The following is a 110,727-nucleotide window of genomic DNA, read 5'->3' on the forward strand; positions in this document are numbered from 1 at the left end:
GCCGGTCAGCGCGGTGAACGTCGGGTGGTCACGGTGCCACCAGTCGGGCTCGCGGGCGGCGCGCTCGTCGGTCGCGGCGACGGGCTCCGGGGCCTGGTCCTGGTCGGTCGACATCATCTCGATGCTACGTCGAAGCGGCGCCCGCGACGGCCGCGCCATGCCGGTGGCGCGGGCCCGGCCAACACGGCCTAGTAGACCAGGTAGTGGAGCAGCAGCCAGATCGGGGCGATCGTGGCCAGCAGGGAGTCGAGCCGGTCCATGAGGCCGCCGTGGCCGGGGATCACCTGGCTCATGTCCTTGATGCCGAGGTCGCGCTTGATGACCGACTCGCACAGGTCGCCCAGCGTGGCCATCACGACCGCGATGGCGCCGAGCAGCAGCCCGACCCACCAGTCGCCGTCGAGCAGGTAGACCACCAGCGCCCACCCGGCGGCGAGGCAGAAGACGAACGACCCCGCGAAGCCCTCCCAGGACTTCTTCGGCGAGATGACCGGCGCCATCGGGTGCTTCCCGAACAGCACGCCCGCGACGTACCCCCCGATGTCGGAGGCGATCGTCACCAGGACGAACGCGATGATGCCCTGCACGCCGGGGTCGTCGAGGCCGCCGCCGTTGCGATCGGGTCCCTCCGCGAGGAGGAGCGCCACGAACGAGCCGAGGAACGGCACGTAGACCAGGCTGAAGACCGAGGCCGTGGCGTTCTGCACGTAGCCCTCGACGCCGCGACGCAGCAGCCACAGCATGGTGGCGAGCGCGGCCACCGCGGTCGCGGTGACCAGCGCCGGGGCGCCCCAGACGTAGGCGACGACCACCATGACGACGCCGCCGACCATCAGCGGCGGCTCGGGCAGGTCGATGCTCTTGGCGGAGAAGCCGCGGCTCAGCTCCCAGATCGCCACGACCACCGCGGCGGCGACGATCACCATGAACGCCGGCTTCCAGAAGAGCAGCGACAGCGCGATCGCCGTCAGCAGCACCACCGCCGAGCTGACGGCAGCACGGAGGTCACGTCCGGCGCGGCCATGGTCCTTCTGCGGTGGCGCCGGCGTCGAGGCGTCGGTCATGGAGGCTTCCGAGTTGCTCAGACCTCGAGCAGCTCGGCCTCCTTGTTCTTCAGCATCTCGTCGATGGCGTCGGTGTGCTTCTTGGTCGTCGCGTCGAGCCGCTTCTCGGCGCCGGCGACGTCGTCCTTGCCGGCCTCGCCGTCCTTCTCGAGCTTCTCGAGGCTCTGCTTGGCCGTACGCCGCAGGTTGCGCACCGCGACGCGACCGTCCTCGGCCTTGCCCCGGGCCACCTTGATGTACTCCTTGCGGCGCTCCTCGGTGAGCTCCGGGAACACGCAGCGGATCACCTTGCCGTCGTCGGCGGGGTTCACGCCGAGGTCGGAGTCGCGGATCGCCTTCTCGATGGCCTGCATCGCGCTCTGGTCGTAGGGCTGGATCAGGATGACCCGCGCCTCCGGCGCCGTGAACGACGCGAGCTGCTGCAACGGCGTGGGGGTGCCGTAGTACTCGGCGACGATCTTGTTGAACATGCTCGGGTGGGCGCGGCCGGCCCGGATCGCCGCGAACTCCTCGCGCGTCGCCTCGACCGACTTGTCCATCTTGCCGTCGGCCTCGTTGAGGATGTCGTTGATCACGGCTGCTCCTGTTTCTTCGCGGTGATGCTGCTCGGTGGTGCTGCTCGGCGCCGGGGCGCCGCTGCTCAGCGGGCGGGGTCAGCCCGCGCTGACGAGCGTGCCAATCTTCTCACCCTGCACGACGCGCAGGATGTTGCCCTCGGGCTCCATGCCGAAGACGACCATCGGCAGCTTGTTCTCGCCGCAGAGCGCGAACGCGGTCTGGTCCATGATCTTCAGGCCGCGGGCGATGGCGTCGGTGTAGGTCAGCTCGTCGAACTTCGTCGCACTCGGGTCGACGTGCGGGTCGGCGGAGTAGACGCCGTCGACGCCGCTCTTGGCGACCAGCACCACGTCGCACTTGCTCTCCAGCGCCCGCTGCACGGCGACGGTGTCGGTGGAGAAGAACGGCATGCCCATGCCGGCCCCGAAGATGACGACCCGGCCCTTCTCCATGTGCCGGATCGCGCGCCGCGGCACGTAGGGCTCGGCGACCTGGCCCATCGTGATCGCGGTCTGCACCCGGGTCTCGACGCCCATCTTCTCGAGGAAGTCCTGGAGCGCGAGGCAGTTCATCACGATGCCGAGCATGCCCATGTAGTCGGCGCGCACGCGGTCCATGCCGCGCTGCTGGAGCTCGGCACCGCGGAAGAAGTTGCCGCCGCCGGTCACGACCGCGATCTGCACGCCGGCATCGACGACGGCTGCGATCTCACGGGCGACGGTCTGCACGACGTCGGGGTCCACCCCGACCTTGCCGCCGCCGAAGACCTCGCCGGAGAGCTTGAGCAGGACTCGCTTGTAACCGGTCACGGGCGGCTCCTTCGTGCCTGGTGGGGAGTGGTGCGGACATGCGAGAAGGCCGGTCCGATGATCAGGGTTGCTGTCATCGCACCGGCCTCCTCGTGTGGTCTGGGGTGAACCTATCCGCTCAGGCACCGACCTCGAAACGGGCGAACCGCTTCACGGTCGTGCCCGCGGCGTCGAGCACCTGCTTGACGGACTTCTTGGCCTCGAAGACCGACTCCTGGTCGAGCAGGACGATCTCCTTGAAGAAGGCGTTGATGCGACCCTCGACGATCTTCGCGACGGCAGCCTCGGGCTTGCCCTCCTCGAGCGTCTTCTTGGTCAGCACGTCCTTCTCGGACTCCACGACGTCGGCCGGGACCTCGCTGCTGGTGAGGTACTGCGCCTTCAGCGCGGCCGCCTGCTGGGCGGCCTGCTTCGCCGCGGCCTCGTCGCCCTCGAACTCGACGAGGACGCCGAGCGTGGGGGGCAGGTCGGAGGCCCGCTTGTGCAGGTAGACCGTGGTCGTGCCGTCGAAGTAGGCGACCTGACCGAGCTCGATCTTCTCGCCGATGGTGCGGGCGAGCTCCTCGACGGTCTCGCCGACCGTCTTGTCGCCGAGCGAGACGGCCTTGAGCGCCTCGGCGTCGCCGACCTTGTTGCTGTCGGCGGCCTCGGCGATCGCCTGCGCGGCGTTGATGAACGCGTCGTTCTTGGCGACGAAGTCCGTCTCGGCCTTGAGGCTGATCAGGGCGTTGCCCGAGGCGGCGACCAGGCCGGCGGACGCCTCGCGCTCGGCGGCCCGGGCGGCGGCCTTCGCCGCACCCTTCACGCGGAGCAGCTCGACCGCCTTGTCGAAGTCGCCGTCGGTCTCGTCGAGCGCCTTCTTGCAGTCCATCATGCCGGCCTGCGTCAGCTCACGGAGCTTCTTGACGTCGGCTGCGGTGTAAGCCATGTTCCTCTTCCTCGAAGTGTCCGGAGTGGATGCGGTGCTCAGGCCTGGGCGTCGGACGCCTCGGCGGCCGGCTCAGCGGCAGCGGCCTCGGCGGCCGGCTCAGCGGCAGCGGCCTCGGCGGCCGGCTCAGCGGCAGCGGCCTCGGCGGCCGGCTCAGCGGCAGCGGCCTCGGCGGCCGGCTCAGCGGCAGCGGCCTCGGCGGCCGGCTCAGCGGCAGCGGCCTCGGCGGCCGGCTCAGCGGCGGCCTGCTCGGCGTCACCGGTCAGCAACTCGCGCTCCCACTCGGCCAGCGGCTCCTCGGCGCCCGGCTCGGCCGCACCCTCGGCGGCCTTGGCGCCGGAGCGGGCGATCAGGCCCTCGGCGACGGCGTCGGCGACCACGCGGGTCAGCAGGCCGACCGCGCGGATCGCGTCGTCGTTGCCCGGGATCGGGTAGTCGACGACGTCGGGGTCGCAGTTGGAGTCCAGGATGCCGATGATCGGGATCCGCAGCTTGCGGGCCTCCTCGACGGCGAGGTGCTCCTTGTTGGTGTCGACGATCCACACGGCGGACGGCGTACGGCTCATCTCGCGGATGCCGCCCAGGGACTTGTTGAGCTTGTCCCGCTCGCGGCGCATCTGGAGCAGCTCCTTCTTCGTGCGGCTGCTGCCGGCCACGTCGTCGAAGTCGATCTCGTCGAGCTCCTTGAGGCGGTTGATCCGCTGGTGCACGGTCGCGAAGTTGGTGAGCATGCCGCCCAGCCAGCGCTGGTTGACGTAGGGCATGCCGACGCGGGTCGCCTGCTCGGCGATCGCCTCCTGCGCCTGCTTCTTGGTGCCGACGAACATCACGGTGCCGCCCTTGGCGACGACGTCCTTGACGAAGGCGTAGGAGCGGTCGATGTAGGCCAGCGACTGCTGCAGGTCGATGATGTAGATGCCGTTGCGCTCGGTCATGATGAAGCGCTTCATCTTCGGGTTCCAGCGCCGGGTCTGGTGTCCGAAGTGCACGCCGCTCTCGAGAAGCTGGCGCATGGTCACGACTGCCATGTGAATCTCCTGGTGTGTGGAGCCCGCACCGTTGCCGCCCGACCTTCAACCAGGCCGGACCGGAGCGTGCTCTCGCTGTTCTCAGTTACTGCCTCCGGCGGGTGCCGTCGGCCCTGACGTCTGCGCGCGACCCGACCGGTCCTCCCATCACTGGGAGGGTCGGACTGAAGGTCGTCGCCCACGGGTGGCCGGGTCCTCGGAGTGCCAGGACCCGTCGCGGTCTGCGGACGTGCGAAGTCAACCCATGCGGGTTGCGGACTCCAGCGTAGTCGACCGCACCGGGCCGCGACCAATCGCGGCCGCGGGGCCACCGGACGTCCACAGGCTCCCGTCCGGCAGCGTCCTCCACAGCCCCGGCCTCGATCCGCTCCGGCCGTCCCCGGCCGACGGGAGCCTGGACTCCATGACACCACGCCACCGGATCCGCACGCTCCTCGGCCTCCTCCTGGCGATGGCCGTAGCCGGCCCCGCGGCGCCCGCCGCGGGCGAGACCGAGCCGGTCGGGGTGTGGCCCCTGAGTCCCGAGCCGGCCGTCGTCTGGGCCTTCGACCCGCCCGCGGACCCGTGGGACACCGGCCATCGCGGCGTCGATCTCCGGGGTCACCCGGGTCAGCGCGTGCGGTCCGCCCTGGCCGGCCGGGTGACCTGGGCCGGGGTGCTCGCGGGCCGCGGGGTGGTGGTCGTCGGCCACGGCACGACCCGTACGACGTACGAGCCGGTCACGGCGACGGTCGCGGTCGGCGACCGCGTCGCGGCGGGCGATCTGATCGGCGCGCTCTCGCCGGTCGGCTCACACTGCCCGCCGGGCAGCTGCCTGCACTGGGGCTGGCTCGAGGGCGAGACCTACCTCGATCCGCTCCGGCTCGTCGGCGCCGGTCCGGTCCGGCTGCTCCCGCTGTGGCGGGACGATCCGGCGGGGTCGCCGGGGCCGGCCGTGACCGAGCCCTGGCAACCGCCCTCACTTCCCTACGCGCACTGGCGGCCGTTGCTACGCTTGCTACATCTGGTGAGGATGGCATGAGAGGCACGGTGAGTCGGCTGATGGAGCGCATTCCCCACCGTCGGCTCCGCAATGACAGTTCGGAGATCCTGCGCCGGGTGGCCGACGGGGAGTCGTTCGAGATCACGAACAACGGCGAGGTCGTGGCCATCCTCGCTCCACCGACCGCGGCTGTGAGCTGGAACCTCCGCATCGTGAAGCCCGCCGTCCGCAAGGGTGGCTGGTCGAGGTTGAAGCCAGTGCGGCTGCCGCCCGGATCGCCGGCGCTGAGCGAGACCCTCGACGAGTTGCGCGAGGAGCGGCTGTGAAGATCTACCTGGACTCGTCGGCAGCGACGAAGCTCGTCGTCGAGGAACCCGAGAGCGCTGCGCTCCTCGCGTACCTGGAGGAGCGGGCGGCGTCGGCCGAGTTCGTGTCATCGATCCTGTTCGAGACCGAGCTCAGGCGCGCCGCGCGACGGCTCGGCATCGATGAGGAGAACGTCACGGCGGCCGTCGACCTGGTCAACCTCGCCGAGGCGCCCCGTGCGGTGTTCAAGGTCGCCGCGGCCATCGGACCGATGGCGCTCCGCAGCCTCGACGCCATCCACCTGGCCACCGCTCTGCGCGAGGACGTCGACGTCCTCGTCACGTTCGACCGCCGCCTGCAGGACGCGGGCCGGGAGGCCGGGTTGGTGGTCGAGGCGCCGGCCTGACCGGGGCTCACGCCCTGGGGTGCGCCTGCTGGTAGGCCCGACGCAGCCGGTCGGTGGTCACGTGCGTGTACAGCTGGGTGGTCGCGAGCGAGGCGTGGCCGAGCAGCTCCTGCACGGAGCGCAGGTCGGCGCCGCCCTCGAGCAGGTGGGTGGCCGCGGTGTGCCGGAGGCCGTGCGGCCCGATGTCCGGCGCTCCGGGCACGTCCGCGATCCGCCGATGCACCATCGTGCGGACCGCCCGCTGGTCGATCCGCCGGCCGCGGGTGCCGAGGAAGAGCGCCGCGCCCGAGCCCTCGACGGCCAGCAGCGTCCGGCCGTGCCGGACCCAGAGGTCGAGCGCCCGGGCCGCCGGGCGCCCGAACGGCACGGTCCGCTCCTTGCGGCCCTTGCCGAAGACCCGGATCACGTTGCGCTCCCGGTCGACGTCGTCGACGTCGAGGCCGGCCAGCTCGCCCACCCGGATGCCGGTCGCGTAGAGCAGCTCGAGCATCGCGACGTCGCGCAGCCCGGTCGGGCTGCCGTCGTCGGCGTGCTCGGTCGCGGACCGGATCAGCTCGGCGGCCTCGTCGGCGCGCAGCACCGGTGGCAACGACTGGTGCGCCTTCGGCGACCCGAGGCTGGCACCGACATCGGTCGGGATCCGCTCGGTGCGGGCCAGCCAGGCCGTGAAGACCCGGGCCGCGGTGGCGCGGCGCGCGATCGTGGTGCGGGAGCGGCCCATCGTCTGCTGCTTGGCCAGCCAGCTGCGCATCGTGCGCAGGTCGAGGTCGCCGACGGTGCTGCCGCCCAGCCTGGCCGTGTGGTCGAGCAGCCCGCCCACGTCCGTGACATAGGCCCGGACCGTGTGCGCCGTCAGGTCGCGCTCGACCGCAAGGTGCCGCTCGTACTCCCCGAGCACGGCGGCCATCGCCTCCGGCAGCACGTCGTGCGCCGCGTCCTCCTCACTCACGTCTGCACTCTACGAACGGCCGACCTCCTCACTCGTGAGCCAACGCGGCGAGCCGCCACCCGGCCTCGTCCAGCTCGACCATCCCCCGCATCTCGAGCTCGAGCAGGGTGCCGTGAGCCCGTTCGGCGCTGAGACCGACGAGCCGCGCGATCGACGAGGACGTCGCGCCACGCGCGACCGGCACCGCGTCGAGCACGAGGCGCTGGCGCTCGGTCAGGGCGTCCCGGGCCCGGTCGCGACCGCGCGGGATGCTCAGGAGGTGCTCCCCCGCGGGGCTGAGCACCTCCAGCACCTCGGCTCCCGAGGTGACCAAGGTCGCCGCGCCGGTGCGGACCAGCTGGTGGACGCCGGCCGACGAGGCGCTGGTCACCGGGCCCGGGACGCCCATGAGGTGCCGATTGAGGCGCCCGGCCCAGTTGGCGGTGTTGAGCGCACCGCTGCGGAGTGCGGCCTCGACGACCACGGTGCCGCGGGTGAGCGCGGCGATCAGCCGGTTGCGCGACAGGAACCGCACCCGCATCGCCGCGCCACCCGGCACGGTCTCGGAGACCACCGCCCCGTCGTCCGCGATGCGGGCCACGAGCGCGGTGTGCTCCTTCGGGTAGACCCGGTCGGCTCCACAGGCCAGCACGGCCACGGTCGGCGCGCCCGCCGAGATCGCGCCACGATGGGCGGCCTGGTCGATGCCGTACGCCGCGCCGGACACGACGATGCGCGCCGCCTCGGCGACCTCGCCCGCGACGTCGCGGGCGAGGTCGGCGCCGTAGGTCGTGGCCGATCGCGAACCGACCACCGCGAGGGCGCCGCCGAGCGCGTCGAGGCGGAGCGGCCCGCGCACCCACAACCCCAGCGGCACCCCGCCGCGCTCCTGCACCGAGCCGGCGCCGGCCAGGTCGTCGAGCCCCTCCGGCCACTCGTCGTCGCCGGGCACGACGAACCGGAGCCCGGACCTGGCGGCGACCTCGAGCTCACGAACGCTGTCGATCTCCGCGAGCCTCGGTCCGAGCGTCGCGTCCTCGAGCAGCTGCTCCAACACGGCGGCGGCACCGAAGGACGTCACCGCGTCGAGCAGGGCGGCCCGGCCGGGCTCGGCGATCCTCCCGAGCGCGACGCGGGCGAGCCGGTCCGGCTCGGTCACGACACCCGCTCCAGCATCTGCAGCAGGAGCGGCTCCCCGGTGCGGAGCCGCAGCGCGGTCTCCACCTCGTCGAGGCCCGGACGATCGAGGCGACGGAGGTCGGCGACCGTCCAGGAGAGCCGGTGGACGCGGGTGGCACCGCGGCGGCTCAGCCGTCCGTCGTAGAGCTGCTCGTCGACGGCGCGCTGACCGGCCTTGGTGAGCGGCCAGCGCTCGCGCAGCACCGGCCCCGGTGCGTGGCCGTTGAGGCGCCAGCTCTCGCCGTCGTACCGCTCGGCCTGCCGAGCGCGGGCGGCGGTGACCCGCTGGCGCACCTGCGCCGAGGACTCGGGTGCCTCGGTGTCGGCGAGCGCGTCGTGCCTGCGCAACGGCGGCAGGTGCCGGACGATGTCGACCCGGTCGGCGACCGGACCCGTGACCTTGTTGCGGTAGTCGCGGCGCTGGACCTCGCGGCACGTGCACCGGTTGAACCGGACGTCCCCGCTGTAGTCGCCGCAGGGACACGGATTGCAGGCGAGCACCACCATGCCTCGGGCCGGGAGCGTCACCGACTCGTCGCGCCGGGCGATCGTCACGTCTCCGCTCTCCAGCGGTTGGCGCAGCGCCTCGATCACGTCGGAGCGGAACAGGGGGAACTCGTCGAGGAAGAGCACGCCCCCGTGGGCTCGACTCACCTCTCCCGGCCGGACGGCGCCCGACCCTCCCCCGACGATGCTCGCCTTGCTGGCGTCGTGGTGCGGGGCCGCGAACGGAGGCCGGGTGAGCATCCCGGCAGCCGGGTCGAGGGTGCCGGCCAGGGAGCTGATCGCGCTGAGCTCGAGCGACTCGTCCGGCGTGAGGTCGGGCAGGATGCCGGGAACCCGTTCGGCCAGGCTGGTCTTGCCGGAGCCCTTGGGCCCGGACAGCAGGAGATGGTGGCCCCCGGCCGCGGCGACCTCGACGGCGTACCGCGCGTCGTCGACTCCGAGCAGGTCGGCGAGGTCGAGCTCCTCGAGCCGCTCCTGGCCACGCCAGGCGAGCAGCCGAGCACCCGACAGCGGGGCCACCGGCTCGGCGTACGGAACCTCCTCGTCGCGCAGGATGGCCACCACCTGCGCCAGCGAACGGACCCCGATCACGCTCATGTCGGGGACCATCGCGGCCTCGGTCGCCTGCGGCTCGGGGACGAACACGGCGCGGATGCCCCGCTCGGCGGCCGCGAGCACCATCGGCAGCACGCCGCTGACCGAGCGCAGGTTGCCGTCGAGGGTGAGCTCGCCGACGAGCGCCGTGTCCGCCAACGAGGCGGCCGGGACCGTGCCCGCGGCCGCCAGCACGGAGACCGCGACCGCCAGGTCGAAGTGGGTGCCCCGCTTGAGCAGGTCGGCGGGCGAGAGCAGGATCGTGATCCTCCTGGTCGCCGGCCAGTCGAGGTGGCTGTTGATGATGGCCATGCGACACCGGTCGCGGGCCTCGTTGATCGTGGTGTCGGCCCGGCCGACCACGGTCACGCCGACCTGGCCGGGTGAGACGTCGGTCTGCACGTCGATGAGGTGGCCCACCGCACCGTGCAGCGACACGGTGTGGGCGGTGGCGAACGGCATCAGCCGACCCCCCGGACGTGCTCCACGGCCGACGGCCCCTTGAGGGGTCGGAGCACGGCGACCAGGTCGACGCGGACCTCGGGCGCGGTCAGCCCGTGCGCGGTCAGCCCGTGCGCGGCCTGCCAGCGCATCGCCAGCCGCCGCAGCCGGTCGAGCTTCGCCGCGTCGACCGCCTCGTGCGGGGTGCCGTAGTCGACCGAGGTGCGGGTCTTCACCTCGCACGCGACCAGCACGGCGCCGTCGCGCAGCACCAGGTCGAGCTCACCCGCCTCGCACCGCCAGTTGCGGTCGAGGACGACCATCCCCTGTGCCACGAGGTGCCGCTCCGCGAGCCGCTCGCCGTACTCCCCCAACGCCTGGTTGTGCAGCGCCTGGTTGTGCAGCGCCTGGTTGCGCCCCGCCCGTGCCGTTCCCGTCATCTCGATGACCTCCTGACCGCCAGCGTCGCGGTCGGAGGGGACGGTCGGGAGCGCGGAAGGCCGCGCCTGGGGATCGCGCTGCCGGAAGGGCGCCTGTGGACGGAAGGTGGCCCGTCAGCCGGGGGCCGTCAGGACTTCGGGGGGTCGATCTCCGTCGGGCTGAGCTCCTCGACGTTGACGTCCTTGAACGTCAGTACCTTGACGTTCTTGGCGAAGCGTGCGGGGCGGTACATGTCCCACACCCACGCATCGCTCATCGACACCTCGAAGAACACGTCGCCGGCCTCGGTGCGCGCCTTCACGTCCACCTGGTTGCACAGGTAGAAGCGACGGTCGGTCTCGACGACGTACTTGAAGATGCCGACGACGTCGCGGTACTCCCGGTAGAGCGTCAGCTCCATCTCGGTCTCGTACTTCTCGAGGTCCTCCGCGCTCATGCTTCTCCGGGGTCCCCGCGGAAGGGCGCCGCCGCGCGCAGCGCCCCCGTCGCGCGCTTTCGTGGGGTGTTCACGACGCCGACTCTATCCCCGTGGGCTCGAGTCCGAGCTCGCCCACGCCGGGCTCCAGGCCCGCGGCCCGACGGACGTTGACGAACCGCATCCGGTGCACCGGCGAGGGCCCGTGCTCGGTGAGCGCCGCGGTGTGCACGTCGGTGATGTAGCCCTTGTGCGTCTTGAAGTCGTACGCCGGCCAGACCGCGTCGAGCTCGGTCATGATCCGGTCGCGGGTGACCTTCGCCAGCACCGACGCGGCGGCGATGCACGCGGCGACCCGGTCGCCCTTCCAGACCGCCAGGCCGGGTACGCCGAGCCCGTCGACCGGGAACCCGTCGGTCAGCACGTAGGCCGGCGGCAGCTCGAGCAGGGCGACCGCGCGCCGCAGCGCCTCGACGTTCGCCACGTGCATGCCGAGCCGGTCGCACTCGTCGTGGGACACCACCACCACCGACCAGGCGAGCGCCCGCTTCACGATCTGGTCGTAGCAGCGCTCGCGGGCCTTCTCGGTGAGCAGCTTGGAGTCCGCCAGCCCCGGCACGATGCCCGCCCTGCCCGGCGGCAGGATCGCCGCGCCCGCCACGAGCGGACCCGCGCAGGCGCCACGGCCGGCCTCGTCGACGCCGGCGATGTCCTCGATGCCGTGCCGACGGAGCGCACGCTCGTAGCCGTAGAGACCGGCGTCCCTGCGGACGGTGACTCCACGGGGCAGCTCGCTCACGGGACCATCACCCCCGGTCAGTCGGCGTCGGGCACGTCCGCGAAGGTGTCGGGACGGTGCAGGATCTTGAAGCGGTCACTGGGCCACAGCAGCACGAAGACCTTGCCGACCACGTCGTCGACGTCGACGTACGGATTCTTCGTGCAGTCGGTGTCCGTGGGTTTGCACATGTGGAACGACGAGTCCGCCGAGTTGTTGCGGTTGTCGCCCATCACGAAGACCTGGCCGTCGGGGATCGGCCCGACCTCCCAGTCCTTGCTGCAGTCGTTGACCATCGGGCCGTAGCAGTCGGCGCCGCCGAGGCGGGCGTAGTCCTTCTCGTCCAGTGGCTGGCCGTTGACCGTGAGCCGGCCCTGCTCGTCGCAGCACTTGATCACGTCGCCGGCCACGCCGATCACCCGCTTCACCAGGTGCCCGCCGGTCGGGTAGAGCCCGACCTTCGACAGCGCCTTGGCGACGGTGCCGGTCGGACCGGCGGCCTCCTCGCCGTTCAACCAGCCGCCCGGGTCCTTGAACACGACGACGTCGCCGCGCTCGGGGCCACCGAACCAGTACGACGGCTTCTCGACCAGGATCCGGTCGTTCTTCACCAGCCCGGGCTCCATCGACTCCGACGGGATGTAGAACGCCTGCACGAACAGCGCCTTGATCAGGATCGCCAGCACCAGCGCGATGCCGAGCAGCAGGATCGTCTCCTGCCAGACGGGCAGGTGCTTCTTCTGCTTCTTCTGCTTCGCGCCGTCGGGGCTAATCGGGGCGCCCGCAGGCCCCTCGTCGGGTGACTCCGCGTTCGCCGTGGGTTCGTCGGTGGTGCTCATGCCCTCGCCATCGTCGTCGGAAGCCACGCCCCAGGGTAAACGTAGCCCGGTGCCGAAGCGGGACCGCCGCGACCGAACCGGTCAGGACGCGTCCGGTACGTCGTCGAAGGTCGCCGGCCGGTGCAGGAACCCGAAGCGATCCACCGGCCAGGCCAGGACGAAGACCTTGCCGACCACGTCGTCGACGTCGACGTACGGGTCCTCGTCGCAGGCGGTGCCGATCGGTGCGCCGAGACACGCGTGGCGGCTGGAGTCGGCCGAGTTGCTGCGGTTGTCGCCCATCACGAAGACCCGCCCGTGGGGAACCGGCCCGACCCTCCAGTCGCAGGACGCCGACCCGCGTGGCATCGGGCCGTAGCAGTCGGCGCCGTCGAGGACGGCGTAGTCCTCCTCGTCGAGGGGTTGGCCGTTGACCATCAGGCGGCCCTGCTCGTCGCAGCACCTGATCACGTCGCCGGCCACGCCGATCACCCGCTTCACCAGGTGGCCCTCGGTCGGGAAGAGCCCGACCTTCGCGAGCGCTCTCGCCAGGGCCGACGGCGGCTCGCCCGGCGGCAGCCAGCCACCGGGGTCCTTGAACACGACGACGTCACCGCGCTCGGGGCCACCGAACCAGTACGACGGCTTCTCGACCAGGATCCGGTCGTTCTTCACCAGCCCGGGCTCCATCGAGGCCGAGGGGATGTAGAAGGCCTGCACGAACAGCGCCTTGACCAGGATCGCCAGCACCAGCGCGATGCCGAGCAGCAGGATCGCCTCCTGCCAGACCGGGAGCCGCCGGCCCCGGACGCGCGAGGACCGCGACCCCTCGTCGGGATCGCGGTCCTCGGAAGTCATCGCGGGGTCCCCGCGGAATCGTGCGCCGGAGGAGCGAAGCGGAGGAGGCCGCGATTCCGTGGGGTGCTCACGCGGGTGAGCGTAGCGCTCAGGCCTCGCGGCGCTCCTTGATCTTGGCCTTCTTGCCGCGGAGGTTGCGCAGGTAGTAGAGCTTCGCGCGGCGGACGTCACCACGGGTGACGACCTCGATCTGCTCGAAGATCGGCGAGTTCAGCGGGAAGGTCCGCTCGACGCCGACGCCGAAGGAGACCTTGCGGACGGTGAAGGTGCGGCCCACGCCGGCACCGTGGATGCGGATGACGACACCCTGGAACACCTGGATGCGGGACCGGTTGCCCTCGACGACCTTCACGTGCACCTTGACGGTGTCACCGGAGCGGAACTCCGGGAGGTCCGTGCGCTTGCTCGCGCTGCCGAGCTCGGCGATGACGTTGCTCATTGTCTCTCCTCGCGAGTGCCACAGGTCAGCCGCGGTGCGGGGATGGCATGCAGTTGGACGGCCCAGCCTGGTGGCCGGCGGCGCCACGCTCCCCCTGTGGCAGGAGGTGGTGCGGAACCCCGTCGAAGAGTTACTCCGGGCGATCCCTGTTTGACCGGCTGGACCGAGGGTCAAGTCTGCCACAGGGGCTCAGGGCCGGGAAATCCGCTTGGTCATCCGGACCACGCCCGGGGCGATCTCGCCGCGGAGCCGGTAGCCGGCCTTCCGGTAGATCCGCTGGTTGCGGGCGCTCCCGGCGCCCGTGAACAGTGCGTACGTCGTAGCCGCGGCGGGCGCCATCGCCTCGATCCGCTCCAGCAGCACGCGACCGAGGCCACGGCCGGCGAGGTCGGGGGCCACCATCAGCCGGCCGATCTCCCACAGGTCGTCGTCGAGGGAGGCGCGCACGGCGCCGACCAGGCGCCCCGCGGAGCGGGCGACCAGCACCGTGTCGCGCGCCAGCCACGCGCGTACGTCGTCGTGGGTCTCATGCAGCGCGGGGATCCGCACGCCGGGGTTGTCGTGCTCCTCGGCCACCCAGCAGGCCAGCTGCAGCACCAGCAGCTCACCGGAGTCGGCGAGCTCGGCGGGTCCGATCTCGACGTCGTCCATCAGCGTCGACGCCGCGACGAGGTCCGGTCGCCGCTGAGCCGTGCGCCGCACGGCCTGGTCGTGCCGCCACGCGGCGATCGCGGCGTGGTCGCCCGAGAGCAGCACCGGCGGCACGTCGTGCCCGCGCCACGAGGCGGGCTTGGTGAAGACGGGATACTCCAGCAACCCGTCCTCGTGCGACTCCTCCACGAGCGACGCGGCGTTGCCCATGAAGCCGGGGAGCAGGCGCACCACGGCCTCGGTGATCGCCAGCGCGGCGACCTCTCCCCCGTTGAGCACGTAGTCGCCGAGCGAGACCTCACACACCTCGGCCCGGGTGGCGACCTCGTCGACGACGCGCTGGTCGATGCCCTCGTAGCGCCCGCAGGCGAACACGATCCGCTCGCGGGTCGCCAGGTCGCGGGCGACCGCCTGCGTGAAGGGCCGCCCCGACGGCGTCGTGAACACGACCGTCGCCGGCCCCTCCGCCAGCAGCTCGTCGAACGCCTCGCCCCACGGCTCGGGCTTCATCACCATGCCCGCCCCGCCGCCGTACGGCGTGTCGTCGACGGTGCGGTGCCGGTCGTGGGTCCAGCCGCGCAGGTCGTGGACCCGGATGTCGACCAGTCCCTTCTCCCGGGCCCGGCCGGCGAGGGAGAGCTCCAGCGGGGCGAGGTACTCGGGGAAGATCGTGACGACGTCGATCCTCACGAGTCGTCCTCCGGCAGCGGCGTCACGAGGCCGGGCCGGTCGGCGATCACGACCCGGCGCGCAGCGAGGTCGACCTCGGGCACGAGCGCCTTCACGAACGGCACCAGCGCGTCCCGCCCGTCGGGCGTCCGCACGCTCAGCAGGTCCTGGGCGCCGCCGTGCACCAGGCCGGTGACCTCGCCGAGCCCGGCGCCGGAGACGTCGTACGCCGCCAGCCCGACCAGCTGGTGGTCGTAGTACTCGTCGGGGTCCTCGGGGGTCTCGTCAGCCGCGATCGTGGCGTGCAGCAGGATGCCTCGCGCCGCCTCGGCGGCGTTGCGGTCCGGGATCTCCTCGAAGCGCACCAGCAACACCGACTGGTGCCACTTGGTGCTCGCGACCGTGAGCGTCCGGAGCGTGGACGCCGACCCCTTCGGGGGCTGCACGGCGAAGACCGCACCGCGCGCGAAGCGTCGCTCCGGCTCGTCGGTGCGCACGTCGATCGTGACGTCCCCACGGATGCCGTGCGGCTTGCCGATCCGGCCCACCAGCACCTCGATGGTCTCCACGTGCTTCCTCTCAGAAATGCCGAACGGGTGCCGCCCCCTGAGGGCGACACCCATTCAAGCGGTCGAACGGCGCGTTCAGCGACGTCGGTCCACGTCGACGAAGTCGATCCGGGCACCGCCGCGTCCGGCGAGCGCCGAGATCACGGTGCGGAACGCCGTGGCGGTGCGACCGCCACGGCCGATCACCTTGCCCAGGTCGTCGGGGTGCACGCGCACCTCGAGGATCGACCCGCGGCGCAGCTGCTTGTCTCGCACGCTCACGTCGTCGGGGTTGTCGACGACACCGCGCACCAGGTGCTCGAGCGCCTCGGCGAGCATGGCGCTCAGGACTCGGCCTTCTCGGCCGCGTCGGCGTCGGACTGCTCCGCGGCCTCGGCCTGCTCGGCGGCGACCTCCGGGGTCTCGTCCGCGGGGACCGGGGCGGTCTCCTCGGCGGCCGGGGCCTCCTCGGCGGGCTTCTCGTCGGCCTTCTTCTTGGCCGCCGACTTCTTGGTGACCGCGTCGCCCTTGGGCTCGCTCGCGGCCTCCTTGAGCGCCTCGTTGAAGATCGCCAGCTTGTCCGGCTTGGCCTCGGCGACCTTCAGGGTGCCCTCGGTGCCGGTGTAGCCCTTGAACTTCTGCCAGTCGCCGGTGATGGTCAGGATCTTGGTGACGGCGTCGGAGGGCTGCGCGCCCACACCCAGCCAGTACGCGACCCGGTCGGAGACGACGTCGATGTACGACGGGTTCTCCTTGGGGTGGTACTTGCCGATCTCCTCGATGACCTTGCCGTCGCGCTTCTTGCGCGAGTCGACGACGACGATGCGGTACTGCGGCACCCGGACCTTGCCCAGGCGCTTCAAGCGGATCTTGACGGCCACGTTTGTGGTGTCTCCTCGGAAGTTGTGTGTGGTGAGGACCCGCGGACCGGGTGGGGACCAGGAGCGGTGTCCTCGATGGGCTCTGCGTCGTCCGGATGAGAGGGTCCGGGCGCGCAGGACTCAGCCGCCAAGTCTGCCAGACGCGACACCGGTCGAGAAAATCGGGCAGAGTCGGTCGCATGACCACGCCGCCGAGCCAGCCGCCGCCGTCGTACCCGGTGCCGTCGGGCTACCCGCCGGGCCAGCCGCCGCGTCCCCAGAAGTATCGCCCGAGCTGGGTGTGGTTCCTGGTCGGTGCCGGCCTGATCGTCGTCGGCGGGGTCGCCGCCGTCGGGCTGTTCATCTGGACCCTGGCGGCGTTCTTCACCACCGATGCCCGCGTGCCCATCGACGGCCGGCCGCACACCGTCACCGTCGACACCGACGGCGACCGGATGCTGTGGCGCTCCGACGACGTGTTCGACCCCGGCTGCCGGGTGGTCGACACGGCCACCGGCGAGGAGATCCGGCTGCGCCCCGTGACCAGCCAGTTCACCCGCGACACCGGTGACGGCGACTTCGTGGCGGCGTACCGCTTCGCTCCAGGCTCCGGAGAGCTCGAGGTCACCTGCAACGCGACGCCCGGCGCCAACCTCGGTTCCGAGGACCGGCTCGGCGATCCCGACGACCGCCAGGTGGTCATCGGGCCGGCCCCGACGGTCGGCGGCTTCGTCGGCGGGCTGATCGCGACGGTCGCGGTGGGCGGCCTGCTCGGGCTGCTGGGCCTGGCGACGCTGATCGTCAACGGCGTGCTCTGGGCGACCCGGCCGGCGCGGCCGAAGTCCTGACAGGACGCCGGATCGTTTGTGATACTCCGTCGCGTGTCTGATGCCTCGGGGAACGCGCGGCCGACCGCCCTGATCATCGAGGACGACCGCGACACCATCGACCTGCTGGAGGTCGTGCTGGCCCAGGCCGGCTTCGCCGTGCTCAGCGCCGGCGACGCGGCGACCGGCATCGCGCTCGCCCAGCAGCACCAGCCGGTGCTCGCCACCATCGACGTGACGATGCCCGAGATGGACGGCCTCGAGGCCACCCGGCGGATCCGCGAGTTCAGCTCGGCGTACATCGTCATCATCAGCAGCCGCTCCCAGGAGGCCGACATCCTCGCCGGCTTCGACGCCGGTGCCGACGACTACGTGCCCAAGCCGATCCGCCCGGTCGAACTGCGGGCCCGACTGGCCGCGGTCGCGCGCCGGCCGGTGACCGAGATCGTCGGCGGGACCGCCGAGACCGGCTGGGCGCCGGCGGCGGAGGACGCGGAGCGTTCGGCGTTCCTGCGCCAGGTCGCCGCCGGGCAGCCCGTCGGCGCCGAGCCGGAGCCCGACGACGAGGACACCGGGCACGACGGCCGCGAGGGCATGCTCGAGGTCGGCATGCGGTTCGTCGGCGGCTGGATCGAGTTCCGCGGGCTGCGGATCAATCCGGCGCGCGGCATCGTCGTCGTCGACGACCGCCTCGTCGACCTCCCGCAGGAGCAGGTCGACCTGCTGGAGGTCCTGATGTACGCCGGCAGCCGGACGCTGAGCGCCCGCCAGCTCGCACTGCGGATGCGTGGGCAGACCGAGCAGACGGCGACCACCACCCACCGCCAGGACGAGCGGTGGATCGACGCGCTGATGACGGGCCTGCGGCTGGGGGTCAAGGACGACGGCCCGCGGCCGCGCTGGTTCGCGGTGCTGCCCCGGAGCAAGTACCGCCTGGTCCGGCCGGCGGCTCCGTCAGCAGATCCGTCCGCGTAGCACGACACAGGCCGGGCGGAGCAGCACGGACAGGTCGGCCAGCGGATCGGCGTCGTAGACGACGAAGTCCGCCGGCGCGCCCTCGGCCAGGTCGGCGTTCCAGCCGAGCCACTCGCGGGCGCGCCACGACGCCGCGCCGAGCGCGTAGTCGCGCGGCAGCCCCATCGCGGCCAGCCCGATTACCTCGCCGGCCAGGTTGCCGTGGCGGCTGACCCCGCCGTTGTCGGAGCCCGCGTAGAGCGGCACCCCCGCGTCGTACGCCGCCATCAGCGTCTCGCGGCGGCGCACGAAGAGATCGGTCATGGTGCGGGAGTACGCCGGGAACCGCTCGCGCCCCGACCAGGCGTACTCGGGGAACTTCTCGGTCTGCATGACGGTCGGCACCAGCGCCACCTGCCGCTCGACCATCTGCGCGAGGTGGCTCTCGTCGAGGCCGGTGCCGTGCTCGATGCAGTCGATGCCGGCCGCCAGCACGCTGGTGAGGACGTCGCTGCCGAAGCAGTGGGCGGTCACCTTCGCGCCGTGCTCGTGGGCGACGCGGATCGCCGCCGCGAAGTCGTCGGCCGGGAACGATGGCATCAGGTCGCCGTCCTCGCGGGAGATCCAGTCACCCACCAGCTTCACCCAGCCATCGCCGCGCTGGGCCTCCTGGGCGACGTACGCCGCGAGGTCCGCCGGCTCGACCTCGTGGGCGTAGTCGCGCAGGTAGCGCTTGGTGCGCGCGATGTGTCGGCCGGCGCGGATCAGCCGCGGCAGGTCCTCGCGCTCCTGGATCCAGCGGGTGTCGACCGGGGACCCGCAGTCGCGGATCAGCAACGCGCCGCCGTCGCGATCCTCGATCGCCTGCTGCTCGGTCTCCTCGTCGCTGATCGCACCGTGCTCCCCCAGGCCGAGGTGGCAGTGGGCGTCGACCAGGCCGGGCACGATCCAGCCGTCGACCGCCCGCTCGGCACCGGCGACCGGCTCGTAGGTGATCGCGCCGTCCACGACGTACAGCTCACGGGGTTCGCCGTCGGGCAGGACCGGACCGGAGAACTTCAGTGCAGCAGCCATGCCCGGACGCTACCGCCTGCGGTGGCCGGCGCCGGCCCCGCCGTCCCACCGATCGCCGCACGCCGCCCAGGCCCGCGCGCGTCATCAGGGCCCCGCCTGAGCCGCTAGCAACAGCTTGTCGATGTCGCGCAGCGGCGCGGTCGGCTTGTGGTCACGGTCGGTGACGCGCTTACCGGGTTTGTGTGGTCGCCGTGGGTGGGGGTTACGGGGGGTGGTTGCGGCTGCTGGGCGGCTTGCGGTCTGCTCGGGTCGACCGGGTCGGCCCGGGTCAGGCGGCGGCGTATTCGATGACGAAGTCGGGGTAGTGGAGTTCGCGTCGGATCCGAGGTACGACGCGGCTGGGTGTGGGTGCGCGTGGTGCTGTTGATCGGATCGTGTGGCCGGTGGGCAGGGTGGTCTCGACGACGTGCTGATCGGGTGGCCCGGCCAGTGGTCTGGCTCGCCAGCCGGGGGCTTGTTTGGTGTGGTTGCACTGCTCGCACAGGCCTTGGCCGTTGATCGCGGAGGTGGGGCCACCGTCGGCGTGGTCGGTGATGTGGTCGTGGTGGCGGACCGGGGCGTTGCACCAGGGGGTGCGACAGGTCTGGTCGCGGAGCTCGAGGAACAGGCCGAGGGCCTTGGGGAACGCCCGGGCCTTCGATTCCATCGCGACGAGGGTGCCGGTCTCGGGGCGGGCGTAGAGCCGCCGCAGCGCCACCCGCGCCACCCGCGCCGCCTGCGCGTGGGCGAGGGCGGTGGCGGTGAGGTGACGGGCGTGGTCGGCGGTCAGGGGGCCGTAGCCGGTGAGCCAGGCGGGCTGGTGTCCGCCGGCGAGGAGGGTGTGGTCGGAGACGGTCAGGTTGATCGTGACCGGGACCGCCTCCGCGGTGGCTTGTCCGGTGATCAGGGTGACGAGGGTGTCGGTCATCACCTGCCGGCGTGATCTCGGGTCGCCTTGGGCACGGGCGGAGTCGGCGGCCCGGGTCAGGGTGGCGTAGACGGCGACGCCCTGGGCGACCGGGAGCAGTACCGAGAGCCGGGCCATCGTGTCCGGCGCGGGCCGCAGGCTCACGTGCCGGTCGGCCTCCGCCTTCGCGCGGCGGTCGACCACCGCGGCCGGATCCAGACCGGCGACCAGCGCCCGGGTCTGCGCGATCAGGCGTCGGTCGCCCCACCCCTCGAACCGATACGCGCCCTGGTTGTCGGGGGCGCAGAGCTCGGCGTCCACGCGGGCCCGGTGTCCGGGCTGGAGGCAGGCGGTCTCCCGGGCGATCAGGATCGCCCGCCACTCCGACACCACCCCGGCCGCCAGGGCGGCCTCGGTGTGCGGGAGCTCGGTCAGGGCGTGCGCGAACCCCAACAACCGCGTGCCACGGGCGGGGGACTCCCGGCGGGCGTAGGCCACCAGACCGGGCACGTCCCGCCCCCGCCGCGCGACCGGCACCCCCTGGTCGGCGTGCCGGGCCCTCACACGGGCATCCAGTGCCCGGGTCAACCGCGCCTGGACCGCGCAGGCGCGGGCCTTGGCGTCCTCGAGGGCGCGGATCGCGTCCACCAGCTCCGCCTCGCTCATCCCCGACACATCGGACACGTCACCGGCCCGGAGGTCGGTGACGGGAGCGCTGGCCATGCCTCATTCTATCGAACAATTGTTCGATCACACAAGGGGTTGGGCGGCGAATTCCGCCCAGGTTCGGAGTGGTTTCGAGACAGGCGCTAGCGCGCCTTCCTCAACCACCGTGCTCGGCGGGAGGCTCGGCGACGGTGGTTGAGGAGGTTGCGCTAGCAACCGTCTCGAAACCCACGCACCCACCGCGGATGCCGACACTCCCCGCGGGACTGGTGGTTTCGAGACAGGCGCTAGCGCGCCTTCCTCAACCACCGTGGGCGCGCCTTCCTCAACCACCGTGGGCGCGCCTTCCTCAACCACCGGGCGCGCGCCTTCCTCAACCACCGGGCGCGCGCCTTCCTCGACCACCCGATCGCCGCGCCGGCTACGCGGCGACGAGCTCGGGCTGCCGGGCGACGTGCAGGGCGGCCTGGAGCCGCCGCTGCGCGGTGAGGACCAGGACGAACGCGACCGCCATCGCAACGACGGTGACCGCGAAGGCCGCGGTGTGGCCGTGCTGGTCGGCGAGCCGGCCGGCGATGGTGGAGCCGACGGCGTAGCCGAGGCCGGTGGCGCTGGCGAGCACCGTCATCGCGGTGGCGACGCGGGCGGGCGCGACGACCCGCTCGGCGAGGGTGAACACGCCGATCATGAAGGGCGCGACCGCGCAGCCGAGCACCGCCACGACCGCGATCAGCGCCGGCAGGCCGTCGACCAGCAGCAGCGGGAACGAGAGCACGAAGAGCGCGCTGACCGCGCCGAGGATCCGCCGCTCCGGGCCGATCCGCTCGGGGATGAACGCGGTAGCGATGCCCGCGACGGCGCTGCCGACCCCGAGGGTGGCGTGCACGAGTCCGGCGACACCCGGCTGACCGGCGGCGGTGGCCAGCACCGTCGTGCCGGTCTGGGTCGCACCGAAGAGGGTGCCGATCAGCAGCTGGGCGCTGACCAGCACCACGAGCACCGGGGTCAGCAGCCGCCCGGTCGGCAGCGCGGCGCCCGCACCACGATGGGTCCGCGCGGTGCGGTGCAGCGCGAACGCCGTACCGAAGACCGCGAGCATCGCGGCCGCGAGGAGCAGCGCACCACCGGGCGAGATCACGACGACCCCGAGGCCCACGAGGGCCGGGCCGATCGCGAACGACGCCTCGTCGGCGGCGCCCTCGTAGGAGAACGCGACATCGACGAGGCGGCGCTGCTGACCGCCGGTGCGCGCCGTGATCGGCCGCCAGCGCACCCGGGCCAGCGGCCCGACCTGGGGCATCGTGAGCCCGGCGAGGGCGGCGACCGCGACGACGGTCGCCGGCGCCGCGTCGGCGTGCACCAGGGCGACGAGCAGCGTCAGCGAGGCGGCGCCGGCCAGCGACTGGACGAGCACCACGTGGCGCTGGCCGAGCCGGTCCGCGAGCGAGCCCGCGATCGGGGCGCCGACGGCGTTCGCGACGGCGAGGGCGCCGGCGGAGAGTCCGCCGAGGCCGTAGCTGCCGGTCGCGCCGGCGACCAGGAGCAGGGTGCCCAGCTGACTCATCGCGAGCGGCAGGCGGGCGACGAACGCGACGACGACGTACGTCGGACCCGCGAGCTCGAAGAGCCGCCGGTAGGAGGCGAGGGGTGACACGGGAGGGGCCTTTCGGGTCGCGTCGAACGACGCGCCGAACCCACCTCCAAGACGCGTGAAACCCTGAACTGGCTCCAGTCTAGGGCTCCGACCGGCCGAAGGCCGATTCCGGGCCGCTACAACTGGTCGAGCAGCCAGGACGGACTGAGCGCCTGCGCGCCCACGCCTCCGACCCGGGACTGCAGGAAGCGGTCCGCGGTCACGACCACCACCCGGTCGCCCCGCTCCGCGGCGCGCTGCGCCTCGGCGACGATCGTGTCGTCGCCGACGCCCTTCGCATGGACGGTGCGCACGTGTCCGTCGCGCCCGGCGCGCACCCCACCCTTGGCCTGGCCCTCGAGGACGAGCACGATCTCGTCGTACGCCGTGTCGGCCACGAGCAGCGACTCGTGCAGCCGGCGGGCCGCGCCGGCGCGGTCCTTCCACCAGCCGTCCGGCCGGCTGCCGACGACGTTGGCGGCGTCGACGATGAGGACCTGGGTCACTTGAGGTACTTGGAGAAGTCCTTGGGCAGGTTGAGCGCCGCGGCGGCCTTCTCGTAGTCGACCGGCTCGTCGCCGCCGGCGGGCGTGCCGAACGGGTTGCCGCCGCTGGCGGCCTTCTCCTTCTCCGCGGCGGCCTGCTGGGCGGCCTTGGCCGGGTTGCCGGAGACCCGCTTGCCCTTGCCCTTCTTGGCCTGCTGCTTGGCCTTCGAGCGCTTGCCGCCCATGCCGGGCATGCCCGGCATCCCGGGCATGCCGCCGCCCTTGGCCAGCGACTGCATCATCTTGCGCGCCTCGAAGAAGCGGTCGACGAGCTGGTTGACGTCGGAGACCTGCCGGCCCGAGCCACGTGCGATGCGCGCCCGGCGGGAGCCGTCGATGAGCTTGGGGTTGGCCCGCTCGGCCGGCGTCATCGACTGGATGATCGCCTGGATGCGGTCGATCTCGCGCTCGTCGAAGTTCTCGAGCTGGTCACGGAACTGCCCCATCCCGGGCAGCATCCCCATGATCTTCGACATCGAGCCGAGCTTGCGGACCTGCTGCATCTGCTCGAGGAAGTCGTCGAGGGTGAAGTCGCCGGTCTGCAGCTTGCCGGCGGCCTTCGCGGCCTGCTCGGCGTCGAAGGTCTTCTCGGCCTGCTCGATGAGCGTCATGACGTCGCCCATGTCGAGGATGCGCGAGGCCATCCGGTCGGGGTGGAAGAGGTCGAAGTCGGTCATCTTCTCGCCGTTGGAGGCGAACATGACCGGCTTGCCGGTGATCGACGCGATCGACAGCGCGGCACCACCGCGGGCGTCGCCGTCGAGCTTGGTGAGCACGACGCCGTCGTACCCGACGCCGTCGAGGAACGCCTGGGCCGTGCTGACGGCGTCCTGACCGATCATCGCGTCGACGACGAAGAGCACCTCGTCGGGCTGGACGACATCGCGGATGTCGGCGGCCTGCTTCATCATCTCGGCGTCGACGCCGAGGCGGCCGGCGGTGTCGACGATGACGACGTCGTGCAGGGTGCGCTTGGCCTCCTCGACCGCGTCGCGGGCGACCCGCACCGGGTCCCCGACGCCATTCCCGGGCTCGGGGGCGAAGACCTTGACGCCGACCCGCTCGCCGTTGACCTGGAGCTGGTTGACGGCGTTCGGCCGCTGGAGGTCGGCGGCGACCAGCAGCGGGCTCTTGCCCTGCTCCTTGAGCCAGAGCGCGAGCTTCGCGGCCAGCGTCGTCTTGCCGGCACCCTGGAGGCCCGCGAGCATGATCACGGTCGGGCCGGACTTGGCGTAGCGCAGCCGGCGGGTCTCGCCGCCGAGGATCGCGACGAGCTCCTCGTTGACGATCTTGACGATCTGCTGGGCGGGGTTCAGCGCCTGGCTGACCTCCTCGCCGCGAGCCCGCTCCTTGACCGCGCCGACGAACTCCTTGACCACCGGAAGGGCGACGTCGGCCTCGAGCAGCGCGATCCGGATCTCGCGGGCGGTGGCGTCGATGTCGGCCTCGGAGAGCCGACCCTTCCCGCGGAGGTTCTTGAAGGTGTCGGCGAGCCGGTCGGAGAGTGTCGCGAACAAGTGCTGTCCTGAGGTGCTGGAGGGGTGCCTGGACGGTCGGATGCAGAGGCCAAGCCTAACCGGGCGGCCCTCGCGGGCCGTACGCTGGCGGCATGGTGCTCGTGCTGGTGGCCGTCGCGGTGCTGCTGGCGGGCGGCGCCCTCGTCGTGTGGGCCGGTACTCGCATGATCAACACCGCTGCCGACAGCGGGGCCGGTGCGGGAGTCGCGTTCGGCGCCGCCTTCGAGGCGTTCGACCCGGCCCGGGCGCGCGCCGACGAGGACCTCGAGAGCCGCAGGCAGATGGGCGAGGTGCTGCCCACGCCCGACCCGGAGCACCCGGTCTGGAACGTGGACCTCCAGCGCAACCAGGTCAGGATCCCGCGACCGCGCTGAGCGCCGCCCGCACCGCGTGCGCCGCCTGGGCGGCCCGCACGTCACCGAGCACCCCGGCAGCGGCCTCCTGCAGGTAGAACACGTCGACCGCCTGCGGTCCCAGCGTGTCGACGTGCGCCGACCTGACGGCGATGTCGAGGCCCGCCAGCGCGGCACAGACCAGGTGGACGGTGCCCGGCCGGTCGGCGGTGCGCACCTCGAGCACGGTCGCGCGCGCCGACGCCTCGGGCCGGACGACGACGGTCGGCTCGAGCGCGGCGGTCTGCTCGGCCCGGCGCAGGCTGACGGCCGAGTCGAGGCGGCCGGCGACGATCGCCTCGTAGCGCTGCCGGAGCACCGCGGGGTCCAGGCCGGTCGCGTCGACCTCCCACACCGACACGGCGTACTGGTCCTGGGCCCAGGCCCGCGCGGCCCGCACCGGAACTCGCTGGAGCGCGAGCACCGCCGCGACGTCGGCCAGCAGCCCCACCCGGTCGGGCGCGATCACCCGGACCCGGGTGCCGTCCGGCAGGTCCTCGACCGTGATCGACACTGCGCCACGGCGTACCTCGTCGGGGACGGGTACGTCGGAGGTGACCGGCGGCGGCACTCCCCCGGTGTCGATCGCCGCCCGGGTCCGGCACGCCAGGCCGCGGACCAGGCCCCCGCGCCACGACGACCACACCTTCGGCGCGGTCGCCTTCGCATCCGCCTCGGTGAGCGCGAGCAGCAGGTCGAGCGCCTCGACGCTCCCGACCCGCTGCGCGACCAGCTCGGCCGTCGCGGGGTCGTCGACGTCCCGGGTCGTCGCAGTCTCCGAGAGCAGCAGGTGCCAGCGCACCAGCCGGGCGACCAGGTCGACGGCGTCGGGACCGAACCCCATCCGCGCGGCGATCTCGCGGGCCACCGGTTCCCCCGCGACGCTGTGCGCGGTGAGGCCGCCCTTGCCGATGTCGTGCAGCAGGGCGCCGACCACCAGCACGTCGGGCCGGCCGACCCGGCGGATCAGCGCCGACGCCTCGACACACGTCTCGACGACGTGCCGGTCGACGGTGAAGCGGTGGATCGGCGACGCATGCGGCAGCAGGCGCAGCCGCTCCCACTCGGGCAGGATCCGGGCCAGCGCGCCGGTCTCGTCGAGCGTCTCCCACACCGCGAGCAGTCCGCGCCCCGAGGCGAGCAGCCGGACCATCAGCTGCCGCGCCTCCGCCGGCCAGGGCGTCGGCAGCGGGGCGGCCTCGCGGGCCAGGCGCGCCGCGGTCGGCGGAGCGAGCACGACGTCGCGCTCGGCCGCCAGCGCCGCGGCCCGCAGCAGCAGGAGTGGGTCGTCCCCCGGCCGGGCGGCGCCAGTCAGCACCACCTCGCCGCCGGAGAGCGCCACCCCCGCCGCGAGCGGCGCGAGCTCGGGGCGGCGGCCGGCCGCGGTGCGCGCCGGTCGCGCCAGGGCCGCGTCGACGCGCCGCCAGGTCAGGTGCGAGAGGTGCGCGATCCGCCGTCCGAGCTCGCGGACCCGCACCTGCGCCGCCGGTGCGTCGGCGAGGCCCAGACCCCGGGCGAGGTCGGCCCACTGCTCCGGGTCGAGCCGATCCCCCGCCCGGCCCGCGACCTCGTGGAGGACGTCGCGCACGTCGAGCATCGCCTGCCGGGCCCGCTCGAGCTCGACGTGCGGCACGTCGACCAGCCAGGTGGCGACCAGCGCCTTCAGCACCGTGGCGTCGCGCAGCCCGCCCTCGGCCTCCTTGAGGTCGGGCACGGACAGGTGGGCGACCTCGCCGACCCGCTGGTGCCGCGCCTGCACCAGCTCTCGGAGCGCCGGCAGCCGGTCCCGGGCTCCGCGTCGCCAGTCGGCGAGCACGGTGGTGCGCAGCCGCAGCGTCAGTCCGGCGTCGCCGGCGAGGTGGCGGAGGTCGAGCAGCCCCAGCGCGACCCTCAGGTCGGCCCCGGCCGCCGCCCGCGCCTCCGGCAGGGTGCGCACGGCGTGGTCGAGCCTCGAGCCGGAGTCCCACAGCGGATACCAGACCCGCTCCGCGACCGCCCGCACGTCCACGCCGTCGTCGGCCACGAGCAGCACGTCGAGGTCGGAGTACGGCGCCAGCTCGCCGCGTCCGTAGCCGCCGACGGCCACCAGGGCGGCGCCGGCGTCCGGGCCCGCACTCGCGCGGTAGGCCGCCACGCATCGCGCGTCGGCCTCGGCGGTACGCCGGGCGCGCCCCGCGGCCGTCAGAGCGCCGCCTCTCCCCGGTCGCCCGTGCGCACCCGGACCACGGTGTCGACCGGCTGCACCCAGACCTTGCCGTCGCCGATGCGGCCGGTCTGAGCGGACTTGACCACGATCCCGACCACGTCCTCGGCCGCCTCGTCCTCGACGACGATCTCGATCCGGATCTTGGGCACCAGCGCGATGTCGTACTCCGCGCCCCGGTAGACCTCGGTGTGGCCCTTCTGCCGGCCGTAGCCGCTGACCTCGCTGACGGTCATCCCGGCGACGCCGAAGGTCTCCAGCGCCTCCCGGACGTCCTCCCACTTGTGCGGCTTGATCACCGCGGTCACGAGCCTCATGCGTTGGCTCCTTCGGTGATCGTGCTCTTGGCCAGGACCGACGGGGTGGTGGCGGTGCCGGCGCCGAGCCCGCCGTGCAGGTCGTACGCCGACTCGCCGTGCTGGTCGCTGTCGATGCCGTCGACCTCGGCCTCGTCGGAGACCCGCCAGCCGATCGTCAGCTTGATGGCGTAGGCGATGACCGTGGTGAACACCGCCGACCACGCGATCGCGATGGCGGCCGCCATCACCTGATCGCCCAGCGGCCCGAAGCCGCCGCCGTACAGCAGCCCGTCGATGCCGCCCGGGGCGGCGGAGGAGGAGACCAGGCCGATCAGCACGGTGCCGACGATGCCGCCCACGAGGTGCACGCCGACGACGTCGAGCGAGTCGTCGAGACCGAACCGGAACTTCAGGCCGACCGCCCAGGCGCACAGGCCGCCCGCGACGGCGCCGATGAGGATCGCGCCCGGGATCTCGACCGCGCCGCAGGACGGCGTGATCGCGACCAGGCCCGCGACGATGCCGGAGGCGGCGCCGAGCGAGGTCGCCTTGCCGTGCAGCACCTGCTCGACCAGCAGCCAGGCGAGCATCGCGGCGCAGGTGGCGACCGTGGTGTTCAGGAAGGTCACGCCGGTCTCGGAGTAGAACTGCGCGAGGATCTCCTCGTCGGTCGCGCCGGTGAAGACGATCGAGCCGACGTTGAAGCCGTACCAGCCGAACCACAGGAGGCCGGCGCCGAGCATCGTCAGCGTCAGGTTGTGCGGCCGCATCGGCTCCTTGCCGAAGCCGATCCGCTTGCCGACGACCAGCGCCAGCACCAGGGCCGCGACCCCGGCGTTGATGTGGACGACGGTGCCGCCCGCGTAGTCCTGCGCACCGAAGTGCTCGGAGATGAAGCCGCCGCCCCAGACCATGTGGCCGATCGGGAAGTAGCTCAGCGTGACCCACAGCGGCAGGAACACGATCCAGGCCGACAGCTTCACGCGGTCGGCGATGGCGCCGGAGATCAGCGCCGAGGTGATGGCGGCGAAGGTCATCTGGAACATCACCGCGACGTAGCCGTCGGAGGCGACGCCGTCGAGGCCGAACAGGTCGAAGGGGTTCGCGAAGAGCCCACCCACGTCGTCGGGGCCGAACGTCATCGACCAGCCCCACAGCACGTACACGATGCCGACGACGCCCACCGCGACGTACGACATCATCATCATGTTCAGCACGGACTTCGAGCGGCTCATGCCGCCGTAGAAGAGCGCCAGCGCCGGCACGGTCATCATCAGGACGAGGGCCGTCGCCACCAGCATGAAGGCGTAGTAGCCGTCCACAGAACCTCCAGGGATCGCATCTCGGGAGGGGCGGGTACGGCGACGACCGCGCTGTCGGCTCCCGGAGCCCGCCCATTGGCCAACACCCTCGGCGGCGTACGTTTCGGCGCGCGCCGCGCCATGTTGCGGTCAGGAAACGAGTGCCCCGGTTTGTTACACCGCTGTTTCCCGCACCGGCGGCCCACCCGGTACGCGATGCCCACCCATCCGTAGAATGCGCGCCATGTCCGCCGCCGACCCGCCGTCGAGGGTCCTCGCAATCGTCCCGGCGTGGAACGAGCAGGACGCCGTGGGCCATACCGTGGCGGTGCTGCGCGAGACCCACCCGACGCTCGACGTGCTCGTCGTCGACGATGGCTCCGGTGACCGCACCGCGGCGGTCGCGGAGGCGGCCGGTGCGCAGGTCGCCCGCCTGCCGTTCAACCTGGGCGTCGGCGGCGCGATGCGCGCGGGCTACCGCTACGCGATCCGGCACGGGTACGACGCCGCGGTGCAGGTCGACGCCGACGGCCAGCACGACCCGGCGTTCCTGGATCAGCTGCTCGACGGGCTGCGAGACGCCGACGTGGTCATCGGCGCCCGGTTCGCCGGCGAGGGTGACTACAAGGTCGGCCTGCTGCGCGGCGTTGCGATGCGGGTGCTCGCCGGGACCCTCAGCCGGATGACCCGCCAGCGGCTCACCGACGTGACGAGCGGGTTCCGGGCGGCCAACCGCCGCGCGATGACGGTGTTCGCCGTGCACTACCCCGCGGAGTACCTCGGCGACACCGTCGAGTCCCTGGTCATCGCCCACCGCACCGGCTGCCGGATCACGCAGGTCCCCGTGGCCATGCGGCCGCGCGCCGCCGGTCAGCCCAGCCAGTCGCCGCTGCGTGCGGCCCTCTACCTCGGCCGCGCCGTGGTCGCCCTCTGCCTGGCGCTGGTGCGTCCCTGGCCGACCGGCCTCGAGCTGCCTCCCCCGGAGCAAGCGTGAGCGCCAACTACATCCTCGGGATCCTCGGGTCCCTGGTCACCCTGGTCGCGCTCTTCGAGCTGATGCGGCGGCGCCGGCTGCGCGAGAAGTACGCCGTGCTGTGGGTCACCGTCTCGCTCGGCCTGGTCCTGATCGCGCTGGTCCCCTCTCTGCTGCCGGCGCTGGCCGATCTCGTCGGCGTCGCCGTGCCGGCCAACCTGCTGTTCTTCGTGGCCAGCGTGGTGCTGATGCTGGTGAGCATGCAGCACAGCAACGAGCTTGGCCGCCTCGAGGAGGAGACCCGGACGCTCGCCGAGGAGGTCGCCCTGCTCCGGCTGGACCTGGAGCAGCGCACCTCGCCGCCCGAGTCGGCGCCGGGTTCCCAGGCGGAGTGACTAGCCCAACAGCGCGTCGACGAACGCCCCGGGGTCGAAGGGGGCCAGGTCGTCGGCCCCCTCGCCGAGCCCGACCAGCTTGACCGGGACGCCCAGCTCGCGCTGCACCTGGACGACGATGCCGCCCTTGGCGGAGCCGTCGAGCTTCGTGAGCACGATGCCGGTGACGTCGACGACCTCGCTGAAGACGCGGGCCTGGATCAGGCCGTTCTGACCGGTGGTGGCGTCGAGGACCAGCAGCACCTCGGTGACCGGCGCCTGCTTCTCGATCACCCGCTTGACCTTGCCGAGCTCGTCCATCAGGCCGGCCTTGTTCTGCAGCCGGCCGGCGGTGTCGACGATCACGGTGTCCGCGCCGGTGTCGAGGCCCTCCTTGACCGCCTCGAACGCGACGCTCGCCGGGTCGGTGCCCTCGGCTCCGCGGACCACGTCGACGCCGACGCGCTCGCCCCAGGTGGCCAGCTGCTCCACGGCGGCGGCGCGGAAGGTGTCGGCGGCGCCGAGCACCACGGTGCGGTCCTCGGCGACCAGGATCCGGGAGACCTTGCCGACCGTGGTGGTCTTGCCCGAGCCGTTGACGCCGACCACGAGCACCACCCCGGGCCTGCCCTCGGCGCCGCTCACCTGGAGGCGGCGGTCCATGCCGGCGTCGACCAGGGTCAGCAGCTCCTCGCGGAGCACCGCACGCGCGTCCTCGCCGCCCTCCACCCGCAGGCGGGTGCGCAGCTTCTCGACCAGCTCCTGGGTGGGCGCGACGCCCACGTCGGCGGTGAGCAGGGTGTCCTCGATCGACTCCCAGGTGTCCTCGTCGAGGCGGTCCCGGGAGAGCAGGGCGAGCAGGCCGCGGCCGAGCCCGCTCTGCGAGCCGGCCAGACGCTGGCGCAGCCGGACCAGCCGGGACGCCGTGCCGTCGGGTCGCTCCAGCGCAGGCGCGGGCGGCTCGGCGGGAGCGGCCGGGGCCTCTGCCTCGACCGGGATCTCGGCCGGCGCCTCCGTAGTCGGTGCCGCAGTCGGTGCCGCAGTCGGCGCGGGGGGCGGGGGCGGGGTGCGCAGGCCCGGGGCCGGCGCCGGCGGCGCCGACGGCGTACGCCGGGCCCGGCCGACGACGAGTCCGACGACGAGCGCGACCGCCAGGACGGCGATCGCGATGACGAGATAGAGCCAGTCACCCATGGGCTCAATCCAACCAGAGCAGGTGGCGCGGTCCGTCAGTGGCGCTGCTCGGCGTCTCCGTGCTCACGAGGCGGGTCGAGGGCGAAGACCTTCTCGTCCTCCTCTGCGAGGACGGGCGCGGCGTCGACGGCCCGGGCCATCGCGTCGCCGAGCCAGGGCGCCGCCGGCATCTGCTCGCCGCGGTGGGGGTAGGCGACGTACGCCGCCACCAGTCCGGCCACCAGCAGGATCAGGACCATCACCACGACGACAGTGAGCACACGCACCTCCCGAGTCAGACGAACGCCCACGGCGTACCCGCGGCACCACCGTGCCACACGACGGGCGGCCCTCCGCAATCAGACGCGCAGCAGTCGCTCGACTGCGGCGCGGATCACGTCGGGCATCGGCGTGGCGGGGCGGGCCGGGTCGGTGTTGTCGACGTAGACGTGCACGAAACGCCCCTCGGCCGCGGCCGCGGCCCCCTCGCGCACGGGGTCACCCTGGAAGAGCCCGATCCGGTAGACGACGCTCGATCGGCCCACCTTGTCGACGACCAGTCCGGTCTCGATCGGCGCCGGGAAGCCGAGCTCGCGGAAGTAGCGGCAGCCGGTCTCGGCCACGACGCCGACCTGGGGAAGCGCCCGGATGTCGGTGCCGGTCGCCTCGTAGAGGTAGGCGTTGACCGCCGTGTCGAACAGCTCGTAGTAGGTCGCGTTGTTGAGGTGCCCGTAGGCGTCGTCGTCGCGCCACCGGGTCGTGACGGTCCGCCACGCCACGTAGTCGGACCGGGTGGGACGGTCGCTCACGCGCTCTCCGCCTCGCGAAGCCGCTGGCTGATCACCGCCGAGACGCCGTCGCCGCGCATGGTCACGCCGTAGAGGGCGTCGCCGACCTCCATGGTGCGCTTCTGGTGGGTGATGACCAGGAGCTGGGAGTTCTCGCGCAGCTCCTCGTAGATCTCCAGCAGGCGACCGAGGTTGGTGTCGTCGAGGGCGGCCTCGACCTCGTCGAGGATGTAGAACGGCGACGGCCGGGCCTTGAAGAGCGCGACCAGGAACGCGACCGCCACCAGCGAGCGCTCGCCGCCGGAGAGCAGCGAGAGCCGCTTGACCTTCTTGCCCGGCGGACGGGCCTCGACCTCGACCCCGGTGGCGAGCATGTCGCCGGGGTCGGTCAGCACCAGGCGGCCCTCGCCGCCCGGGAAGAGCCGCGCGAAGGTCGCGTCGAAGGCCCTGCTCACGTCGGCGTACGCCTCGGTGAAGACCTGCTCGACGCGCTCGTCGACCTCGCGGACGATGTCGAGCAGGTCCTTGCGGGTCTTCTTCAGGTCCTCGAGCTGCTCGGAGAGGAACTGGTGGCGCTCCTCCATCGCCGAGAACTCCTCCAGCGCCAGCGGGTTGACCCGGCCGAGCTCGCGCAGCGCGCGCTCGGCGGTGCGCAGCCGCTTCTGCTGCTCCTCGCGGACATACGGGTACGTGGCGGGCTGGCCGCCGTCGGCGAGGTCCAGCGTCTCGGCGTCGGCCTCGGGCCCGTCGGTCGCGGCCGCGTCCGGGGAGCTCGTCGCGGCGGGGTCGAACAGCCGCGGGACGGGCACGTCGGGGCCGTACTCGGCGATCAGCGCGTCGGCGTCGATGCCGAGCTCCTCGATCGCCTTCTCCTCGAGCTGCTCGATGCGCATCCGCCGCTGGGTGCGGGCGACCTCGTCGCGGTGGACGGAGCTGACCAGCTCGTCGTGCTCCTTGCCGAGGTCGCGGAGCTGGGTCCGGACGTCCCGGAGGTCCTGCTCGCGGCCGCTGCGGGACTGCTCGACGGCGGCCCGGGCCTCGGCGGCGCGCCGGATCGAGATCTCCAGCCGGGCCAGCACGTAACCCACCGCGACGCCGACCGCCTCGGCGGCCCGGCCCTCGCGGATCAGCCGCTCGCGACGTTCGGCCGCCTGGGCCCGGGCCGCGCGCTCCTTCTCGGCCGCCCGCAGCAGCGCGTCGGCGCGGCCGTGCAGCGCGCGGGCCCGCTCCTCCGAGGTGCGCAGCGCCAGCCGGGCGTCCATCTCGCCCTGGCGGGCGCCGCGGGCGGCCTCGACGAGCTGCTCGCGGGCGGTGGTGTCGGGCTCCTCCTCGGGCGCCTCCTCCGCGGACGCGAGGCGCTGCTCGAGATCGGCGAGGCCGGACACGGCCTGCACCCGGGCCTCCTCGGCCTTCGCGATCGCCTGGGCCAGCCGCTCGGCCTCGCCGCGGGCGGCACGGGCCTGCGAGCCGAACTGGCCGAGTTCCTCGGCGACGGCGGCCAGCGTGGCGTCGGACTCGTGGAGCTTCGCGAGCGCGACGTCGACCCGCTTGTGCGCCTCGAGCCGCTCGCTCTCCAGCCGCGACATCTCGAAGCCGAGGCGCTCGGAGGAGGCGATCGTCTCGGCGAGCTGCTGCGCGGCCTCGTCGACGGCGGCCTGGACCTCGATCAGGCTGGGCTGGCTGCCGGAGCCGCCGGCCGCGAAGTGGGTGCCGATCAGGTCGCCCTCGCGGGTCACGGCGGTGACGTCGGGCAGGGCGGCCACGAGCGAGCGGGCCGCCGCCAGGTCGTCGACGACCGCGACCCTGAGCAGCAGCCGGGTGAGCGCGGGGCGGACCTCGCCGGGGCACTCGACGACGTCGACGGCGTACTCGGCGCCCGGCGGCAGCGCGGGCCAGTCGCGCGGCTGGTCGGGCGCGCCGCCGAGCAGCATCCCGGCCCGGCCGAGGTCGGCGCCCTTGAGGTGCTCGATGGCGCGTACGGCGGCGCCGGCGTCGGCCACGGCCACCGCGTCGGCCGCGGAGCCGAGCGCCTGGGCGACGGCGGTCTCGAAGCCCACCCGCACGCTGAGCAGCGCGGCGACCGAGCCGAGCAGTCCCGAGACCTCGTCGCTGGCCGCGAGCAGCGCACCCGCGCCGTCCTTGCGGTTGAGGCCGAGCTCGAGCGCGTCCTTGCGGGCGGCGAGCGCGGAGCGGTCGCGGTCGGCCTGGAGCGCCTCGTCACGCGCCTTGGCGAGCCGCTCCTCGACGTCGTCGAGGCCGGCCGAGGCCGCCTCGTGCTCGGCGTCGAGACCCTCCTCGCCGGCGTCGAGGCCGGCGACCTTGGTCTCGAGCGCGGTGAAGTCGCGCTGGGCCCGCTCGGCCCGGGCCACGGCCTCCTCGCGGGCCAGGCTCAGCCGGCCGACCTCCTCGTCGGCGGCGGCCGCCCGCTGGCGCAGCGCGTTGACCTGACCGTTGAGCCGGGCCAGGCCCTCGCGGCGGTCGGCGGCGGCCCGCTGCAGCGCGGCGATCTTGCGGTCCTCCTCGGCGGCGGCGTCCTCGGCGCCCCGGCGAGCGGTCACGGCCTCCTCGAGCGCGACCCGGTGGGCGTCCACCTCGGCGGCGATCCGCTCCTCATGCTCGCGCACCTGCGCCGCCTCGGCCTCGAGCTGGTCGGGGTCGCGGCCCGAACGCGCCTCTTCCACGTCGCGGGTGCCCGCGGCGTTGCGCACGCGCTCGGCCGCCAGCGACTGGGTGCCGCGGAGCCGCTCCTTGAGCCCGGAGAGCGCGAACCAGGTCTCCTGGGCCTGCGCCAGGGCGGGCAGGTCCTCGCGGAGTGCGGCCTCAAGGGCGGTCTCGCGCTCGCGGCCGGCCGCGATCTCGGCCTCGACCTGCTCACGGCGGGTGACCAGGATCGACTCGTCGGCCAGCTCCTGCTCCAGCGAGGTGCGGGCGACCGTGAGGTCGTCGGCGAGCAGCCGGGCGCGGGCGTCGCGCACATCGGCCTGCACGGTGGCCGCCCGCCGCGCGACCTCGGCCTGGCGGCCGAGCGGCTTGAGCTGGCGGCGGATCTCCACGAGCAGGTCGCCCAGGCGGGCGAGGTTGCCCTCGGTGGAGTCGAGCTTGCGGAGCGCCTTCTCCTTGCGCTTGCGGTGCTTGAGGACGCCGGCGGCTTCCTCGATGAAGCCCCGGCGGTCCTCGGGCGTCGCGTGCAGGATCGTGTCGAGCTGGCCCTGCCCCACGATCACGTGCATCTCGCGGCCGATGCCGGAGTCGGAGAGCAGCTCCTGGACGTCGAGCAGCCGGCACGAGTTGCCGTTGATGGCGTACTCCGACCCGCCGCTGCGGAACATCGTGCGGCTGATCGTGACCTCGGAGTACTCGATCGGCAGCGCGCCGTCGGCGTTGTCGATGGTCAGCACGACCTCGGCCCGCCCGAGCGGCGGCCGGCCCGAGGTGCCGGCGAAGATGACGTCCTCCATCTTGCCGCCGCGCAGCGACTTGGCCCCCTGCTCGCCCATCACCCAGGCGAGCGCGTCGACGACGTTCGACTTGCCGGAGCCGTTGGGACCCACGATGCAGGTGATGCCGGGCTCGAGCTGGAGCGTGGTCGAGGAGGCGAAGGACTTGAACCCCTTGAGGGTCAGGCTCTTCAGGTACAACGTCGGGCTCCCAGCTGGTCGGTTCCGCGGACACTGAGGTCGGAGGCTGCATCATCGCAGCCGACCCAGGGGAAGCTCAGCCTGGCTCACGATACCCGGCTCCACCCCCGATCCCCGGCATCCGGGCACGTGCCGAGTCGGCTCAGGCCGGGGCCTCTGCGTGGTCGGCGTGGTCGGTGTGCGCGATGTGGGTGAGCTGGCGCCAGATCAGCACGACGAAGACCGCGGAGCCGACGAAGGCGAACCAGAACGGCGCCGTCACTCCCCCGTGCTGCGCGATCACCCCGCCGAGGCCCGAGCCGACAACCAGCCCGCCGAAGACGCCGACCAGGTTGACGCTACCGACCCGGCCCTGGAGCTCGTTCGGGACGGCGCGCTGGCGGATGGTGAGCGAGGTGGTGCCCCAGATGAAGGCGTGCGCGCCGAAGACGAAGAAGATCCCCATCGCCACCCAGGCGCTCGTGGTCAGCGCGAGCGAGAGCATCGTCAGGGTCTCGACGACCAGGCCGACGCGCATCAGGTTGCCCAGGCTGACCCGCCGGGTGATCCAGCCGTAGGACAGCGTGCCCGCCAGCCCGCCCACCGCCGACACCGTCGTCAGCAGGCCGAATCCGACCTCGCCCAGGCCCAGTCGCTGGGTCGCGTAGAGCACCAGGATCGACCAGGCGGCGCCGAAGGTGATGTTGAAGACGAAGATGGTCAGCACCAGCGTGCGGACGGCGGGGTGGCGAACCACCCAGCGGAACGCCTCGGCGATGTCCTGCCGGAGGTGGGTCTGGGGCGCCTCTCGCCGGTGCGGCGGCAGCACCACCCGTGCCACCAGCAGCGCACCGAGCGCCACGACCACGCCCTGGGCCAGGAAGGGCAGCGCGTGTCCGGCTGCGAACAGCGCCGCCCCGATCGGCGGCCCCGCGAGCTGGTTGACGGTGATGAAGCCCGTGGTGAGCCGGGCGTTCGCGACCGCGAGGTCGTCGCGGTGGACCAGCATCGGCATCAGCGTCGCGGCCGTGTTGTCGGCGAACACCTCCGCGGTGCCGAGCAGGAACATCGCCAGCAGCACCAGCCAGATCGACACCACGTCGGTGGCGATGGCGAGGGTGAGCAGCACGAGCACGCCCGCCCGGAGCAGGTCGACCGTGACGATGATCAGCCGCCGGTCCAGCCGGTCGGCGAGCGCCCCGGCGTACAGGCCGAAGACCAGCGGCGGCAGCCACTGGAGCAGGGCCGCCATCGCGACCAGCGCCGGGTCGTCGGTCATCGACGCCACCAGGAGCGGCCCCGCCGCGAGCGCGAGCCCGTCGCCGAGGTTGCTCACCCAGGACGACGCGAGCAGCCAGCGGAAGCCGGTGCCGAGACGGCGCGGCGCGACGATCTCCACCAGCCTGCTCACAAGGCGCTGACTCTAGACGCAGCTCCCGACGCATTTCCTCCGGTTTACCGCGCACCGGCCCTGGGGTAGGTCAGGGCAGACGTCCCACCAGGGACCGGAGACGGGGAGACAGCATGATCAAGACGGCTCTGGCGGCGCTCGTGGCGTCCGCCGTGACGGTCGCACCGGCCGCGACCGCGGCACCGACGCACGCCGATCGGACCGACCACGCCCGCGCCGCGAAGGGCGTGACGGGCTCGTGGAAGGGCGCCGTGTACGGCGACGCGGGCGGCCCGGTCGGCTACACCGCGAAGGTGAGGATCACCCAGCGGCACGGGAAGCTGCGCGGCACGATCACCTACCCCGGGATCTGCTCCGGGACCTGGAAGTTCCGCGGGAAGAAGGGCGGCTGGTACACGTTCCGCGAGGTGATAACCCGCGGTCCGAGCCCCTGCGTGAGCCCGGTCAGTGCCAAGGCCAAGCGGGTCGGCGCGAAGCTGAAGGTGGTGTGGCGGGAGCCGCAGACCGGCGACACCGCCAGCATGAAGGCACGCCGGACCTGACCAGCCGTGCCTGGCGACGGTCAGGCGGGCTGCATCTCCGACAGGGACGCGGCTTCGTCGAGGAGCGCGGCGGCCTGCGCGGCCGCGAGCTTGTCGTTCTCCTCGCTCAGGCGCAGCACGAGTGCCTCGAGCTCGCCCACACGCGCGCGCAGCCGAGCGTTCTCGGCCGAGAGTGCGGGAGTCCGCAGGTCGCTGTCCATGTAGCCGATCAGCGCCTTGGCCATGTATGAGCCTTCCGGGGTGGTGAGAGGGGATGGGGTCCGCGATGGCGGGCCGTCTTCAAGAGTCCCACCCAGGGCGCCGCGGGTCAATGTGAGGCGCTCCGGCGGCGGCGCGGGGCGGGCTGGCAGACCGGGCAGAAGTACGACGAGCGGTTCATGAACGCGACCCGGCGCACCGGCGTACCGCACCGGTCGCAGGGCTCCCCCTCGCGCCCGTAGGCGTGCAGGGAGCGGTCGAAGTAGCCCGACTCGCCGTTGACGTTGACGTAGAGGGCGTCGAACGACGTGCCGCCCTCGCCGAGCGCGGCGACCATGACGTCGCGGGCGTGGCCCAGCAGCTCGCGCACCTGGGCGGCGGTCAGCCGCTCCCCCGGGCGCTCGCCGTGCAGCCGCGCCCGCCACAGCGCCTCGTCGGCGTAGATGTTGCCGACCCCGGAGACCAGGCCCTGATCGAGCAGCTGCCGCTTGATGCCGGAGGCCCGCTTGCGGACCCGGCGCACGAACAGGTCGTCGTCGAACTCCGGGTCGAGCGGGTCGCGGGCGATGTGCGCGATCTCCGGCGGCAGCTCGGCGCCGCCCCCGGAGAAGGACAGCCCGCCGAACATCCGCTGGTCGACGAACCGCATCTCGCGGCCCTCGTCGCTGCCGTCGAGGGCGAAGCGGACGCGCAGGTGCCGCTCGGCCGGCGCGTCGGGCGGCTGGACCAGGATCTGTCCGCTCATCCCGAGGTGGCCCAGCAGCGCGTCGCCGCTGTCGAGCGGCAGCCAGAGGTACTTCCCGCGGCGCCGGACGGCGTCGACGCGGCGGCCGGTCAGGGCCGCGGCGAAGCCGGCGGGACCACGTGGGTCGCGGCGCACCGGGCGCGGGTGCAGGACGTCGACGCGGGTGATGGTGGCGCCGACGACGTGGCGCTCGATGCCGGCGCGCACGACCTCGACCTCCGGGAGCTCGGGCACCGGAGCCGGTCAGCCCTGCTCGGCGGCAGTGTCCGCTGCGGTGTCCACGGCGGCGCTGCTTGCCGGGTCAGCGACGTCGAGCTCGCTGGCGATCTCGCCGTACGCCGTCTCGGCGGCCGCCTGCTCGGCCTCCTTCTTGGAGCGCCCGACGCCGTTGCCGTAGAGGCGGTCACGGACCCGCACCTGGGCGGTGAAGGTCTTCATGTGGTCGGGGCCCTCGTCCTCGATGACGTACTCGGGGACGCCGAGCCCGTGCTCGGCCGAGAGCTCCTGCAGCGAGGTCTTCCAGTCCAGGCCGGCGCCCAGCGCGGAGGCGGCCTCGATGAGCGGGTCGAAGAGCCGGTGCACCACCGGGGCGGAGCCCTCGAAGCCCCCACTCAGGTGCACGGCGCCGATCACCGCCTCGACGGTGTCGGAGAGGATCGACGCCTTCTCACGGCCGCCGGTCGTCTCCTCGCCGCGGCCGAGCTTCACGTGCTCGCCGACGCCGATGCCCCGGCCGACCTCGGCCAGCGCGCGGGCGTTGACGACCGCCGCGCGCAGCTTCGCCAGCCGGCCCTCGGACAGGTCCGGGTGGGTGCGGTAGAGCGTCTCGGTGACGACCACGCCGAGCACCGAGTCGCCCAGGAACTCCAGGCGCTCGTTGTTCGGCAGACCACCGTTCTCGTACGCGTACGAGCGGTGGGTGAGTGCGCGCTCGAGCAGCTCGGGGTCCAGCTCGGGGTCCCCGAGCGCTGCTCGCAGCGCGGCGTAGTTGGTCAGCGGACCGGAACCGGTCAGAGGACCTGACGACGGTCGGCGCGCGCGCCGTACTGGCCGCACTCGCCGCACGCACGGTGCGGGAGGTGCTTGGCACCGCAGGCGGGGTTCGCGCAGGTCACCAGCTGGGGCGCCACGGCCTTCCAGGCCGAGCGACGGTGACGCGTGTTGCTGCGCGACATCTTCCGCTTCGGGACAGCCACTGTTCTCTCCTCTAGCCAGGACCGGAGTCTCCGGCCATGTGTCGATCTGGTCTCAGTTCTGGTCGTGCTGGTCCTGCTTCAGGGCCGCCAGCCCCGCCCAACGCGGGTCGATCGGCGCGTCGTGCGCGTGGTCCGGGTCGTCCTTGAGTCGGGCCCCGCAGTCGGGGCACAACCCGGGACAGTCGTCCTCGCACAGCGGCTGGAACGGCAGTGCGAGCACCACCGCGTCCCGCAGCAGGGGCTCCAGGTCGACCAGGTCTCCCTCGAGCGTGCTGACCTCGTCGTCCTCCTCGGAGGGGTTGCGCTGGTCCTCGTAGACGAACAGTTCCTGGAAGCCGACGACCATCCGGTCGGAGATCGGCTCCAGGCACCGCGCGCACTCACCGACGAGCTCGACCTCGGTCGAGCCCGTCACCAGCACACCCTCCATGACCGCTTCCAGCCGCAGGTCGAGCTCGACCTGTGAGCCTTCCGGGACACGGAGGACTTCGATGCCCAGATCTGCCGGTGCCGGAACCGTCCGCGTCACCTGATGCTGGGACCCCGGGCGGCGGCCGAGCTCGCGGGTGTCGAGCACGAGCGGCGCTCTCGGGTCCAGGCTGCTCAGGGTTCTACTTCCGGTTTCAGGCACGACAGATCAGCGAGAAGCGTACCGGTCGGGCGTCGGCCCGGCCAAACCCCGAGGTAGCTCGGACCGAGCCTGCGAGGGACGAGCGTGGGCCGAGGGGGTTGAGGGTGTCGGCTGGGACCGCGCGCCAGCGCGGGACCAGCGACACGTCTCGAAACCCACTAGCGCTCGGCCAGCCGCAGCGTGAGCCGGGCGTGCACGGCGGGCGGCACCAGTGCGGAGACGTCCCCGCCCAGCGAGGCGACCTCCTTGACGAGGCTCGACGACACGTAGCCCCAGGACGCGTTGGTGGGCACGAAGACCGTCTCGACGCCCGTGAGGTGGGAGTTCATCTGCGCCATCGGCAGCTCGTACTCGTAGTCGTTGCCGCCCCGCAGGCCCTTCACGATCGCCGCGGCGCCGATCTCGCGGCAGAAGTCCACGATCAGGCCGGTGAAGCCCATCACCCGCACGTTGGGGAGGTCGGCGCAGACCTCGCGCAGCATCTCCATGCGCGAGTCGGGGTCGAACAGCCGCGACTTCGAGGGGTTGGTGCCGGTCGCGACCACCAGCTCGTCGAAGATCGCTGCCGCCCGGCGGATGATGTCGAGATGACCGTTGGTCACCGGGTCGAACGATCCGGGGCAGACGGCGCGGGTCATGGCGTGGACGCTACCGCGAACCACAGGGTGGTCTCCCCGTAACGCTTCTCACGCTCCCGGCCGAGCCCCTCCGGCCACGCCGGCTCGGGGCTGCGCGACGAGCGCTCGACGACGACCATCGCGCCAGGGGCCAGCCAGCCGTGGTCGACGAGCGCGGCGAGGTCGCCGGCGACCATCTCGTCGTCGAGCGGGTACGGCGGGTCGAGGAAGACCACGTCGTACGCCGCGCTCGGCCGCTTGCGCAGCGTGGCGGCGACCGAGGCCGCGACGACCTCGGCCCTCGGGTAGCCGATCGTCCGCGCGTTGGCGGTGACCAGGGCGGCGGTGCGGCGGTCCTGCTCGACCAGGGTGACGGTCGCGGCGCCACGCGACCAGGCCTCGAGGCCGACCGCGCCGGATCCGGCGTACAGATCGAGGACGCGGAGGCCGTGCAGCGAGCCGCACCACGACTCGATCGCGGAGAAGAGCGCCTCTCGGACCCGGTCGCTCGTGGGGCGGGTGGCGTCGCCGCGGGGCGTCTGGAGCCGCCGACCGCCGGCGCTGCCTCCGATGATGCGGGTCATGGCGTGCTCACGACTTCTCGATGAAGTCGGCCTGGACGGAGGCCTCGAGCCGGGCCACCTCGGTGGCCAGGTCGGGCGCGAGCCTCAGATCGGCGTCCGCGTCGAGGAGTGCGTTGGCCGCCTCGCGGGCCTGCACGATCGTCGCCTCGTCGCGGAGCACGCGGAGGTTCTGCAGCCCGGACCGGAACCCCGACTGCGACTTGCCGAGCACGTCGCCCTCCCGGCGCTGCTCGAGGTCGACCCGGCTCAGCTCGAAGCCGTCGGTGGTCGCGGCGACGGCGTCGAGCCGCTCGCGGGCCGCGCTCCCCTGCTCCGCGCGCGAGACCAGCAGGCAGAGGCCGGGCAGCCCGCCCCGGCCGACCCGGCCGCGGAGCTGGTGGAGCTGGGAGACGCCGAACCGCTCGGCGTCGAGCAGCACCATCGCCGTGGCGTTGGCGACGTCGACGCCGACCTCGATCACGGTCGTCGAGACCAGCACGTCGACGTCCCCGGCGGCGAAGGCACGCATCACGCGGTCCTTCTCGTCGGGCGGCAGCCTGCCGTGCAGCCGCTCGACCCGGAGGCCCGCGAGCGAGGCCTCCGCGAGCTGCGCGGCGACCTCCTCCACGGCGGACAGGCCGCCGGTGGGCGCATCGGGGACCACGGGGTTGTCCTCGTCGTCGAGGTCGACCTGGTCGGTCTCGCCCTGCTCCTGCTCGTCGCCGGTGATGCGCGGGCACACGACGTAGGCCTGATGGCCCTTCTCGACCTCCTCGCGCACCCGCTCCCAGACCCGGCCGAGCCAGCCGGGGTGCTCGGCGAGGGGGACGACGTTGGTCTGGATCGGCGCGCGGCCGGCCGGGAGCTCGGTGAGCGTGGAGGTCTCGAGGTCGCCGAAGACCGTCATCGCGACCGTGCGCGGGATCGGCGTGGCGGTCATCACGAGCACGTGCGGCGGGGCGCCCGCCTTGTCGGTGAGCGCGGACCGCTGCTCGACGCCGAAGCGGTGCTGCTCGTCGACGACGACCAGACCGAGATCGTTGAAGATCACCCGCTCCTCGAGCAGCGCGTGGGTGCCGATCACGATGCCGGCCTCGCCGGTGACGAGTCGCGACATCGGCTCGGCGCGCTGGGCCTTGGTCATCGAGCCGGTGAGCAGCTCGACGTTCGTGGCGTCGGCGGCGCCGCCGAGCATCCCGCCCGCGGCGAGGTCGCCGAGCAGCGCGGTGATCGAGCGGTGGTGCTGCTGGGCGAGCACCTCGGTCGGGGCGAGCAGCGCGGCCTGGCCCCCGGAGTCGACCACGCGCAGCATGGCGCGCAGCGCGACCAGCGTCTTGCCGGAACCGACCTCGCCCTGGAGCAGCCGGTTCATCGGGTGGTCCTGGGCCAGGTCGGCCTCGATCTGCTCCCCCACCTCGCGCTGGCCGTCGGTCAGCGCGAAGGGCAGCCGGGCGTCGAACGCCGCGAGCAGGCCGCCCTGGTCGCCGGTGCGCGCCCGGGCGCCGAGCGCGCGGACCTCGCGCCGCCGCCGGGCCAGCACGAGCTGGGTGACCAGGGCCTCCTCGAAGCGGAAACGCCGCTGGGCGCGGGTGATCTCGGCCCAGTCGTCGGGCGCGTGGATCCACGTCAGCGCCCGACGGGCGTCGAGCAGGTCGTACTGCTCGCGGACCGCCTCCGGGAGCAGGTCGGGCACGTCGTCGACGACCGACAGCGCGAACGCGATGGCCTTCTGGATGTCCCAGGAGTCGACGCCCTTGGTCAGGGGGTAGATCGGGTAGAAGGCGCGCAGCGTCTCCAGCGAGAGCTCGGCGAGGTCCTCGCCCCCGCTGCCGAAGAGCACCATCTGCGGGTTGGTCAGCTGCCACTCGCCGCGGAAGCTCCCGACCTTGCCCAGGAAGATCCCCTCGCGCCCCTCGGCGAGCCGCGCCACGTTCCAGTCGGCGATCCGGCTTGACTGGGCGAAGAACGACATCCGGAGGCTGGCGCCCTCGGCGTGGACCACCGTGTCGACGCGGTACGCCGTGCGTCGGGTGCGCCGGTCGGTGTAGGTCCGCTTCTGCGGCTTCCCGAGGCGACCGGAGATGGTCAGCATCTCTCCCTCGTGCAGCCGCTCGACCCGGCTGAGCTCGCCGGTCTTGAGGTAGCGCCGCGGGAAGTGGTGCAACAGGTCGCCGACCGTGCGCAGGCCGAGCCGCTCGACGATGGCGTCGCGCTTCTTCTTCTGGTCGCCGAGGACGGTGGCGACGGGTGAGTCGAGTGTGATCACGGGTGTGGTGCTCTCATTCCACGGACATCAGCAGCGGGTAGCGCGGCTGGCCTCCGTCGTACACCACGACGTCGACAGCGGGGTGCCGCTCCTCCAGGTACGCCGCGCACCGCGTCGCGAGCGCACCCTCGACGTCCTCCGCGCCCGCGACGATCGTGACGAGCTCCCCGCCGCCGGCGAGCAGCCGCTCCAGGACGTCGGTCGCGACGGCGTAGAGGTCGGCGCCGACGACGGCGAAGTCGCCGGCGATCACGCCGAGGACGTCGCCCGGTTCGCACGGCCCCGCCATCGTCATCGCCTGCTTGGCCGCGACGGTGACCGCCCCCTGCCGCGCGTGGCGCGCGGTCGCGGTCATCTCGAGCACGTCCTGGTCGAACGCGCGCCCGGGCTCGTGCACCGCGATCGCGGCCAGCCCCACGACCTGGGCGTGGGTCGGGATCACCGTGACCCGGATCGCCTCGCCGAGATCGGCCTCCGCCGTGCGCGCCGCGATCTCGGCGACGCGCACCGTGTCGGCGTCGTTGGGGAGCACCACGACCTCGGCGGCGCCGCAGGCGGTGATCGCCTCGAGCAGCTCACCGGTGGAGGGCCGCTGGCCGGGGCCGCCGCCGACCACGACCCCGCCGGCCTCCTCGAACAGCGCCGCGAGGCCGGGGCCGGCCGACACCGCGATCACCCGCCGGCCCTGGCGCGTGGAGACGGTCCGGGCCGCCGCGATCTGCTCGGCGAAGTGCGTCACCCGGATCCGGTGCGGGCGGCCGGCGGCGATCCCGGCCTCGATCGCGGCGCCGACGTCGTCGACGTGCACGTGGACGTTCCAGAGCCCCTCGCCGCCCACGACCACGAGCGAGTCGCCGAGCCCGGCCAGCGTCTCGCGGAGCGTGGGCACCGCGTCGTCGCCGGCGTCGAGCAGGTACATCACCTCGTACGACGGTCCGTCCGGGCTCAGGTCGGCGCCGGGCGCGGGCTGGGGCACGGGGATCTGCCGGGTGCCGAGCGGGGCCGTGACCGGCACCGGCCGGCGGCCGGTCAGCACGGTCTCGGCCGCGTCGAGGATCACGCTGACCCCGCGGCCGCCGGCGTCGACGACCCCGGCCGCCGCGAGGGCGGGCAGCTGCTCCGGTGTCCGGGCCAGCGCCTCCCGCGCCGCCGCCGCGGCGACGGCGAACACGTCGCGAGACCGGGTCCGGGAGTCGCGGACCACGGCCACCGCCGCATCGGCCGCGGCCCGGATCACGCTGAGCATCGTGCCCTCGATCGGCGTACCGACCGCCGCGTAGCTCGCGTCGGCGGCGCACGCCAGCGCCTCGGCCATCACCGCGGCGTTGCGCTGGTCGGGGGCCGCCTCGGAGATCCGGCGCGCGATCGCGCCGAGCATCTCGCTGAGGATCACGCCGGAGTTGCCGCGGGCACCGAGCAGCGCGCCGCGGCTGAACGTCGCGAGCGCGGTGCCGACGTCGACGCCCGGATCCGCCTCGACGGCGTCGCGGATCGCGTCCCGCCCGGAGGAGACGGTCAGGTACATGTTCGTGCCGGTGTCCCCGTCGGGCACCGGGAAGACGTTGAGCGCGTCGATCTCCTCGCGCGCGTCGGCGAGGGCGTCGGTCGCGAGGTCGACGAAGCGGAGCACGACCTCGACCGTGATGACGCCGCCGCGCGGAGTTTCCATCGCCGTCCTCGATCGGGGAGACTGCCCTGGAGCCCCGGTGCGGCTCCGCGGGGAGATGAGTGCCACAGGCTAGTGGCAGTGGCACGATTTCCGCGTCCGCGGGGTGGTCCGATACTCTTGTGCGGTTGCCCGTCCGCGGGCCCTCGACCCGTCTGACCAATCGATTCGTTTCAGGAGTACCTCGTGGCTGCCGTCTGCGACATCTGCGCCAAGAAGCCGGGCTTCGGCAACAACCGGCCGTGGTCGCGCAAGATCACGAAGCGTCGCTTCGACCCCAACATCCAGCGTGTCCGGGCGACCGTCAACGGCACTCCGAAGCGCCTCAACGTCTGCACCGGCTGCCTCAAGGCCGGCAAGGTCACCCGCTGACCTGACGTACCACCGCGAGGCCCCGACCGGATCCGGTCGGGGCCTTTTCGCGTTGGCGGGGGCGGCGGTTTCCCCGGTCCACCGGGGAAACCGGAACTGTTGGGCCGAAGCATCGCCCGAAGAGCTCCGGTTCTGCCCTGAACAGTCGACTCAGAAGTGCGTCCAGCCGGTGGGGCCCTCGTACGGCGCGCCGTCCACGGTCACGCCCGACCCGGCCGCGACCGAGCCGATCACGGCCCAGCCCGCCGGGACGGCGTCCACCGAGGCGAAGGTCGCCAGCAGGGCGTGGTCCTCGCCCCCGCTGAGCATGAACTGGATCGGGTCGGCGCCGAGCGCCGCACCCACGGCGTGCAGCGGCTCCGGCACGTCGAACGCCGAGGCGTGCACGTCGATCGCGACGCCGGAGTCGTCGGCGACGTGGCCGGCGTCGGCCAGCAGGCCGTCGGAGACGTCGATCATCGCGGTCGCGCCGGCCTCGGCGGCGATCCGCCCGGCGTCGTACGGCGGCTCCGGGCGGCGGTAGGCCTCGACCAGCACCCGCGGCGAGCGGAAGCCCCGGCCGAGCACCGCCAGGCCGCCGGCGGACCAGCCCTGCCGGCCGCAGATCGCGAGGACGTCGCCCGGCCGGGCTCCCGAGCGCAGCACCGGCGCCTGGGTGCAGCCACCCAGCACGGTCACCGCGATCACGATCTGGTCGGAGCGGGTCAGGTCGCCGCCCACGACGCTGGCGCCGACCTGCGCGCACTCGTCCGCGAAGCCGCGGGCGAAGTCGAGCGCCCACTGCACCGGCAGCTCGGCCGGCGCGGCGAGCCCGATCGTCAGCGACGTGGCCCGGCCGCCCATCGCGTTGATGTCGGAGAGGTTCTGGGCCGCGGCCCGGTGACCGACGTCCTCGGCGCTGGCCCAGTCGCGACGGAAGTGCCGGCCCTCGACGAGGAGGTCCGTCGAGACCACCACGTGGCCGTTGCGGATGCGCAGCACCGCCGCGTCGTCACCGGGCCCGACCAGCACCTGCTCCCCCTGCGGGAAGAGGTCGACCAGCGCCGAGATCAACCCGAACTCCCCCGCGTCGGCGAGCGTTGCGTCGGGCGGGAACGGGGTGCGTGCGGCCATGTGCCCATCCCACCAGACGCCGGTGTCCAGCACCCGCGGCACCTACCGGCAGGCGCGGAGCGCGCGGTAGGTTGGGGCCTCCCGCACGCAACCAACCCGAGGGAGAGCGCGATGGTCGTCCAGGCGTACATCCTGATCCAGACCGACGTCGGCAAGGCCGCCGAGGTGGCCTCCGCGATCGCCCAGGTCAAGGGCGTGACCCTCGCCGAGGACGTCACCGGTCCTTACGACGTCATCGTGCGCGCGGAGGCCCGCAACGTCGACGAGCTGGGCAAGCTCGTGGTCTCGAAGGTGCAGAACCTCGACGGGATCACCCGCACGCTGACCTGCCCCGTCGTGCACATCTGAGTGCCCGATCACTCCAGGTCCCGACGCCCCGTGTCGCTACTGGCACGGGGCGTCGTCGTGTGCGCGGCGGTCGCGCTGACCGCAGGCTGCTCCAGCGGTCCGGTCGAGATCGACGCGCCCGCCCTCTCGGGCTCCGCGGCCGCGGACTGCCGTCGCCTCGTCGCCGAGCTGCCGGACTCGCTCGCCGGCCAGGAGCGGCGCGAGACGACCGGCGACACGGCGTACAGCGCCGCCTGGGGCGACCCGGCGATCGTGGTCACCTGCGGGGTCGGCGAGCCGGCCGGGTACGACCTGGGAGCCTCGTGCGTGCAGGTCGACGACGCCGGCTGGTACGTGCCCGACGAGGTGCTGGCCGCGGCCGCGGAGGGCGACGAGGACGTCGACGTGACCGCCACCGAGCTCAACTACCGCCCCCGCGTCGAGCTCCAGCTGCCCGCGGACTACCGGCCCGACGGGTTCGGCAACGCCATCGGCGCCCTCACGCAGGTGATCGCCCGGGAGTTCGAGAGGACCGGCCGCTGCCGCTAGGCAGCCGGTCGGCTGTCAGCGCAGGCCGGTGTCGCGCGCGAGGGCCAGCCTGATCAGGCGGTCGACCAGCGCGGGGTAGTCGACGCCCGAGGCCGCCCACATCCGCGGGTACATCGACGTCGGGGTGAAGCCCGGCATCGTGTTGATCTCGTTGACGACGAGGTCGCCTCCGGGCAGCAGGAAGAAGTCGACCCGGGCCAGGCCCTCGCAGCCGACCGCCTCGAAGGCCCGCACCGAGAGCTCGCGGAGCCGCGTGACCACGTCGTCCGGCAGGTCGGCCGGCACGTCGAGCTCGGTGTGCTCCTCGGGGAGGTACTTGGCCGCGAAGTCGTAGAACTCGTGGTCGCCGCTGATCCGGATCTCCGCGGGCACCGAGGTCTCCGGCGTCCCGTCCAGCGCCTGGAGCACGCCGCACTCGATCTCGCGGGCGTCCACGGCCGCCGTCTCGACGAGGACCTTCGGGTCGTAGCGGAAGGCCTCCTCGACCGCCTGATCGAGCTCGGCGGCGTCGTGGACCTTGGAGATCCCCAGGCTCGAGCCGCCCCGGGCCGGCTTCACGAACTGCGGGTAGCCCAGCCCGGCGGCCCGCGCCCGGCAGCCGGCGGCGTCGCGCTGCCACTCCGCCGCGGTCACGGTCACCGAGGGCAGCACCGGCAGCCCGGCGGCCGCGAGCGCCACCTTCATATGGGCCTTGTCCATGCTCACCGCCGACGCGAGCACACCCGCGCCGACGTACCGGACCCCGGCCATCTCGAGCATGCCCTGGATGGTGCCGTCCTCGCCCCAGGGCCCGTGCAGGAGCGGGAAGACGACGTCGACGTCGCCGAGTGTGCGCGGGGGCTGCGCCGGCTCGGTCACGACCAGACCGGTCGAGCTCGCCTCCGGCGCGAGCGCGATCGTCGCCCGGTCGCCGTCGACGGAGGGCAGCTGGTCGCGGCCCCGGATCCGCAGCCGCTCCGGGTCGCCGGACTCCAGCACCCAGCGACCGTCGGTCGCGATGCCGATCGGCACCACCTCGTACTGCTCGCGGTCGATCGCGGCGAGCACGCTGCCGGCGGTGATGCAGGAGACAGCGTGCTCACTGGACCGGCCGCCGAAGACGACTGCGACGCGACGCTTGCGGGAGGGGGAGTTCATCGGCACGACCCTATCCATCTACTTTGGACGCATGACCGACGACCCGCGCGCCCCGCAACCGTCGCTGCATCCCGCCACCATCGCCGTGACCACCGGTCGGCCGGCGCGCGAGCCCGACCAGCCGCTGAACCGGCCGATCACGATGGCCTCGACGTACGTCGCGGGTGGGGACGTCGAGTACGGCCGCTACGGCAACCCGACCTGGGAGGCGTTCGAGGTGACCCTCGGCGCGCTCGAGGGCGGCCGCGCCCTGGCCTTCTCGAGCGGCATGGCCGCGGTCACGACGGTCCTCGACCTGGTCGGCCACGACGCGCTCGTGATCGCGCCCGCGCACGCCTACAACGGCACCCTCCTCGAGCTCGCCGACCTGGAGGGCCGAGGCCGGGTCCGCACCAAGCTGGTCGACGTGACCGACACCGCGGCAGTCGTCGGCGCGGTCGAGGACTCCGCGCTGGTGTGGCTGGAGTCCCCCACCAACCCGGCGCTCGAGGTGGCCGACATCCCGACCATCGCCGCCGCCGCGCGGGCGGCCGGTGCGCACGTCGTGGTCGACAACACCTTCGCGACGCCGATCAACCAGCGGCCGCTGACGATGGGCGCCGACATCGTCGTCCACTCGGCCACGAAGTACCTCGCCGGCCACAGCGACGCGCTGCTCGGCGCGGTCGTCACCGCCGACGACGAGCTGTACGCCGTGCTGAAGGGCCGTCGCGACATGCTCGGCGCCGTCCCCGGCACGCTCGAGGCCTGGCTCGCGGCCCGCGGCCTGCGCACCCTGCACCTGCGCGTCGAGCGGGCCCAGCAGAACGCCCAGGAGCTCGTCCGCCGACTCGAGGGCCACCCCGCCGTCAGCCAGGTTCGCTACCCCGGCTTCGGCGCGATCGTGGCGATCGTGCTCGCCGAGGGCACGCTCGCCGCCGACCTGCTGTGCCGCACGACCTCGCTGTGGGTGCACGCCACCTCGCTCGGCGGCGTCGAGTCGACGTTCGAGCGGCGCCGCCGGTGGAAGGCGGAGCCGGCGACGATCCCCGAGGGCCTGGTGCGGCTCTCCGTCGGCGTCGAGGACGTCGAGGACCTCTGGGCCGACCTGGCGAAGGCGCTCGACGACCTGGGGTGAGCCCGCCTGCGGTGGTTTCGAGGCTCAGGCGCCAGAGCGCCTTCGCACCTCAACCACCGTGCTCGGCGGTTGAGGTGCGAGGAGCGCCAGCGACGAGCCTCGAAACCCCCGGGCCCCGCTGGTTGAGGTGCGAGGAGCGCCAGCGACGAGCCTCGAAGCCCCCGGCGAACCGGCTCAGTCGGTCTCGGCCTTGGTGTCGCGGGCGATGAAGGCGTCCATCGTCTGCTGGGCCGTCATCCGGCCGGCGATGACCTCGTCGACGTACTGGGCGACGGGGGCGTCGACGCCGGTGCGCGCGGCCAGCGCCCGCAGCGACGAGCACGACTTGGCGCCCTCGGCCACCTGGCGGGTGGAGGCGATGATCTCCTCGGTCGTCAGGCCCTGGCCGAGCTTCTCGCCGAAGGTCCGGTTGCGCGACAGCGACGAGGAGCAGGTGGCGACCAGGTCGCCGAGGCCGGCGAGGCCCATCAGGGTCAGGGGGTTCGCACCCAGCGCCATCGCCAGGCGGGCCGTCTCGGCCAGGCCGCGGGTGATCACCGAGGCGGTCGTGTTGTCGCCGAAGCCGAGCCCGACGGCCATGCCGACCGACAGCGCCACGACGTTCTTGTAGGCGCCGCCGAGCTCACAGCCGAGCACGTCGACGCTGGTGTAGGGCCGGAACGCCGGCGAGTGCACCCGGGCCTGGATCCGCTTGGCCACCTCCTCGTCGGCGCACGCCACCACCGACGCCGCGGGCTCGCGGCGGGCGATCTCCTTGGCGAGGTTGGGGCCGCTGACGACCGCGATGCGCTCGGGGCCGGCGCCGGTGATCTCCGCGATCACCTGGCTCATCCGCTCCAGCGTGCCGAGCTCGACGCCCTTCATCAGCGACACGAAGACCGCACCCGGCTCGACGTACGGCGCCCACTGGGTCAGGTTCGCGCGCAGCGACTGGGAGGGCGTGGCCAGCACGACCACGTCGGCCCCGTGCAGCGCCTTCTCGACGTCGTGGGTCGCCTGGATGACGGGCGGCAGCTCGATCCCCGGGAGGTACTCGGTGTTCTGGCGCCGATCGTTGATGGTCGCGGCGACCTCCTCGCGGCGTGCCCAGATCGTCACGTCGTTGCCGGCGTCGGCCAGCACGATGGAGAACGCCGTACCCCAGGAGCCGGCGCCGAAGACAGCGATCTTGCCGTGCGAACCGGTCACGACGGCTCCTCCCGTGGGGTCTGGTGCTCGGGCTTGTTCGGGTTCCCGGTCTCGCGGACCCCCGCCTTCCTCATGTCGAAGCGCTCGGCTGGCGCCTGCTCGCCGCGCACCTCCTCGACGAGCGCGGTGACCGCCGCCATGATCCGGTCGGTGGCCCGCTGGATCACCGGCATCGAGCGCGGCTCGGCGGCCAGGTCGGCGAGGTCGATCGGCTCCCCCACCAGCATCGTGACCTTCTTGCGTGGGAAGAAGTCGGGCCGCTTGGCGTACGGCGCGAGCAGCTGCTGCGCACCCCACTGCCCCACCGGGATCACCGGGCAGCCGGTCTCGAGAGCGATCCGCGCCGCTCCGGACTTGCCGGTCATCGGCCACCCGCCCGGGTCGCGGGTGATCGTCCCCTCGGGGTAGACCACGACGCACTTGCCCTCCCGCACCGCGGCGACCGCGGCGTCGAACGCGCCCGCGGCGTTGCGGCTGAGTCGCTCGACCGGGATCTGACCTGCGGCGGTGAGGAAGTAGGCGAGCCCCTTGTTCTTGAAGAGCCCGGACTTGGCCAGGTAGTGCGGCAGCCGGCCGTGGTCGTAGACCAGGTGCGCCGCCAGCAGCGGGTCGACGTGCGACACGTGGTTGAGCACGATGATGCAGCCACCGGACGCCGGGATGTTCTCCCCGCCGACCCACTCGTGGGTGGTGGTGGCGAACAGCGCGCCCCGCACGATGGGCTCGGCGAAGCGCCAGGCCCAGTTGCGTTTCTCCTGCATCCTGCGAACGACCACGTGCGCAGGCTACTCGCTCGGGTGCCCCGGTCCCGGTCTGCGACGCGGACGCGGCGCCGCCGGCCGGCACCGGGCCTGACAGGATCGGAGTGATGTCCGCACCCCAGCCCCTCCAGCGGTACGCCGTCCTGGTCCCCGTCAAGCCACCCGCCATCGGCAAGTCGCGCCTCGCGACGTTCGAGGCCGACGTACGCCGCCGGCTCGCCGAGGCATTCGCCCAGGACACGGTGCTGGCCTGCCTGCGCGCCGAGCGCGTGGGCCAGGTGCTGGTCGTGACCGACGACGCCCACCTCTCCCGGGCGCTCTCCGCGCTCGGCTGCGCGGCGATCCCCGACGGCGTCTCGGGCGACCTGAACGGCACGCTGCGCCAGGCGGCGGCCGAGGCGCACCGCCGCTGGCCCGGTCTGGTCCCGGTCGCGGTCTGCGCCGACCTCCCGGCGCTGCGATCGGGCGACCTGGACGCCGTCCTGACCGGGCTGCCGGACGATCGCCCCCACTTCGTGCCCGACGCCGCCGGCATCGGCACCACGATGTACGCCGCCGGGCACGACCGCTTCGACCCGCGGTTCGGACCGCGCTCGCGCGCCGCACACCTCGCCGCGGGCGCGCTGGAGGTCGCCGACGCCCCGGCCTCGGTGCGCCGTGACGTCGACGACGCCGACGACCTCGCCGACGCGACCGGCCTCGGCCTGGGACCGAACACCTCGGTCGCGGTGCTCGCGACATGACGAACGGGCCGCCACCCCGCAGAGTGACGGCCCGTTCGTCGATGACGCGCTGCGTCAGGCCTTCTTGGCGGTCTTCTTCGCCGTGGCCTTCTTCGTCGCGGTCTTCTTGGCCGGAGCCTTCTTGGCCACGGTCTTCTTGGCCGGAGCCTTCTTGGCGGGCGCCTTCTTGGCCACGGTCTTCTTGGCGGTGGCCTTCTTGGCGGGCGCCGCCTTCTTCGTCGCGGCCTTCTTGGCGGGCGCCTTCTTGGCGGGCGCCGCCTTCTTGGCCGTGGCCTTGGTGGCGGTGGCCTTCTTCGCCGGAGCCGCCTTCTTCGCGGGCGCCGCCTTCTTGGCCGGAGCGGCCTTCTTCGCCGTCGCCGTGGCCTTCTTGGCCGCGGCCGGAGCGGCGGCCAGCGTCAGCTTCGGGAGCTTCTTGGCGCCCGAGACGACGTTCTTCAGGTCGGCACCGGCGGTGAACTTCGGCACCGCCGTCTTCTTCGCCTTGATGCGCGCGCCGGTCTGGGGGTTGCGCACCCAGCGGGCCTCACGGATCCGCTTCTCGAACGAACCGAAGCCGGTGATGGCGACCTTCTCGCCCTTCGTGACCTCGCGGGTGATCGTGTCGAGCACGGACTCGAGGGCGTGGGCCGCGGCCTTCTTGTTCCCGTCGAAACGGGCGGAGAGCGCCTCGATGAACTCTGACTTGTTCACTGTCTTCCCTTCCAATGAACGCTTGTGGTCGAGCCCATGCTCGACTTTCTCCAATGCACGCTAGGTAAACGGGGCCGCACTCACAATCACCACAGGGTGTTTTGCTCGGTGTTTTTCGCCATGAATTTGTCGCACCGGAGTCGGGCAGACCCCGCTCGGGCAGGCTCAGAACCGCTCAGCAGCGGGTGTTTGCCACCGATCCGGGCCGCTCGGGAGAAGGTGGCCGAAATCGACCGATGCCGAGATTTCCCAACCAGGACAGGGAAATCTCGGCATCGGCCGTGTCGTTGGTGAAGGTCAGCCGACCTTCTGCGTGGCCGGCTTCCAGCCGGGCCGGGTCGCCTCGAAGGCCGCGATGTCAGCCTCGTGGCCCAGGGTGATGCCGATGTCGTCGAGACCCTCGAGCAGACGCCACCGCGTGTAGTCGTCGATGTCGAAGGAGTCCTCGATGCGGTCGGGGCCCTCGCCGGCGGTCACCGTGCGCGACTCGAGGTCGACGGTGACGGCCGCGCCGGGGTGAGCCTCGAGGTAGTCCCACAGGCGCTGCACGACCTTCTCGTCGACACGGCCGGCGAGCAGGCCGGCCTTGCCGGAGTTGCCGCGGAAGATGTCGCCGAAGCGCGGCGACAGCACGGCCTTGAACCCGTAGTTCTGCAGGGCCCAGACCGCGTGCTCGCGCGAGGAGCCGGTGCCGAAGTTGGGGCCGGCCACCAGCACCGACCCCACGGCGTACGCCGGGTTGTTGAGCACGAACGACGGGTCGTTGCGCCAGGCGGCGAACAGGCCGTCCTCGAAGCCGGTGCGCGCGACCCGCTTGAGGTACTCGGCGGGGATGATCTGGTCGGTGTCGACATCGCTGCGCCGCAGCGGGACGCCGACGCCGGTGTGGGTCGTGAACTTCTCCATGACGTTCTCCCTCTGGTCGTCGGGTCAGCGGGCCGCGGCCGGCGCGAGGTCGGCGGGCGAGGACAGGGTGCCGCGGACCGCGGTCGCGACGGCGACCGGCACCGAGACGAGGTGGGTGCGACCGCCCTTGCCCTGGCGGCCCTCGAAGTTGCGGTTGGACGTCGAGGCACTGCGCTCGCCGGGCGCGAGCGTGTCGGCGTTCATGCCCAGACACATCGAGCAGCCCGCGCCGCGCCACTCGGCGCCGGCCTCCTTGAACACCAGGTCGAGACCCTCGGCCTCGGCCTCGAGGCGCACCCGGGCCGAGCCCGGCACGACGAGCATCCGGGTGCCGTCGGCGACCCGATGGCCCTTGATGACCTCGGCGGCGGTGCGCAGGTCCTCGAGGCGACCGTTAGTGCAGGAGCCCACGAAGACCGTGTCGACCCGCACGTCGCGCAGCGGCGTGCCGGCCTCGAGGGCCATGTAGCGCAAGGCGTTCTCGGCCGCGACGCGGTCGATCTCGTCGTCGAAGTCCGTCGGCGCCGGGACGCTGCCGCCCAGCGGCGCGCCCTGGCCCGGGTTGGTGCCCCAGGTGACCCACGGCGTGACGTCAGCGGCGTCGATCACGATCTCGCGGTCGAAGACCGCGTCGTCGTCGGTCACCAGCGTCCGCCAGTGCGCCACCGCGGTGTCCCACTCGGCGCCCTTCGGCGACTCGGGGCGATCCTTGAGGTAGGCGTAGGTCACCTCGTCCGGCGCGATCATGCCGGCCTTCGCGCCCCACTCGATGCTCATGTTGCACACGGTCATCCGGCCCTCCATCGAGAGCTCGCGGATCGCCTCGCCGCGGTACTCCACGATGTAGCCCTGGCCACCACCGGTGCCGGTCTGGGTGATCAGGTAGAGGATCAGGTCCTTGGCCGTCACGCCCTCGGGCAGCGAACCGTTGACGGTCACCGCCATCGTCTTCGGGCGGGCCTGCGGCAGCGTCTGCGTCGCCAGCACGTGCTCGACCTCCGACGTGCCGATGCCGTGGGCGATCGCGCCGAACGCGCCGTGCGTCGAGGTGTGCGAGTCGCCGCACACGATCGTCATGCCGGGCTGGGTCAGGCCGAGCTGCGGTCCGACCACGTGCACGATGCCCTGCTCGATGTCGCCGAGCGAGTGCAACCGGACGCCGAACTCCTCGCAGTTCTTGCGCAGGGTCTCGACCTGCGTGCGCGAGATCGGGTCGGCGATCGGCTTGTCCCAGTCGATCGTCGGCACGTTGTGGTCCTCGGTCGCGAGGGTGAGGTCCGGCCGACGCACCCGGCGGCCCGCCAGGCGGAGGCCGTCGAAGGCCTGGGGTGAGGTCACCTCGTGGATGAGGTGGAGGTCGATGAAGAGCAGGTCGGGCTCCCCGTCGACCGACCGGACGACGTGCTCGTCCCACACCTTCTCCGCCAGGGTCCTGCCCATGACTCACTCCCTCCATCGCGACTCGCGACCGACACCGCAGTCGGCGCGCGCACGGATTTCCGCGCGTCGACCACCCTAGCCCTTGCATCCCATGATCTGAGACGGCAGTATTGCCATATGGACAACTCCAGTGGCGTCGGCGTCCTCGACAAGGCCGCTCTCGTGCTCACGGCCCTCGAGTCCGGACCGGCGACGCTCGCCGGTCTGGTCGCCGGCACGGGGCTGGCGCGACCGACGGCACACCGCCTGGCGGTCGCCCTGGAGCACCACCGCCTGGTCGCCCGCGACATGCAGGGCCGCTTCGTGCTCGGGCCCCGGCTCGCCGAGCTCTCCGCCGCCGCCGGCGAGGACCGGCTGCTCGCCACCGCCGGCCCGGTGCTCGCCCGCCTGCGCGACATCACCGGCGAGTCCGCCCAGTTGTGGCGCCGCCAGGGCGACCACCGCGTCTGCGTCGCGGCCGCCGAGCGACCGAGCGGCCTGCGCGACACGATCCCGGTCGGCTCCCAACTGACCATGCGCGCCGGCTCTGCCGCCCAGATCCTGCTCGCGTGGGAGGACCCCGAGCGGATGCACCGCGGGCTGCAGAGCTCGACGTTCTCGGCGGCCGCACTCTCCGGCGTACGCCGCCGCGGCTGGGCGCAGTCGGTCGGCGAGCGCGAGCAGGGCGTCGCGTCGGTCTCCGCACCGGTGCGCTCCCCCGGCGGCAAGGTGATCGCGGCCGTCTCGGTCTCCGGTCCGCTCGAGCGGCTCTCCCGCCAGCCCGGCCGGATGCACGCCCCCGCGGTCCTGGCCGCCGCCGAGCGGCTCTCGGAGTCGCTGCGCCGGGCGGCTGCCGAGTGACCACGATCGCTGGTTGATCGCTGGTTGATCGCTGGTTGAGGAAGGCGTTCTACGCCTGTCTCGAAACCATTGTCGGGGTCGAGGCCGACTTTCGTCCTACCGGGTTTCGAGACGGTTGCTAGCGCAACCTCCTCAACCACCGGGGCTCAGAAGAGCGAGTCCGCCTCCAGGTTGAGCAGCAGCTGCTTGCGCTCGAGCGGCTCTCGGAGTCGCTGCGCCGGGCGGCTGCCGAGTGACCACGATCCCTGGTTGATCGCTGGTTGATCGCTGGTTGAGGAAGGCGTTCTACGCCTGTCTCGAAACCATTGTCGGGGTCGAGGCCGACTTTCGTCCTACCGGGTTTCGAGACGGTCGCTAGCGCAACCTCCTCAACCACCGGGGCTCAGAAGAGCGAGTCCGCCTCCAGGTTCAGCAGCAGCTGCTTGCGCTCGAGCGGCTCTCGGAGTCGCTGCGCCGGGCGGCTGCCGAGTGACCACGATCCCTGGTTGATCGCTGGTTGAGGAAGGCGTTCTGCGCCTGTCTCGAAACCATTGTCGGGGTCGAGGCCGACTTTCGTCCTACCGGGTTTCGAGACGGTTGCTAGCGCAACCTCCTCAACCACCGGGGCTCAGAAGAGCGAGTCCGCCTCCAGGTTGAGCAGCAGCTGCTTGCGCTCGAGCCCGCCCGCGTAGCCGGTGAGCGTGCCGTTGGCGCCGATCACCCGGTGGCACGGGATCACGATCGGGATCGGGTTGCGGCCGTTGGCGAGGCCGACGGCGCGCGAGGCGGCGTTGGTCATGCCGAGTCGGTGCGCGATCTCGCCGTACGACGCGGTCTCGCCCCAGCCGACGCCGAGCAGCTGCGCCCACACCCGCTTCTGGAAGGCGCTGCCCTCCGGGGCGAGCGGCAGGTCGAACTCCTTGAGATCACGGTCGAAGTACGCCGTGAGCTGGCGTGCGGCCTCGACTAGCAGCGGGTGGTCGTCCTGCTGCTGCCCGCGCGGCCGGCCGTCCGAGTCGCGGAACGGCGAGAACTCGATCGCGGTGATCGCGCCGTCGTGCTCGACGAGGCGCAGGGGGCCGATGGGCGACTCCATCACGGTCCACATGTCAGTGCTCCTTCGGGTTGTGAGTCTGCCAGAGGTACATCTGCGCGTACGACCGCCAGGGGCGCCATCCCTCGGCGAGGCCGACCGCCTCGACCGGGTCCCGCCCCAGACTGCGCAGCGCGTTGCGGATGCCGACGTCGGTCGGCAGGAAGACGTCCGGATGGCCGAGCGCGCGCAGCGCGACGTAGTCGGCCGTCCACGGCCCGATGCCGGGGATCGCCAGCAGCGCCCGGCGTACGTCGTCGCGGTCGGGTCCGCGGTCGAGCGCGATCGTGCCGTCGGCGAGCGCCGCGCACAGCTCGATCAGCGCGCGGCCGCGGGCGCGCGGCATCGGCAGGTCCTCCGGGTCGAGCCCGGCGAGCGTCGCCGCGTCCGGGAAGAGGTGGGTGAGCCCGTCGACCGGCCGGGCCAGCGGACGGCCGTGCTCGGCCACCAGCCGCTCGGCGGTCGTGCGCGCCCCGGCGACGCTGACCTGCTGGCCGAGCACGGCGCGCACCGCGATCTCGTGCCCGTCGACGTGGCCCGGTACGCGCAGCCCCGGCCACTCCCGCACGAGCGGCCCGATCACCGGGTCGCCGGCGAACGCGTCGGCGACGGCCACCGGGTCGCAGTCGGCGTCGAGCAGCCGGCGTACGCGCTCGGTCGCCGCGCTCGTGTCGCGCAGGTCCTCGAGCGCGAACGTCGCGGTGACGAAGGCGGTGCGGTTGGACTCGAGCTCGTCGGGGACCTCCAGCCGCACCGTGCCGGTGCCGCGTGGCAGCACGAGAGTGCGGGCGTACCAGCCCTCCCCCGCGGCCTCGACGCCCGGCACCGCACGCAGCGCCAGGAAGTCGAGCAGCGCCCGGCCCGAGTACGGCGTGCGCACCGCGAGCCGCATCGTGACGACGCCGGTCGCCGGCCGGCCGCCGCGCCGGCCGCGCAGGTCGGTCGGCGAGGAGTCGTAGACCTCGCGGATCGTGTCGTTGAACTGCCGGACGCTGGAGAACCCGGCGGCGAACGCGATGTCGGCGTACGTCAGGTCGCTGGTCTCGATCAGCACCCGTGCCGTCTGGGCGCGCCGGGCGCGGGCGAGCGCGAGTGGCCCGGCGCCCAGCTCGGCGGTGAGGATCCGGCCGAGGTGTCGCGAGGTGTAGCCGACCCGGTCGGCGAGGCCCTCGACGCCCTCGCGGTCGACCACGCCGTCGGCGATCAGCCGCATCGCCCGACCGGCGGCCGTCGCGGCGACGTCCCAGTCGGGGCTGCCCGGCGTGGCGTCGGGAAGGCAGCGCTTGCAGGCGCGGTAGCCGGCGGCCTGGGCCGAGGCGGCGCTCGGGTGGAAGGTGATGTTGTGGAGGGCCGGGGTGCGGGCCGGGCACGACGGGCGGCAGTAGATGCCGGTGGTGCGGACGGCGGTGTAGAAGACCCCGTCGAAGCGGCGGTCCCGCGACTTCACCGCGCGATAACAGGACTCGGGGTCGAGCCGCAGGTCGGGAGTCGGGTTCATGCCTCCTATCCTGCCTAACCCCGCCGACCCTTACTCGCGGGAATCGGACACCGCCGTCAGGGCTCGGCGGACCACCGGTCACGAGGACAGGCGTAGGCTCCGCGCACAGCGTGGTTCTCGGTTCCGAGCGGAAACCGGGAATTCGGGGAGAGGGAGGGTCCGCCGTGACCAAGGCGAGCCGTCGGCAGCGTCGCACCGTGATGGCCGTCATCGTCGTCGCCGAGCTGGTCGTCGCACTCCTCACCGGGGCGGGCGTCGTCTTCGCCTACAACCACGTCGACAGCAAGATCGACGAGGGCGCCCCGATCCCGCACGAGTTCGCGCGGCCGGAGCCGAAGCTGCCGACCGGCGCGTTCAACATGCTCGTCATCGGCACCGACACCCGCGACTGCGAGGGCTGCGGCATCGACAAGGAGGGTGGCCTCGGCGGCTCCGACATGACGATCCTGCTGCACGTGGCCGACGGTCGGCGCACGGCCTACGGCATCTCGATCCCGCGCGACACGCTCGTCGACCGGCCCGAGTGCGAGGTCGACGGCACGACGGTCCCGGCGGCCGCCGGAGCGATGTGGAACGAGGCGCTGGCAGTCGGAGGCCCCACCTGCACGGTGGCGCAGGTCCAGTCGGTGACCGGCATCTACGTCGACGACTACATCGTCGTCGACTTCGCCGGCTTCAAGGACATGGTCGACGCCCTCGACGGGGTCGAGGTCTGCATCCCGTCGGACATCGACGATCCGGAGCACAACATCCACCTCGCCGCCGGCACCCGGAAGCTGCACGGCGACGACGCGCTCGCCTACGTCCGCCAGCGCACCTCGACCCCGAACGCCGACCTGGGCCGGATGAAGCGGCAGCAGGCGTTCATCGCGTCGATGCTCAACCGGGTGATGTCCGCCGAGACGCTGACCCGCCCCGACAAGCTGCTGCGCTTCGCCAGCGCCCTCGCCGGCTCGATCCAGACCAACCCGGAGATCGCCAGCGTCGGCGAGCTCGTCGACCTCGCCTCGTCGCTGCGCAAGGCCGACCTGGACAAGATCCGCTTCGTCACCGCGCCGACCACCGACTTCCCGACCGACAGCCCGAACTGGGGCCGGCTCCAGCTCACGCCCGAGGCCGACGAGCTGTGGCAGAAGGTGCGCGACGACGAGCCCCTCGGCTCCCTGGGTCGCGGCGCGATCAGTGGCCGCAACCCGAGCGGGTCGAAGGAGGAGGCCGCGGCCAACGGCCTCTGCGACTGAGTCCTCCCTCGACCGGTCCCCCGCGACGCGGCTACCGGACCGTGCAGGGCCCCTCGATCCGGTCGCCCGCGTCGGCCAGCACCAGGTTGGCCGCGCTGCGACAGACGACGTGGTCGCCGCCGGCGCCGTCGCGGGCGTTGATCAGGGTCCGGCCGGCGGCCCCGACCAGGCGGTCGGGCCCACTCCCGCCGACCAGCAGCACCGTGCCCGGCGTCCGGGCGACCAGGACGTCGGCACCGGGACCACCGTGCGCGGCGCCGCGCGCCGCGGTCACCACGATCCGGTCGGCGCCGGTGAAGCCGAACGCCGCGCTGCCCCGGGTGCTGACCACGACGTGGTCGTCGCCCCGCCCGGCCAGCACCGTGCTGTCCGGGCGTCGGGTCGTCAGCCGGTCCGTGCGGGCGCTCCCCAGGACCGTCCGGCCGAGGGTGCGCACGCCGGCGGTGCCGCGCCGACAGACCACCTGGGCGTCGACCCTGGTCCCGGCCGGGACGGTGCCGGCCGGGATCCCCTGCTTCGTCCCGGTGCCGGCGAACAGCTGCTCCGGGAGCACCCGCGTCGGGCTCGAGGCGTTGACCTGCACCGGCACCCACGCCGCGGGGCAGGCCAGCCTCCGGGCCGGGGCGCCGCCGCGGGGGCCGGCGACGTAGGCACGGTCGACGACGACCAGCGGCGGCGTCGCTCCGGCCCGTCGGAGCCCGGGGACGTCGGCGTCCGGGGTGACGGTCTCGCCCGGGGCGCTCAGCACGGCGCTCCCGGCGGCGGTGCGCGCGGCCGGCGTGACGGTCAGGGTCCAGCTCGACGACTGCGCCGCCGTCAGGCCCTCCTTGGACGGCGAGTCGCAGTAGAGCGGGCGCCCCTTGCTGTTGACGCTGCCGGCGTACACGGCGTACAGCGTGTAGGTACCGGCGGCGAGGCCGGGGGTCTTCAACGTGCCCGTGCCACCCGAGAGGGCGCCCTGGGCGAGCCCGGTGTCGGTCCCTTGCGAGGTGACCTTGCCGTCGCAGTCGGACTTCGTGGGGTCCGGCTTGCTGCCCGGCTGGAGCAGCAGCGCGATCGTGCCGCCCGGCGTGGTGCCGCCGTCGGGGTCGGTGACCTTGACCGAGTACGACGCGGGTGTGCCCGGCGTCGTCGTGCTGGCGCCGGTCACGGAGATCTTCGAGACGTGGAAGCGGTTGGTCTTGTACTCGTAGTCGTCGCCCTTGTACTGGCTGCTGGAGACCGTGCCGCCCTTGGCGGTGTTCCAGATGGTCGTGGCTCCCCAGTGCCGCGACCCGTCCTCGCTGTTGAACGCCGTGAACGTGATCGACGATCCGAGGTCGCTGCCGTAGTACATGTAGGAGACCTTCACCCCGCCGGTCTGCTTCCACCGGTGGTCGCGCTTGGTGTAGCCGAGTGCGGTGCTGTGCGTCCAGGTCTGGGTGTTGAACGACCCGATCTTCTTCTTCCCGCTCTTGGCCTGGTAGCCGCAGGTGAAGCCGCCGCCGGTCCACATCACCCAGTCGTTGCTGCCGCCGGTCTGCGACGAGCACTCGCTCGCCCCGGCCGTGGGCGCCACCGCGACCAGGGCGCCGAGGGCCAACGCGCCCGTCGCTCCGGCGGCGAGGAGCCGGCGGACACCGCCTCTCCGTCTCGTGGTGGGCAGGCCTCGTCCTCGGCTCTCCAGCGCGCTCATGTCGCGGAAACCTAGCCCGCGACCGCCGCTCCCGGGATCCGAACGAGCCGCAACCACGCCAAAGGAGGGTCAGTATCGGACGGCAACCGTCCGGATCATCGTGCGTCCGCGTCCGCGGCCAGGTGAGCGACGCAGAGGTCCGGCTCCGCGAAGGGCTGCAGCCGCTCCACGGTGAGCGGACTCTCCCACTCCTCCAGCGCCCCCAGCATCAGCCCGAGATGCACCGGGCAGACGACCTCCGGCCGGCTCGTGGCCAGCTCGAGGAACGGGCAGCTGCGCAGCCCGATCCGCGGCACGTCGCCCTCGAGCGGCTCGGCCGCGAAGCCCAGCTCGTCCAGCACCGTCACCAGGCCGTCGACCGACTGCCGCGGCCCGGGCCGGCGCACGTCGGCGAACCGGGAGCTGCTGCGCCGCCACCAGGAGCGTCCCGCCTCGACGAGGCGCTCACGAGCGGCCGCCACACCGCTCAGCGAGTCGGCCAGCGAGTCGGCCAGCGCCTCGGCGAGCAGGCGGTAGTGCCGTGGGCCCTCGGGGTCCATCCGCGGCACGGCGCGGAACAGCAGCGGCGGCCGGCCCGGGACCCGCTGCGCGGGCGCCGCGCGCTCGACCTGGCCGCGGCGCTCCAGCGACTCCAGGTGGAAGCGGGCCGTGTTGGTGTGGATCCCGAGCCGCTCGGCGATCTCGGCGATGCTCAGCGGTGCCGAGGACGCCCGCAGCACGCCCAGCACGGCGTCCCGGCGCCCCGGCGTGGCGTCGGAGGGAGCGTCAGGCGGGGGGTCGTGAGCGGGAGCGGCCATGGTCTCGCCGACCCTAGCCCTGCGGCGGCAGCCCGGCCACCAGCGGCGTGTCGACGTCGAAGGCACCGAGCTTGGCCGCACCGCCGGGCGAACCGAGCGGCGCCGGCCGACCCGGCAGCGCCTCGTGGAAGAACGCCGCATTGTCGTCGAGGAAGGGCTCCCACGCCGCGGGCAGGTCGTCCTCGTAGTAGATCGCCTCGACCGGGCACACCGGCTCGCAGGCGCCGCAGTCCACGCACTCGTCGGGCTGGATGTAGAGGCTGCGCTGCCCCTCGTAGATGCAGTCGACCGGACACTCGTCCACACAGGCCCGGTCCTTCACATCGACGCAGGGCTGGGCGATCACGTACGTCATGGACCGAGTTTACACAATGCCCTATTGTAGAAACTGCGGAAACGGCCGCGCCCGACCAGTCCAGGAGCCCAGATGAGCATCGCCGCACGCACGACACAGACCACGTGGGAGGGCCCGCTCGGGAGCGGGCGGGGGCGGTTCACCAGCTCCAGCAGCACCGCTCTGGACGGCCTGGAGTCCACCTGGGCGTCGCGCACCGAGCGACCCGACGGGCGGACCAGCCCGGAGGAGCTCGCGGCCGCCGCGCACTCCTCGTGCTTCTCGATGGCGCTCGCCCTCCGCCTCGGCGAGAACGGCACGCCTCCCGAGCGCCTGCAGGTGGACGCCACGGTCAGCCTCGACGACGTCGACGGCGTCCCGACGATCACCACCTCCGCCCTCCTGGTGCGCGCCCGGGTGCCCGGCCTGGACGCCGACCGGTTCGCCGCCGTCGTCGACGAGGCCGCCGTCCTCTGCCCGGTGTCTCGGCTCTTCGCGGCCGCCGAGATCACCGTCGATGCCGGCCTCGACTAGGCAAGCGACCGGGGCGCGGCCATGACCACGCAGTCGATCGTCGAGACCCTGACCCGCGAGCACCGCGCGATCGACGCCGCCGTCGAGGGCTTCGTCGAGCACCTGCAGGATGGCGAGCTCGACCCGGACCTCGTGCTCGGCGGGCTCGCCACCCTGCGCCGCCACATCTACCTGGAGGAGGTCCACCTCTTCCCGCCGCTGAGCCGCGGCGCCCTGATGATGCCGGTGACGGTGATGCTGCGCGAGCACGGCGAGCTGTGGCGCACCATGGACGCGATCGCCGAGTCGGTCGCCGAGGCGCAGGCCGGTGGCGACTCGCCCCGGGCGCGGGAGCGGACCCAGGCGCTGTGCCTCGAGCTGCTCGCCATGCTCGACCGGCACAACGAGAAGGAGGAGCCGGTCATCTACCCGCAGACGCCGCTGCTCCGCGCGGACGAGGCGGCGGCACTCGCCGCCGCTCTCGCCTCCGGTGCGATGCCCGACGGCTGGACGTGCCACGACGCCGGCACCGGTGACCCGGCGACGCCCGGCCTGACGCCGCCGTGGTCGACGGGTGCCTGACCTTCCCCGGCCGCGGTCGTCGGTCAGGCGAGGATGCCGTCGACGATCAGCGCGATGCCGAAGAGCGCGAACAGCGCGGCGGCACCGTACTTGATGACGTTCTCGGGCAGCTTCTTGCCGAGGACGGCGCCGACGACGATCGCGAGCGCGTCGGCGGCGACCATGCCGAGCGTGCTGCCGATCCAGGTGCCGAGCCAGCCCTCCTGGGTGGCGAGGGTGATGGTGGCCAGCATCGTCTTGTCGCCGAGCTCGGCGAGGAAGAACGCCGTGCCGACGGCGAGGATGGCGGCCCCGGTCGCGCCGCGGGCCTTGTTGGCCTCGTCCTCGGTGAGCTCGTCGCCGCGCAGGGTCCACGCCGCGAACGCCAGGAAGGCGACACCGGCGATGATCCCGATCCAGTTCTGGTACTCGGAGAAGGCGTCGCCGATGAAGTAGCCGATGCCGACCGAGGCCAGGTGGACCAGCGCGGTGGCCGCGGTGATGCCGATCAGTACGTCGCGGGCCCGATAGCGGGCGGCGAAGGTCATCGCCATGAGCTGACTCTTGTCGCCCAGCTCCGCCACGAAGATCACGGCGGTGCTCAGCAGGAAGGCGTACACGGGGATCGGGTCCTCTCCGGCCCGGCCGGAGGAGCGCTACCCGTGTCGGGGAGGACCCTTCGACCAGGCGCAAACCTCACAGGGGTGCGCGAACTGGTCGAAAGTCTCGTCCGCCACCTCTCGGTGGCCCTCCGCGCCGGGCCCGGGGGCCAGCATGTCGACACGGCTGTTGGGGACTACTCCCTTTCGCCGACGACTATATCCCCTGCGGCGGCGTGCCGCCCAACGGGCGCGCGGCGGTCGGGCGATCTCCCCCGAAACGGGTCATCGCCAACGCGTCCGGGCCGTGGCACTCTGGAGTGCCCGACTGTCACGTCGAGGGGGTGGGAGCCCTGTCCGAGGAAGACCAGCGCGCCCCCGCCCCGGTCGACCGCACCGACCCGCTCGACGGCGAGTCCCGCGCCGGGCGCTCCGCCGTCCGGCAGGCGAAGCTGCGGCCGGCGGTGAACCCGGCGTACCTGCTGCCGCGGCCGCGGCTGCACGCGCTCCTGGAGGGGGCGGTCGACGCGCCGCTCACGCTGGTCGTCGCGCCGGCCGGCTCGGGCAAGACGTCGTTGCTGCGCAGCTGGGCGGCCGAGACCCGGCACCCGCTCGCCTGGCTCACCATCGACGAGGACGACCGCGACCCCGCGCAGTTCTGGCGGGCGGTCCTGGCCGCCCTCGAGGGGATCGCCCCGCAGGCGGCCGCGTCGACCACCGACCTGCTGCACCGGCCGCAGCTGCTCCTCGAGGCCGTCGGCGCGCTGCTCGACGACCTCGAGGCGCGGGACTACCCACCGAGGGTGCTGGTCATCGACGACCTCGACGTCCTCGACGAGGTCGAGCCGGTGGTCTCCTCCCTCTCCCACTTCGTCCAGCACCTGCCCGCGTGGCTGCACGTGGTGGTGGCCAGCCGGCGTACGCCGCCGCTGCCCGTGCACCGCCTGCGGGCGCGCGGCCAGCTGGGCGAGGTGTACTTCCCGGAGCTGCGGTTCTCCTTCGAGGAGGCGACCGCGATGCTGGCGCGGCTCGCACCCTCGCTCGACCCCGACGTGGTGGCCGAGGTGGCGACCCGGGCCGGCGGTTGGGCCGCCAGCATCCAGCTGGCCGCACTCGGCGCCCGCTCCGCACAGGCCCGGGGCCGGCGCTACCTGCCGAGCCAGGACGACGAGCGCCTCCACCTCGCGGACTACGTCTGGCACGAGGTGCTCGTCAACGAGCGGCCCGACGTGGTCGACGTGCTGCTGGCGACCGCGGTCGTCAAGCACGTCGACCCCGACCTGGCGCGCCGGCTGGCCGACCGCACCGACGCCGTCGACCTGCTGGCCCTGGCCGAGCAGCGCGGCCTGTTCCTGACGCGCACCGAGCCGCACGGGTTCGAGATGCACGACCTGGTGCGCGAGACGCTGCTCGCCGTGCTCGCGGAGCGCTCCCCCGAGCGGCTCGCCGAGCTCCACGCGCAGGCGGCCGCCTGGCACGAGGCGCACGGGCAGACGGCGTCCGCCCTCGATCACTGGGTGCGCGCGGAGCGTCCCCGCGAGGCACTGCGCCTGCTCGCCGCGCAGGCGCCGGCGCTCTACGACAGCGGCCAGGAGAGCACGATCCAGCGAACGATCGCGGCCCTGCCCGACGCGGTCATCGCCGACGGCGTCGACGCGATGATGGAGTTCGCCTGGTGCCACCTGCTCGTCGACCGGCGCCGCTTCGCGGCCCTCGTCGACGGCCTCGGGCGGCTGGTCCGCGACGACCTCGACGTGGACCCGGTGTGGGGTGCGCGCATGGAGGTGCTCGAGTCGGTGGCCGCCACCCTCCGGGGCCACTGGGACGACGGCGCCTCCCTGGCCCGCTCGGCGCTGGAGAGCCTCGGCGAATCGTGGTGGCTCGACCCGCTCGGCCAGTTCGCGTGGAACGTGATCGCCCGTGACGTGGCCCTCTCCGAGCGGTGGGACGACGCCGGCCACGAGGCGCGCGAGATCATCCGGGCGCTCAGCGTCACTCCGGAGCGGCGGATCGCACTCGAGGGGAGCCGGGCGCTCGGCGAGGCGCTCTCCGGCCACCCCGACGACGCGCTCCGGCTCGTTGCCGGGGCCCGGCACGCCACCGCGCACGGGAGCATGACGATCCTGCGCACCGAGGCGCTGACGGCGGAGGCGATCGCGCGCCGCGAGCTCGGCGACGCCGCGACCGCGCTGCCGATCCTCCTGGAGCTCTCCGAGGCACGGATCGAGCCGGGCCCGCACTGCCAGCTGCTGGCGCACCTCGAGCTCACCCAGGCACGGCTGGCGGACGGCGACCTCGAGGGTGCTGAGTCGGCCTTCGGCCGGGCCACCGAGCTCGTCGAGGTCGAGATGCCGGGGCCGGGTGCCCGCACCCGGCTGGGCCGCATCGGCACGCTGCTGAGCCTGGCGGCCGGCGACCTCGATGCGGCGTACGCCTGGTCGGGGCAGGTGGTCGACCCGTTCTGGACCGGCATGGTCGCGGCCCGCCTCCACCTCGCCGCCGGCGACCTGGGCGGCGCGGCCGACGCACTGAAGACGGCCGAGCCCGGCTGCGTGCGGCATCGGGTCCTGCAGGGCCTGCTGCAGTTCCGGGTGGCCGGGTCCGCACCGGAGGCCGAGGCCCACCTGCTCGACGCGGTGCGCCTGGCCGCGAGCCACGGCCTGGTCGAGACGGTCGCGGCCGAGGGGCCCGACGTCCTCGAGGCGATCGAGCGGCTGGCCTGGCACGCCCCGCAGCACTGGCTCGACCGGCTCCGCCGCGTCGGCCCGGCGGAGACGGCGGTCAGCACGCCGCTGGGCCTCGTCGAGGAGTTGACCGAGCGCGAGCTCGAGGTGCTGCGGATGCTGCCCAGCCGACTGACGCTGCGCGAGATCGCCGACGAGCTCTTCATCACGATCAACACGCTGAAGTTCCACCTCAAGGTGATCTACCGCAAGCTCGACTGCACCTCGCGGGCCGAGGCGGCCGAGGTCGCGCGCACGGTGACCGGTCTGCGCCGGACCGTTCAGCCGCCCAGCACCCGCCGCCGCTGGACCTCGTAGCGGTCCAGCGGCAGCAGTCCCCGCTCCACGAGCCGCGCGAGCTGACGCACCTGCGCCACCTGGTCGATCAGGGGCGCGGTGCCGGGGCCTCGGACGATCAGATCCGTCGGGCCCGCGCGAGCCAGCGAGCGCAGCACCCGGTCCCGCGCGATCCGCTCGCCGGTGATCCCCCGGGCGCCACCCTCGCGCGCGGCGTCGGACAGCGCCCCGGCCCAGCTGTCCTCGACGAGCAGCAGCAGGGCGGTCTCGTCGGGCGCCAGCGTCACCGCGGCGAGCTCGATGTCGTGGGGGCTCAGGAGCACGCTCCCCTCGGTGACGGTCATCAGTCCCGCGAGCCTCTCGTGGTCGGTGGGCGACACCGAGTCGACCCGGGCGGCGCCACCCTCACGGACGAGCAGCACGGCGTCCAGGAGCCGGATCGATCCGTCGCGCACCAGCCGGGCCACCGCCTCGGCGACCGGCGCGAGTCCCTCGGCGGCGTGCGCGGAGACGAGGACGTACTCGAGCAGGTCGAGGTCGGGCTCGTCCTCGCGGCGCGGCTCGTCAGGCATGTGGGCTCACCCCCACCGGGTGGTCGTATCGAGGCGTGCCGGGATCGTGTCAGTCCCGCGGGTGGCCCGGCACCACCCCGGAGCGGGTGAGGCGCCGCCACCCGCGCCGCGCCGATGCTGGCAAGCGACCGGGAGGGAGACGCCGATGTCCCGAGCAGCCGCCTCGAGCCGTGCCGCGACCTCGGGCGCCGTGCTGCTGACGCTGGCGTCGGGCCAGTTCCTGATGACGCTGGACAGCTCCGTCATGAACGTGTCGATCGCCCAGGTGGCGAAGGACGTCGGCACGACGGTCACCGGCGTGCAGACGGCGATCACCCTCTACACGCTCGTGATGGCCACCATGATGATCACCGGCGGCAAGGTCGGCACGATGATCGGGCACCGCCGGGCGTTCGCCATCGGGTGCATCGTGTACGGCGCCGGGTCGCTCACGACCGCCCTGTCGCCGAACCTGGCGGTCCTGATCCTCGGCTGGTCGGTCCTCGAGGGCGTCGGGGCCGCGCTGATCATGCCGGCGATCGTGGCGCTGGTGGCCGCGAACTTCGTGGCCGCCGAGCGGCCCCGCGCCTACGGCCTGGTGGCCTCGGCGGGCGCGATCGCGGTCGCCGCGGGACCTCTGATCGGCGGCGCGGTGACGACGTTCTGGACCTGGCGCCTGGTGTTCGCGGGCGAGGTCGTCGTGGTCGTCGGCATCCTGGCGATGACGCGCCGGATCCAGGACGCCGCCCCGGGTGTGCGCACCCGGATCGACCTGGTCGGGGTCGGGCTGTCGGCGCTCGGCCTCGGCCTCGCGGTGTTCGGCGTGCTGCGCTCCGGCGAGTGGGGGTGGGTCACCCCCAAGCCGGGAGCACCCGACCTCTTCGGCGTCGCGCCGACCGTCTGGCTGGTGCTCGGCGGGCTGCTCGTGCTCCGCGTCTTCGTGTGGTGGGAGCTGCGCCAGGTCGGCCGCGGCCGGGAGCCGCTGGTCGACCTCGGGATGCTGCGCAACGCCCGCCTGGTCGGCGGCCTGACGATGTTCTTCTTCCAGTTCCTGTTGCAGGCGGGGTTGTTCTTCACCATCCCGCTCTTCCTCTCGGTCGCGCTCGGGCTCAGCCCGCTCGAGACCGGTGCGCGGCTGCTCCCGCTCTCGGTCACCCTGCTGGTCGCGGCGGTCGGCATCCCGCGTCTGTGGCCGCACGCGTCCCCCCGCCGGGTCGTGGGCCTGGGACTCGTCGCGCTGCTCGCCGGCATCCTGTCGATGGTCGGTGCCCTGGAGGCCGGGGCCGGACCGGAGATCGTCACGACCCCGCTCCTGCTCGCGGGGCTCGGGGTGGGAGCGCTCTCGTCCCAGCTCGGGGCCGTGACGGTGTCGGCGGTCCCGGACGAGCGCAGCGGCGAGGTCGGCGGCCTGCAGAACACCTCGACCAACCTGGGCGCCTCGCTCGGCACCGCGCTGGCCGGGTCGGTGCTGATCGGCGCGCTGTCGGCGAGCTTCTTCGTGGGCATCGAGTCGAACGCCACGGTCTCCGATGCCGTCTCCGAGCGGGCCACGGTCGAGCTCGCCGGCGGCGTACCGTTCGTCTCCGACCAGGACCTGGAAGCGGCGCTGGCCACCACCGACCTCAGCGCCGCGGAGGCCGACGCCATCGTCGAGGAGAACACGACGGCCAGGCTGGTGGGCCTGCGGTCCAGCCTGACGGTGCTCGCGCTGATCGCCGGCCTGGCGATCTTCCTGACCCGGCTGCTGCCCACGAGGCCGGTCGGGTCGCCCGAGGCACCCGCCGGCCGGTCCTGATCAGTGCAGGCCGACCTTGAGCAGCACGACGAGCAGGCCGACGCCCGCGCCGGTGGCGGCGCTCGCGATCCGCCCGGCCGTGTCGAGCCCACCGCGCACTCCGGCGAGGTAGCTGTAGAGCGTGAGCAGCGCGATCGTCGCGATCAGCGCGATCCAGGCCGCCGTGCGGATCTCGGCGCCGAGCACGAACGCGACCAGGAGCACCCCGAGCGGGACGACGGACGCGCCGGCGATCGGGAGCGTCTCGCGCAGCGCGTGCCGCAGCGCCGCGACCGGGTGGTGCCGGTGGGTCAGCGCGCTGCCGATGGTGACCGCGTGCAGGTGGGCGATCCAGTAGACCGCGACGGTGCCGAGGATGACCAGGCTCAGCTGGCCGATGGTGTCCTTGTAGCCGGCGCTGTAGGCGATCGCCGCCGCACACACCACCGTGCCCGTGATCGCGCCCTCACCCCCGCGGACCAGCCCGAGCGGGTCACGGCGCGTCGACGCCTCACTCACCGCCGAACGTCTCCAGCAGCGTGGCCCGCTCCGCCTCGGTGAGGTTGGTCGAGATCAGCCGGCTGTCGCGGCCGTGGAACCGCTCCCCCAGTCGGTCCAGGTCGGCGTCGTCGGTGACCAGGAACAGCGCGGAGGTGCCCGGTGTGACCTCCATCCGGATCCGCTCCAGGTCGCGCTCCGTGATGCCGGTGCCGTCGGTCCTCTTCACGAGCGCGCCGATGCCGGCACCCAGCGCGGCACCGGCGATCGGGATCGTGAAGAGCGCACCGCCGAGCACGCCCCACAGCACACCCCAGGCCGCACCGCGCTTGGAGCTGTCGTGCTCGTGGAGGAGGTCGGGCTCGGCGCTGTCCGTCGGCCAGCTCAGCACCGCGTGGTCGACGATCGTGACCAGGCCCTCGGCCTCGGCGGCACGCAGCGCCAGCTCGGCGCGGCCCGCTCCGTCCGTCTCGTCGAACTTCCACACCGTGAACGTGGTCATGCGTCGTCCTCCTGCTCCATGCGTGCCGCCAGCGCGGCCAGGGTGGTTCGGGTCTTGGCCTCCTGAGGCGTGCTCAGGTCGACGCCGTGGCCGGCGAGGAACACCTTGGTCTCGGCGGCCACCCGGAAGGCGTCGGCCGGCGGGCACTTCGTCGAGAGCTCGAGGATCCGCGCGCCGTCCGGGAGGAACCACAGCTCGGCCACCATCCGGTGAGGATAGTCGCGGTGCTCGAACTTCGCCTTGAGCAGCGTGACCGGCCCGAGCACCCGGAGGTCCTCCATCGTCACGCCCTCCGGGAGTCGCGCGAGCACCAGCGCGCCCTGCTCGTCCGAGAGCACGTCCGCGATCGTGCGGTCTCCGGTCAGCACGCGCCGAGCCTTCTTGTCCGACACCTCCGCGGTCAGCGAGCAGGAGCAGGTGTACCCCGCCGGCGAGGCGTCGACCTCGACCTTGAAGCCCGGGATCCCACGCAGCCCCTCGGGTACGTCGGCAGGCAGCATCGGCCGCAGCTTCACCGTCACGTCGCCGGGCTTGTCCTGGGTGCGGCGGACGCGCAGCACCAGCCCGGCCGCGGACAGCGCCAGCTCGCGGGTGTCGACGAACGCCACCTGCCGGAGGCCGGCGTCGAGCGGGTCGATCCCGAGCGCCTCGATCACCCCGGGACGGTCCTGGTCGGAGATGGTGACCTTGAGCTCGACGGCGTCGACGTCGGGCAGCAGCGCGAGCAGGCCGGCGAGCTGCTCGGCCTCGTACGTGGGGAGGGTGGTCATGCGGGCGCTCCTTCCGATCGGCCCGATCGGCGCAGCACCGGCTTCACCAGCTCCTCGACGACCACGAGCGACGCGGCGAGGCCGATGCAGGTGCACCACTGCGCGAACGTGAGTCCGGTGGTGTCGAAGATCCGCTCGAGGAAGTCGAGAGCGGTGATCGCGACGATCGCCAGCAGGGCCACGGCGTACCGCCGCAGCTGGAGCGCGCCCGGGATCGCGGCCCGGTCGACGATGGTGCCGGTCTGGTCGCGGCAGAGCAGGGCGGCGGCGAGGTGGAAGAGGGACAGGGTGGTGAGCAGCATGGTCGCGGCGAGCACGGCATCTCCGGCGTGGTCCCCGATCTGGTAGGCCACGAGTGCCCCGACCGTCATCACGGCGCCCTGCACGCACAGCCGGATCCAGTTGCCGCGGGACAGCACGGGCGCGCCGACCGGGCGCGGCGGCCGGGACATCAGGCCGCGGGCCGGCTGGTCGAAGCCGAGCGCGATCGCGAGCGGGATGTCGACGACCATGTTGAGCCACAGGATCTGCAGCGGGTTCAGCGGTGCGCCCGCGGCGATGCCGAAGATGCCGGCGCCGATGAAGATGGCGATGTAGGCGACCAGGGTCGACATCTGGAACCGCAGGTACTTCAGCAGGTTGTCGTAGAGGGTGCGGCCGTAGGAGACCGCACCGACGATGGTGGCGAAGTTGTCGTCGGTCAGGATCATCACCGCGGCCTCCTTGGAGACCTCGGTGCCGGTGATGCCCATCGCGACGCCGATGTCGGCGGTCTTCAGCGCCGGGGCGTCGTTGACGCCGTCGCCGGTCATCGCGACGACGTTGCCCTTCTGCTTGAGGACCCGCACCAGCCGGACCTTGTCCTCCGGCGCGACCCGCGCGATCACCCCGATGTCGTCGATCTCGGTGGTCAGCCGCTCGTCGCTCATCGCGGCGAACTCGGTGCCGGTCACCGCGCGACCCTCGATGCCGAGCTCGATCGCGATCGCGGCGGCCGTCGTCGCGTGGTCGCCGGTGATCATCCGCACCCGGATGCCGGCGTCGTGGCACTCCGCGATGGCGGCCTTCGCCTCCGACCGGGGCGGGTCGACGATGCCGATCATCGCGAGCAGCGTCAGGTCCTGGACGAGGCCGATGAGGTCGTCACCGGGACGGACCGTCCCGGGCTCGAAGTCGCGCTGGGCGACGACCATGACCCGCTCGCCGGCGTTGGCGATCGCGTCGTTGGCCTCGAGGGCGAGGTGGCGGTTGGCGTCGGTGATCGCGATCAGGGTGCCGTCGGGGTTGCGGATGGTGGTCGCGCGGGCGACGAGCACGTCGGGCGCGCCCTTGACGTAGCAGCGCACGACCGGGCGGCCGTCGTCGGCGGTCATCTCGTGGAAGGTCGCCATGAACTTGTAGTCGGAGTCGAAGGGCACCTCGGCCACCCGGGGCAGCGCGGCCCGGGTCTCGGCGATGTCCAGCCCGCCCTTGGCCCCCAGCACGATGAGGGCGCCCTCGGTCGGATCGCCGATCAGGCTCTCGCCGTCCAGCACCGCGTCGGCGCACAGCACCATCGGCAGCAGGTAGGGGTCGAGGTCGTGTCGCTGCCCGCCGACGTGGCTGATCTCGCCGACCGTGCTGTAGCCCTCACCGGAGACCGTGTAGCGGTTCTGGCCCGGGATGACCAGCTCACGGGCGGTCATCTTGTTCAGGGTCAGCGTGCCGGTCTTGTCGGAGCAGATCGCGGAGGTCGACCCGAGCGTCTCGACCGCGGGCAGGCGCTTCACGATCGCGTTGCGCCGGGCGATCTCGCGGGTCCCCATCGACAGCAGCGCGGTGACCACCGCCGGGAGGCCGGTCGGGATCGCGGCGACCGCGAGCGCGACGCCGGTGATGAAGAGCGTGTCGAAGGACTGCCCGCGCGCCAGGCCGAGCAGCACGACGAGCACCAACGCGACCGCGGCGATCGAGGCGATGATCTTCGAGAGCGAGTCGAGCTGCCGCTGCAGAGGCGTCTTGCTGGTCTCGGTGTGGGCGAGCATGTCGGCGATGTGGCCGATCTCGGTGCCCATGCCGGTCGCGGTGACGACCAGCTCGCCGCGACCCCGGGTCACCGAGGTGTTCATGTACGCCATGCAGATCCGGTCGCCGAGCGGCACGTCGGTGCCCAGGACCGGGTCGGCGGTCTTCCCCACCGGCAGGCTCTCGCCGGTGAGCGCCGCCTCCTCGATCTCGAGCGTCGCCGCCAGCACGACCCGGCCGTCGGCCGGCACCCGGTTGCCCGCCTCGACCAGCACGACGTCACCGGGCACCAGCTCGGCGGCGTCGACCTCGAGCGCCTGCCCGTCGCGGCGGACCCGCGCGACGGTCCGCATCATCTGGGAGAGCGCCTTCACACTCTCCTCGGCCTTCGCCTCCTGCCGCAGCCCGATGACCGCGTTGAAGACCGTCAGACCCGCGAGGACGACGGTGGTGCCGGCGTCGCCGGTGACGAGCTGGTTCACGAGCGCCGCGGCAAGCAGCACCAGCTGCATGAAGTCCTCGTACTGCCTCAGGAACGCCCGCCAGCCGGGCTCCTTCGCGGTGCCCGTGAGCTGGTTGGGTCCGTGCGACGAGAGCCGGACCCGCGCCTCGTCGGCGGAGAGGCCGCGCCCGACGTCCACGCCGAGCCCGGCCGCCACCTCGGCCGCCGGCGCCGAGACCGGGTCGGTGACGCTCGGTGCGAGAGCCAGGTCGATGTCGTTGCCCACCGTTGCTCCCCTCGTCGGTCCGCGCCGGCCGGTCCGCGCCCCGAGGGCCATCGTCGTGACCGCACGGGTGGTCCCGCCTCACCCCTGTCGGGGTGGGGTCGAACCACCCACCCCTGTGTGAGCGTGAGCGCGTACCGCTGGACCTCGACCAGCGGGTCGGCCGAGGAGGACCCGATGACCCAGCTCGACGTAGGACCGATCGACTATCTCGCTGTGGAGCTCCCCGGCGCGAGGCTCCAGGGACAGGGCCTGGCGGCCCTGGTCGACCTGACCGACCGCGGGATCATCCGGATCCTCGACCTGGTGGTCGCCACGGTCGGCGAGGACGGCAGCGTCGCCGCCGTGGAGCTCACCGATCTCGACGGCGACGGCGAGCTCGACCTCGCGGTCTTCGAGGGCGTGCGGTCGGGGCTCCTCGACGACGATGACCTCGCCGAGAGTGCCGCGCTGGTCGAGCCCGGCAACGCGATCGCACTCCTCGTCTACGAGAACACCTGGGCCGGCCCGTTCGTCGCCGCGATGCGGGAGGTCGGCGCCGAGGTGATCGCCAGCGGCCGGATCCCGGCCGAGGACGTGATCGCCGCGCTCGACGCCCTCGACGCGGCACAAGCCTGAGGAAAGGACACGACATGGGACTGATCGGCGGCATGGCCCGCACCGCAGTCGTCGCCGGCACCGCGACCGCGGTGTCCAACCGCGTCTCCCGCCGCCAGGCGGGGCGCTGGCAGGCGCAGGCGGATGCGCAGGCCTACCAGCAACAGCAGTACCAACAGCCCCCGCAGCCGCAGTACGCCGCGCCGCCCCCGCCGGCGCCGGCTGCACCGGCCGCGTCCGGCTCCGACGACCTGATCGAGAACCTGCAGAAGCTGGGTGCGCTGCGCGACCAGGGAGTCCTGACCGACGCGGAGTTCGAGGCGCAGAAGGCCAAGCTGCTCGCCGGCTGATCGCTCCGGTCATCTCACGCCGACCTGCGGGGCCGGGCGGGTTGGTGGTGGTTTCGAGGCTCCTCGCTGGCGCTCGTCGCACCTCAACCACCGTCGTCCGGGGGCGACGGTGGTTGAGGTGCGAAGGCGCGCAAACGCCTGGACCTCGAAACCACCAGCCAGCACGGAGAGTGTCGGCGTCATCGGGACCACGGTGGTTGAGGAAGGCGCGCTAGCGCCTGTCTCGAAACCACCCCGGGTGTCGACGACGACCGCGCAGATGCGCGACCTCGCCGACGCCGTGGCCGATGCGTCGGTGTGGTCCATGGACCCGGCCGAGGCCGGCGCCACACTGGTCGAGCTGACCCGGCTGGCCGCGCAGGTCAGCGAGCTGCAGGCCCGGGTCGCCGCGCACGCCGACACGATTCATGTGGGCCAGGACGTGGGGGCGTCGTCGACGGCGAACTGGCTGGCCCACCAGACCAAGACCACCCGGGCGGCGGCGTACGGCGCGGTCCGGCTCGGCCACGACCTCGAGGCCCACGCGTCGACGCGAAGGCGCTCGGCCGGCTGGGTCGGCGGCTGTGGGAGGTCATCGCCCCCGAGGAAGCCGACGCCCACGAAGCCCAGATCCTGCAACGGCAGGAAGCGGCCGCGCTGCGGGCCTGCTCGCTCACGATGGTCGACGACGGCGACGGCACCACCCACGGCCGGTTCACCCTGCCGACCTACCACGCCGCCGCCCTCAAGAAGATGCTGATGGCGCTCGCCGCACCCAAGCACCTCGCGGCCACCCAGGGCCCCGGCATCGAGCGCCGGACCGGCCCCGAGGCACTCGGCCGGGCGCTGTGCGAGCTGATCGAGCGCTACCCGGTCGACCGACTCCCGGCCACCGGCGGGGTGAACGCCACGCTGCTGGTGGTCATCGACGAAGACACCCTCACGGGCCGGCTGGAGAAGGCCGGCGTCCTGGACACCGGCGACCGCATCAGCCCTGGCATGGCGCGGCGGCTTGCCTGCGAGGCCTCGATCATCCCCGCCGTCCTCGGCGGCAACAGCGTTCCCCTGGACCTGGGTAGGCGGAGCCGCTACCACACCGAGCACCAGCGCATCGCCATGTTCCTGCGCGACCGAGGCTGCCGCGCCGAAGGCTGCGACCGCACCACCGGACTCCACGCCCACCACCAGACCAGATGGACCGACGGCGGCCACACCAACCTCACCGACAGCGCATCACTCTGCGCCTGGCACCACACCCTCATCCACGACCCCACCTACCAGACCACGTACCTCCCCACCGGGAAGATCAGGTTCCATCGCAGAACGTGACGGACCATCCGCGTGGTGGCACCCGGCGGTGGGGGTTCCACCGGGATGACGAAACTCCCCGCCCCGCGAAGCCGGACCAGCCCGGCCGGACCGGCTTCCGGTCCGGCCCGGCAGAGCCGCACCGGTCAGGCCAGCAGCTTGGCCTTCGCCTGCTGGAACTCCTCGTCGCTGATCGCGCCGCTGGTGCGGAGCGCGGAGAGGCGCTCGATCTCGGCGGCCGCACTCGGCGCGCCGGCGACGCCCTGGACGTAGGCACGCATCTGCTCGTCCTGGCGGCGGGCGTCCCGAGCCGCGTGCTCCCCCATCTTCTTGCCGCGCGCGATCAGGTAGACGAACACGCCGAGGTAGGGCAGCACGATCACCAGGATCGTCCACCCGGCCTTGCCCCAGCCGCCCATGTCGTCGCTGCGGAAGATGTCGGCGAAGACGCTGATCAGCAGCCAGATCCAGATGAAGAACAGGAAGAACCACAGCATGCTGAGGAAGACGTCGCCCGGGCTGTACTCCCATACGGTGACCACGATGCACCTCCTGGCAGGGTCGCAGCGGCGACGCCGCTGAGGCGAGCCGTCACGGCGACGGTGCCCGCGTCACATGATGGGGAGCCACCGGGTGGGCGGGCACCACCCCGGTCGGGGTGGTGCCCGTTCCCCCGTGATCAGCGGTCGTAGCCGCGCAGCTGGACGCTCAGCGCCCAGATGACGAAGCCGTCGAAGGCGATGATCACGATCGACCACAACGGATAGTGGGGCAGGAAGGCGAAGTTGGTGAGGGCCGAGAGCCCGGCGATGATCATGCCGAGGACCCGCGCCCACGACTTGCCCATCAGGATGCCGACGGCGACGACCGCGCCGATGACCGCGAGCACGATGTGGACCGTGCCCCAGGTCGTCATGTCCAGCTTGTAGAGGTAGTCGCTGCCGGCGGCGTACAGGTCGTCGTTCGCGACCGCCGACAGGCCCTGGAGCAGGCCCATGCCCGAGGACAGCAGGAGCAGCACCCCGCCGAACGTCGCGCCGAGGTCGGCGAACAGGCCTCGAGTCGAGTAGTCGATGTCCCGCGCCGATTCCGTCCTCATGCGAGTGCCTCCTCGAGTGACCGGTGGCTCGATCGTCGGGGCGGGGTGGGTGGCGCCGCACCACCCCGGCCGGGGTGGACTTGTGGTCGCGCCCTCCTCCCGGACCCCCGGGGCCTCAGGTCGAGGAGCCCTCCGGAGCGCCCGCACCCGACCTGGCCGGTGTCGCCGAGGTCGGCAGCGTGTGGCTCGCCGAGGCGGCCGCCGCGGCGGCGTCGGCGAGGGTGCCGCGGGCCTCGCGGTGCCGGCCCATCACGACCGCCATCACGACGCCCGCGAGGCTGATCGCCGCCATCACCCAGGCGGTCGTGCCGAGCCCGGCGGTGAGGGCGACGGCGGAGCCGTCGCCGTCCGCGATCCGGTTCGCCGTCACCGTGCTGTAGAGGGTCGCCGCCAGCGCGGTGGCGACCGCGGCCCCGACGTACCGGGCCATGTTGGAGACGCCCGACGCCTCCCCGACCTGGTCGGCCGATACGGCGGCGGTCGCCGCGGCCGACGACGGCCCGTTCGAGAGGCCCATGCCGACGGCGGCGGCGACGAGCGGCAGGAAGAACGCGGCGTACTGCCAGGACGCGTCGGCGAAGCCGATCCACGCGAACCCGACCGCGGTCAGCAGGAAGCCGAGGCCGACGACCTGGCGACCGCCGACCTTCGCGGCGAGCCGCGGCACCAGGGGGGCCGACACCACCAGGCCAACCGTGGCCGGCAGCGTCGCGAGGCCGGCCTCGAGCGGGCTGAAGCCCAGGGTGCTCGGGTCCTGGAAGTAGAGGCTCAGCACGTACATCAGCGCGTTGATGGTGCCCGCGCCGATGAGGATCGCGACGGTGGCGCCGACCAGCACCCGGTTGCGCAGCAGGGCGAGGTCGAGCAGCGGCTGCGCCACCCGGCGCTCGACGGCGACGAACCCGGTGCCGGCGAGGATCGCCACCAGGATGCAGCCGACCGTCGCGGCCGAGACCCAGCCCCAGTCGCTGCCCTTGCTGAGCGCGAGGATCAGCGGCCCCAGGGTGAGGGCGACCAGCACGGTGCCGACGTAGTCGACCGAGCGCGGCCGGTCCGCGGCCCGCGAGTCGGCGACGGTCGCGAAGGTCAGCACCATGCAGCCGACCGCGACGCCGGCGTCGATCCAGAAGAGCCCCTGCCACCCGGTGAGGTCGACCAGGACCCCGCCGACGAGCGGTCCGGCGGCCGCGCCGACCGCGGCCGCGGCACCCCACAGCGACACGGCGCGCACCTGCTCCTGGCCGCTGTAGGCGACGGTCAGCAGGCTCATCCCGCAGGCGAGGATGGTCGAGCCGGCGGCGCCCTGGATCATCCGCCCGGCGATCACCATCTCCCCGGAGCCGGCCAGGGCGATCAGCACGCAGGAGGCGACGAAGAGCAGCAGCCCGGCCTGGAAGACCCGCTTGCGGCCGAAGACGTCGCCGAGCGAGCCGGAGGTGATGATGACGGCCGCGCCGACGAGCGAGTAGCCGGTGACCGCCCACTGCAGGGTGTTCACCGACATCCCGGTGTCCTCGCTGATCGCGGGCAGCAGGATGGCGACCGCGGACGTGTTCGCGTTGACGACCAGCGTGGAGATGCAGGTCGCCAGGAGCACGCCGGTGCGGCGGCCGCCCGTCATCGTGCGGCCGCGCCCTCGGCCGTCGTACCGGCGAGATGGACCAGCAGTCGCGCCTGGGCGATCACCATCTTCTCGATCTCGCTCGGATCGACGCTCTCGTCGGAGGCGTGGATGCGGGACTTCGCGACGTCCTCGGGGCCCCACAGGATGAACTCCGCCGTGGGGCAGGCGTCCTGGAGCGTACGCAGCAGCGGGATCGAGCCGCCGGAGCCGGCCTCCCCCGCCGGCTTGCCGTACGCCTCGGCGAGCGCGGCGCGCGCGGCGTCGTACCCGGGGCCGTCGGTGGCGCACCGGAAGGGTGGGGCCTGCTTGGTGCGTTGCACCTCGACCTGCGCACCGAACGGCGCGTGCGACTCCAGGTGCGCGACGAGCGCGTCGAGCTCTCGCACCGGGTCGGAGCCCGGCACGATCCGCATCGACAGCTTGGCCCTGGCCTCCGGGATCAGCACGTTCGAGGAGCCGGCGATGCTGGTCATGTCGACGCCGATCGCCGAGACCGAGGGCCGCGCCCACAGCTGGGTGCCGATGCTGCCGGTGCCGGCGAGCGTGACGCCGTCGAGGAGGTCGGCACTGGCCTCGAAGTCGGCGGCACTGAGGTCGGCGCCGGTCCACTCGCCGCTCGAGACGCCGTCGACCGCGACGTTGCCGTCCGCGTCGTGCAGCGTCGAGAGCAGCCGCGCGAGCGACATCATGGCGTCCGGCGCCGGGCCACCGAAGACGCCGGAGTGCAGCGGATGCTCGAGCGTGCGCACCGTGACGACGCAGGCGACGTCGCCGCGCAGCGCGGTGGTGAGGACCGGCTCACCGACCGCGAGGTTGCCCATGTCGCAGACGATGAAGACGTCGCACTGGAAGAGCTCCGGGTGCGCCTCGACGAACGCCTCGAGGTTGCTCTCCGTCTCCTCCATGCCCTCGAGGATCAGCTTCACCGTGCACGGCGGCCGGCCGTCGAAGATCCGCATGGTGCCGAGGTGCGCGACGAGGCCGCCCTTGTCGTCGGCAGCGCCGCGGCCGTAGATCCGGCCGTCATCCTTGTGCACGGCGGTCCACGGGTCCGACGTCCAGCCCTGCTCGGGCGGGGCCGGTTGCACGTCGTAGTGCGCGTAGAGCATGACCACCGGCGACCCCGGAGGGCCGGCCGCCTCGGCGTAGATCGGCGGATAGCCGGTCGGCACGTCCATCAGCCGCGCGTCGGAGAACCCGACCTCGCGGAAGAGCTCGAGGGTGGTGGCGGCCATCTCGTGCACGGGCTCCTCGGGATAGCCCGGGAAGGCCACCGAGGGCACGGCGACCAGCCGCTCGAGCTGGCCGACGAGCAGCGGCATCATCGCGGCCGCCCGCTTCTCGATCTCCTGCAGGTCCATCGGGATCTCCTGTTCTCGCGAGGCTCAGGCGACGAGCGAGCCGATGGCGGCACCGACGGCGACGGTGACGACGGTCATGATCAGCATCGGCACGAAGAAGCTGTGGTCGAGCAGCTTGCTGCCGAGCTTCGTCGTGCCGCTGTGGTCGAAGTTCGCGGCCGCGATCTGGGTGCCGTTCGCGGGCAGCGTGTAGACACCGCTGAGGGCACCGGCCCACATGCCGGTGACCAGGCCCGGCGAGAGCCCGGCGGCGAGGCCGATGGGCACGATGGTCCGGGTCGCGGTCGACTGGCTCGTCGTCAGCGCCGCCACCAGGAAGACCGCGAGGGCGAACAGCACCTTCCAGTCGGTGACCCAGCCCCCGATCGTGTCGATGATCTGCTCCTCGTGGGCCGAGATGAAGGTCGCGGTCAGCCACGCGATCCCGAACAGCGCGATCGCCGAGATCATGCCGGCCTTGAACACCGACTGGTCGGGCACCTCCGAGACCTTCGGCCGGCCGAGGAAGAGGATCGCGACGCCGACGGCGAACATCACCATCACGATGGTCGTGGTCATGTCGATCGAGACGGTGCCCTCGCCCTCGACCTCGAAGGCCGGCCGCAGGTCGGGGAAGAGGCCCAGGATGACGATCGCGACCACCCCGGCGAAGAACGCCAGCGCCGAGTTGCGCCCGGCGGCGGTGTAGGTCAGGGCCGTCGACGCGGGCGGCGTGTCGGCACCGGTACCGGCGCCTGCACCGGCCGAGCCGCTCGCCGGGCCAGCGACGTCGCCACCCATGTCGCCGCCGGCGGCCGCCGGCACCGGCGCGACCGTGACCGCCGCGCCCGGGGCGGCGAGCTCGCCGGACGCGATCTTCGCCTGCACCTCCGGGTCGTCGTCGAGGTCGGGCCACATCCGGTTCACCACCAGCGCGGTGACCACGATGCCGACGACGCAGGCCGGCAGCGTGATCGCGAGGATCTCGGTCAGCCCCAGGTCGTACGGCGCGACGTCGGTCAGCGTCAGCATCGCCGCCATCGCCGCGGAGACCGGGGAGGCCGCCAGCGCCATGCCGGACTGCACGACCGTCACCGTCAGCGGTCGGGAGGGGCGGATGTGGTTGCGGTACGACACGTCGTAGATCACCGGCAGCAGCGGGTAGATGATGTTGCTTGTCCCGGCGCCGATCGAGAACACGAAGGCCGTCAGCGGGGCGATCAGCGTGATCTGGTGGGGCCGCTTCTCGATCACCCGCGCCGCCATCGCCACCATCCAGTCGATGCCGCCCGCCGCCTGCATCATGGCGGCGGCCGTCACCACGGCGAGGATGATCGCCATCGCCGCGGCCGGCGGCTCGCCCGGTGCCTCCCCGAAGACGAACACGAGGATGCCCGTGCCGAGGCCGCCCCAGAGGCCGACCCCCACGCCACCGGCCCGGGTGCCCATCACGATGCACCCGAGCACGACCAGCGCCTCGAGCACGAGCTTCACGTCGTCTGCACTCATCACGCCTCCCCACACTTGACATCCGCGACCTGCTCCAACGCGCCCCATGCCTCGCTGACGGCGTCGATGCTGTCCTCCAGCAGCGGTCGGGCGGCGTCGAGCGCCTGCTGGCCCGCGTCGTTGGCCGCCGCCGCGAAGTCGTTGACGGCGGTGCGCACCGCCGAGATCAGGGTGTCCAGCTGGCCCTCGGCCGTCGCCTGCAGCGCATCCAGCTGGTCCTGCACGTCCTGGGCCCGGGCACGTACGTCGTCGACGGTCGCGGTGTCCGGGTCGAGCTCCGACAGCGAGTCGACCTGCTGGACGAGCTGGTCGTACTGGACGCACAGGTCGTCCTCCGCCCTGACCTGTGCCTCGCCGCAGCCCGCCGAGAGGGCCGCACCGACGAGGAGCACCATCGCGAGCCCGCCCGCGCGGCTCCGCGCGGACGCCGGCCGACGTCGACCTCTCATGGCGCGGGACGCTAGCGAGGGGCGGGGTTGGCGGGCACCACCCCGGGACGGGTGGGCCGGAGCCCGGTCGCCGAGGGGTCGCCGACCGCTCGAGTGCTCGCCTGGAGAATGGCCGCCGGACGAGGCGCGCAGCGGACGGTCGTTGACGGAGGATGCCATGGACAGGCGCACGGAGCTGGTGTCGGCGGCGAGCGACCACGTCGCCGAGCACGGGCTCATCGGTTTGAGCCTGCGCCCGCTCGCCGCTGCCATCGGCACCAGCGACCGGATGCTGCTCTACCACTTCGAGAGCAAGGACGACCTGGTCGCGGCCATCCTGGAGCACTCCTCGGGAACCGCGCTCGAGGAGCTGGCCGGGCTCGAGCCCCGCGCCGACGTGCGTGCCGCGGTCCTCGACCTCTGGCAGCAGCTCCGTGCGGGACGGCTGGCGGCCGACTACCGCGTGTACATCGAGGCCGCCGCCATGGGGCTCCTGGGTCGCGAGCCGTATCGCAGCGTCATCCGGGCGGGCAATCGGGAGTGGCGTCGCACACTGGCGCGCTACTTCGCCGGCAGCGGGGCCACCTCCACGTCTGCGACCCGGGTCGCCGCGTTAGTGGACGCGGCCCTGATGGGCCTGTTCCTCGACCTGCCACTGGACGACGACCCCCTCGTCGAGCGCTCGGTGCGGGACCTTGCCGACGCGGCAGCGGCGCTGTCCGGCGCCGGATAATCGACCCCTCGCCGTGGCGCGCCCCTTCGCCAACCTGGGGGCTGCCGTCCGGCCCCGACCGCGGCTAGCCTCGCGAGATGAGCGCGGAGCGCACCCTGCCACCACTCCCGGCCGACGCGTTCGATCGCGTCCTGTGCGTGGTGGCCCATCCCGACGACGTCGAGTACGGCACGTCGGCGGCCGTCGCGGCGTGGACGAGCCGGGGCGTGGACGTCGGCTACCTGCTGCTGACCCGCGGGGAGGCCGGCATGGACGCCAGCCACCCGGACCGGACTGCCGCGTTGCGCGTGGGCGAGCAGATCGCGGCCTCGGCCGCCGTCGGCGTGTCCGAGGTGGAGTTCCTCGACTACCCCGACGGCGTGCTCGTCTACTCGTTGGAGATGCGCCGCGACATCGCCCGGGTGATCCGGCGGCACCGCCCGGACGCCGTCGTCGTGGGTTCGTGGGAGGTGGAGTTCGCGGCCGGACTCAACCAGGCGGACCACCGGGTCGCCGGACTGGCGGCCGTCGACGCCGTCCGGGACGCCGGCAACCGCTGGGTGTTCCCCGAGCTGCTCGACGAGGGCCTGCAGCCGTGGTCGCCGCGCTGGCTGCTCGTCGCCGGCGACGAGCGGCCCACGCACGGTGTGGACGTCACCGGTGCCGCGCTCGAGGGCGGGATCGCGTCCCTGGAGGCGCACGGCGAGTACCTCGCCGGGATCGCGGGCCATCCCCCGCCGCGGGCGATGATCTCCGGCGTCACGGCGGTGCACGGCCGACGGATGGGGGTCGCCCACGCCGTGCTGTTCCGGGCCTTCGACTTCCACGCGCCGCCGCCGATCGCGGTCGAGGCCATGCGGCTCGCAGAGGCCGAGGCCGCGACGGGGCGCCCGGCCTCACCCTGACCGGTCGTCACCGCGACGGGTCGGGTGCGCGGTCGTCCAGCATCCGGATCGCCAGGCGCGCGTACTCCGCGGCCACCTGCGCCGGAGTCAGCGGCCCGTCGACCCGGAACCACGAGGGAAGCGCCGTGCACATGGTCGCGATCGCCCGGCAGGCGGTGCGCACCTCCACCCCGGGGAACGCCAGCGCCGCCTGCTCGTCGAGGAGATGCTGCACCTCGTCGCGCAGCGCCGTCACCCGGGCCAGGTCGTCGCCGGACATGCCGCGCATCTCGCTGGCGCCGATGAACGCGAGGTCGCCGCGCACCGCGTGGAAGAGGGCCAGCGACTCGACCATGAGCGCCAGCGACTCGACCGGGGTCCCACCGTCGGCGCGGGCGTCGAGCAGCCGCCAGCGGATCTCCGTCATCGTGACGTCCATCAGCGCGACCAGGATGTGCTGCTTGCTCGGGTAATGGTGGTAGATCCCGGCCACGCTGACCCCGGCCTCGGTCGCGAGCTCGCGCATGCTGGTGGCGTGGAAGCCCTGCCGGACGAACAGCCGCACGGACGCCGCGAGCACCGGGCCCAGGCCGACGTCGTCGAACCGGCGCCAGTCCCGGTCGGTCCGCTCGTGCCCGTCCACGATCGGCGCAGGTGCCGCGACGTCGCCGCTCATCAGTACGGCGGCGGGGATCCCCACCAGCTCGGCGATCCGCTGCAGCCGGGCCACCGTGACCGGCGCCCGCCCCGTCTCGAGCGCGCTCAGCGTGGCCGGGCTCACCCCGAGCTCCGCCGCCAGCCTGCGCAGCGACAGGCCCTTCGCCACTCGGGCGCGGCGGACGGCCGCCCCCACCTCATGTTCGGTCACACCGAACATGTTAGACCCGCTGGACAGTTGCTGAACAGATTCCGTACGATCACTCGGTAATGTTCAGCGCGGTAGAAGAGGTGCACATGTCCGGTGACATCCGCGACCTGGTCCGCCTGGACCGACTCGGTCCCCGCCTGGCCGAGGTCACCGGCGAGGAGGCGTGGCGGGACAGCCGGGCGGAGCTGATCAGCGGGGGGAAGTCCAACCTCACCTTCACGCTGACCAGCGCCGCCGGCGAGCTGGTCCTGCGCCGCCCGCCCACCGGAGCCCTGCTGCCGAGCGCCCACGACATGGGCCGCGAGGCACGCGTCCAGCGGTGCCTGGCCGGCACCGACGTCCCCGCCGCGCCGATCGTGCTCTACGACGAGGGCGAGCTGATCGGCATCCAGTGCTACGTGATGGAGAAGGTGCCCGGGCACGTGATCCGCGGCGAGCTCCCGGACGGGTACGCCACGACCGCGGCCGAGCGCACCCGGATGGCGTTCGCCTTCGTGGACACCCTGGCCGCCCTCCATGCCGTCGACCCGGAGGCGGTGGGGCTCGGCGACTACGGGCGACCGGCGGGGTTCATGGAGCGGCAGGTGCGGCGCTGGACCGGGCAGTGGGAGGCGAGCCGCAGCCACGACGTCGCCGAGATCGACGAGCTGGGCCGGCGGCTGGCCGCGGCCGTGCCGGTCCAGCGGCGCAGCACGATCGTGCACGGCGACTTCCGCACCGACAACGTCGTGTACGACGCCGCCGACCCGGGCCGCATCAACGCCGTCCTCGACTGGGAGCTGTCGACGCTCGGCGACCCGCTCTCCGACCTCGGGCTGCTCATGCTCTTCTGGCGCGACGCCGACGACGGCGACCTGAGCCTGATCCCCGGCGTCAGCCAGCTGCCCGGCTTCCCGAACCGGGCGAGCATGCTCGAGCGGTACGCCGCGGCGTCCGGGGCCGACCTCAGCGACCTGGGCTACTACCGGGCGTTCGCGCACTTCAAGTTCGCCATCATCGTGCAGGGTGTCGCGGCGCGGTCCGCGGCCGGCGCGATGGGCGGCCAGGACTTCGGCGACCTCGACGACGAGATCCTCCGGCTGGCGCAGGCCGGTCTCGACCACATCTAAGGAGACACGATGGACTTCGCCCTCTCCCCCAAGGCCCAGGATGCCTGCGACAGCATGTGGGAGTTCATGCGCGAGCAGGTGTTCCCGGCCGAGCCCGTGTGGGCGGCGTACCTCGCCGAGCACGGCGAGCACGCCACCCCGCCGGTCATCGAGGACCTCAAGACCGAGGCGAGGCGCCGCGGCCTCTGGAACCTCTTCCTGCCCCAGCTGTCGGGCCTGTCGAACCTGGAGTACGCACCGGTCGCCGAGATCTCCGGCTGGTCACCGGTGATCGCCCCGGAGGCGATCAACTGCCAGGCCCCCGACACGGGGAACATGGAGACGCTGGAGCTGTTCGCGACCCCGGAGCAGCGCGAGCGCTGGCTGGAGCCGCTGCTCGAAGGCCGGATCCGCTCGGCCTTCGCCATGACCGAGCCCGACGTGGCCTCCTCCGACGCCACGAACATCACCACGACGATCACCCGCGACGGGGACGAGTACGTCATCAACGGCCGCAAGTGGTGGATCACCGGGGTCGCCGACCAGCGGTGCGAGATCTTCATCGTGATGGGCAAGACCGACCCCGACGCCGCGACCCACCGACAGCAGTCGATGATCCTGGTCCCCCGGGACACGCCGGGCGTCAGCATCGAGCGCCACCTTCCGGTCTTCGGCTACCAGGACCAGCACGGGCACTCCGAGATCGTCTTCCGCGACGTGCGGGTCCCGGTCGACAACCTGCTGGCCGGCGAGGGCGACGGCTTCCGGATCGCCCAGGCCCGCCTGGGTCCCGGACGCATCCACCACGCCATGCGCGCCATCGGCATGGCCGAGCGGGCTCTGGCGCTGATGGTCGACCGGGCCAAGTCCCGGGTCGCGTTCGGCCGACACCTCTCCGAGTTCGGCAACGTGCAGGATCTCATCGCCGACTCCCGCATCGAGATCGACCAGGCGCGCCTGCTGGTCTACAACGCCGCCTGGCTGATCGACCAGCACGGCGCCAAGGCCGCGAAGTCGGAGATCTCCGAGATCAAGGTCGCGGCACCGGCCGTCGCGGTGGCGGTGATCGATCGCGCCATCGAGGTCTTCGGCGCGATGGGCGTGTCCGACGACACCGTCCTGGCCGGCTTCTACGCCTGGGCCCGGGTGCTGCGCATCGTCGACGGCCCGGACGCGGTCCACCGGCGCACGATCGCCCGCCAGGAGCTCAAGCGCATCCCCCCGTACCTCGGCTGACAGAGAGCAGGCACCCATGACCGCGAGCCCGGCCACCGCGAGCCCGCTCGACCGCTTCCGGCTCGACCACCAGGTGGTCGTCGTCACCGGGGCCAGCTCCGGCCTCGGCCTCGGCTTCGCCCGCGCCACCGCCGCCGTCGGAGCCACGCTCGTCCTGGCCGCGCGGCGGGAGGACCGGCTCACCGCCGTGGCCGACGAGCTGCGCCGGAGCGGCACCACGGTGCTCACCCACCGCACGGACGTGTCCCGGCCGGAGGAGTGTGACGACCTGGCGGCGGCCGCCGTCGCGGAGTTCGGGCGCATCGACGTGCTGGTGAACAACGCCGGGCTGGGTCCCGCCGGCGCCGCGCTGCGCGAGGACCCCGACGTGTTCGGCACCGTCATCGACGTGAACCTCAACGGCACCTACTGGATGGCCCGGGCCTGCGCTCCGCACATGCCCCGGGGGTCGTCGATCGTCAACGTCGCCAGCGTCCTGGCCCTGGTGGCCTCCCGCTTCCCACAGGCGCACTACGCGGCCAGCAAGGCCGGGGTCCTCGGCCTGACCCGCGACCTGGCCCAGCAGTGGTCGGCCCGGCGCGGGATCCGGGTGAACGCGCTCTGCCCGGGCTACTTCGCCAGCGAGATGACGGCGTCCGAGGGCGCGGAGCTGCTGCGTGGGATGGTGGCCGACCACAGCATCCTCGGCCGCTTCGGCGAGCAGGAGGAGCTCGATGCGGCGCTGCTCTTCCTGGCCTCGCCGGCATCGTCGTACATGACCGGAGGCTCCCTGGTCGTCGACGGCGGGCTCAGCGCCATCGTCTGACACGCCGCCTCAGGAGCGTCCGGTCACCGACCGCGGCCGCTCGACCCACGCCCGACCGCCCAGCGCGAGGGCGACCACGGCGAGCACCAGCACGCCCGGCAGCAGCCAGCTCGACGGAGCCGCCTGCTCCAACAGCACGAAGGTCCCGATCACGAGCACGAACCAGCCGAAGAGCGCCCGGAGCCGGTCCTCGGGGATCCGGCCGGTGAGCCGGCCGCCGACGACGGTGCCGCAGATCGCCACGGCGGTGACCGGGAGCGCGAGGTCCCAGGGGATCGAGACGGTGGTGAGGTAGCCGGCCAGGCCCGCCGCGGACTTCATCGCGATCACGACCAGCGACGTGCCGACGGCGACCGACATCGGCAGCCCGCCCAGCAGCACGAGGGCCGGAACCACGAGGAACCCTCCCCCGGCGCCGACGAGCCCCGTCAGCAGTCCCACGACAACGCCGTCGACCAGCGCCCGGGCCACCCTGAGCTCACCGGCGGCCGGCGCCACGCGCGGCCCGCGCAGCATGGCGACGGCGGTGGCGATCATCATCGTCGCGAAGGCCGTCAGCAGGAGCCGTCCCGGCAGGTGGCCGGCGACGAGGCCGCCGACGAACGCGCCGACCATCCCGCCCAGGCCGAACACCGCGCCCGTGCGCCAGCGGATCCGGCCCGCGCGGGCGTGCGTGACCGCGCCCACCGCCGAGGTCGTCCCGACCACGAGCAGCGACGTCGCGATCGCCTCCTTGGCGTCGAGGCCGGCGACGTACACGAGGATCGGGACGGTCAGGATCGACCCGCCACCGCCGAGGGCCCCGAGCGCGACGCCGACGACGAGCGAGAGCGCCAGGACGAGGACGAGGGTCATGCCGACCGGGTGAGCACGGGGAGACCCGCGTCGGCGGCCCGGCCGAAGTGGTCGTCGACCGCGACGACGTCGCGCCCCTCCGCCGCCAGCAACGACGCGGCAATCGACGCCCGGTAGCCGCTCTGGCAGTGGATCCACAGCGGGCGCCGCGGCAGTTCACCGTGCCGCGCGCGCAGCTCGTGCAACGGCACGTTCACCGCCCCGTCGATGTGCCCGGCGTCGAACTCCTCGGCCCGTCGTACGTCGAGGACGTCCACCGGCTGCCGCGCGAGGACGGCGGCCAGGCGGGGGAAGTCCGCCTGCTCGAACGAGCCCAGGGGCCGCTCGTCCCACCGCTCGGGCGAGCCCGTGGTCGCGGCCACCGGCCGCTCGATCCCGATGCGCATCAGCTCGACCTGGGCCGCGGCGACCTCGTCGGGTCGCGACCCCAGCAGCGTGAGCGGGGTGCCCCAGTCGAAGAGCCAGCCGAGGTTCGTCGCGAAGGCCCCGTCGAGGCCGACGTTGACGCTGCCGCGGACGTGACCGGTCGCGAAGGCGGTGCGGCCGCGCAGGTCGACGACCCACTCCCCCGCGTCGATGCGGCGCCGGATCTCCGCCGCCGTCGCCTCCCGGGGCGGCGTGAGGTCGCCGCGGCCGGGACCCGCCACGTTGAGCGGCGCGATGTGGGCGTAGTAGCTCGGCCACGGCCCGAGACCCGCGAGCAGCTCCCGCACGTACGTCGCCTCGTCGTCGACCAGCACCGGGTTCGTCCTGCGCTCGTCGCCGATCGTGGAGTCCACCGCGTCGGACTGGGTGGCCGAGCAGAACGACCCGAACCCGTGGGTGGGGTAGAGCCTCGCGTCGTCGGGAAGCAGCCGCCCGAGCCGGTGCGCCGAGCCGTGCTGCAGCCGGGCGAGCCGGTCGGTGTGCTCCTCGCCCAGCAGGTCCGGCCGGCCGGTCGAGCCGTAGAGCAGGGAGCCGCCGGAGAACACCGCTCGCCCCAGGTCGGCGTCCCGGTCCCGCAGCACGTAGGAGAGGTGGTGGAACGTGTGGCCCGGAGTGGCGACCACCTCCACCCGCATCCGGTCTCCGACCTCGAGGAGCTGTCCGTCGCGCAACGGCTCCCGGTCGAAGGCGACCTCGTCGGCGCCGTTGAGCAGGTACGCCGCACCGGTCTCGCGGGCCAGGGTCAGGCCGCCGGTGACGTAGTCGTTGTGGACGTGCGTCTCGAAGACGTGGGTCAGCGACAGCCGCTCGCGGTCCAGCACCTCGAGCACCCGGTCGATGTCGCGCTGCGGGTCGACCACGAACGCGACCGACCCGTCGTGCACCAGGTAGCTGCGGTCCCCGAGGCTGGAGGTCTCGACGGTGACGACGTGGAGCCCCGCGGTGGTCCGGTGCCGGTCGACACCCGTCGCGCTCATGCCCGGCCCCCCTCGTCGACGCACGCCAGCACGGTCTCCGCGAGCATCGGCAGCGTGGCCGGCCGGGCACCCACGGCGTCCTCGACCGCGCTGGCCAGGGTGGCCGCGCACGGACCGATCGGCGGCTCGCCGATACCGCGGGCGTGGAACGGGCCCACGCCCTCACCGGACTCGAGGATCGCCACCTCGATCTCCGGGCAGTCGGCGGCGGTCGGGATGGCGTACTGGTAGAACGCGCCGGTCAGGTTGACGCCCTCGTCGTACACGATCCGCTCCGTCAGCGCGTAGCCGATGCCCTGGACGACCGCACCCTGGATCTGGCCGCGGACGCTCAGCGGGTTGATGGCCCGACCCACGTCGTGGGCGGCCACGTAGCGCAGCGGCCGCACCTGCCCGGTGCGGGTGTCGACCTCGACGTACGCCGCGTGCGCACCGAAGGTGAAGTCCGGCACGATCCGCTCGGAGTCGACCAGCTCGGTCACCGGCTCGCCCGTCGGCGCGAAGTAGGTCCGCATCGCGTTGATCGCGACCCCGGACGCCAGGCACATGGCCACCACCTCGGCCAGCGGCACCACGCCGCCCGGGGTGAGCACGCCGCCCTCGGTGAGCGTCAGCTCCGACACGGGCTGCCCGGTGCCCTGCGCCACGCCTTCGAGCAGCTGGCCGCGCAGCTCCTCGGCCGCGGACAGCACGGCGTTGCCGGACATGTACAGCTGGCGGGTGGCCGTGGTGCGTCCCGCCAACGGTGTGCGTGCGCTGTCGCCGAAGTGCACCGTGACGCTGTCCATCGGCACATGCAGCACCTCGGCGGCGATCTGCGCGAGCGACGAGACCTGGCCGCCGCCCACGTCCGGGACGCCGCAGCGCACGACGACGCCGCCGTCGCGCTCGCAGCCCACCCACGCCGACGCGGAGTCGTTCATCCAGGCGACCCGGCCGTAGGGCTGCACGTTGCAGGCCAGCCCGAGTCCGACCCGGTGCTCCGGGGACGACGGCTCCGGTCGCGGGCCGATCGCCTCCAGCACCGCGTCGATGCACTGCGGCAGCCACACCGCGGTCTCGATCCGCTGGCCCGCCGGGATCCGGTCACCGACGACGAAGGCGTTGGCCTTGCGCACCTCGACCCGGTCCCGGCCCGCGGCGTCGGCGACCCTGTCGATCTGGGCCTCGTAGGCGAGCACGGGCTGCATCCCGCCGAAGCCGCGGAACGCCGAGCCCGGCGTGTTGTTCGTGTACGCCGCGCGCGAGTGCACCCGCACGTTGTCACAGCGGTAGGGCCCGGCGGCGTTCAGCGTGATGTAGAGCAGCACGAAGCCGCTCAGCAGCGGGTAGGCGCCCGCATCGGAGACGATCTCGATGTCGTGGGCCAGCAACGTGCCGTCCGCGGCCGCCGCCGTGCGGTAGCGCATCCGCACCGGGTGCCGCTTGGCCCGCGCGGTCAGCGACTCCTGGCGGCTCCACACCATCTTGACCGGCCGCCCGGTCCGCTGCACCGCCAGCGCGATGTAGGGCTCGACGGTCATGTCCTCCTTGCCGCCGAAGCCGCCGCCGAGGTACGGCGCCTGCACCCGGACCTTGGAGTCCGGCAACCCGACGATGTGGGCGATCCGCCGGTAGTGCTCGATCTCCTGGGTGGAGGCCTTGATGTTGATGACGCCTTCGTCGTCCAGCCAGCCGATGCCGGTCTCGAGCTCCAGGTAGGCATGGTCGACGACCTGCGCCTCGTAGCTGCCCTCGACCACGATCGGGGCCTCGGCGAACGCGCGGTCGACGTCTCCCCGGTCGATGCGCCACTGGCTGAGCAGGTTGCCACCCTCGTGCACCTCCGGCGATCCCGGCTCCAGTGCCCGCTCCGGGTCGGAGACGACTGGGAGCACGTCGTACTCCACCTCGACGAGCGCCTCCGCCGCGGCGAGCGCGCGCGGGCTCTCGGCCACGATCAGGGCGACCGGCTCGCCGTGGTAGCGCACCCGCTCGACGGCGAGCACCCATGACGGCGGCAGCGGCCGGCCCTTGATGCCCGCGGTGTTGGTCGGGATCTCGTTGTTCGGCACGTCCTCGCCGAAGAGCACCGCGACCACACCCGGCACCTGGAGGGCCGCGGACGCGTCCCGCGAGACGATCCGCGCCGACGGCACGGGCGAGCGCACCAGTCGGGCGTGGAGCTGCCCGGCGATGTCGACGTCGCCGGCGTACCGGGTCCGGCCGCGCAGCTTCTCGTGGGAGTCGCGGCGCGGCACCGCCTGGTTGACGACACGGGTAGTCGAGGCCGTCCGGCTCGAGAGCGTCTCGGTCATCGCGTCGCCCCCTCTGCGGCCGCGTCGACCACCGCATCGACGATCGCCTGGTAGCCCGTGCAGCGGCAGAGATTGCCGTGCAGGTGCTCGCGCACGACGGCGGGCGTGACCTCGACACCGGACCGCAGCAGCTCGACGGCGGACATCAGCATCCCCTGGGTGCAGAAGCCGCACTGCGCGGCACCGGTCTCCCAGAACTTCGCCTGCAGTGGACTGAGCTCCTCGCCGTCGGCGAGGGAGGCACTGGTCTCCACCGCGGCCCCGTCGACCTGGACCGCGAGCGTCGTGCAGCCCGTTGCCGCACGGCCGTCGACGAGGACCGTGCAGGTGCCGCAGGTGCCTTCGTTGCAGCCCTCCTTCACCTCGTACGCGTGCGCCTGCTCACGCAACCAGCGCACCAACGTGGTGTCGGCCGGCGCCCGGCCGGTCACCTCCGCGCCGTTGAGCGTGATCGTCGTCTCCGCGGTGCCCATGCCGCCGGTCATCAGTGGTCCCTCCTCGCATCGGCGCAGGCCTCCCGGACCGCGCGCACCGCCATCGCCTCGATCAGTCGGGCCCGCTCCGACGCCGCGCAGTACGGGTCGTCGGCCACGTCGAGCTCCCCAGCGAGTCCGGTGATCGACCGAACGCCCTCCTCCACGGTCAGGCCGGTCAGCCGCCGCTCGACGGCGTCCAGGCGCAGCGGCCGGTCGGCCGCGCCGGTCACCCCGATCGCCACGCTGCTGATCCGTCCGCCGTCCAGGGCGACACCCGCGGCGGCGGACGCCAGCGCGAAGTCCCCGGACCTGCGGGAGTACTCCTGGAAGCCCCAGCCGTGCCCGGGACGGAGCGGCACCCGGACCGCCGTGACCAGCTCGCCGGGCGCGAGATCGGTCTGGTAGTAGCCCAGGGAGAAGGCGCGCGCCGGGCGCCACTCGGCGCCGGCCCGGCTCTCGACCTGGTAGTCGGCGTCGAGCACATGGCAGCTCACCGGCAGCTCGGCGGCGGCGTCGCCGTGCGCGACCGAGCCCCCGATGGTGCCCCGGTTGCGGATCCGCTGGCTGCCGATGTGAGCGGCCGCGCGGGCCAGCAACGGCGCGTGCTCGGCGATCACGGGGTCGCTGGTCAGCTCCGCGTGCGTGACCGCGGCGCCGATGACCAGATGGTCACCCTCCACGCCGACGCTGCGCAGCCCCGGGATCGCGGAGACGTCGACGAGGAACGCCGGGGCCGCGAGCCCCAGGTTCATCATCGGCACCAGGCTCTGGCCACCGGAGATCGGTCGGGCGTCCTCGCCGCCCTCGGCCAGCAGGACGATCGCCTCGGGGACGCTGCGGGCCCGCTCGTAGGCCATCGAGGTCAGCACGTCGGACATCAGCGTCCCCCACTCCGCCGACCGACGCGGCCCAGCAGGATGCCGACGACCACCGCCACCGCGACGGCTGCGACGCCGGCGAGCACCTTCGTCGACACCGGCGAGGCGTCCAGCAGGTTGATCGGCTCGACGGGTTCGACCGGCGGGGCGGGCGGCGACGTGTCGCCGGGGCGGCCGGCGTCCGCGGGCCGGGTCGCCGGCTCCTCCAGCCTGGCCGCGAGGCAGTCGGCGAACTGGCCCATCAGCTTCGCGCTCAGCTCCTTGATCGGTCCCTGGCCGAGCTGGGCCACCCGGCCGGTGAGCCCGAGGTCCGTGGCCAGGCACACCTGCGTGCCGCCGGGGGCCTCGGCCAGCGAGGCCTTGATCGTCGCCTTCACCGTCCCGCCGCCACGGCCGTCGCGGCCGCCGGCCTCGATCGTGGCGATCATGCTCTCGTCGTCCTTGACCACGAACGCCGCCTCCCCGGCGTAGCTCATGTTCATCGGGCCGATGCGGAGCGCGACCCGCCCGGTGAGCGTGTCTCCCGCCACCGACTCCACCGTCGCACCGGGCAGGCACGGGGCCACCCGACCGAGGTCGGTGAGGAACTCCCAGGCCCGCTCCGGGGTCGCGGGGACGGTGAACTGGTTGTCGATGCGCACGCTGGCTCCTGTCCTACTGCTGATCGGGTTCGCGGACCGCGGCCACCGCCTGGACCTCCAGGCGCCACGCGGGGTTGAGGAAGCCCGAGACCTCGACGACGGTGCTGGTGGGTCGATGGTCGCCGAAGAACCGGCCGCGGACCGCCGAGACCGCGGCACCGTCGCCGATGTCTCGCAGGAACGTCGTGATCGACACGACGTCCGCCATCGTCAGTCCCTGGTCGGCCAGGCATGCCTCGAGGTTGGCGAAGACCTGCTCGGCCTGGGCGGCCAGGTCGTCTGCGGGCAGGTGGTTGCCGTCCCGGTCGACCGGCACCTGGCCGGAGACGAAGCACAGCCCGGCGGCGACGACCGTCTGCGCGTAGGCCCCGAGCGGGGCGGGTCCCCTGGCCGGGCTCATGCGTGCCTCTCGATCGGGTTCTCGTCGTGCCGGGACCACTCCGACCACGAGCCGTCGTAGAGGGTGAGGTTCTCGTACCCGGCGTCGCGGAGGGACACCAGCACCGCCGCCGCCGAGACGCCGCCGCCGCAGTAGAGGACGGTGGGCCCCTCCTGGGCGACACCGGCCGCCGCGGCCAGTGCGACGACCTCCGCCCCCCGCTTGAAGCGTCCGTCGTCCCCGACCAGGGTCGGCGACGGGAGCCGGGTCGCACCGGGGATCCGCCCGGCCGAGGTGTCGAACGTCGCGTCCATCCGGCAGTCGACCAGGCGGACGTCGTCGCGGTCGAGCAGGGCGCGGACCTCCGCCATCTCCCGGCGGAGCTGCCGCGACCCGTCGACGAGGAAGCTTCGTGGCTGCGGGAGCTCGTCGGCCTCGCCGACCGACACCGGCAGGCCGACCTCCTCCCAGGCGGGGAAGCCGCCGTCGAGCACCGCGACCCGCTCGTGCCCGTAGTGCAGCAGCGCCCACACCAGCCGGGACGCGGTGAAGAGCGAGTTGTCGTCGTAGGCGACGACCAGCGTGTCGTTGTCGACGCCGAGTCGCGACATCGCCGCCGCGAACTCGTCGGCCGGGGGCAGCATGCCCTCGACGCCGTCGACGGTCGTGCCCCAGTCGTCGATCCAGTCGGCATGCACGGCGCCGCGCACGTGGCCGGCCGCCCACATCTCCCGCCCCGTCGGTCCGTCGGCCAAGGAGGCGCGGGTGTCGACGACGCGGACGTCGGGCCGGTCGAGCAGGTCCGCCACGGCGGCGGGGTCGAGATACAGGTTCACGTCAGGCTCCCAGGTAGATCGCTTGCACGCGGGCGGAGTCGGCGAGGTCGGCGGCGACGCCGTCCTCCACGACCCGCCCCGTCTCGAGGATGTAGGCGTGGTCGGCCAGGTCGAGGGCGAGGTTGGCGTTCTGCTCGGAGAGCAGGATCGTGTAGCCCGCCCCACGCAGGGCGACCAGCGCCTCGTAGATCCGGTTGACCAGCACCGGGCTGAGGCCCATCGACGGCTCGTCGAGGACCAGCATGTCGGGGCGGGCCATCATCGCCCGGCCCATCGCCAGCATCTGCTGCTGGCCGCCGGACAACAGGCCGGCCTTGCTGGCGCTGCGGTCCCTCAGCTCGGGGAACAGGTCGTAGACCTCGCCCAGCGTCACCTCGTCGTGCCAGCCGCCGTTGCGTCGGACCGCACCCATCCGGAGGTTCTCCAGCACGGTCAGGTCCGCGAACACCCGGCGCCCCTCGGGCACGAGCGCGATGCCGTGCCGGGCGATGGCGTGGGTCGGCACCCCGGACAGCGAGCGGCCCTGGAAGGTGACCTGCCGCGCGCGGCTGGGCTGGAGTCCGAGGATCCCCCGGATCGTGGTCGTCTTGCCGGCCCCGTTGTTGCCCACCAGGCACGTGACCTGGCCCGGCCGCGCCGCGAAGTCGATGCCGTGCACGACCTCGACCCGGCCGTAGCGGACGGTGAGCCCCTCGACGACCAGTCCCTCCGTGCCGCTCATAGCGTGAGCTCCTCGCTCGTCGTCGCGCCAGGCCCCAGGTAGGCCTCGATGACCCGGGGGTCCTGCTGCACCTCGGCGGGTGAGCCCTCGGTGAGCACCTGCCCCTGGTCGAGCACGACCACGTGCTGGGAGATGCTCATCACGAGCTTCATGTTGTGCTCGATGAGGAGGACCCCGATGCCGTCCTCGGCCAGCCCGGCGATGGTCTCGGCCAGCGGCAGCGCGCTGGCCGGCGGAAGCCCGGCGGCCGGCTCGTCGAGCACGACGACCTCGGGCTCCATGGCGAGCACCCGGACCATCTCGACCAGCTTGGCCTCGCCGAAGGGCAGCGACTCCACCAGCGAGTCGGCGCGGTGCTCGAGCCGGAACCTGCGCAGCAGGGCCAGCGCCGCCTCCTTGACCTCGATCTCGTCACGACGCGCCCGTGGACCCCGGACGAGGTCGCCGAGGTGGCTGCCCCGCTGCCGCGAGTAGGCACCCATCGCGACGTTCTGGAGCACGGTCATCCCGGTGAAGATCTCCAGGTTCTGGAACGTGCGCCCCAGCCGGTGCTCGGCCCGGGTGACCGCCTTCCCGGGCGGCAGCCGGACGCCGTTGACGACGACCTCCCCCCGGTCCTGGGTGACGAAGCCGGAGATGACGTTCGCCAGCGTGCTCTTGCCGGCGCCGTTGGGACCGATCACCGCCGTGATCGCCCCGGCCGGCGCGCGCAGCGTCACGTCGCTGAGCACCTGGAGGCCGCCGTACGCCTTGCACACGCCGGTGATCTGCAGGCCGGGCCGCTCGATCGTGCTGGTCATCGCTGCACCGCCTTCAGCGTCGTCGGGGCATCGACGGCCACGTCGGCGGCCAGGTCGGCGGACCGCTTCGCCCGCTCCCGGCGATCCTCCCGGCGGGCTGCCAGCTCGCCCGCGACACCGCGGGGGAACAGCTGGACGGCGACGAGGAAGACGATGCCCATGATCAACGGCTCGTAGTCGGCGTAGTCCGCCGCGAACACCTCGATGCCGGTGAGCAGCAGCGCCCCCAGGATCGGACCGATCATCCGCCCCGCCCCGGAGACGACCAGGGCGACGACCAGCAGCACCGCCGTCATGAAGTCGAACGTCGACGGGCTGACGAAGCGCGAGTCGAACGCCTCGAGGGCGCCGGCGACACCGGCGTAGAAGCCGCTCAGTCCGAAGGCCAGCAGTCGCAGCCGGAAGGGACTGGCGCCGACCGCCAGCGCCGCCGGCTCGGAGGCGCCGTAGGCGCGCAGCGCGCGGCCGGTGCGCGACACCAGCAGGTTGTGGGCCGCGATGGCGCCGATCGCGGCCAGGACGGCGGCCAGTCCGTACTTCATGATCGGCTCGGTGAACTCCACCCCGCCCACGGAGAACGGCGGGATGCCGACCAGTCCGTTGGGGCCACCGGTCAGCTCGACCATCCGCCCGAACAGCAGGTACAGGACGAACCCGGCGCCCAGGGTCGCCATCGTGAAGTAGATCTCCTTGAGCCGCATCGACAGGACGCCGATCAGGAGCGCCACCAGCGTCACGAGCACCGGTGCGAGAGCGAGCGCGAGGACCGGCGGCACGTCGTGACGCACCGTCGCGATGCCGGCGGCGTAGGCGCCGAGCCCGAAGAAGCCCGCCTGGGCGAGCGAGGTCATCCCCGCGACGCCCTGGATGAAGTTCAGCCCCGTCAGCAGGATCAGGAAGATCGCCATCCGGGTCCAGATGTGCAGGGCGTAGTCGGTGGCGGCCAGCATCGGCAGCACGACCAGCAGCCCGAGCGTGATCCAGAGCTCCCAGGTGGCCCGACGGCTCATGGTCCGCGCGGGACCGGCGAGTCGGCTCATCATGTCCGCACCGCCCGCGACGTGCCGAGCATGCCGGTCGGCCTCAGGGTGAGGATCGCCAGCAGCACGACGAACGCGACCACGTCGGCGTACGCCGCCGCGCCGTAGCCGGACATCACGGCCTCCGCGACCCCGAGCATCAGGCCGCCGGCCAGGGCCCCACGGGGGTTCCCGAGGCCGCCGAGCATCGCCGCGGCGAAGCCCTTGAGCCCGAGCAGAGTGCCCGAGTCGAAGGACATCACCGTCAACGGCGCCAGTCCGGCGCCGGCGAGCGCACCCACGGCGGCAGCGATGGCGAACGCCCAGCGGGCGGTGGTGCGGTAGGAGACGCCGAACGTCTGCAGCGTCTCGGAGTCGCTTGCCGCCGCCCGCAGGGTGGTGCCCAGCTTGGTGCGCTGGAAGAACAGCGTGAGCGCGGCCACCGCGAGCACCGCGAGGAGCAGGTTGAGGAGCGTCTGCCGGCTGGTCGAGGCGCCGAGCACCTGCAGCGATCCCGGGCCGAGCAGCGACGGGAGGGCGAAGGTGTCCCGGTTCGAGATCAGCATCGCCGCGCCCTTGACGACGACGGCGATCGCGATGGTCGCGATCGTGATGCTGGCCGGGGTGCGCAACCGCCCGAAGCCGAGCAGGCCCATCTCCGTCAGCACGCCCAGCAGCGTCGTCAGCGCGATCGCGACCAGGATCGCCACGAGGACCGGGACGTCCCACGCCTCGTAGAGCATCCCGGCGCTGAGCCCCCCGACCATGACGTACTCACCCTGGACGAAGTTGATCGCCCCGGTGGCGTTGAAGACCACGCCGAAGCCGACCGCGACGAGCGCGTAGATCGCGCCCACGCTCAGCCCGGACAGGATCACCTGGATGAACAGACCGGTGTCCACAGGTCACTTCGCAGGCATGAAGCGCGAGCCGTCCCAGCGGATGACGGCGACGTCGTCGACGCTGAGGCCGCTGTGGTCGTCGGCGGTGAACTTGAACGCGCCCGTGACGCCCACGTGGGTGCCGAGAGCCTCGATCGCGTCGGCGACCTTCTCGCCGTCCGGGTCCCCACCGGTGGCACGCAGCGCCTCCACGGCGACCATCATCGCGTCGTAGGCCTGGCCCGCGTAGACGTTGGGCTGCTCGCCGTCGTACTCGTCGGCGTAGGCGGCGGCGAAGTCCTCCATCACCGGCTGCTGCTCGTCGCTCTTGTCGATCTCGTCCCAGACCGGGAGCTTCGGCGACACCAGGAGCGTGCCCTTCGACGCGGCGCCGGCCTGCGTCATGTACCGCTCGTCCACGAAGCCGAAGCCGTGCATGACCATGACGTCGTCGCCGAGCACGCTGCGGACGTTCTTGAGGAACGTCACGCCCGCCGGGGTGATCGTCCACGCCAGGTAGGCCTGCGGGTCGTTGCCGGCCAGTCGCTTCACCTGCGGGGTGAGGTCGTTGGCGGCCGGGTCGAACGCCGCGGTGGAGACCTCGATGCCCGCCTCCGGGGCCAGTCGCTCGAGCTCCTCCTGGGCCGACTGGCCGAAGCTGGAGGTGTCCGGCATGAACGCGACCCGCGTGATGTCGTTGGCCTGCCAGAACTCGATCAGCTTCTCGACCATCACGGTGTCGTTGAAGGTGGTCTTGAAGGTCAGCGGGTGATCCTCGGCCGGCTCGACGATCTGACGGGCCCCCTCCGTCGCGATGAACGCGACCCCGCGGCTCGAGGTGATCGGGTCCATCGCGAGCGCGATGCCCGAGGAGCCGCCGCCCCCGACGACGAGCTCGACGCCATCGCTGTCGAGCATCCGATTCGTCTGCTGCACGGCGGTGGAGGTGTCACCCGCGGGGTCGTAGAAGACCCAGTCGATCGTCCTGCCGTCGATGCCACCGTCGGCGTTGACCTGCTTGACCGCCAGCGCGGCCCCCTTGCGCATCTTGTCGCCCAGGTTCGCCCCCGACCCGGACACCGAGAACAGGGTGCCGATCGTGATCGTGTCGTCGCTGCCACCGTCGGATCCCGAGCTGCCCAGGCCGCAGGCGGACAGCGCCAGGAGGGCCGAGCACGTCAGGAGCGTTGGGATCTTCTTCCTCATGATGTCTCCTCCGAGGGGAGTCGTCGAGATAGGTCGGGATCGGTCGGGTCGGGGGGGTGACGGGTGGCCGGTCAGTCGGCCAGGGAGCCGATGCGGCCCATGTCGAAGGCCTCGGTCATGTGCAGCGGCAGGACGTTGTCGCCGCCGAGCTCCTTGAGCCGGACCATCTGCTCGTAGGCCTGGAACAGGTCCGTGTGCCCGCCGGGCGGGATGACCTTGAAGTGCTCGGCCTCCTCCTCGGACGGATAGAAGTTCTCCTTGAGCACGCACATACCGGCGATGACGTAGGTGCCCTCGGAGGTCGTGACCACCGCGGACTGGCCGCCGTGGGTGTGCCCCGGGGTGAGCAGCAGGTCGAAGCCGTCGGCGATCTGGTAGTCGCCGTCGAGCTGGGTCAGCCCCATGTCCTCGATGCGCTGGTAGTGCTCCGCCGGCGCGTACGACGTCGCGAACATCTCGTGGGAGGGGGTCTGCTGCCACTCCTGCCGCTGCACCAGGATCTCGCTGCCGCCGAAAGGCTCCATGGTCATGCAGTGGTCCCAGTCCAGGTGGGTCAGGATCGTGACGTCGATGTCGGAGGGCTTCATCCCGCGCTCGCGCAGGTGCGACTCGATGGGCTTCACGTCGACCACGTCGGCGAAGACCTGGCCCACGTGCACCAGCTCGCGGTCCACCGGGCGGATGTGCTCGTTGTAGTTGTCGGCGCTGCAGCCGACGTCGACCAGCGCGGCGAAGCCCTGCCCGCGCACCAGCCAGGCGACGTACGGCACGTCGACCGGCACCCCGGCGTTGTGCATGTACGTGAACCGGCTCTTCTCGCGGTGCGGGCCGTAGGCCACGACCAGCGGCTCGATGGTGAACAACTCGATCCTCCTCCGGCGCCGTCCGGCGCCTGCTCGACCCGCGTCCGGTGGCTGGTTCCCATCCGTGCGGGCAACTGAACGTCCACATAGCAGTCGATCTGTCAGCGCTGTCCGACGCTGCATCCTGCTGTGACCGGGGACACTAGCCCAGGATCGGGGCCGTGTGAAGTACTTACTGCATGTACAAATAGTTACGCGTCCACGCCCCACCACGGCGGTTTCTGCCGTACCCTGCGTCGTGACCACGACCGACGGCTGGGGGATGAGTGCGATGGACGAACCGGCTGGTGCGTCGTCGAACGGCAAGCGGACCGGACGGGTTCGCGACGCCGACCGGTCCCGTGCGGCGATCCTCGACGCCGCCGAGCACCTCTTCGCCGAGCTCGGCTTCCAGGGCGCCTCGCTGGCCGCGATCGCCGACCGCGCCCACGTCTCGGTCGGGCTGCCCGGCTACTTCTTCGGCTCGAAGGAGGAGCTGCACGACGCGGTCCTCCAACGCGTGTTCGACCGACGCAACGCCGCCCTGGATCGGGTGGCCACCGACGCGGAGGAGCTGCTGGAGCGAGCGCCGGAGGCGGGCGAGGAGGCGCTGCGCCTGCTGATCCGCGGCTACGTCGACTTCCTCCTCGAGAACCCCACGTTCGTCTGGCTGCTCACCCGGGACGCGCTCGAGCACGCGGGCAACCGGGAGGAGCTGCCGCGACACTCCCAGCGCTTCGCCGACCGGATGGTCTCGCTGATGACCCGGGCCGGAGTGACCGAGGCCGCGCACGCGCCCGACCAGCTGTTCCTGAGCCTGATCGGGATGTGCTACTTCCCGCTCGAGCACGACGCCACGATCGTCGCGGGCATGGGCCAGCGGGCCTGGAGCCGAGCGTTCCACGACCGACGCGTGGACCACATCGTGCGGCTGCTGCTGCCGCGGGCCACGTAACGGGGACGGACCGGTCGCGGGCTGGTCCCGTCGACGGTCCCCACCGACCGTCCCACCCACAGGAGGTGCCGAATGGAGAACAGACGGTGGACCGCGTTCTACACCGACGCGGTGGCCGGGACCGACCTCGCCCGCCACACGTCGCTGGTCGAGGCATGGCGAGCGCGCGTGGCGCGCGAACCCGAGGCCGTGGCGATCGCCTACTTCGACGCCACGATGACCGTGCGGGAGGTCGACGAGGTCACCGACGCCCTCGCGGCGGCCTATCGCTCGCTCGGCACCCAGCGCGGGGACCGGGTCGGCATCTACCTGCAGAACATCCCCCAGTTCGCCCTGTCCCTGCTCGCCCTGTGGAAGCTCGGGGCGACCGCCCTGGTGCTCAACCCCATGTACCGCGGCCAGGAGCTGCGCCGGCTGATCGACGACGCGGCGGCCGTCGGCATCGTCTGCACGGACGCGGACGTGCCGGCGACCGCCGAGACGCTGGTCGGCAGCACGGTGCAGTGGATGGTCAGCACCACTCCCCTGGCCTTCCAGACCCGCAACGACCCTCGGGTCTTCGGCGCGGAGGCGCGGCGCCTCACGCCGGCGGAGTACGACCTGGAGGAGCTCATCGACGAGTTCCGCGGCGTTCGGCCGGCCCCGCTGGCTCCGACACGCGACGAGGTGGCACTGCTGACCTATACGTCGGGCACGACCGGCCCGCCCAAGGGTGCGATGAACACCCACGGCAACCTGCTGGCGGTGACCACGACGTACGCCGCTTGGATCGAGCTCCGGCCCGGGGACGCCGTCTTCGCGATGGCGCCGCTGTTCCACATCACCGGCGCGGTCATCAACGCGACGATCGCGCTGCTGCACGACGCCGTCCTGGTGATGACGAACCGTTTCAACCCCGAGGTGGCGATCGACGCGTTCGTCGAGCACGGCGTGACCTTCACGATCGGATCGATCACCGCCTTCAACGCCATCGACCAGCTGCCGCAGGCCACCCGGGAGCACTTCGCCTCGCTGCGGTCCGTCTACAGCGGCGGCGCACCGATCCCACCGTCGACCGTCGATCGGTTCCGCGATCGCTTCGGCGTCTACATCCACAACATCTACGGCATGACCGAGACGAGCTCGGGCGTGATCGCCGTGCCGCTCGGCGTCGAGGCGCCGGTCGACGAGGCGAGCGGGACGCTGTCGGTGGGGGTGCCGCTGCCGGGCCTCGACGCGCAGGTGGTGGACGCCTCGGACCGACCGGTCCCGCCCGGTGCGCAGGGTGAGCTGGTGCTCCGCGGACCGCAGGTGGTGCCGGGCTACTGGCACCGGCCGGAGGCCACCGCCGCGACCATCCCCGACGGCTGGCTGCACACCGGCGACGGAGCGATCATGGACGAGGCGGGCTGGGTCTACCTGGTCGACCGCCTGAAGGACCAGATCAACACCTCCGGCTACAAGGTCTGGCCCCGTGAGGTCGAGGACACCCTGTACGCCCACCCCGCGGTGCACGAGGCCGCGGTCGTGGGCGTGCCGGACGACTACCGCGGCGAGGCCGTCACGGCCTTCGTGTCGCTGAAGGCGGGGACGACCGCGACACCGGAGGAGCTGATCGCGTTCGCCCGCGAGCGGCTCGCGGCCTACAAGTGCCCCCGGGTGGTCCACGTCGTGTCGGACCTGCCGAAGACGCAGACCGGGAAGATCCGCCGCAACGTGCTCCGGGACCGGGAGGCGGCCGACGCCGGGGCCGACGACCGCCTGTGACAGCGGGCCGCGGGCCCACTGTCACAGGCGACTGCCGCCGCTCCCGCGGGCGCGGCGGGCGGCACCCATGGGCGTCAGGACAGGTGCGGCGCGGAGCGCAGCCCCGCCGCGACCTCGCTCTCCATACTGAGCAGGATCTCCGGGACCGGCCCGCCGTTCCTGGCCTCGAGCTCCGGGAGGCCGTCGGGCGTGCCGCTCCCGCCCTGCGCGGCAGCGGTCTCCTCGGTGGTCGTGCCAGTGGTCGTGCCAGTGGTCGTGGCGTCAGCAGCGTCGTCGCTGATCTGGATCACGAGCTTCATCGTTCTCCCTCCTACCAACCCAGCACGGCGTAGCGGACCTCGAAGGAGGTCTGCTCCGCGCGCAGGTTCTTGATGTCGATCCAGTACGTCACGTAGTAGTCGGACGGGCGCTCGGTGCGGACCGTCCACTCGACGGTGGGGCCGCCTCCCCGCGGGTTGGTGGGCACCACCGACCACTCCACATGCCAGTGCGCCGGCCAGTTGAAGGTGAACCAGCGCTGGGTCTGGTCGGCCTCGAGCCGGCCCCGGAACTGGACTCCGAACCAGCTGCGCTGCTCGAGTGCCATCGGGATCAGCTGGCGCAGGTCCGGACGGCTGCCGATCCGCTGCGTGCTCGGGCGCCCCGGCGCGTCCTGCTGCGGCGATCCGCCCGCGCGCAGCAGCTGCCGGGCCCGACCGGGCGACAACGGGATCCGGCCCGCGGCGCGCAGCGTGCCCTGCACGCACGCGAGGGCACCGACCACGATCGGCGAGGCGCTCGACGTACCGCTGAACATGTCGGTGTACCAGAGATCCTGCGAGGCGCCACCCTGCAGGTCGCCGTACCCGGTCGAGGTCACCTCCCGTCCCCAGCCCTGCGCGTCGACGCACGCCCCGTAGTTGGAGAAGTCGAGCCGGGACCGGTCCGGGCCGTGGTCCCGCCCGTGGGTGCCCGGCGGTGGCGCTCCGGCCCCGACGACGACGGCACCGGAGTCCAGTGTCGTCCGGCGGAAGGGGTTGACCCACCACGTCGGGAAGCCGGCCGGCCCGGTGTCGTAGACGGCGTTGTCCAGGTCGCGAGCGCCGTTGCCGGCGGCCTCGACCACGACCACGCCGCGGTTGACGGCGTAGCGGATGGCCAGGTAGTCGTCGGGCCACCACTCGACCGCGATGTACCCGTCCTGGCCGGCGCCGCTCGCATCGGGGCCTGCCCGGTGGATCTCCAGCAGCAGGATGTCACCGGCGGACACCCGGTCCGCGGCCTGCTGGATGGCCTGCGCGGTGGGCATCGAGAACGCCGCGCCGTAGACGACGGCGTCGGGTGCGATCCCGGTGACCCCGAAGCTGTTCACGTCGCCGCTGATCTCGCCGAGCACCGCCGTGCCGTGGTTGGTGTCGGTCGAGCCCGTGCCGACGACGACCCCGCCCTGGTTGGTGCGCAGGTCCTCGTGCGTGAAGCGCCAGCCCCACTCACAGTCGATCACCTGCACGCCCGCGCCTCGGCCTCCGGAGACGGTCCAGGCATGGCGTGCGTCGATGCCGCCCGGGGCGGCGCCCAGGTAGCCCTGTCTGGTCTCGAACGACGGCGACACCGGGGGCGAGTCCATGGGGAGCGGCTGCATGTCGTTGACCCCGAGGCCGTCCGTGCTCGCCTCCTCGTAGGGCGCCTCGGCCCGGGCGGACTGCGCCCGCGCGGCGACGGCCTTCTTCGCCGGTCGGGTGCCGCGGCGGCCCGACGTCGTCGTGCGCGTCTGGGCGAGCGCCGCCGCCGGCTTCACGTAGGCGCTCTCGACGACGTCCATGGCGTTGAGCTGCTCGGCCAGTGCCTCGAGCCGGTCGTCGGGCGCTGCCACCTGGTAGCAGCGACCCATCCTGTCGACCAGCTCGCCCATCTCGGGCGCCGCCATGCCGGCGGCCGCCGGGTGCTGGCTGTCGGACCGCAGTCGTTCGGCGGAGCCGAAGATCGGTTGGAAGACGACGTCCGGCGCGGCCGCGAGCTCCGCGAGCGGCCCGACCGGGCTGTTCGACGTTGTCGTGGCGTACGACGCCGTGATCTCGACGCCGGAGCCCGCTGCCGTGAAGCAGACCAGCTCTCGGCGGCCTTCGGCCAACGGGCCGTCTTCGTTCAGTCGTGCGCTACCCCTGTCTGCCATGGTTCACCTCTCCTTGGGTCACGGCACCGATTCGGGTGGCTTGACGTAGGCGGACTCGACGTACCGATGGCCGACGAGTTCGCGGACGACTTCGTCGGCGTCGCGGTCGGAGGGCAGTGCGACGTGCAGCCAGGACTGCATCTCGGGATCGTCGGTCCCGGGGAAGAGTGCCCCCACCGGGGCACCGACCAGCTGCGTGAGCACCGTCGTCGCTTCCCGGCGACCGATCTCAGGGCTGATCTGGATGACGACGTCAGTCATGACCATCACACGGTTCGCGCCCCGCATCGGCCGGTTCGCCGACGGCTCGAGCGTGCCCCTTCATCAGAGTGCGACGCCCGGTGCCTGTCAACGGCTGGGCACGTCAATGGCGAGAACTCGTCATTTTGCGCACCACCCGTCGATGTCCGGGAGGGTCGAACCTCAGCGCCGGCCCCTCGTCGGCACGCCCAGCGCCGTGGGCGTCACCGCCGCGTCGGCCTCGGCCGCGCTGAGCCAGCCCTCGGCCACGACGACCTCGAGCACGCCCCGGTCCGAGGCCAGCGCCAGCCGGGCCGCCTCGGTGGCGCGTTCGTACCCGATCATCGGGCTCAGCGCGGTGACCAGTCCGATGCTGCTCTCGACCTGGGCGCGCAGGTGCACCTCGTTGACCGTGATGCCGTCGACGCAGCGCGTCGCCAGGGCGGTGGACGCCCGGCCGAGCCGGTCGATGCTCCGGAACAGCGTGTGCCCGATCACCGGCTCGAACGCGTTGAGCTGGAGCTGACCGGCCTCCGCCGCCATCGTGACGGTGAGGTCGTTGCCGATCACCTCGAAGGCCACCTGGTTGACCAGCTCGGGGATCACCGGGTTCACCTTGCCGGGCATGATGCTCGACCCGGCCTGACGCTCCGGGAGGTTCAGCTCGTGGAAGCCCCCTCGGGGCCCCGAGGCCAGCAGCCGCAGGTCGTTGCAGATCTTGGAGAGCTTGACGGCGTACCGCTTGAGCATCGACGAGAGCAGCACGAAGACGCCGCAGTCCTGGGTCGCCTCGATCAGGTCCGGGGCGGTGCGCACCGGCAGCCCAGTGATCCTCGCCAGGTAGTGGCGCACCAGGTCGCGGTAGTCGTGGTGCGCGTTCAGGCCGGTGCCGATGGCCGTCCCGCCGAGATTGACCTCGAGCAGGTGCGGGACCACCTCGTCGATGCGCGCGCGGTCCTCCCGCAGCGTCGCCGCGAACGCCCGGAACTCCTGGCCGACGGTCATCGGCACGGCGTCCTGGAGCTGCGTGCGACCGAGCTTCAGCACGTCGCCGATGTCGTCGGCCCTCCGCTCGAACGACGTCGCCAGCGCCTCGATCCGCACCACGAGGTCGTGCACGGCGAGCCGCAGCCCGAGCCGCAGCGCGGTCGGATAGACGTCGTTGGTGGACTGTCCCAGGTTCACGTGCTCGTTGGGATGGACCACGGCGTAGCTGCCCCGCGGCTCGCCGAGCAGCTCCAGAGCCCGGTTGGCGATGACCTCGTTGGCGTTCATGTTGGTCGACGTCCCCGCACCGCCCTGGAGTACGTCGACGACGAAGGAGTCCCGCAGCCGCCCCTGCCGGATCTCGAGGCACGCGGCAATGACGGCGTCCGCCACCTGCTCGTCCAGCAGGCCCAGGTCCCGGTTGGCCATCGCCGCGGCCTGCTTGACGCCGGCCAGCGACTCGATCAGCGCCGGGTGCGCCGCGATCGGGGTGCCGGTGATGTCGAAGTTCTGCAGCGCCCGGACCGTGTTGATGCCCCAGTAGGCCCCGGCGGGGATCTCGAGCTCGCCGATCAGGTCGTGCTCGACGCGCAGGTCGGGTCGCGTCATCGGTCGGTCTCGCTCGAGGTCTCCACCAGCTCGACCAGCACCCCGCCGAACGAGCGCGGATGGGCGAACGCGATCCGGTGGCCCCCGCCACCGATCCGGGGCTCGCGGTCGATGAGCTCGACCCCGTGGCGCGCCATCCGGTCGAGGACGGCGGGCAGGTCCTCGACCTCGAAGGCCACGTGGTGCAGACCGGGTCCGCGGGTCGCGATCGACCTCCGCACCACGCCGTCGTCGGTCGCCTCCAGCGCCTGGAGCCAGCAGTCACCGACCGGGAGCATGCGTTCGACGAAGCCGGGCGCCGCCTCCTCGCTCTCGACCTCGAGCCCGAAGACCTCCTGGAGCCGCCGCACGACGGCGGCGCCACTCTCCTCGGCGAAGGCGACGTGATGGATCCGCTTGAGCACGGCACTCCGATCTGGGTTCTGGGATCTGGGTTCTGGGATCTGAGCCCTGAGCCCCTGACACCGGACTCTCACCGGCTGATGACGGACGATCCCGGTCAGCGCAGGCTGACCATCACGTGCTTCACGTTCGTGTACTCCTCGAGCGCGTAGCTGGACAGGTCCTTGCCGTAGCCCGACTGCTTGTAGCCGCCGAAGGGCATCTCGGGGGTGACCGGGAAGTGGTCGTTGACCCACACCGTGCCGAACTGCAGGGCCTTGGACATCCGCATCGCGCGGGCGACGTCCCGGGTCCACACCGAGGCGACCAGCCCGTACGGCGTGCCGTTGGCCGCGCGGACGGCCGCTTCCTCGTCGGCGACGCGTTGCACGGTCACCACCGGCCCGAAGATCTCCTGCTGGATCAGGTCGTCGCCCTGCTCGGCGCCGGTGATCACGGTCGGCTGGAAGTAGTAGCCGGCCCGGTCGACGGCGGCGCCGCCGGTGACGACCTCGGTCCGCGGCGAGCGGCCGTCCACGAGCGCGGCCACGCGGTCGCGCTGGGCCCCGCTGATCAGCGGCCCGAGCGTCGTCGCCGGGTCGCTGGTGTCACCGACCACGAGCTTCCCGGCCGCGGCCGCGACGGCCGCGACCAGCTCGTCGTACGCCTTCGGGGTCGCCAGCACTCGGGTGGCGGCGGTGCAGTCCTGGCCGGCGTTCCAGAAGCCGCCGGCAGCGATCGCACCGGCGGCGGCCGTGACGTCCGCGTCGTCGAAGACGACGACCGGGGCCTTGCCGCCGAGCTCGAGGTGGACGCGCTTGAGCGAGTCCGCCGCCGTGCGGGCGATGGCCTTGCCGGTGGCGACCGACCCGGTCAGCGAGACCATGTCGACGCCGGGATGCCCGACGACCGCGGCGCCGACCTCGTCGCCGCCCGCCACCGCGTTCAGGACGCCGGGGGGCAGCACCTCCGCCGCGAGGGCGGCCAGCCGCAGCGTGGACACCGGCGTGAGCGGCGCCGGCTTGAGCACCACGGTGTTCCCCGCCGCGAGGGCCGGGCCGATCTTCCAGAGAGCCATCATCAGCGGGTAGTTCCAGGGCGCGATCTGACCGACCACGCCGATCGGCTCGCGCCGCAGCATCGAGGTGTAGCCCGTCAGGTACTCCCCCGCCGCCTTCCCCTCCACGACGCGGGCCGCACCGGCGAAGTACCGCAGGCTGTCGACGCCGCCGTCGACCTCGTCGCCGACCGACTCGATCGGCTTGCCGGCATTGCGGGAGTCGTCGGAGACGAACAGCGACCGGTGCTCCGCCACCGCGTCGGCCAGCGCGAGCAGGTGCTCCGCACGGGCGGCCGGGGTGGTGTCCGCCCAGCCCTCCGCGGCCCGGCGTGCGGCGGCCACCGCCCGGTCGACGTCGCCGCGGCCCGAGTCGGGTGCCACGGCGAAGGTGGTGCCGGTCGACGGGTCGGTCACCTCGCGCACCGCACCCGACGCGGCCTCGACCCGCTGCCCGTCGATGAGGTTGAGGAACGGGTCTGCGTGGTCGCTCATCGGTCTCCTTCGCGCGGCGTGCCGTCCAGCAGGCCGCCGAGATAGGGGTTGGTGAAGAGGTGGCCGGGATCGAGCTCGGCTCGCACCTCGCGGAACGCGGACAGGCCGGGGTACAGGGCGGCCAGGTCGGCGGCGTCGTACGGGTGCCACTTCCCCCAGTGCGGGCGCCCGTCGAACTGCGCGAAGATCCGCTCGCAGTCGCGGAAGAGCGCCGCGTTGTCCTCCCCCATCACCCCGGAGACCGAGATCGAGCACGAGGCCCGCGCCGAGAACGGGCTGAGGTAGGAGTCGTCGGCCGCGATGAAGCGCACCTCCAGCGGGAGCGGGTGCTCCGGATGCCGCGCGAGCAGCATCGCGCGGAGCTCGCCGAGCGCCTCCTCGGCGCGCTCGACCGGCACCATGAACTCGAGCTCGTGGAACGTCGGCTCGGACGGGTCGGCGAAGACCTGGTAGGCGCGGCCCA

117 protein-coding genes and 1 pseudogene (2 of these 118 cut by a window edge) are annotated in these 110,727 nt (G+C 72.7%); 30 read left to right on the plus strand and 88 right to left on the minus strand.

The features are described from left to right. The 6 genes from FHU40_RS01605 to rpsB form a co-directional block, all read right to left on the minus strand. Positions 1-114, minus strand: the beginning of a protein-coding gene (locus tag FHU40_RS01605) for a hypothetical protein (protein WP_183590546.1). The gene continues 258 nt to the left of window position 1, outside the view; the window shows 114 of its 372 coding nt (coding positions 1-114); its start codon is at positions 112-114; its stop codon lies beyond the left edge, outside the window. A gap of 74 nt (positions 115-188) precedes the next feature. Next, on the minus strand, positions 189-1,064 hold the full coding sequence (locus FHU40_RS01610; protein ID WP_183590547.1) for a phosphatidate cytidylyltransferase: 876 nt from the start codon (positions 1,062-1,064) through the stop codon (positions 189-191). Positions 1,065-1,081: 17 nt separating this feature from the next. Then, a complete protein-coding gene (gene frr / locus FHU40_RS01615) occupies positions 1,082-1,636 on the minus strand; it encodes a ribosome recycling factor (protein ID WP_215527580.1) in 555 nt (184 codons plus the stop codon). Positions 1,637-1,717: 81 nt separating this feature from the next. Next, positions 1,718-2,431 carry a UMP kinase gene (gene pyrH, locus FHU40_RS01620; RefSeq protein WP_183590549.1) on the minus strand — a complete coding sequence of 238 codons (714 nt, stop codon included), beginning with the start codon at positions 2,429-2,431 and terminating at the stop codon, positions 1,718-1,720. A gap of 118 nt (positions 2,432-2,549) precedes the next feature. Next, entirely contained in the window at positions 2,550-3,359 is an 810-nt protein-coding gene (gene tsf / locus FHU40_RS01625) for a translation elongation factor Ts (protein WP_183590550.1), read from the minus strand. A gap of 38 nt (positions 3,360-3,397) precedes the next feature. Beyond that, the gene (rpsB, locus tag FHU40_RS01630) at positions 3,398-4,387 is read right to left on the minus strand and encodes a 30S ribosomal protein S2 (protein ID WP_183590551.1); all 990 of its coding nucleotides are present in this window, start codon (positions 4,385-4,387) and stop codon (positions 3,398-3,400) included. 403 nt (positions 4,388-4,790) lie between these two features. Here rpsB and FHU40_RS01635 point away from each other — a divergent pair, with 403 nt between their 5' ends. Genes FHU40_RS01635 through FHU40_RS01645 form a run of 3 tightly spaced genes read left to right on the plus strand, consistent with a single transcriptional unit; the run spans position 4,791 to position 6,081 of the window. After that, on the plus strand, positions 4,791-5,408 hold the full coding sequence (locus FHU40_RS01635; protein ID WP_183590552.1) for a M23 family metallopeptidase: 618 nt from the start codon (positions 4,791-4,793) through the stop codon (positions 5,406-5,408). Further along, positions 5,405-5,695, plus strand: coding sequence for a type II toxin-antitoxin system Phd/YefM family antitoxin (locus FHU40_RS01640; protein WP_183590553.1), 291 nt, complete (start codon positions 5,405-5,407; stop codon positions 5,693-5,695). Before FHU40_RS01635 ends, FHU40_RS01640 begins: the two co-directional genes overlap by 4 nt. Continuing rightward, complete coding sequence (locus FHU40_RS01645) at positions 5,692-6,081, plus strand: PIN domain-containing protein (protein WP_183590554.1); 390 nt, start codon at positions 5,692-5,694, stop codon at positions 6,079-6,081. The genes FHU40_RS01640 and FHU40_RS01645 overlap by 4 nt, the downstream gene beginning before the upstream one ends. Before the next feature lie 7 nt (positions 6,082-6,088). On the opposite strand, the gene FHU40_RS01650 is transcribed toward FHU40_RS01645, so the two are convergent. The 14 genes and pseudogenes from FHU40_RS01650 to rpsP form a co-directional block, all read right to left on the minus strand. After that, complete coding sequence (locus tag FHU40_RS01650; protein ID WP_183592143.1) at positions 6,089-6,988, minus strand: tyrosine recombinase XerC; 900 nt, start codon at positions 6,986-6,988, stop codon at positions 6,089-6,091. 70 nt (positions 6,989-7,058) lie between these two features. Further along, positions 7,059-8,168, minus strand: coding sequence for a DNA-processing protein DprA (gene dprA / locus FHU40_RS01655; protein ID WP_183590555.1), 1,110 nt, complete (start codon positions 8,166-8,168; stop codon positions 7,059-7,061). After that, positions 8,165-9,751, minus strand: coding sequence for a YifB family Mg chelatase-like AAA ATPase (locus tag FHU40_RS01660; RefSeq protein ID WP_183590556.1), 1,587 nt, complete (start codon positions 9,749-9,751; stop codon positions 8,165-8,167). Before FHU40_RS01660 ends, dprA begins: the two co-directional genes overlap by 4 nt. Beyond that, positions 9,751-10,170, minus strand: a complete 420-nt coding sequence (locus tag FHU40_RS01665) for a YraN family protein (RefSeq protein ID WP_183590557.1) — start codon at positions 10,168-10,170, stop codon at positions 9,751-9,753. The genes FHU40_RS01660 and FHU40_RS01665 overlap by 1 nt, the downstream gene beginning before the upstream one ends. Positions 10,171-10,298: 128 nt before the next feature. After that, positions 10,299-10,607 (minus strand): DUF2469 domain-containing protein, encoded by a 309-nt coding sequence (locus tag FHU40_RS01670; protein WP_183590558.1) that lies wholly within the window; start codon positions 10,605-10,607, stop codon positions 10,299-10,301. A 70-nt stretch (positions 10,608-10,677) separates the two neighbouring features. Continuing rightward, a complete protein-coding gene (locus tag FHU40_RS01675) occupies positions 10,678-11,385 on the minus strand; it encodes a ribonuclease HII (RefSeq protein WP_183590559.1) in 708 nt (235 codons plus the stop codon). 17 nt (positions 11,386-11,402) lie between these two features. Then, the gene (gene lepB / locus FHU40_RS01680) at positions 11,403-12,203 is read right to left on the minus strand and encodes a signal peptidase I (RefSeq protein WP_183590560.1); all 801 of its coding nucleotides are present in this window, start codon (positions 12,201-12,203) and stop codon (positions 11,403-11,405) included. 81 nt (positions 12,204-12,284) lie between these two features. Next, on the minus strand, positions 12,285-13,040 hold the full coding sequence (gene lepB, locus FHU40_RS01685; protein ID WP_183590561.1) for a signal peptidase I: 756 nt from the start codon (positions 13,038-13,040) through the stop codon (positions 12,285-12,287). 88 nt (positions 13,041-13,128) lie between these two features. After that, the gene (rplS, locus tag FHU40_RS01690; RefSeq protein WP_183590562.1) at positions 13,129-13,479 is read right to left on the minus strand and encodes a 50S ribosomal protein L19; all 351 of its coding nucleotides are present in this window, start codon (positions 13,477-13,479) and stop codon (positions 13,129-13,131) included. A 189-nt stretch (positions 13,480-13,668) separates the two neighbouring features. Then, positions 13,669-14,130, minus strand: coding sequence for a GNAT family N-acetyltransferase (locus FHU40_RS28755; protein ID WP_252275383.1), 462 nt, complete (start codon positions 14,128-14,130; stop codon positions 13,669-13,671). A gap of 18 nt (positions 14,131-14,148) precedes the next feature. Further along, positions 14,149-14,820, minus strand: a pseudogene (gene trmD, locus FHU40_RS28760) (tRNA (guanosine(37)-N1)-methyltransferase TrmD); the annotation flags it as partial. Further along, positions 14,817-15,368, minus strand: coding sequence for a ribosome maturation factor RimM (rimM, locus tag FHU40_RS01700; RefSeq protein ID WP_343057671.1), 552 nt, complete (start codon positions 15,366-15,368; stop codon positions 14,817-14,819). The pseudogene trmD and the gene rimM, both read right to left, overlap by 4 nt. 75 nt (positions 15,369-15,443) lie before the next feature. After that, positions 15,444-15,686 (minus strand): RNA-binding protein, encoded by a 243-nt coding sequence (locus FHU40_RS01705; RefSeq protein ID WP_183590565.1) that lies wholly within the window; start codon positions 15,684-15,686, stop codon positions 15,444-15,446. Positions 15,687-15,691: 5 nt separating this feature from the next. Beyond that, positions 15,692-16,228, minus strand: coding sequence for a 30S ribosomal protein S16 (gene rpsP, locus FHU40_RS01710; protein WP_183590566.1), 537 nt, complete (start codon positions 16,226-16,228; stop codon positions 15,692-15,694). Between the two features lie 179 nt (positions 16,229-16,407). On the opposite strand from rpsP, the gene FHU40_RS01715 reads away from it, so the two are divergent. Together FHU40_RS01715 and FHU40_RS01720 are read left to right on the plus strand one after the other, a co-directional pair. Continuing rightward, a complete protein-coding gene (locus FHU40_RS01715) occupies positions 16,408-17,055 on the plus strand; it encodes a hypothetical protein (protein WP_183590567.1) in 648 nt (215 codons plus the stop codon). A gap of 33 nt (positions 17,056-17,088) precedes the next feature. Beyond that, on the plus strand, positions 17,089-18,009 hold the full coding sequence (locus tag FHU40_RS01720; protein ID WP_183590568.1) for a response regulator: 921 nt from the start codon (positions 17,089-17,091) through the stop codon (positions 18,007-18,009). Here FHU40_RS01720 and FHU40_RS01725 read toward each other — a convergent pair. The 5 genes from FHU40_RS01725 to ffh form a co-directional block, all read right to left on the minus strand. After that, a complete protein-coding gene (locus FHU40_RS01725; protein ID WP_183590569.1) occupies positions 17,989-19,062 on the minus strand; it encodes an amidohydrolase family protein in 1,074 nt (357 codons plus the stop codon). The genes FHU40_RS01720 and FHU40_RS01725 overlap by 21 nt on opposite strands. Positions 19,063-19,330: 268 nt before the next feature. Continuing rightward, the gene (locus FHU40_RS28765; RefSeq protein WP_221199483.1) at positions 19,331-20,671 is read right to left on the minus strand and encodes an HNH endonuclease signature motif containing protein; all 1,341 of its coding nucleotides are present in this window, start codon (positions 20,669-20,671) and stop codon (positions 19,331-19,333) included. A 364-nt stretch (positions 20,672-21,035) separates the two neighbouring features. Further along, positions 21,036-22,268 (minus strand): MFS transporter, encoded by a 1,233-nt coding sequence (locus tag FHU40_RS29285; RefSeq protein ID WP_183590570.1) that lies wholly within the window; start codon positions 22,266-22,268, stop codon positions 21,036-21,038. A gap of 116 nt (positions 22,269-22,384) precedes the next feature. Beyond that, positions 22,385-22,753: an NYN domain-containing protein gene (locus FHU40_RS01740; protein WP_183590571.1), complete on the minus strand. Its 369-nt coding sequence runs from the start codon at positions 22,751-22,753 to the stop codon at positions 22,385-22,387. Beyond that, positions 22,750-24,309: a signal recognition particle protein gene (gene ffh, locus FHU40_RS01745; protein WP_183590572.1), complete on the minus strand. Its 1,560-nt coding sequence runs from the start codon at positions 24,307-24,309 to the stop codon at positions 22,750-22,752. The genes FHU40_RS01740 and ffh overlap by 4 nt, the downstream gene beginning before the upstream one ends. A 92-nt stretch (positions 24,310-24,401) precedes the next feature. Between ffh and FHU40_RS01750 the strand changes: the two genes are divergently transcribed. Next, complete coding sequence (locus FHU40_RS01750) at positions 24,402-24,683, plus strand: hypothetical protein (RefSeq protein ID WP_183590573.1); 282 nt, start codon at positions 24,402-24,404, stop codon at positions 24,681-24,683. On the opposite strand, the gene FHU40_RS01755 is transcribed toward FHU40_RS01750, so the two are convergent. Genes FHU40_RS01755 through FHU40_RS01765 form a run of 3 tightly spaced genes read right to left on the minus strand, consistent with a single transcriptional unit; the run spans position 24,661 to position 28,525 of the window. Further along, positions 24,661-26,835 (minus strand): [protein-PII] uridylyltransferase, encoded by a 2,175-nt coding sequence (locus FHU40_RS01755; protein WP_183592289.1) that lies wholly within the window; start codon positions 26,833-26,835, stop codon positions 24,661-24,663. The genes FHU40_RS01750 and FHU40_RS01755 overlap by 23 nt on opposite strands. Before the next feature lie 47 nt (positions 26,836-26,882). Then, positions 26,883-27,221, minus strand: a complete 339-nt coding sequence (locus FHU40_RS01760) for a P-II family nitrogen regulator (RefSeq protein ID WP_183590574.1) — start codon at positions 27,219-27,221, stop codon at positions 26,883-26,885. Continuing rightward, positions 27,218-28,525 carry an ammonium transporter gene (locus FHU40_RS01765; protein WP_343057674.1) on the minus strand — a complete coding sequence of 436 codons (1,308 nt, stop codon included), beginning with the start codon at positions 28,523-28,525 and terminating at the stop codon, positions 27,218-27,220. The genes FHU40_RS01760 and FHU40_RS01765 overlap by 4 nt, the downstream gene beginning before the upstream one ends. Positions 28,526-28,748: 223 nt before the next feature. Between FHU40_RS01765 and FHU40_RS01770 the strand changes: the two genes are divergently transcribed. Next, positions 28,749-29,498: a glycosyltransferase family 2 protein gene (locus tag FHU40_RS01770; RefSeq protein ID WP_221199484.1), complete on the plus strand. Its 750-nt coding sequence runs from the start codon at positions 28,749-28,751 to the stop codon at positions 29,496-29,498. After that, on the plus strand, positions 29,495-29,872 hold the full coding sequence (locus tag FHU40_RS01775; RefSeq protein WP_183590576.1) for a DUF2304 family protein: 378 nt from the start codon (positions 29,495-29,497) through the stop codon (positions 29,870-29,872). Before FHU40_RS01770 ends, FHU40_RS01775 begins: the two co-directional genes overlap by 4 nt. Here FHU40_RS01775 and ftsY read toward each other — a convergent pair whose 3' ends face one another. The 5 genes from ftsY to FHU40_RS01800 form a co-directional block, all read right to left on the minus strand. After that, positions 29,873-31,045, minus strand: a complete 1,173-nt coding sequence (ftsY, locus tag FHU40_RS01780) for a signal recognition particle-docking protein FtsY (RefSeq protein ID WP_183590577.1) — start codon at positions 31,043-31,045, stop codon at positions 29,873-29,875. A gap of 35 nt (positions 31,046-31,080) precedes the next feature. Further along, complete coding sequence (locus FHU40_RS01785; protein WP_183590578.1) at positions 31,081-31,311, minus strand: hypothetical protein; 231 nt, start codon at positions 31,309-31,311, stop codon at positions 31,081-31,083. A 72-nt stretch (positions 31,312-31,383) separates the two neighbouring features. Further along, a complete protein-coding gene (locus tag FHU40_RS01790; RefSeq protein WP_183590579.1) occupies positions 31,384-31,833 on the minus strand; it encodes a thioesterase family protein in 450 nt (149 codons plus the stop codon). Continuing rightward, positions 31,830-35,450 carry a chromosome segregation protein SMC gene (gene smc / locus FHU40_RS01795; RefSeq protein ID WP_183590580.1) on the minus strand — a complete coding sequence of 1,207 codons (3,621 nt, stop codon included), beginning with the start codon at positions 35,448-35,450 and terminating at the stop codon, positions 31,830-31,832. Before smc ends, FHU40_RS01790 begins: the two co-directional genes overlap by 4 nt. Positions 35,451-35,592: 142 nt before the next feature. Continuing rightward, positions 35,593-36,840, minus strand: coding sequence for an MFS transporter (locus tag FHU40_RS01800; protein ID WP_183590581.1), 1,248 nt, complete (start codon positions 36,838-36,840; stop codon positions 35,593-35,595). Positions 36,841-36,953: 113 nt separating this feature from the next. Here FHU40_RS01800 and FHU40_RS01805 point away from each other — a divergent pair, with 113 nt between their 5' ends. Beyond that, positions 36,954-37,382, plus strand: a complete 429-nt coding sequence (locus FHU40_RS01805; protein ID WP_183590582.1) for a hypothetical protein — start codon at positions 36,954-36,956, stop codon at positions 37,380-37,382. A gap of 20 nt (positions 37,383-37,402) precedes the next feature. Here the strand turns inward: FHU40_RS01805 and FHU40_RS01810 are convergent, their stop codons facing one another. The 9 genes from FHU40_RS01810 to FHU40_RS01850 form a co-directional block, all read right to left on the minus strand. Next, the gene (locus tag FHU40_RS01810; RefSeq protein ID WP_183590583.1) at positions 37,403-37,606 is read right to left on the minus strand and encodes a hypothetical protein; all 204 of its coding nucleotides are present in this window, start codon (positions 37,604-37,606) and stop codon (positions 37,403-37,405) included. Positions 37,607-37,689: 83 nt separating this feature from the next. Then, positions 37,690-38,559 carry a bifunctional DNA-formamidopyrimidine glycosylase/DNA-(apurinic or apyrimidinic site) lyase gene (gene mutM, locus FHU40_RS01815; RefSeq protein ID WP_183590584.1) on the minus strand — a complete coding sequence of 290 codons (870 nt, stop codon included), beginning with the start codon at positions 38,557-38,559 and terminating at the stop codon, positions 37,690-37,692. Between the two features lie 9 nt (positions 38,560-38,568). Then, complete coding sequence (gene rnc / locus FHU40_RS01820) at positions 38,569-39,381, minus strand: ribonuclease III (protein ID WP_183590585.1); 813 nt, start codon at positions 39,379-39,381, stop codon at positions 38,569-38,571. Further along, positions 39,336-39,521 carry a 50S ribosomal protein L32 gene (gene rpmF / locus FHU40_RS01825; protein ID WP_181644900.1) on the minus strand — a complete coding sequence of 62 codons (186 nt, stop codon included), beginning with the start codon at positions 39,519-39,521 and terminating at the stop codon, positions 39,336-39,338. Before rpmF ends, rnc begins: the two co-directional genes overlap by 46 nt. Positions 39,522-39,573: 52 nt before the next feature. Further along, positions 39,574-39,936: a YceD family protein gene (locus FHU40_RS01830; protein WP_343057675.1), complete on the minus strand. Its 363-nt coding sequence runs from the start codon at positions 39,934-39,936 to the stop codon at positions 39,574-39,576. A 374-nt stretch (positions 39,937-40,310) separates the two neighbouring features. Continuing rightward, entirely contained in the window at positions 40,311-40,790 is a 480-nt protein-coding gene (coaD, locus tag FHU40_RS01835) for a pantetheine-phosphate adenylyltransferase (RefSeq protein WP_183590586.1), read from the minus strand. Beyond that, positions 40,787-41,353 (minus strand): 16S rRNA (guanine(966)-N(2))-methyltransferase RsmD, encoded by a 567-nt coding sequence (gene rsmD, locus FHU40_RS01840; protein WP_183590587.1) that lies wholly within the window; start codon positions 41,351-41,353, stop codon positions 40,787-40,789. The genes coaD and rsmD overlap by 4 nt, the downstream gene beginning before the upstream one ends. A 7-nt stretch (positions 41,354-41,360) precedes the next feature. Beyond that, the gene (locus FHU40_RS29290; RefSeq protein ID WP_183590588.1) at positions 41,361-43,598 is read right to left on the minus strand and encodes a DEAD/DEAH box helicase; all 2,238 of its coding nucleotides are present in this window, start codon (positions 43,596-43,598) and stop codon (positions 41,361-41,363) included. Between the two features lie 13 nt (positions 43,599-43,611). Further along, positions 43,612-45,267 carry a DAK2 domain-containing protein gene (locus FHU40_RS01850; RefSeq protein ID WP_183590589.1) on the minus strand — a complete coding sequence of 552 codons (1,656 nt, stop codon included), beginning with the start codon at positions 45,265-45,267 and terminating at the stop codon, positions 43,612-43,614. Between the two features lie 183 nt (positions 45,268-45,450). On the opposite strand from FHU40_RS01850, the gene rpmB reads away from it, so the two are divergent. Beyond that, positions 45,451-45,636 carry a 50S ribosomal protein L28 gene (rpmB, locus tag FHU40_RS01855; RefSeq protein ID WP_011756723.1) on the plus strand — a complete coding sequence of 62 codons (186 nt, stop codon included), beginning with the start codon at positions 45,451-45,453 and terminating at the stop codon, positions 45,634-45,636. 150 nt (positions 45,637-45,786) lie between these two features. Here the strand turns inward: rpmB and FHU40_RS01860 are convergent, their stop codons facing one another. Beyond that, positions 45,787-46,749, minus strand: a complete 963-nt coding sequence (locus tag FHU40_RS01860; protein WP_183590590.1) for a thiamine-phosphate kinase — start codon at positions 46,747-46,749, stop codon at positions 45,787-45,789. A gap of 111 nt (positions 46,750-46,860) precedes the next feature. Between FHU40_RS01860 and FHU40_RS01865 the strand changes: the two genes are divergently transcribed. Together FHU40_RS01865 and FHU40_RS01870 are read left to right on the plus strand one after the other, a co-directional pair. Beyond that, the gene (locus FHU40_RS01865; protein ID WP_056149245.1) at positions 46,861-47,097 is read left to right on the plus strand and encodes an Lrp/AsnC family transcriptional regulator; all 237 of its coding nucleotides are present in this window, start codon (positions 46,861-46,863) and stop codon (positions 47,095-47,097) included. 30 nt (positions 47,098-47,127) lie between these two features. Then, on the plus strand, positions 47,128-47,625 hold the full coding sequence (locus FHU40_RS01870) for a DUF3515 family protein (protein WP_183590591.1): 498 nt from the start codon (positions 47,128-47,130) through the stop codon (positions 47,623-47,625). Between the two features lie 15 nt (positions 47,626-47,640). Here FHU40_RS01870 and FHU40_RS01875 read toward each other — a convergent pair whose 3' ends face one another. Then, the gene (locus FHU40_RS01875) at positions 47,641-48,762 is read right to left on the minus strand and encodes a D-alanine--D-alanine ligase family protein (RefSeq protein ID WP_183590592.1); all 1,122 of its coding nucleotides are present in this window, start codon (positions 48,760-48,762) and stop codon (positions 47,641-47,643) included. Between the two features lie 31 nt (positions 48,763-48,793). Here FHU40_RS01875 and FHU40_RS01880 point away from each other — a divergent pair, with 31 nt between their 5' ends. Continuing rightward, on the plus strand, positions 48,794-49,879 hold the full coding sequence (locus tag FHU40_RS01880) for a trans-sulfuration enzyme family protein (protein ID WP_183590593.1): 1,086 nt from the start codon (positions 48,794-48,796) through the stop codon (positions 49,877-49,879). 174 nt (positions 49,880-50,053) lie between these two features. Here FHU40_RS01880 and FHU40_RS01885 read toward each other — a convergent pair whose 3' ends face one another. Further along, positions 50,054-51,067: an NAD(P)H-dependent glycerol-3-phosphate dehydrogenase gene (locus FHU40_RS01885; RefSeq protein ID WP_183590594.1), complete on the minus strand. Its 1,014-nt coding sequence runs from the start codon at positions 51,065-51,067 to the stop codon at positions 50,054-50,056. Continuing rightward, positions 51,064-51,843, minus strand: a complete 780-nt coding sequence (locus FHU40_RS01890; RefSeq protein WP_343057676.1) for a lysophospholipid acyltransferase family protein — start codon at positions 51,841-51,843, stop codon at positions 51,064-51,066. Before FHU40_RS01890 ends, FHU40_RS01885 begins: the two co-directional genes overlap by 4 nt. A 92-nt stretch (positions 51,844-51,935) precedes the next feature. On the opposite strand from FHU40_RS01890, the gene cofC reads away from it, so the two are divergent. Then, entirely contained in the window at positions 51,936-52,571 is a 636-nt protein-coding gene (gene cofC, locus FHU40_RS01895) for a 2-phospho-L-lactate guanylyltransferase (protein WP_183590595.1), read from the plus strand. Positions 52,572-52,625: 54 nt separating this feature from the next. On the opposite strand, the gene FHU40_RS01900 is transcribed toward cofC, so the two are convergent. From FHU40_RS01900 to leuC, 3 genes are all read right to left on the minus strand, one after another. After that, positions 52,626-53,261 (minus strand): HU family DNA-binding protein, encoded by a 636-nt coding sequence (locus tag FHU40_RS01900; protein WP_183590596.1) that lies wholly within the window; start codon positions 53,259-53,261, stop codon positions 52,626-52,628. A 297-nt stretch (positions 53,262-53,558) separates the two neighbouring features. Next, positions 53,559-54,167 (minus strand): 3-isopropylmalate dehydratase small subunit, encoded by a 609-nt coding sequence (leuD, locus tag FHU40_RS01905; RefSeq protein ID WP_183590597.1) that lies wholly within the window; start codon positions 54,165-54,167, stop codon positions 53,559-53,561. Between the two features lie 24 nt (positions 54,168-54,191). After that, a complete protein-coding gene (gene leuC / locus FHU40_RS01910; RefSeq protein ID WP_183590598.1) occupies positions 54,192-55,607 on the minus strand; it encodes a 3-isopropylmalate dehydratase large subunit in 1,416 nt (471 codons plus the stop codon). A 117-nt stretch (positions 55,608-55,724) separates the two neighbouring features. Here leuC and FHU40_RS01915 point away from each other — a divergent pair, with 117 nt between their 5' ends. Beyond that, positions 55,725-56,447 carry an IclR family transcriptional regulator gene (locus tag FHU40_RS01915; protein ID WP_183590599.1) on the plus strand — a complete coding sequence of 241 codons (723 nt, stop codon included), beginning with the start codon at positions 55,725-55,727 and terminating at the stop codon, positions 56,445-56,447. Positions 56,448-57,054: 607 nt separating this feature from the next. Here FHU40_RS01915 and FHU40_RS01920 read toward each other — a convergent pair. Next, on the minus strand, positions 57,055-57,534 hold the full coding sequence (locus FHU40_RS01920) for a methylated-DNA--[protein]-cysteine S-methyltransferase (protein WP_183590600.1): 480 nt from the start codon (positions 57,532-57,534) through the stop codon (positions 57,055-57,057). 1 nt (position 57,535) lies between these two features. After that, complete coding sequence (locus tag FHU40_RS01925) at positions 57,536-59,017, minus strand: DNA-3-methyladenine glycosylase 2 (protein WP_281374554.1); 1,482 nt, start codon at positions 59,015-59,017, stop codon at positions 57,536-57,538. Between the two features lie 164 nt (positions 59,018-59,181). Between FHU40_RS01925 and FHU40_RS01930 the strand changes: the two genes are divergently transcribed. Further along, positions 59,182-60,258: an LCP family protein gene (locus tag FHU40_RS01930; protein WP_183590601.1), complete on the plus strand. Its 1,077-nt coding sequence runs from the start codon at positions 59,182-59,184 to the stop codon at positions 60,256-60,258. A 31-nt stretch (positions 60,259-60,289) separates the two neighbouring features. Here FHU40_RS01930 and FHU40_RS01935 read toward each other — a convergent pair whose 3' ends face one another. The 3 genes from FHU40_RS01935 to fdxA form a co-directional block, all read right to left on the minus strand. After that, positions 60,290-61,933: an Ig-like domain-containing protein gene (locus tag FHU40_RS01935; protein ID WP_183590602.1), complete on the minus strand. Its 1,644-nt coding sequence runs from the start codon at positions 61,931-61,933 to the stop codon at positions 60,290-60,292. 95 nt (positions 61,934-62,028) lie between these two features. Next, complete coding sequence (locus FHU40_RS01940; RefSeq protein ID WP_183590603.1) at positions 62,029-62,730, minus strand: helix-turn-helix transcriptional regulator; 702 nt, start codon at positions 62,728-62,730, stop codon at positions 62,029-62,031. Between the two features lie 13 nt (positions 62,731-62,743). Then, complete coding sequence (fdxA, locus tag FHU40_RS01945) at positions 62,744-63,085, minus strand: ferredoxin (RefSeq protein ID WP_183590604.1); 342 nt, start codon at positions 63,083-63,085, stop codon at positions 62,744-62,746. 72 nt (positions 63,086-63,157) lie between these two features. Here fdxA and FHU40_RS01950 point away from each other — a divergent pair, with 72 nt between their 5' ends. Both FHU40_RS01950 and FHU40_RS01955 read left to right on the plus strand, forming a co-directional pair. Next, positions 63,158-63,598: an OsmC family peroxiredoxin gene (locus FHU40_RS01950; RefSeq protein ID WP_183590605.1), complete on the plus strand. Its 441-nt coding sequence runs from the start codon at positions 63,158-63,160 to the stop codon at positions 63,596-63,598. Positions 63,599-63,619: 21 nt separating this feature from the next. Next, positions 63,620-64,159, plus strand: a complete 540-nt coding sequence (locus FHU40_RS01955) for a hemerythrin domain-containing protein (protein ID WP_183590606.1) — start codon at positions 63,620-63,622, stop codon at positions 64,157-64,159. 23 nt (positions 64,160-64,182) lie between these two features. On the opposite strand, the gene FHU40_RS01960 is transcribed toward FHU40_RS01955, so the two are convergent. After that, positions 64,183-64,758 (minus strand): TMEM165/GDT1 family protein, encoded by a 576-nt coding sequence (locus tag FHU40_RS01960; protein ID WP_183590607.1) that lies wholly within the window; start codon positions 64,756-64,758, stop codon positions 64,183-64,185. Between the two features lie 323 nt (positions 64,759-65,081). On the opposite strand from FHU40_RS01960, the gene FHU40_RS01965 reads away from it, so the two are divergent. Continuing rightward, complete coding sequence (locus tag FHU40_RS01965) at positions 65,082-67,778, plus strand: winged helix-turn-helix domain-containing protein (RefSeq protein ID WP_183590608.1); 2,697 nt, start codon at positions 65,082-65,084, stop codon at positions 67,776-67,778. On the opposite strand, the gene FHU40_RS01970 is transcribed toward FHU40_RS01965, so the two are convergent. Beyond that, entirely contained in the window at positions 67,742-68,329 is a 588-nt protein-coding gene (locus FHU40_RS01970; protein ID WP_183590609.1) for a hypothetical protein, read from the minus strand. The genes FHU40_RS01965 and FHU40_RS01970 overlap by 37 nt on opposite strands. Before the next feature lie 145 nt (positions 68,330-68,474). Here FHU40_RS01970 and FHU40_RS01975 point away from each other — a divergent pair, with 145 nt between their 5' ends. Then, on the plus strand, positions 68,475-70,103 hold the full coding sequence (locus FHU40_RS01975; protein ID WP_183590610.1) for an MFS transporter: 1,629 nt from the start codon (positions 68,475-68,477) through the stop codon (positions 70,101-70,103). Here FHU40_RS01975 and FHU40_RS01980 read toward each other — a convergent pair whose 3' ends face one another. Genes FHU40_RS01980 through FHU40_RS01995 form a run of 4 tightly spaced genes read right to left on the minus strand, consistent with a single transcriptional unit; the run spans position 70,104 to position 74,584 of the window. After that, entirely contained in the window at positions 70,104-70,601 is a 498-nt protein-coding gene (locus tag FHU40_RS01980; protein ID WP_183590611.1) for a hypothetical protein, read from the minus strand. After that, positions 70,594-71,082 carry a DUF1269 domain-containing protein gene (locus tag FHU40_RS01985; protein ID WP_183590612.1) on the minus strand — a complete coding sequence of 163 codons (489 nt, stop codon included), beginning with the start codon at positions 71,080-71,082 and terminating at the stop codon, positions 70,594-70,596. The genes FHU40_RS01980 and FHU40_RS01985 overlap by 8 nt, the downstream gene beginning before the upstream one ends. After that, positions 71,079-71,852, minus strand: coding sequence for an adenylate cyclase (locus tag FHU40_RS01990; protein WP_183590613.1), 774 nt, complete (start codon positions 71,850-71,852; stop codon positions 71,079-71,081). The genes FHU40_RS01985 and FHU40_RS01990 overlap by 4 nt, the downstream gene beginning before the upstream one ends. Continuing rightward, the gene (locus tag FHU40_RS01995; protein WP_343057678.1) at positions 71,849-74,584 is read right to left on the minus strand and encodes a cation-translocating P-type ATPase; all 2,736 of its coding nucleotides are present in this window, start codon (positions 74,582-74,584) and stop codon (positions 71,849-71,851) included. Before FHU40_RS01995 ends, FHU40_RS01990 begins: the two co-directional genes overlap by 4 nt. A gap of 123 nt (positions 74,585-74,707) precedes the next feature. Here FHU40_RS01995 and FHU40_RS02000 point away from each other — a divergent pair, with 123 nt between their 5' ends. The 3 genes from FHU40_RS02000 to FHU40_RS02010 all read left to right on the plus strand — a co-directional run bounded on the left by FHU40_RS02000 (position 74,708) and on the right by FHU40_RS02010 (position 76,836). Then, positions 74,708-75,199: a DUF6325 family protein gene (locus tag FHU40_RS02000; protein WP_252275233.1), complete on the plus strand. Its 492-nt coding sequence runs from the start codon at positions 74,708-74,710 to the stop codon at positions 75,197-75,199. A gap of 14 nt (positions 75,200-75,213) precedes the next feature. Further along, complete coding sequence (locus FHU40_RS02005) at positions 75,214-75,528, plus strand: SHOCT domain-containing protein (RefSeq protein WP_183590615.1); 315 nt, start codon at positions 75,214-75,216, stop codon at positions 75,526-75,528. A 297-nt stretch (positions 75,529-75,825) separates the two neighbouring features. After that, positions 75,826-76,836, plus strand: coding sequence for a DUF222 domain-containing protein (locus FHU40_RS02010; RefSeq protein ID WP_343057679.1), 1,011 nt, complete (start codon positions 75,826-75,828; stop codon positions 76,834-76,836). 125 nt (positions 76,837-76,961) lie between these two features. Here the strand turns inward: FHU40_RS02010 and FHU40_RS02015 are convergent, their stop codons facing one another. From FHU40_RS02015 to FHU40_RS02040, 6 genes are all read right to left on the minus strand, one after another. Further along, complete coding sequence (locus FHU40_RS02015; RefSeq protein WP_252275228.1) at positions 76,962-77,357, minus strand: SHOCT domain-containing protein; 396 nt, start codon at positions 77,355-77,357, stop codon at positions 76,962-76,964. A gap of 137 nt (positions 77,358-77,494) precedes the next feature. Further along, positions 77,495-77,914 carry a DUF7144 family membrane protein gene (locus tag FHU40_RS02020; RefSeq protein ID WP_183590616.1) on the minus strand — a complete coding sequence of 140 codons (420 nt, stop codon included), beginning with the start codon at positions 77,912-77,914 and terminating at the stop codon, positions 77,495-77,497. Between the two features lie 115 nt (positions 77,915-78,029). Next, the gene (locus tag FHU40_RS02025) at positions 78,030-79,535 is read right to left on the minus strand and encodes an MFS transporter (RefSeq protein ID WP_183590617.1); all 1,506 of its coding nucleotides are present in this window, start codon (positions 79,533-79,535) and stop codon (positions 78,030-78,032) included. Beyond that, positions 79,532-80,899 (minus strand): M20/M25/M40 family metallo-hydrolase, encoded by a 1,368-nt coding sequence (locus FHU40_RS02030; protein ID WP_183590618.1) that lies wholly within the window; start codon positions 80,897-80,899, stop codon positions 79,532-79,534. The genes FHU40_RS02025 and FHU40_RS02030 overlap by 4 nt, the downstream gene beginning before the upstream one ends. Positions 80,900-80,923: 24 nt before the next feature. Beyond that, positions 80,924-82,387, minus strand: a complete 1,464-nt coding sequence (locus FHU40_RS02035; RefSeq protein ID WP_183590619.1) for an anaerobic C4-dicarboxylate transporter family protein — start codon at positions 82,385-82,387, stop codon at positions 80,924-80,926. Continuing rightward, entirely contained in the window at positions 82,387-82,836 is a 450-nt protein-coding gene (locus FHU40_RS02040) for a hypothetical protein (protein WP_183590620.1), read from the minus strand. Before FHU40_RS02040 ends, FHU40_RS02035 begins: the two co-directional genes overlap by 1 nt. 157 nt (positions 82,837-82,993) lie before the next feature. Between FHU40_RS02040 and FHU40_RS02045 the strand changes: the two genes are divergently transcribed. After that, a complete protein-coding gene (locus tag FHU40_RS02045; protein WP_183590621.1) occupies positions 82,994-83,548 on the plus strand; it encodes a TetR/AcrR family transcriptional regulator in 555 nt (184 codons plus the stop codon). Between the two features lie 77 nt (positions 83,549-83,625). Next, positions 83,626-84,432 carry a PIG-L deacetylase family protein gene (locus tag FHU40_RS02050; protein WP_183590622.1) on the plus strand — a complete coding sequence of 269 codons (807 nt, stop codon included), beginning with the start codon at positions 83,626-83,628 and terminating at the stop codon, positions 84,430-84,432. A 7-nt stretch (positions 84,433-84,439) separates the two neighbouring features. On the opposite strand, the gene FHU40_RS02055 is transcribed toward FHU40_RS02050, so the two are convergent. After that, entirely contained in the window at positions 84,440-85,279 is an 840-nt protein-coding gene (locus tag FHU40_RS02055; RefSeq protein ID WP_343057680.1) for a TetR-type transcription factor C-terminal domain-containing protein, read from the minus strand. Between the two features lie 86 nt (positions 85,280-85,365). On the opposite strand from FHU40_RS02055, the gene FHU40_RS02060 reads away from it, so the two are divergent. Genes FHU40_RS02060 through FHU40_RS02070 form a run of 3 tightly spaced genes read left to right on the plus strand, consistent with a single transcriptional unit; the run spans position 85,366 to position 88,408 of the window. Then, positions 85,366-86,388: a phosphotransferase family protein gene (locus FHU40_RS02060; protein WP_183590624.1), complete on the plus strand. Its 1,023-nt coding sequence runs from the start codon at positions 85,366-85,368 to the stop codon at positions 86,386-86,388. Between the two features lie 9 nt (positions 86,389-86,397). Continuing rightward, positions 86,398-87,603 (plus strand): acyl-CoA dehydrogenase family protein, encoded by a 1,206-nt coding sequence (locus tag FHU40_RS02065; protein ID WP_183590625.1) that lies wholly within the window; start codon positions 86,398-86,400, stop codon positions 87,601-87,603. A gap of 16 nt (positions 87,604-87,619) precedes the next feature. After that, entirely contained in the window at positions 87,620-88,408 is a 789-nt protein-coding gene (locus FHU40_RS02070) for an SDR family NAD(P)-dependent oxidoreductase (RefSeq protein WP_183590626.1), read from the plus strand. A 9-nt stretch (positions 88,409-88,417) separates the two neighbouring features. On the opposite strand, the gene FHU40_RS02075 is transcribed toward FHU40_RS02070, so the two are convergent. The 14 genes from FHU40_RS02075 to FHU40_RS02140 all read right to left on the minus strand — a co-directional run bounded on the left by FHU40_RS02075 (position 88,418) and on the right by FHU40_RS02140 (position 101,663). Continuing rightward, positions 88,418-89,263 carry a sulfite exporter TauE/SafE family protein gene (locus tag FHU40_RS02075; protein ID WP_183590627.1) on the minus strand — a complete coding sequence of 282 codons (846 nt, stop codon included), beginning with the start codon at positions 89,261-89,263 and terminating at the stop codon, positions 88,418-88,420. Beyond that, on the minus strand, positions 89,260-90,666 hold the full coding sequence (locus FHU40_RS02080; RefSeq protein WP_183590628.1) for an MBL fold metallo-hydrolase: 1,407 nt from the start codon (positions 90,664-90,666) through the stop codon (positions 89,260-89,262). Before FHU40_RS02080 ends, FHU40_RS02075 begins: the two co-directional genes overlap by 4 nt. After that, the gene (locus FHU40_RS02085; RefSeq protein WP_183590629.1) at positions 90,663-92,963 is read right to left on the minus strand and encodes a xanthine dehydrogenase family protein molybdopterin-binding subunit; all 2,301 of its coding nucleotides are present in this window, start codon (positions 92,961-92,963) and stop codon (positions 90,663-90,665) included. The genes FHU40_RS02080 and FHU40_RS02085 overlap by 4 nt, the downstream gene beginning before the upstream one ends. Further along, a complete protein-coding gene (locus FHU40_RS02090) occupies positions 92,960-93,448 on the minus strand; it encodes a (2Fe-2S)-binding protein (RefSeq protein WP_215527054.1) in 489 nt (162 codons plus the stop codon). The genes FHU40_RS02085 and FHU40_RS02090 overlap by 4 nt, the downstream gene beginning before the upstream one ends. Beyond that, a complete protein-coding gene (locus FHU40_RS02095; protein ID WP_183590630.1) occupies positions 93,448-94,317 on the minus strand; it encodes an FAD binding domain-containing protein in 870 nt (289 codons plus the stop codon). Before FHU40_RS02095 ends, FHU40_RS02090 begins: the two co-directional genes overlap by 1 nt. Further along, on the minus strand, positions 94,317-94,958 hold the full coding sequence (locus FHU40_RS02100; protein ID WP_183590631.1) for an SRPBCC domain-containing protein: 642 nt from the start codon (positions 94,956-94,958) through the stop codon (positions 94,317-94,319). The genes FHU40_RS02095 and FHU40_RS02100 overlap by 1 nt, the downstream gene beginning before the upstream one ends. Positions 94,959-94,971: 13 nt before the next feature. Beyond that, entirely contained in the window at positions 94,972-95,358 is a 387-nt protein-coding gene (locus tag FHU40_RS02105) for a RidA family protein (protein WP_183590632.1), read from the minus strand. Continuing rightward, positions 95,355-96,173 carry a rhodanese-like domain-containing protein gene (locus FHU40_RS02110; protein ID WP_183590633.1) on the minus strand — a complete coding sequence of 273 codons (819 nt, stop codon included), beginning with the start codon at positions 96,171-96,173 and terminating at the stop codon, positions 95,355-95,357. Before FHU40_RS02110 ends, FHU40_RS02105 begins: the two co-directional genes overlap by 4 nt. A gap of 1 nt (position 96,174) precedes the next feature. After that, entirely contained in the window at positions 96,175-96,894 is a 720-nt protein-coding gene (locus tag FHU40_RS02115; protein WP_183590634.1) for an ABC transporter ATP-binding protein, read from the minus strand. Then, positions 96,891-97,694, minus strand: a complete 804-nt coding sequence (locus FHU40_RS02120; protein WP_183590635.1) for an ABC transporter ATP-binding protein — start codon at positions 97,692-97,694, stop codon at positions 96,891-96,893. The genes FHU40_RS02115 and FHU40_RS02120 overlap by 4 nt, the downstream gene beginning before the upstream one ends. Further along, a complete protein-coding gene (locus FHU40_RS02125; protein WP_183590636.1) occupies positions 97,691-98,704 on the minus strand; it encodes a branched-chain amino acid ABC transporter permease in 1,014 nt (337 codons plus the stop codon). The genes FHU40_RS02120 and FHU40_RS02125 overlap by 4 nt, the downstream gene beginning before the upstream one ends. A gap of 29 nt (positions 98,705-98,733) precedes the next feature. Then, positions 98,734-99,615 (minus strand): branched-chain amino acid ABC transporter permease, encoded by an 882-nt coding sequence (locus FHU40_RS02130; protein ID WP_183590637.1) that lies wholly within the window; start codon positions 99,613-99,615, stop codon positions 98,734-98,736. A gap of 3 nt (positions 99,616-99,618) precedes the next feature. After that, positions 99,619-100,800: an ABC transporter substrate-binding protein gene (locus FHU40_RS02135; protein WP_183590638.1), complete on the minus strand. Its 1,182-nt coding sequence runs from the start codon at positions 100,798-100,800 to the stop codon at positions 99,619-99,621. A gap of 71 nt (positions 100,801-100,871) precedes the next feature. After that, entirely contained in the window at positions 100,872-101,663 is a 792-nt protein-coding gene (locus tag FHU40_RS02140; RefSeq protein WP_183590639.1) for an MBL fold metallo-hydrolase, read from the minus strand. 238 nt (positions 101,664-101,901) lie between these two features. Here FHU40_RS02140 and FHU40_RS02145 point away from each other — a divergent pair, with 238 nt between their 5' ends. Further along, entirely contained in the window at positions 101,902-102,597 is a 696-nt protein-coding gene (locus tag FHU40_RS02145) for a TetR family transcriptional regulator (RefSeq protein WP_183590640.1), read from the plus strand. A 72-nt stretch (positions 102,598-102,669) separates the two neighbouring features. Next, positions 102,670-104,343, plus strand: coding sequence for a class I adenylate-forming enzyme family protein (locus FHU40_RS02150; protein ID WP_183590641.1), 1,674 nt, complete (start codon positions 102,670-102,672; stop codon positions 104,341-104,343). 74 nt (positions 104,344-104,417) lie between these two features. On the opposite strand, the gene FHU40_RS02155 is transcribed toward FHU40_RS02150, so the two are convergent. The 7 genes from FHU40_RS02155 to FHU40_RS02185 form a co-directional block, all read right to left on the minus strand. After that, on the minus strand, positions 104,418-104,642 hold the full coding sequence (locus FHU40_RS02155) for a hypothetical protein (protein WP_183590642.1): 225 nt from the start codon (positions 104,640-104,642) through the stop codon (positions 104,418-104,420). 11 nt (positions 104,643-104,653) lie between these two features. Then, entirely contained in the window at positions 104,654-106,495 is a 1,842-nt protein-coding gene (locus tag FHU40_RS02160) for a S8 family peptidase (protein ID WP_183590643.1), read from the minus strand. 18 nt (positions 106,496-106,513) lie between these two features. Beyond that, entirely contained in the window at positions 106,514-106,756 is a 243-nt protein-coding gene (locus tag FHU40_RS02165; protein WP_183590644.1) for a hypothetical protein, read from the minus strand. A gap of 162 nt (positions 106,757-106,918) precedes the next feature. Beyond that, positions 106,919-108,331, minus strand: a complete 1,413-nt coding sequence (locus FHU40_RS02170) for an aspartate ammonia-lyase (RefSeq protein ID WP_183590645.1) — start codon at positions 108,329-108,331, stop codon at positions 106,919-106,921. Next, positions 108,328-108,735 carry a VOC family protein gene (locus FHU40_RS02175; RefSeq protein WP_183590646.1) on the minus strand — a complete coding sequence of 136 codons (408 nt, stop codon included), beginning with the start codon at positions 108,733-108,735 and terminating at the stop codon, positions 108,328-108,330. The genes FHU40_RS02170 and FHU40_RS02175 overlap by 4 nt, the downstream gene beginning before the upstream one ends. Positions 108,736-108,830: 95 nt before the next feature. Next, on the minus strand, positions 108,831-110,264 hold the full coding sequence (locus FHU40_RS02180) for an aminobutyraldehyde dehydrogenase (RefSeq protein WP_183590647.1): 1,434 nt from the start codon (positions 110,262-110,264) through the stop codon (positions 108,831-108,833). Further along, positions 110,261-110,727 carry the final stretch of a D-arabinono-1,4-lactone oxidase gene (locus FHU40_RS02185; RefSeq protein ID WP_183590648.1) on the minus strand. The gene runs 763 nt beyond the window's last position, so only the last 467 of its 1,230 coding nucleotides appear in the window; its start codon lies beyond the right edge, outside the window — the gene reads right to left on this strand; its stop codon occupies positions 110,261-110,263. Before FHU40_RS02185 ends, FHU40_RS02180 begins: the two co-directional genes overlap by 4 nt.

It is taken from the genome of Nocardioides soli, from assembly GCF_014191495.1.
In the GTDB taxonomy this organism is placed as follows: Bacteria; Actinomycetota; Actinomycetes; order Propionibacteriales; family Nocardioidaceae; genus Nocardioides; species Nocardioides soli.

Excerpts from the sequence above, each read along its gene's own strand:
- FHU40_RS01610 (WP_183590547.1), bottom strand. The coding sequence starts at position 1,064 with ATGACCGACGCCTCGACGCCGGCGCCACCGCAGAAGGACCATGGCCGC.
- tsf (WP_183590550.1), bottom strand. The coding sequence starts at position 3,359 with ATGGCTTACACCGCAGCCGACGTCAAGAAGCTCCGTGAGCTGACGCAG.
- rpsB (WP_183590551.1), bottom strand. The coding sequence starts at position 4,387 with ATGGCAGTCGTGACCATGCGCCAGCTTCTCGAGAGCGGCGTGCACTTC.
- FHU40_RS01635 (WP_183590552.1), top strand. The coding sequence starts at position 4,791 with ATGACACCACGCCACCGGATCCGCACGCTCCTCGGCCTCCTCCTGGCG.
- FHU40_RS01640 (WP_183590553.1), top strand. The coding sequence starts at position 5,405 with ATGAGAGGCACGGTGAGTCGGCTGATGGAGCGCATTCCCCACCGTCGG.
- FHU40_RS01650 (WP_183592143.1), bottom strand. The coding sequence starts at position 6,988 with ATGGCCGCCGTGCTCGGGGAGTACGAGCGGCACCTTGCGGTCGAGCGC.
- FHU40_RS01660 (WP_183590556.1), bottom strand. The coding sequence starts at position 9,751 with ATGCCGTTCGCCACCGCCCACACCGTGTCGCTGCACGGTGCGGTGGGC.
- FHU40_RS01665 (WP_183590557.1), bottom strand. The coding sequence starts at position 10,170 with ATGACGGGAACGGCACGGGCGGGGCGCAACCAGGCGCTGCACAACCAG.
- FHU40_RS01670 (WP_183590558.1), bottom strand. The coding sequence starts at position 10,607 with ATGAGCGCGGAGGACCTCGAGAAGTACGAGACCGAGATGGAGCTGACG.
- lepB (WP_183590560.1), bottom strand. The coding sequence starts at position 12,203 with ATGAGCACCACCGACGAACCCACGGCGAACGCGGAGTCACCCGACGAG.
- lepB (WP_183590561.1), bottom strand. The coding sequence starts at position 13,040 with ATGACTTCCGAGGACCGCGATCCCGACGAGGGGTCGCGGTCCTCGCGC.
- rplS (WP_183590562.1), bottom strand. The coding sequence starts at position 13,479 with ATGAGCAACGTCATCGCCGAGCTCGGCAGCGCGAGCAAGCGCACGGAC.
- FHU40_RS28755 (WP_252275383.1), bottom strand. The coding sequence starts at position 14,130 with ATGGACGACGTCGAGATCGGACCCGCCGAGCTCGCCGACTCCGGTGAG.
- FHU40_RS01705 (WP_183590565.1), bottom strand. The coding sequence starts at position 15,686 with ATGCTCGCCGAGGCGCTCGAGCACCTGGTGCGCGGTGTCGTCGACAAC.
- FHU40_RS01715 (WP_183590567.1), top strand. The coding sequence starts at position 16,408 with ATGACCACGCCGCCGAGCCAGCCGCCGCCGTCGTACCCGGTGCCGTCG.
- FHU40_RS01725 (WP_183590569.1), bottom strand. The coding sequence starts at position 19,062 with ATGGCTGCTGCACTGAAGTTCTCCGGTCCGGTCCTGCCCGACGGCGAA.
- FHU40_RS28765 (WP_221199483.1), bottom strand. The coding sequence starts at position 20,671 with ATGGCCAGCGCTCCCGTCACCGACCTCCGGGCCGGTGACGTGTCCGAT.
- FHU40_RS01750 (WP_183590573.1), top strand. The coding sequence starts at position 24,402 with ATGGTGCTCGTGCTGGTGGCCGTCGCGGTGCTGCTGGCGGGCGGCGCC.
- FHU40_RS01760 (WP_183590574.1), bottom strand. The coding sequence starts at position 27,221 with ATGAGGCTCGTGACCGCGGTGATCAAGCCGCACAAGTGGGAGGACGTC.
- FHU40_RS01770 (WP_221199484.1), top strand. The coding sequence starts at position 28,749 with ATGTCCGCCGCCGACCCGCCGTCGAGGGTCCTCGCAATCGTCCCGGCG.
- ftsY (WP_183590577.1), bottom strand. The coding sequence starts at position 31,045 with ATGGGTGACTGGCTCTATCTCGTCATCGCGATCGCCGTCCTGGCGGTC.
- FHU40_RS01805 (WP_183590582.1), top strand. The coding sequence starts at position 36,954 with ATGATCAAGACGGCTCTGGCGGCGCTCGTGGCGTCCGCCGTGACGGTC.
- FHU40_RS01810 (WP_183590583.1), bottom strand. The coding sequence starts at position 37,606 with ATGGCCAAGGCGCTGATCGGCTACATGGACAGCGACCTGCGGACTCCC.
- coaD (WP_183590586.1), bottom strand. The coding sequence starts at position 40,790 with ATGACCCGCGCCGTCTGCCCCGGATCGTTCGACCCGGTGACCAACGGT.
- rsmD (WP_183590587.1), bottom strand. The coding sequence starts at position 41,353 with ATGACCCGCATCATCGGAGGCAGCGCCGGCGGTCGGCGGCTCCAGACG.
- FHU40_RS01850 (WP_183590589.1), bottom strand. The coding sequence starts at position 45,267 with ATGGAAACTCCGCGCGGCGGCGTCATCACGGTCGAGGTCGTGCTCCGC.
- FHU40_RS01860 (WP_183590590.1), bottom strand. The coding sequence starts at position 46,749 with ATGGCCGCACGCACCCCGTTCCCGCCCGACGCAACGCTCGCCGACGCG.
- FHU40_RS01865 (WP_056149245.1), top strand. The coding sequence starts at position 46,861 with ATGGTCGTCCAGGCGTACATCCTGATCCAGACCGACGTCGGCAAGGCC.
- FHU40_RS01875 (WP_183590592.1), bottom strand. The coding sequence starts at position 48,762 with ATGAACTCCCCCTCCCGCAAGCGTCGCGTCGCAGTCGTCTTCGGCGGC.
- FHU40_RS01880 (WP_183590593.1), top strand. The coding sequence starts at position 48,794 with ATGACCGACGACCCGCGCGCCCCGCAACCGTCGCTGCATCCCGCCACC.
- cofC (WP_183590595.1), top strand. The coding sequence starts at position 51,936 with ATGTCCGCACCCCAGCCCCTCCAGCGGTACGCCGTCCTGGTCCCCGTC.
- leuD (WP_183590597.1), bottom strand. The coding sequence starts at position 54,167 with ATGGAGAAGTTCACGACCCACACCGGCGTCGGCGTCCCGCTGCGGCGC.
- leuC (WP_183590598.1), bottom strand. The coding sequence starts at position 55,607 with ATGGGCAGGACCCTGGCGGAGAAGGTGTGGGACGAGCACGTCGTCCGG.
- FHU40_RS01915 (WP_183590599.1), top strand. The coding sequence starts at position 55,725 with ATGGACAACTCCAGTGGCGTCGGCGTCCTCGACAAGGCCGCTCTCGTG.
- FHU40_RS01920 (WP_183590600.1), bottom strand. The coding sequence starts at position 57,534 with ATGTGGACCGTGATGGAGTCGCCCATCGGCCCCCTGCGCCTCGTCGAG.
- FHU40_RS01925 (WP_281374554.1), bottom strand. The coding sequence starts at position 59,017 with ATGAACCCGACTCCCGACCTGCGGCTCGACCCCGAGTCCTGTTATCGC.
- FHU40_RS01935 (WP_183590602.1), bottom strand. The coding sequence starts at position 61,933 with ATGAGCGCGCTGGAGAGCCGAGGACGAGGCCTGCCCACCACGAGACGG.
- FHU40_RS01940 (WP_183590603.1), bottom strand. The coding sequence starts at position 62,730 with ATGGCCGCTCCCGCTCACGACCCCCCGCCTGACGCTCCCTCCGACGCC.
- fdxA (WP_183590604.1), bottom strand. The coding sequence starts at position 63,085 with ATGACGTACGTGATCGCCCAGCCCTGCGTCGATGTGAAGGACCGGGCC.
- FHU40_RS01950 (WP_183590605.1), top strand. The coding sequence starts at position 63,158 with ATGAGCATCGCCGCACGCACGACACAGACCACGTGGGAGGGCCCGCTC.
- FHU40_RS01955 (WP_183590606.1), top strand. The coding sequence starts at position 63,620 with ATGACCACGCAGTCGATCGTCGAGACCCTGACCCGCGAGCACCGCGCG.
- FHU40_RS01970 (WP_183590609.1), bottom strand. The coding sequence starts at position 68,329 with ATGCCTGACGAGCCGCGCCGCGAGGACGAGCCCGACCTCGACCTGCTC.
- FHU40_RS01975 (WP_183590610.1), top strand. The coding sequence starts at position 68,475 with ATGTCCCGAGCAGCCGCCTCGAGCCGTGCCGCGACCTCGGGCGCCGTG.
- FHU40_RS01985 (WP_183590612.1), bottom strand. The coding sequence starts at position 71,082 with ATGACCACGTTCACGGTGTGGAAGTTCGACGAGACGGACGGAGCGGGC.
- FHU40_RS01990 (WP_183590613.1), bottom strand. The coding sequence starts at position 71,852 with ATGACCACCCTCCCCACGTACGAGGCCGAGCAGCTCGCCGGCCTGCTC.
- FHU40_RS02005 (WP_183590615.1), top strand. The coding sequence starts at position 75,214 with ATGGGACTGATCGGCGGCATGGCCCGCACCGCAGTCGTCGCCGGCACC.
- FHU40_RS02020 (WP_183590616.1), bottom strand. The coding sequence starts at position 77,914 with ATGAGGACGGAATCGGCGCGGGACATCGACTACTCGACTCGAGGCCTG.
- FHU40_RS02025 (WP_183590617.1), bottom strand. The coding sequence starts at position 79,535 with ATGACGGGCGGCCGCCGCACCGGCGTGCTCCTGGCGACCTGCATCTCC.
- FHU40_RS02030 (WP_183590618.1), bottom strand. The coding sequence starts at position 80,899 with ATGGACCTGCAGGAGATCGAGAAGCGGGCGGCCGCGATGATGCCGCTG.
- FHU40_RS02035 (WP_183590619.1), bottom strand. The coding sequence starts at position 82,387 with ATGAGTGCAGACGACGTGAAGCTCGTGCTCGAGGCGCTGGTCGTGCTC.
- FHU40_RS02040 (WP_183590620.1), bottom strand. The coding sequence starts at position 82,836 with ATGAGAGGTCGACGTCGGCCGGCGTCCGCGCGGAGCCGCGCGGGCGGG.
- FHU40_RS02045 (WP_183590621.1), top strand. The coding sequence starts at position 82,994 with ATGGACAGGCGCACGGAGCTGGTGTCGGCGGCGAGCGACCACGTCGCC.
- FHU40_RS02050 (WP_183590622.1), top strand. The coding sequence starts at position 83,626 with ATGAGCGCGGAGCGCACCCTGCCACCACTCCCGGCCGACGCGTTCGAT.
- FHU40_RS02060 (WP_183590624.1), top strand. The coding sequence starts at position 85,366 with ATGTCCGGTGACATCCGCGACCTGGTCCGCCTGGACCGACTCGGTCCC.
- FHU40_RS02065 (WP_183590625.1), top strand. The coding sequence starts at position 86,398 with ATGGACTTCGCCCTCTCCCCCAAGGCCCAGGATGCCTGCGACAGCATG.
- FHU40_RS02070 (WP_183590626.1), top strand. The coding sequence starts at position 87,620 with ATGACCGCGAGCCCGGCCACCGCGAGCCCGCTCGACCGCTTCCGGCTC.
- FHU40_RS02075 (WP_183590627.1), bottom strand. The coding sequence starts at position 89,263 with ATGACCCTCGTCCTCGTCCTGGCGCTCTCGCTCGTCGTCGGCGTCGCG.
- FHU40_RS02080 (WP_183590628.1), bottom strand. The coding sequence starts at position 90,666 with ATGAGCGCGACGGGTGTCGACCGGCACCGGACCACCGCGGGGCTCCAC.
- FHU40_RS02085 (WP_183590629.1), bottom strand. The coding sequence starts at position 92,963 with ATGACCGAGACGCTCTCGAGCCGGACGGCCTCGACTACCCGTGTCGTC.
- FHU40_RS02090 (WP_215527054.1), bottom strand. The coding sequence starts at position 93,448 with ATGACCGGCGGCATGGGCACCGCGGAGACGACGATCACGCTCAACGGC.
- FHU40_RS02095 (WP_183590630.1), bottom strand. The coding sequence starts at position 94,317 with ATGTCCGACGTGCTGACCTCGATGGCCTACGAGCGGGCCCGCAGCGTC.
- FHU40_RS02105 (WP_183590632.1), bottom strand. The coding sequence starts at position 95,358 with ATGAGCCCGGCCAGGGGACCCGCCCCGCTCGGGGCCTACGCGCAGACG.
- FHU40_RS02115 (WP_183590634.1), bottom strand. The coding sequence starts at position 96,894 with ATGAGCGGCACGGAGGGACTGGTCGTCGAGGGGCTCACCGTCCGCTAC.
- FHU40_RS02120 (WP_183590635.1), bottom strand. The coding sequence starts at position 97,694 with ATGACCAGCACGATCGAGCGGCCCGGCCTGCAGATCACCGGCGTGTGC.
- FHU40_RS02125 (WP_183590636.1), bottom strand. The coding sequence starts at position 98,704 with ATGAGCCGTCGGGCCACCTGGGAGCTCTGGATCACGCTCGGGCTGCTG.
- FHU40_RS02135 (WP_183590638.1), bottom strand. The coding sequence starts at position 100,800 with ATGAGGAAGAAGATCCCAACGCTCCTGACGTGCTCGGCCCTCCTGGCG.
- FHU40_RS02150 (WP_183590641.1), top strand. The coding sequence starts at position 102,670 with ATGGAGAACAGACGGTGGACCGCGTTCTACACCGACGCGGTGGCCGGG.
- FHU40_RS02155 (WP_183590642.1), bottom strand. The coding sequence starts at position 104,642 with ATGAAGCTCGTGATCCAGATCAGCGACGACGCTGCTGACGCCACGACC.
- FHU40_RS02160 (WP_183590643.1), bottom strand. The coding sequence starts at position 106,495 with ATGGCAGACAGGGGTAGCGCACGACTGAACGAAGACGGCCCGTTGGCC.
- FHU40_RS02165 (WP_183590644.1), bottom strand. The coding sequence starts at position 106,756 with ATGACTGACGTCGTCATCCAGATCAGCCCTGAGATCGGTCGCCGGGAA.
- FHU40_RS02170 (WP_183590645.1), bottom strand. The coding sequence starts at position 108,331 with ATGACGCGACCCGACCTGCGCGTCGAGCACGACCTGATCGGCGAGCTC.
- FHU40_RS02180 (WP_183590647.1), bottom strand. The coding sequence starts at position 110,264 with ATGAGCGACCACGCAGACCCGTTCCTCAACCTCATCGACGGGCAGCGG.